101 protein-coding genes and 4 pseudogenes are annotated in these 111,098 nt (G+C 64.3%); 35 read left to right on the forward strand and 70 right to left on the reverse strand.

Annotated features, from left to right (window positions below):
• Positions 1–111: 111 nt before the first annotated feature.
• The 5 genes from EVC45_RS45540 to EVC45_RS06515 form a co-directional block, all read right to left on the reverse strand.
• Positions 112–249, reverse strand: a complete 138-nt coding sequence (locus EVC45_RS45540) for a hypothetical protein (RefSeq protein WP_168991420.1) — start codon at positions 247–249, stop codon at positions 112–114.
• Between the two features lie 53 nt (positions 250–302).
• A complete protein-coding gene (locus EVC45_RS06500; protein ID WP_129957194.1) occupies positions 303–797 on the reverse strand; it encodes a universal stress protein in 495 nt (164 codons plus the stop codon).
• 114 nt (positions 798–911) lie between these two features.
• The gene (locus EVC45_RS06505; protein WP_129957195.1) at positions 912–2,717 is read right to left on the reverse strand and encodes a chloride channel protein; all 1,806 of its coding nucleotides are present in this window, start codon (positions 2,715–2,717) and stop codon (positions 912–914) included.
• Positions 2,718–2,837: 120 nt separating this feature from the next.
• Positions 2,838–3,065, reverse strand: a complete 228-nt coding sequence (locus EVC45_RS06510) for a hypothetical protein (protein ID WP_248295044.1) — start codon at positions 3,063–3,065, stop codon at positions 2,838–2,840.
• A 132-nt stretch (positions 3,066–3,197) separates the two neighbouring features.
• Positions 3,198–3,515 carry a DUF1840 domain-containing protein gene (locus EVC45_RS06515; RefSeq protein WP_129957197.1) on the reverse strand — a complete coding sequence of 106 codons (318 nt, stop codon included), beginning with the start codon at positions 3,513–3,515 and terminating at the stop codon, positions 3,198–3,200.
• A gap of 299 nt (positions 3,516–3,814) precedes the next feature.
• Between EVC45_RS06515 and EVC45_RS06520 the strand changes: the two genes are divergently transcribed.
• The 3 genes from EVC45_RS06520 (at position 3,815) to EVC45_RS06530 (ending at position 7,316) form a co-directional block, all read left to right on the forward strand.
• On the forward strand, positions 3,815–4,981 hold the full coding sequence (locus tag EVC45_RS06520; RefSeq protein WP_211193379.1) for an HPP family protein: 1,167 nt from the start codon (positions 3,815–3,817) through the stop codon (positions 4,979–4,981).
• A 116-nt stretch (positions 4,982–5,097) separates the two neighbouring features.
• Positions 5,098–5,514 carry a MarR family winged helix-turn-helix transcriptional regulator gene (locus EVC45_RS06525; protein ID WP_129957199.1) on the forward strand — a complete coding sequence of 139 codons (417 nt, stop codon included), beginning with the start codon at positions 5,098–5,100 and terminating at the stop codon, positions 5,512–5,514.
• 2 nt (positions 5,515–5,516) lie between these two features.
• The gene (locus EVC45_RS06530) at positions 5,517–7,316 is read left to right on the forward strand and encodes a chloride channel protein (RefSeq protein WP_129957200.1); all 1,800 of its coding nucleotides are present in this window, start codon (positions 5,517–5,519) and stop codon (positions 7,314–7,316) included.
• Positions 7,317–7,381: 65 nt separating this feature from the next.
• Here the strand turns inward: EVC45_RS06530 and EVC45_RS06535 are convergent, their stop codons facing one another.
• Positions 7,382–7,690, reverse strand: a complete 309-nt coding sequence (locus EVC45_RS06535) for a hypothetical protein (protein ID WP_248295045.1) — start codon at positions 7,688–7,690, stop codon at positions 7,382–7,384.
• A gap of 219 nt (positions 7,691–7,909) precedes the next feature.
• Positions 7,910–8,812: a glutamate/aspartate ABC transporter substrate-binding protein gene (locus EVC45_RS06540; protein WP_129957202.1), complete on the reverse strand. Its 903-nt coding sequence runs from the start codon at positions 8,810–8,812 to the stop codon at positions 7,910–7,912.
• Positions 8,813–9,072: 260 nt separating this feature from the next.
• Here EVC45_RS06540 and EVC45_RS06545 point away from each other — a divergent pair, with 260 nt between their 5' ends.
• Positions 9,073–9,696, forward strand: coding sequence for a LysE family translocator (locus EVC45_RS06545; protein ID WP_129957203.1), 624 nt, complete (start codon positions 9,073–9,075; stop codon positions 9,694–9,696).
• A 21-nt stretch (positions 9,697–9,717) separates the two neighbouring features.
• On the opposite strand, the gene EVC45_RS06550 is transcribed toward EVC45_RS06545, so the two are convergent.
• Entirely contained in the window at positions 9,718–11,133 is a 1,416-nt protein-coding gene (locus EVC45_RS06550; protein ID WP_129957204.1) for a PLP-dependent aminotransferase family protein, read from the reverse strand.
• A gap of 188 nt (positions 11,134–11,321) precedes the next feature.
• Between EVC45_RS06550 and EVC45_RS06555 the strand changes: the two genes are divergently transcribed.
• The gene (locus tag EVC45_RS06555) at positions 11,322–12,650 is read left to right on the forward strand and encodes an aspartate aminotransferase family protein (RefSeq protein ID WP_129957205.1); all 1,329 of its coding nucleotides are present in this window, start codon (positions 11,322–11,324) and stop codon (positions 12,648–12,650) included.
• A 93-nt stretch (positions 12,651–12,743) separates the two neighbouring features.
• Here the strand turns inward: EVC45_RS06555 and EVC45_RS06560 are convergent, their stop codons facing one another.
• The gene (locus EVC45_RS06560) at positions 12,744–13,268 is read right to left on the reverse strand and encodes a DUF6496 domain-containing protein (RefSeq protein WP_129957206.1); all 525 of its coding nucleotides are present in this window, start codon (positions 13,266–13,268) and stop codon (positions 12,744–12,746) included.
• Positions 13,269–13,463: 195 nt separating this feature from the next.
• On the opposite strand from EVC45_RS06560, the gene EVC45_RS06565 reads away from it, so the two are divergent.
• Positions 13,464–13,715 carry a hypothetical protein gene (locus tag EVC45_RS06565; RefSeq protein ID WP_129957207.1) on the forward strand — a complete coding sequence of 84 codons (252 nt, stop codon included), beginning with the start codon at positions 13,464–13,466 and terminating at the stop codon, positions 13,713–13,715.
• 109 nt (positions 13,716–13,824) lie between these two features.
• On the opposite strand, the gene EVC45_RS06570 is transcribed toward EVC45_RS06565, so the two are convergent.
• From EVC45_RS06570 to EVC45_RS06620, 11 genes are all read right to left on the reverse strand, one after another.
• Positions 13,825–15,033 carry an ABC transporter substrate-binding protein gene (locus EVC45_RS06570; protein ID WP_129957208.1) on the reverse strand — a complete coding sequence of 403 codons (1,209 nt, stop codon included), beginning with the start codon at positions 15,031–15,033 and terminating at the stop codon, positions 13,825–13,827.
• Positions 15,034–15,136: 103 nt separating this feature from the next.
• The gene (locus EVC45_RS06575) at positions 15,137–18,793 is read right to left on the reverse strand and encodes a molybdopterin cofactor-binding domain-containing protein (protein ID WP_129957209.1); all 3,657 of its coding nucleotides are present in this window, start codon (positions 18,791–18,793) and stop codon (positions 15,137–15,139) included.
• Positions 18,790–19,299: a (2Fe-2S)-binding protein gene (locus EVC45_RS06580; RefSeq protein ID WP_129957210.1), complete on the reverse strand. Its 510-nt coding sequence runs from the start codon at positions 19,297–19,299 to the stop codon at positions 18,790–18,792. The genes EVC45_RS06575 and EVC45_RS06580 overlap by 4 nt, the downstream gene beginning before the upstream one ends.
• 28 nt (positions 19,300–19,327) lie before the next feature.
• Positions 19,328–20,527: an amidohydrolase family protein gene (locus EVC45_RS06585; protein ID WP_129957211.1), complete on the reverse strand. Its 1,200-nt coding sequence runs from the start codon at positions 20,525–20,527 to the stop codon at positions 19,328–19,330.
• Positions 20,528–20,561: 34 nt separating this feature from the next.
• The gene (locus EVC45_RS06590) at positions 20,562–21,275 is read right to left on the reverse strand and encodes an ABC transporter ATP-binding protein (protein ID WP_129957212.1); all 714 of its coding nucleotides are present in this window, start codon (positions 21,273–21,275) and stop codon (positions 20,562–20,564) included.
• Positions 21,272–22,084, reverse strand: coding sequence for an ABC transporter ATP-binding protein (locus tag EVC45_RS06595; RefSeq protein WP_129957213.1), 813 nt, complete (start codon positions 22,082–22,084; stop codon positions 21,272–21,274). The genes EVC45_RS06590 and EVC45_RS06595 overlap by 4 nt, the downstream gene beginning before the upstream one ends.
• Entirely contained in the window at positions 22,081–24,033 is a 1,953-nt protein-coding gene (locus EVC45_RS06600; protein WP_129957214.1) for an ABC transporter permease, read from the reverse strand. Before EVC45_RS06600 ends, EVC45_RS06595 begins: the two co-directional genes overlap by 4 nt.
• Before the next feature lie 174 nt (positions 24,034–24,207).
• Complete coding sequence (locus tag EVC45_RS06605) at positions 24,208–24,792, reverse strand: amino acid synthesis family protein (protein ID WP_129957215.1); 585 nt, start codon at positions 24,790–24,792, stop codon at positions 24,208–24,210.
• Positions 24,793–24,876: 84 nt separating this feature from the next.
• The gene (locus EVC45_RS06610; protein ID WP_129957216.1) at positions 24,877–25,467 is read right to left on the reverse strand and encodes an amino acid synthesis family protein; all 591 of its coding nucleotides are present in this window, start codon (positions 25,465–25,467) and stop codon (positions 24,877–24,879) included.
• Complete coding sequence (locus EVC45_RS06615; protein WP_129957296.1) at positions 25,443–26,381, reverse strand: UPF0280 family protein; 939 nt, start codon at positions 26,379–26,381, stop codon at positions 25,443–25,445. The genes EVC45_RS06610 and EVC45_RS06615 overlap by 25 nt, the downstream gene beginning before the upstream one ends.
• 14 nt (positions 26,382–26,395) lie before the next feature.
• Positions 26,396–27,994 (reverse strand): 6-hydroxynicotinate reductase, encoded by a 1,599-nt coding sequence (locus tag EVC45_RS06620; RefSeq protein WP_129957217.1) that lies wholly within the window; start codon positions 27,992–27,994, stop codon positions 26,396–26,398.
• A 289-nt stretch (positions 27,995–28,283) separates the two neighbouring features.
• Between EVC45_RS06620 and EVC45_RS06625 the strand changes: the two genes are divergently transcribed.
• Positions 28,284–29,039 (forward strand): TetR/AcrR family transcriptional regulator, encoded by a 756-nt coding sequence (locus tag EVC45_RS06625; protein WP_129957218.1) that lies wholly within the window; start codon positions 28,284–28,286, stop codon positions 29,037–29,039.
• A gap of 69 nt (positions 29,040–29,108) precedes the next feature.
• Here the strand turns inward: EVC45_RS06625 and pcaC are convergent, their stop codons facing one another.
• The 5 genes from pcaC to EVC45_RS06650 all read right to left on the reverse strand — a co-directional run bounded on the left by pcaC (position 29,109) and on the right by EVC45_RS06650 (position 33,466).
• The gene (gene pcaC, locus EVC45_RS06630) at positions 29,109–29,504 is read right to left on the reverse strand and encodes a 4-carboxymuconolactone decarboxylase (RefSeq protein ID WP_129957219.1); all 396 of its coding nucleotides are present in this window, start codon (positions 29,502–29,504) and stop codon (positions 29,109–29,111) included.
• A complete protein-coding gene (pcaD, locus tag EVC45_RS06635) occupies positions 29,501–30,292 on the reverse strand; it encodes a 3-oxoadipate enol-lactonase (RefSeq protein WP_129957220.1) in 792 nt (263 codons plus the stop codon). The genes pcaC and pcaD overlap by 4 nt, the downstream gene beginning before the upstream one ends.
• A gap of 5 nt (positions 30,293–30,297) precedes the next feature.
• A complete protein-coding gene (locus EVC45_RS06640) occupies positions 30,298–31,677 on the reverse strand; it encodes a 3-carboxy-cis,cis-muconate cycloisomerase (protein ID WP_129957221.1) in 1,380 nt (459 codons plus the stop codon).
• A gap of 408 nt (positions 31,678–32,085) precedes the next feature.
• On the reverse strand, positions 32,086–32,745 hold the full coding sequence (locus EVC45_RS06645) for a 3-oxoacid CoA-transferase subunit B (protein WP_129957222.1): 660 nt from the start codon (positions 32,743–32,745) through the stop codon (positions 32,086–32,088).
• A 13-nt stretch (positions 32,746–32,758) separates the two neighbouring features.
• On the reverse strand, positions 32,759–33,466 hold the full coding sequence (locus EVC45_RS06650) for a 3-oxoacid CoA-transferase subunit A (protein ID WP_129957223.1): 708 nt from the start codon (positions 33,464–33,466) through the stop codon (positions 32,759–32,761).
• Positions 33,467–33,888: 422 nt separating this feature from the next.
• Here EVC45_RS06650 and EVC45_RS06655 point away from each other — a divergent pair, with 422 nt between their 5' ends.
• The 3 genes from EVC45_RS06655 to EVC45_RS06665 all read left to right on the forward strand — a co-directional run bounded on the left by EVC45_RS06655 (position 33,889) and on the right by EVC45_RS06665 (position 37,074).
• Positions 33,889–34,818, forward strand: coding sequence for a LysR family transcriptional regulator (locus EVC45_RS06655; protein ID WP_129957224.1), 930 nt, complete (start codon positions 33,889–33,891; stop codon positions 34,816–34,818).
• Positions 34,819–34,954: 136 nt separating this feature from the next.
• Positions 34,955–35,593: a GTP cyclohydrolase I FolE gene (folE, locus tag EVC45_RS06660; protein ID WP_129957225.1), complete on the forward strand. Its 639-nt coding sequence runs from the start codon at positions 34,955–34,957 to the stop codon at positions 35,591–35,593.
• Between the two features lie 386 nt (positions 35,594–35,979).
• Entirely contained in the window at positions 35,980–37,074 is a 1,095-nt protein-coding gene (locus tag EVC45_RS06665; protein ID WP_129957226.1) for a VTT domain-containing protein, read from the forward strand.
• A gap of 66 nt (positions 37,075–37,140) precedes the next feature.
• On the opposite strand, the gene EVC45_RS06670 is transcribed toward EVC45_RS06665, so the two are convergent.
• Both EVC45_RS06670 and EVC45_RS06675 read right to left on the reverse strand, forming a co-directional pair.
• The gene (locus tag EVC45_RS06670; protein WP_129957227.1) at positions 37,141–38,736 is read right to left on the reverse strand and encodes a diguanylate cyclase; all 1,596 of its coding nucleotides are present in this window, start codon (positions 38,734–38,736) and stop codon (positions 37,141–37,143) included.
• A gap of 105 nt (positions 38,737–38,841) precedes the next feature.
• Complete coding sequence (locus tag EVC45_RS06675; RefSeq protein ID WP_129957228.1) at positions 38,842–39,687, reverse strand: CHAD domain-containing protein; 846 nt, start codon at positions 39,685–39,687, stop codon at positions 38,842–38,844.
• Between the two features lie 226 nt (positions 39,688–39,913).
• Between EVC45_RS06675 and EVC45_RS06680 the strand changes: the two genes are divergently transcribed.
• Both EVC45_RS06680 and EVC45_RS06685 read left to right on the forward strand, forming a co-directional pair.
• Complete coding sequence (locus EVC45_RS06680) at positions 39,914–40,507, forward strand: short chain dehydrogenase (protein ID WP_129957229.1); 594 nt, start codon at positions 39,914–39,916, stop codon at positions 40,505–40,507.
• Positions 40,508–40,744: 237 nt separating this feature from the next.
• Positions 40,745–42,331: an inorganic phosphate transporter gene (locus EVC45_RS06685; RefSeq protein ID WP_129957230.1), complete on the forward strand. Its 1,587-nt coding sequence runs from the start codon at positions 40,745–40,747 to the stop codon at positions 42,329–42,331.
• 86 nt (positions 42,332–42,417) lie between these two features.
• On the opposite strand, the gene ppk2 is transcribed toward EVC45_RS06685, so the two are convergent.
• Both ppk2 and EVC45_RS06695 read right to left on the reverse strand, forming a co-directional pair.
• A complete protein-coding gene (gene ppk2, locus EVC45_RS06690) occupies positions 42,418–43,344 on the reverse strand; it encodes a polyphosphate kinase 2 (RefSeq protein ID WP_129957231.1) in 927 nt (308 codons plus the stop codon).
• A 164-nt stretch (positions 43,345–43,508) separates the two neighbouring features.
• A complete protein-coding gene (locus tag EVC45_RS06695; RefSeq protein ID WP_129957232.1) occupies positions 43,509–43,907 on the reverse strand; it encodes a glyoxalase/bleomycin resistance/extradiol dioxygenase family protein in 399 nt (132 codons plus the stop codon).
• Between the two features lie 215 nt (positions 43,908–44,122).
• Between EVC45_RS06695 and EVC45_RS06700 the strand changes: the two genes are divergently transcribed.
• Together EVC45_RS06700 and EVC45_RS06705 are read left to right on the forward strand one after the other, a co-directional pair.
• Entirely contained in the window at positions 44,123–45,172 is a 1,050-nt protein-coding gene (locus tag EVC45_RS06700) for a S1C family serine protease (protein WP_129957233.1), read from the forward strand.
• 162 nt (positions 45,173–45,334) lie between these two features.
• Positions 45,335–46,537: a Fic family protein gene (locus EVC45_RS06705; RefSeq protein ID WP_129957234.1), complete on the forward strand. Its 1,203-nt coding sequence runs from the start codon at positions 45,335–45,337 to the stop codon at positions 46,535–46,537.
• A 91-nt stretch (positions 46,538–46,628) separates the two neighbouring features.
• On the opposite strand, the gene EVC45_RS06710 is transcribed toward EVC45_RS06705, so the two are convergent.
• The 4 genes and pseudogenes from EVC45_RS06710 to EVC45_RS06725 form a co-directional block, all read right to left on the reverse strand.
• Positions 46,629–48,032: an MFS transporter gene (locus tag EVC45_RS06710; protein WP_129957297.1), complete on the reverse strand. Its 1,404-nt coding sequence runs from the start codon at positions 48,030–48,032 to the stop codon at positions 46,629–46,631.
• 143 nt (positions 48,033–48,175) lie between these two features.
• A pseudogene (locus EVC45_RS06715) lies at positions 48,176–48,826 on the reverse strand (lysylphosphatidylglycerol synthase domain-containing protein); the annotation flags it as partial.
• A pseudogene (locus EVC45_RS06720) lies at positions 48,823–49,638 on the reverse strand (2OG-Fe(II) oxygenase). The pseudogenes EVC45_RS06715 and EVC45_RS06720, both read right to left, overlap by 4 nt.
• Positions 49,635–50,336, reverse strand: a complete 702-nt coding sequence (locus EVC45_RS06725; protein ID WP_129957235.1) for a CDP-alcohol phosphatidyltransferase family protein — start codon at positions 50,334–50,336, stop codon at positions 49,635–49,637. Before EVC45_RS06725 ends, EVC45_RS06720 begins: the two are co-directional and overlap by 4 nt.
• 240 nt (positions 50,337–50,576) lie before the next feature.
• Here EVC45_RS06725 and EVC45_RS06730 point away from each other — a divergent pair, with 240 nt between their 5' ends.
• Complete coding sequence (locus tag EVC45_RS06730) at positions 50,577–51,008, forward strand: hypothetical protein (protein WP_129957236.1); 432 nt, start codon at positions 50,577–50,579, stop codon at positions 51,006–51,008.
• Positions 51,009–51,108: 100 nt separating this feature from the next.
• On the opposite strand, the gene EVC45_RS06735 is transcribed toward EVC45_RS06730, so the two are convergent.
• Positions 51,109–51,645, reverse strand: coding sequence for a hypothetical protein (locus EVC45_RS06735; RefSeq protein WP_129957237.1), 537 nt, complete (start codon positions 51,643–51,645; stop codon positions 51,109–51,111).
• Between the two features lie 792 nt (positions 51,646–52,437).
• Between EVC45_RS06735 and EVC45_RS06740 the strand changes: the two genes are divergently transcribed.
• Both EVC45_RS06740 and EVC45_RS06745 read left to right on the forward strand, forming a co-directional pair.
• Positions 52,438–52,821 carry a hypothetical protein gene (locus EVC45_RS06740; RefSeq protein ID WP_211193380.1) on the forward strand — a complete coding sequence of 128 codons (384 nt, stop codon included), beginning with the start codon at positions 52,438–52,440 and terminating at the stop codon, positions 52,819–52,821.
• A gap of 159 nt (positions 52,822–52,980) precedes the next feature.
• Positions 52,981–53,493 (forward strand): metal-dependent hydrolase, encoded by a 513-nt coding sequence (locus EVC45_RS06745; protein WP_129957239.1) that lies wholly within the window; start codon positions 52,981–52,983, stop codon positions 53,491–53,493.
• A gap of 38 nt (positions 53,494–53,531) precedes the next feature.
• Here the strand turns inward: EVC45_RS06745 and epsC are convergent, their stop codons facing one another.
• Positions 53,532–54,458 carry a serine O-acetyltransferase EpsC gene (epsC, locus tag EVC45_RS06750; RefSeq protein WP_129957240.1) on the reverse strand — a complete coding sequence of 309 codons (927 nt, stop codon included), beginning with the start codon at positions 54,456–54,458 and terminating at the stop codon, positions 53,532–53,534.
• A gap of 166 nt (positions 54,459–54,624) precedes the next feature.
• Positions 54,625–54,858 (reverse strand): hypothetical protein, encoded by a 234-nt coding sequence (locus EVC45_RS06755; protein ID WP_013092363.1) that lies wholly within the window; start codon positions 54,856–54,858, stop codon positions 54,625–54,627.
• Between the two features lie 330 nt (positions 54,859–55,188).
• Here EVC45_RS06755 and EVC45_RS06760 point away from each other — a divergent pair, with 330 nt between their 5' ends.
• Complete coding sequence (locus EVC45_RS06760) at positions 55,189–55,641, forward strand: DUF3005 domain-containing protein (protein WP_129957241.1); 453 nt, start codon at positions 55,189–55,191, stop codon at positions 55,639–55,641.
• Between the two features lie 145 nt (positions 55,642–55,786).
• Positions 55,787–56,392: a short chain dehydrogenase gene (locus EVC45_RS06765; RefSeq protein ID WP_129957242.1), complete on the forward strand. Its 606-nt coding sequence runs from the start codon at positions 55,787–55,789 to the stop codon at positions 56,390–56,392.
• 3 nt (positions 56,393–56,395) lie between these two features.
• On the opposite strand, the gene araD is transcribed toward EVC45_RS06765, so the two are convergent.
• The 7 genes from araD to EVC45_RS06800 all read right to left on the reverse strand — a co-directional run bounded on the left by araD (position 56,396) and on the right by EVC45_RS06800 (position 64,584).
• A complete protein-coding gene (gene araD, locus EVC45_RS06770) occupies positions 56,396–58,132 on the reverse strand; it encodes an L-arabinonate dehydratase (protein WP_129957243.1) in 1,737 nt (578 codons plus the stop codon).
• Between the two features lie 31 nt (positions 58,133–58,163).
• Complete coding sequence (locus tag EVC45_RS06775; RefSeq protein ID WP_129957244.1) at positions 58,164–59,093, reverse strand: ABC transporter permease; 930 nt, start codon at positions 59,091–59,093, stop codon at positions 58,164–58,166.
• Positions 59,093–59,980: an ABC transporter permease gene (locus EVC45_RS06780; protein ID WP_129957245.1), complete on the reverse strand. Its 888-nt coding sequence runs from the start codon at positions 59,978–59,980 to the stop codon at positions 59,093–59,095. The genes EVC45_RS06775 and EVC45_RS06780 overlap by 1 nt, the downstream gene beginning before the upstream one ends.
• Entirely contained in the window at positions 59,977–61,056 is a 1,080-nt protein-coding gene (locus EVC45_RS06785) for an ABC transporter ATP-binding protein (RefSeq protein WP_129957246.1), read from the reverse strand. Before EVC45_RS06785 ends, EVC45_RS06780 begins: the two co-directional genes overlap by 4 nt.
• Positions 61,057–61,226: 170 nt before the next feature.
• Complete coding sequence (locus EVC45_RS06790; RefSeq protein WP_129957247.1) at positions 61,227–62,396, reverse strand: extracellular solute-binding protein; 1,170 nt, start codon at positions 62,394–62,396, stop codon at positions 61,227–61,229.
• 248 nt (positions 62,397–62,644) lie between these two features.
• On the reverse strand, positions 62,645–63,589 hold the full coding sequence (locus EVC45_RS06795; protein WP_129957248.1) for an SMP-30/gluconolactonase/LRE family protein: 945 nt from the start codon (positions 63,587–63,589) through the stop codon (positions 62,645–62,647).
• On the reverse strand, positions 63,586–64,584 hold the full coding sequence (locus EVC45_RS06800; protein ID WP_129957249.1) for a dihydrodipicolinate synthase family protein: 999 nt from the start codon (positions 64,582–64,584) through the stop codon (positions 63,586–63,588). The genes EVC45_RS06795 and EVC45_RS06800 overlap by 4 nt, the downstream gene beginning before the upstream one ends.
• 585 nt (positions 64,585–65,169) lie before the next feature.
• Between EVC45_RS06800 and EVC45_RS06805 the strand changes: the two genes are divergently transcribed.
• Positions 65,170–65,874, forward strand: coding sequence for a LuxR family transcriptional regulator (locus EVC45_RS06805; protein ID WP_129957250.1), 705 nt, complete (start codon positions 65,170–65,172; stop codon positions 65,872–65,874).
• On the opposite strand, the gene EVC45_RS06810 is transcribed toward EVC45_RS06805, so the two are convergent.
• Entirely contained in the window at positions 65,858–66,175 is a 318-nt protein-coding gene (locus tag EVC45_RS06810; protein ID WP_013092374.1) for a hypothetical protein, read from the reverse strand. The two genes, EVC45_RS06805 and EVC45_RS06810, sit on opposite strands and share 17 nt — an antisense overlap.
• 155 nt (positions 66,176–66,330) lie before the next feature.
• Here EVC45_RS06810 and EVC45_RS06815 point away from each other — a divergent pair, with 155 nt between their 5' ends.
• Positions 66,331–66,924, forward strand: a complete 594-nt coding sequence (locus EVC45_RS06815; RefSeq protein WP_129957251.1) for an acyl-homoserine-lactone synthase — start codon at positions 66,331–66,333, stop codon at positions 66,922–66,924.
• A gap of 57 nt (positions 66,925–66,981) precedes the next feature.
• On the opposite strand, the gene EVC45_RS06820 is transcribed toward EVC45_RS06815, so the two are convergent.
• Positions 66,982–67,671, reverse strand: a complete 690-nt coding sequence (locus EVC45_RS06820; RefSeq protein ID WP_129957252.1) for a FadR/GntR family transcriptional regulator — start codon at positions 67,669–67,671, stop codon at positions 66,982–66,984.
• Between the two features lie 281 nt (positions 67,672–67,952).
• Between EVC45_RS06820 and EVC45_RS06825 the strand changes: the two genes are divergently transcribed.
• From EVC45_RS06825 to EVC45_RS06845, 5 genes are all read left to right on the forward strand, one after another.
• On the forward strand, positions 67,953–68,420 hold the full coding sequence (locus EVC45_RS06825) for a universal stress protein (RefSeq protein ID WP_129957253.1): 468 nt from the start codon (positions 67,953–67,955) through the stop codon (positions 68,418–68,420).
• A 353-nt stretch (positions 68,421–68,773) separates the two neighbouring features.
• Positions 68,774–69,430 (forward strand): helix-turn-helix domain-containing protein, encoded by a 657-nt coding sequence (locus EVC45_RS06830; RefSeq protein WP_129957254.1) that lies wholly within the window; start codon positions 68,774–68,776, stop codon positions 69,428–69,430.
• A gap of 113 nt (positions 69,431–69,543) precedes the next feature.
• A complete protein-coding gene (locus EVC45_RS06835) occupies positions 69,544–70,842 on the forward strand; it encodes an SUMF1/EgtB/PvdO family nonheme iron enzyme (protein ID WP_129957255.1) in 1,299 nt (432 codons plus the stop codon).
• 264 nt (positions 70,843–71,106) lie between these two features.
• Positions 71,107–72,306, forward strand: coding sequence for a diguanylate cyclase (locus tag EVC45_RS06840; protein ID WP_129957256.1), 1,200 nt, complete (start codon positions 71,107–71,109; stop codon positions 72,304–72,306).
• A 50-nt stretch (positions 72,307–72,356) separates the two neighbouring features.
• Entirely contained in the window at positions 72,357–73,049 is a 693-nt protein-coding gene (locus EVC45_RS06845; RefSeq protein WP_129957257.1) for a cytochrome b/b6 domain-containing protein, read from the forward strand.
• A gap of 43 nt (positions 73,050–73,092) precedes the next feature.
• Here EVC45_RS06845 and EVC45_RS06850 read toward each other — a convergent pair whose 3' ends face one another.
• Positions 73,093–73,554, reverse strand: a complete 462-nt coding sequence (locus EVC45_RS06850; protein WP_129957258.1) for a CHRD domain-containing protein — start codon at positions 73,552–73,554, stop codon at positions 73,093–73,095.
• A gap of 372 nt (positions 73,555–73,926) precedes the next feature.
• Between EVC45_RS06850 and EVC45_RS06855 the strand changes: the two genes are divergently transcribed.
• Positions 73,927–75,108: a GGDEF domain-containing protein gene (locus EVC45_RS06855; RefSeq protein ID WP_248295046.1), complete on the forward strand. Its 1,182-nt coding sequence runs from the start codon at positions 73,927–73,929 to the stop codon at positions 75,106–75,108.
• A 157-nt stretch (positions 75,109–75,265) separates the two neighbouring features.
• On the opposite strand, the gene ilvD is transcribed toward EVC45_RS06855, so the two are convergent.
• Together ilvD and EVC45_RS06865 are read right to left on the reverse strand one after the other, a co-directional pair.
• A complete protein-coding gene (gene ilvD / locus EVC45_RS06860; RefSeq protein ID WP_129957259.1) occupies positions 75,266–77,128 on the reverse strand; it encodes a dihydroxy-acid dehydratase in 1,863 nt (620 codons plus the stop codon).
• Positions 77,129–77,363: 235 nt separating this feature from the next.
• Complete coding sequence (locus EVC45_RS06865; protein ID WP_129957260.1) at positions 77,364–78,185, reverse strand: alpha/beta hydrolase; 822 nt, start codon at positions 78,183–78,185, stop codon at positions 77,364–77,366.
• 355 nt (positions 78,186–78,540) lie between these two features.
• Here EVC45_RS06865 and EVC45_RS06870 point away from each other — a divergent pair, with 355 nt between their 5' ends.
• Complete coding sequence (locus EVC45_RS06870; protein ID WP_129957261.1) at positions 78,541–79,932, forward strand: TIGR00366 family protein; 1,392 nt, start codon at positions 78,541–78,543, stop codon at positions 79,930–79,932.
• Positions 79,933–79,997: 65 nt separating this feature from the next.
• Here the strand turns inward: EVC45_RS06870 and EVC45_RS06875 are convergent, their stop codons facing one another.
• The 9 genes and pseudogenes from EVC45_RS06875 to EVC45_RS06910 form a co-directional block, all read right to left on the reverse strand.
• Positions 79,998–80,252, reverse strand: coding sequence for a hypothetical protein (locus EVC45_RS06875; protein ID WP_129957262.1), 255 nt, complete (start codon positions 80,250–80,252; stop codon positions 79,998–80,000).
• Positions 80,233–80,728: pseudogene (locus EVC45_RS06880) on the reverse strand (DUF2778 domain-containing protein). Before EVC45_RS06880 ends, EVC45_RS06875 begins: the two are co-directional and overlap by 20 nt.
• A gap of 494 nt (positions 80,729–81,222) precedes the next feature.
• Positions 81,223–82,370: pseudogene (locus EVC45_RS06885) on the reverse strand (branched-chain amino acid ABC transporter substrate-binding protein).
• A 308-nt stretch (positions 82,371–82,678) separates the two neighbouring features.
• Positions 82,679–83,101 carry an NUDIX domain-containing protein gene (locus EVC45_RS06890; protein WP_248295047.1) on the reverse strand — a complete coding sequence of 141 codons (423 nt, stop codon included), beginning with the start codon at positions 83,099–83,101 and terminating at the stop codon, positions 82,679–82,681.
• A gap of 32 nt (positions 83,102–83,133) precedes the next feature.
• Complete coding sequence (locus EVC45_RS06895; protein ID WP_129957264.1) at positions 83,134–83,787, reverse strand: LysE family translocator; 654 nt, start codon at positions 83,785–83,787, stop codon at positions 83,134–83,136.
• A gap of 120 nt (positions 83,788–83,907) precedes the next feature.
• Positions 83,908–84,066 (reverse strand): hypothetical protein, encoded by a 159-nt coding sequence (locus EVC45_RS45545; RefSeq protein WP_211193381.1) that lies wholly within the window; start codon positions 84,064–84,066, stop codon positions 83,908–83,910.
• 32 nt (positions 84,067–84,098) lie between these two features.
• Complete coding sequence (locus tag EVC45_RS06900; protein WP_129957265.1) at positions 84,099–85,067, reverse strand: amino acid ABC transporter permease; 969 nt, start codon at positions 85,065–85,067, stop codon at positions 84,099–84,101.
• 61 nt (positions 85,068–85,128) lie between these two features.
• Entirely contained in the window at positions 85,129–86,412 is a 1,284-nt protein-coding gene (locus EVC45_RS06905) for an FAD-binding oxidoreductase (protein WP_129957266.1), read from the reverse strand.
• Positions 86,413–86,585: 173 nt separating this feature from the next.
• Positions 86,586–87,428: a transporter substrate-binding domain-containing protein gene (locus EVC45_RS06910; RefSeq protein ID WP_129957267.1), complete on the reverse strand. Its 843-nt coding sequence runs from the start codon at positions 87,426–87,428 to the stop codon at positions 86,586–86,588.
• A 287-nt stretch (positions 87,429–87,715) separates the two neighbouring features.
• On the opposite strand from EVC45_RS06910, the gene EVC45_RS06915 reads away from it, so the two are divergent.
• Entirely contained in the window at positions 87,716–88,159 is a 444-nt protein-coding gene (locus EVC45_RS06915; protein WP_129957268.1) for a PRC-barrel domain-containing protein, read from the forward strand.
• A 49-nt stretch (positions 88,160–88,208) separates the two neighbouring features.
• Here EVC45_RS06915 and EVC45_RS06920 read toward each other — a convergent pair whose 3' ends face one another.
• Together EVC45_RS06920 and EVC45_RS06925 are read right to left on the reverse strand one after the other, a co-directional pair.
• Positions 88,209–89,189 carry a substrate-binding domain-containing protein gene (locus EVC45_RS06920; protein ID WP_129957269.1) on the reverse strand — a complete coding sequence of 327 codons (981 nt, stop codon included), beginning with the start codon at positions 89,187–89,189 and terminating at the stop codon, positions 88,209–88,211.
• Complete coding sequence (locus EVC45_RS06925; RefSeq protein WP_129957299.1) at positions 89,186–90,568, reverse strand: leucine-rich repeat-containing protein kinase family protein; 1,383 nt, start codon at positions 90,566–90,568, stop codon at positions 89,186–89,188. Before EVC45_RS06925 ends, EVC45_RS06920 begins: the two co-directional genes overlap by 4 nt.
• 300 nt (positions 90,569–90,868) lie before the next feature.
• Here EVC45_RS06925 and EVC45_RS06930 point away from each other — a divergent pair, with 300 nt between their 5' ends.
• Both EVC45_RS06930 and EVC45_RS06935 read left to right on the forward strand, forming a co-directional pair.
• Positions 90,869–91,528 carry a methylated-DNA--[protein]-cysteine S-methyltransferase gene (locus tag EVC45_RS06930; protein WP_129957270.1) on the forward strand — a complete coding sequence of 220 codons (660 nt, stop codon included), beginning with the start codon at positions 90,869–90,871 and terminating at the stop codon, positions 91,526–91,528.
• Between the two features lie 134 nt (positions 91,529–91,662).
• Entirely contained in the window at positions 91,663–91,968 is a 306-nt protein-coding gene (locus EVC45_RS06935; RefSeq protein ID WP_129957271.1) for a panthothenate synthetase, read from the forward strand.
• Positions 91,969–91,976: 8 nt separating this feature from the next.
• Here EVC45_RS06935 and EVC45_RS06940 read toward each other — a convergent pair whose 3' ends face one another.
• Both EVC45_RS06940 and EVC45_RS06945 read right to left on the reverse strand, forming a co-directional pair.
• A complete protein-coding gene (locus EVC45_RS06940) occupies positions 91,977–93,233 on the reverse strand; it encodes a Zn-dependent hydrolase (protein ID WP_129957272.1) in 1,257 nt (418 codons plus the stop codon).
• Between the two features lie 4 nt (positions 93,234–93,237).
• On the reverse strand, positions 93,238–94,266 hold the full coding sequence (locus tag EVC45_RS06945; protein WP_129957273.1) for a helix-turn-helix domain-containing protein: 1,029 nt from the start codon (positions 94,264–94,266) through the stop codon (positions 93,238–93,240).
• A 202-nt stretch (positions 94,267–94,468) separates the two neighbouring features.
• Between EVC45_RS06945 and EVC45_RS06950 the strand changes: the two genes are divergently transcribed.
• Positions 94,469–94,759, forward strand: coding sequence for an SDR family oxidoreductase (locus EVC45_RS06950; RefSeq protein ID WP_306770762.1), 291 nt, complete (start codon positions 94,469–94,471; stop codon positions 94,757–94,759).
• Between the two features lie 124 nt (positions 94,760–94,883).
• Here the strand turns inward: EVC45_RS06950 and EVC45_RS06955 are convergent, their stop codons facing one another.
• Both EVC45_RS06955 and EVC45_RS06960 read right to left on the reverse strand, forming a co-directional pair.
• Complete coding sequence (locus tag EVC45_RS06955) at positions 94,884–95,591, reverse strand: dienelactone hydrolase family protein (protein ID WP_129957274.1); 708 nt, start codon at positions 95,589–95,591, stop codon at positions 94,884–94,886.
• Positions 95,592–96,175: 584 nt separating this feature from the next.
• Complete coding sequence (locus EVC45_RS06960; protein ID WP_129957275.1) at positions 96,176–97,303, reverse strand: porin; 1,128 nt, start codon at positions 97,301–97,303, stop codon at positions 96,176–96,178.
• Positions 97,304–97,671: 368 nt separating this feature from the next.
• Here EVC45_RS06960 and EVC45_RS06965 point away from each other — a divergent pair, with 368 nt between their 5' ends.
• The gene (locus EVC45_RS06965) at positions 97,672–99,180 is read left to right on the forward strand and encodes an MFS transporter (protein WP_129957300.1); all 1,509 of its coding nucleotides are present in this window, start codon (positions 97,672–97,674) and stop codon (positions 99,178–99,180) included.
• Positions 99,181–99,322: 142 nt separating this feature from the next.
• Here EVC45_RS06965 and EVC45_RS06970 read toward each other — a convergent pair whose 3' ends face one another.
• The 4 genes from EVC45_RS06970 to EVC45_RS06985 all read right to left on the reverse strand — a co-directional run bounded on the left by EVC45_RS06970 (position 99,323) and on the right by EVC45_RS06985 (position 106,000).
• Entirely contained in the window at positions 99,323–100,108 is a 786-nt protein-coding gene (locus EVC45_RS06970; RefSeq protein ID WP_248295048.1) for a peptidylprolyl isomerase, read from the reverse strand.
• 154 nt (positions 100,109–100,262) lie between these two features.
• Entirely contained in the window at positions 100,263–102,536 is a 2,274-nt protein-coding gene (locus tag EVC45_RS06975; protein ID WP_248295049.1) for a beta-glucosidase, read from the reverse strand.
• 652 nt (positions 102,537–103,188) lie between these two features.
• Complete coding sequence (gene gudD / locus EVC45_RS06980; RefSeq protein ID WP_129957277.1) at positions 103,189–104,538, reverse strand: glucarate dehydratase; 1,350 nt, start codon at positions 104,536–104,538, stop codon at positions 103,189–103,191.
• Between the two features lie 130 nt (positions 104,539–104,668).
• Positions 104,669–106,000 (reverse strand): MFS transporter, encoded by a 1,332-nt coding sequence (locus tag EVC45_RS06985; protein WP_129957278.1) that lies wholly within the window; start codon positions 105,998–106,000, stop codon positions 104,669–104,671.
• Positions 106,001–106,418: 418 nt separating this feature from the next.
• On the opposite strand from EVC45_RS06985, the gene EVC45_RS06990 reads away from it, so the two are divergent.
• Positions 106,419–107,129: a FadR/GntR family transcriptional regulator gene (locus EVC45_RS06990; protein ID WP_129957279.1), complete on the forward strand. Its 711-nt coding sequence runs from the start codon at positions 106,419–106,421 to the stop codon at positions 107,127–107,129.
• Positions 107,130–107,184: 55 nt separating this feature from the next.
• Here the strand turns inward: EVC45_RS06990 and EVC45_RS06995 are convergent, their stop codons facing one another.
• The 3 genes from EVC45_RS06995 to EVC45_RS07005 are packed head-to-tail and all read right to left on the reverse strand — an operon-like array spanning position 107,185 to position 110,180.
• Positions 107,185–107,490: a hypothetical protein gene (locus EVC45_RS06995; RefSeq protein ID WP_129957280.1), complete on the reverse strand. Its 306-nt coding sequence runs from the start codon at positions 107,488–107,490 to the stop codon at positions 107,185–107,187.
• A gap of 1 nt (position 107,491) precedes the next feature.
• Positions 107,492–108,850, reverse strand: a complete 1,359-nt coding sequence (locus tag EVC45_RS07000) for an acyclic terpene utilization AtuA family protein (RefSeq protein WP_129957281.1) — start codon at positions 108,848–108,850, stop codon at positions 107,492–107,494.
• A 25-nt stretch (positions 108,851–108,875) separates the two neighbouring features.
• Positions 108,876–110,180, reverse strand: a complete 1,305-nt coding sequence (locus tag EVC45_RS07005; RefSeq protein ID WP_129957282.1) for a CitMHS family transporter — start codon at positions 110,178–110,180, stop codon at positions 108,876–108,878.
• A 98-nt stretch (positions 110,181–110,278) separates the two neighbouring features.
• Here EVC45_RS07005 and EVC45_RS07010 point away from each other — a divergent pair.
• Positions 110,279–111,098 (forward strand): LysR family transcriptional regulator (locus tag EVC45_RS07010; RefSeq protein WP_248295050.1); only part of this gene is annotated, 820 nt, incomplete at its 3' end.

The following is a 111,098-nucleotide window of genomic DNA, read 5'->3' on the forward strand; positions in this document are numbered from 1 at the left end:
GGTCGCCTGAACCGGCCGGCTCGCATGCATGACTAAAACGCTGCCAGGCTTGCGGGTCTCGCAGCGTTTTTGTGTTTACGCGTGATCTGAACGGCTTGGTGCCGCCTTACGTCACTCGACCGGCGGCTCGCCTTCGGGTTTTTTCCTCGGCCGCTGCGCATCGTCGGCGCGCTGCGGCAGCTTGCTCTTTTCGTTATCGCTGTGCTTGACGGGCTGCGGATGATTGAACTGTTCGTCGACGTCTTTCATGGTGTGCCTCCGTGCCAACGCAACGCAACTCAACACCTACACCACAACGATCATCAATGCTCGGTGGACCGCACGGTCTCGCCGGTGCTTGCGACCGCGCCCGGCGCATCGGTTGCCGCGCCCATCGTCACCAGTACGCTGCACGTCACGCGATCGAGCAGCAGCCCGTCGTGGCGGCCGCTCCACCAGCGCGCGAGTCCGTGACTGCGGCGGTGACCGACGACGACCAGATCGGCCTTCAGATCATTGGCGTAAAACGGAATCTCATCAAGAGGCTCGCCGATCGCGAGATGACCCGTCGCGCGAATTCCGCGTGCGGCGAGTTTCTGCAAACCTTCGTCGAGCAGCGATTTGGCGGATTCGTTGATGAAATCGACCGGCACGGCGGACGTGATGTCCGCGCCCTGCATCCAGGCCGTATTGTTGAGCACGGAAAGCAGGTGCACTTCCGCGTTCAGGTCTTGCGCGAGAGCGGCACCGTCCTTCAACGCGTGTTGTCCTTCGCGTGTTCCGTCGTAACAGAGAAGAATGCGCTTGAAGCTCGACATGAGAACCTCCTTGCGCCGCGCGGCACATAATCATTCGATTATATGTCAATCTGTGATATATACCGCTCGGCACTGATGCATGCAAATACCTACAGAAACGCCGTTAAAAAGGCTCTATTCGCGAGGTTCGGCGGCAACCGAATCCCTGCCCTGGAATAGCGAAATGCGACGAAACCGTTCCCGCTCGCGTTCCTCGTTGAAGATCGACAGCGAGGGTTTGACGAGATCGTGGCGCGACACGATACCGATCAGCCGAAAGCTGGATGCATCGGCGACGACCGGCACGCGATCGAGCGAACGCGCGGCCAGACGCGCGGCGACATGCCGGCAGGTCTCTTCCGGCAACGCGATGTCGATCTGTTCGTTCGTGAGGTTCGCGTCGCTCGCGCACAGTTCGCCTACCGTCGCCGTCGCGCGGCCGTCGTCGAGCGCGGCGCTCAGCATCCGCCGATCCGCCATGCCGACTAACCGGCCCGCTTGCACCACCGGATACGCGCGATGAATCTGCGTCGAGCCGAAGTACTGTGCGAGTGCGTCGGCGACGCTGAGGCTCGCATCGATCGTCTTCACCGTACGCGTCATCACTTCATCCACGTGATGACGCTCGAGCGGATCGATACCGTACTCGCGATAGATGTGATATCCGCGTCGCGCGATCTTTTCCGTCAGAATCGAGCGGCGCATGAACAGCACCGTGAAGCCGTACGACACCGCGGCGGCCGTCAGCAGCGGCAGCAACGCATTGGCGTCGTGCGTCAGTTCGAACGCGAACACGACCGCCATGATCGGCGCGCGCATCATGCCGCCGAGCGCCGCCGCCATGAACACCAGCGGCCAGACGGCGGGGTCGCCACCCGGCATCGCCGGACCGAGCACCGCGCCGACGCCCGCGCCCATCATCAGCAACGGTGCGAGCACGCCGCCGGAGGTGCCCGAGGCCAGCGCGATCACCCAGATCACCGCCTTGACCAGCACGATCGCCAGCACCACGCGCACGGCGAGGTGATGCATCAGCAGATCGCCGATCACGTCATAGCCGACGCCCAGCGTACGCGGCTGGAAATAGCCGCCGATACCGACAGCGACACCGCCGAGCGCGGGCCACCACATCCAGTGAAACGGCAGCCGCCCGAACGCATCCTCGACCTTGTAGAGCATCGTCGACAATCCCCACGACAGCGCGCCGGCGATCAGCCCCGCGAGCGCGCACGACGCGAGTCCGAGCGCGCCGAGCGGCAAAGTCTGCAGCGGAAACAACGGGCCGCTGGCCAGCAATAGCGGCCGCGAAAAGCCCGCCACCGCGCACGACACCGCAACCGGCAGCAGACTGCGCGGCCGCAGTTCGAACAGCAGCAGTTCGACCGCGAGCAACACGGCGGCAACAGGCGTGCCGAACACCGCGGTCATGCCGGCGACCGCGCCCGCCACCAGCAGCGTCTTGCGCTCGCTGCTCGACAGATGGAAGAACTGCGCGATCAACGACCCGAGCGCGCCACCCGTCATGATGATCGGCCCTTCGGCGCCGAACGGCCCGCCGCTGCCGATCGCGATCGCGGACGCCAACGGCTTCAGCACGGCCACCTTCGGTGACATCCTGCTCTTGCCGAACAGGATCGCCTCGATCGCTTCGGGAATGCCGTGCCCGCGAATCTGCTCCGAACCGAAGCGCGCCATCAACCCGACGATCAGACCGCCGACGACCGGCACGACGACCACCCACAGCCCTAACGTATGGCCGGCGGGCGAGCGGTCCGCGATCGATAGCGTCTGAAAGAAGAACAGGTTGGTGAAAAAGCGGATCAGGTGCAGCAGAAAGTCCGCGGCGAACGTGCTGAGCATGCCGACCACGGCGGCAATCGCCGTGATTCGCAGAAGCCGGGTATCGGTGGCGAAGTCGCCTTTTGACGCGTTGGTCTGCACTGCCGCTCCTCGTGGTCGGATCAAGATGGGGAATTCGTGCGCCGTCGTAACAGCATCGGGCATGCATTAGCCGTACCTGAACGCATGCGGTTGCGCGGCGCAGCTGTCAGGACCGCCGCGCTACGACTCCGGCCACAGAAAGAAAACATGAGCGGCGTCTGCCGCGGGATCGACGGGCAAGCGATAGCCATGCGAGCGATCGCCCCATGCTTCGTGCGGCGAACCGTTCGGCCATTTCACGAGCACCACCGCCCCACTGGACAACTGGTCGACGACGGTGCCGCCATACACGCCGATCACGCTGCTTCTCACCCCCGTGTCACACGACGCGGGACATGAGTCGCGCATTGGCTGCTGGTAAGGACCGTTCTCCTGTTCGGCGGAGAACGCATAGGCAAAAGGAACGGCGCAAACCGAAATAAGGAGGATTGCCAAACGTCGACGCGACCCGGATCGTTTCATCGCGATTCCTTCGACAAACTACAGCCCCCAGATGATGTCCGCATCCGACTTGCGCGCCGCACGCATCATGTCCAGAAAAGGCCATGCGCGTTGCGACAAGCGGTTGCGTGACTCGCGTTGATTGCTCGGTGAGCAGTGCAATGCTTCGAGCGTCGTTTCCGCGGCCGCGTCTTCAGTGATGGCGGCTTCGAGCCGATCGATCGCGTGGGGCAGTTCGTCGTGGCTGATGACGCCACGCTCGCCGAGCCGCTTGCCGATCAGGCCTAGCAGATATTGCGCGAGATCTCTGAGCATGACGACGTCCGGCGACGCCGTCGATTGAAATGTGATCATCATGATGGCTCCTTTATAGAAGTATCCGGCAACGGGCCAACGAATCTCTCAATCCATCTGCCATCATTTTATATCACAACGTGATAAAAAAGAACGCACGCAGGGCCAACCGGGTCCATCGTTGACAGCCCCTGCCGCGCTCCCGACTGTTTGCGAAATACGATGGTTTTTCCGCGCCATGAAGCGGCCGGAGAACTTTTTATATCATATTGAAATATAATCATGACCAGAGTGTATTCGCGTTGCCAGGGTTTCCCCGGTAATGTCGGGCCCGGCATCATCGACTACTTTCTGCTCCTATCTTGTCCCGCACATCTGTTTCCAGCTGGCTTGCCAGCTTCGTCCCCGCACCGGTTACCGTGAAATGGCACGAGCGTGCGCGTTCTTGCCTGGGCGCGCTGCTCGGCATCGCGTTCACCGGTGGTCTGATGTATCTGCTGCTCGGTTCCGCCGCGAAGATTCCGCTGCTGGTCGCGCCGATGGGCGCTTCCGCCGTGCTGCTGTTCGCGGTGCCTGCGAGCCCGCTCGCGCAGCCGTGGTCGATCATCGGCGGCAACCTCGTGTCCGCGACGATCGGCGTGACCTGCGCGATGCTGATCGGCGATCCGACGCTGGCGGCCGCCCTCGCGGTGTCGCTGTCGATCTGCGGCATGTTCGCGCTGCGCTGCGTGCATCCGCCGTCGGGCGCGGTCGCATTGACCGCGGTGCTGGGCGGCCCGGTCATTCATGCGCTCGGCTACCGCTTCGTGCTCGAACCTATCGCGATCCAGTCGGCCGCGCTGCTGTTTGGGGCGCTCGTCTACCATGCGGCGACCGGCCACCGCTATCCGCACGCGGGCCGCCAGGATCGCGCGACGCCGAGCCAGGCCGCCGACGAAGCGGCGCGAGTCGGCTTCACGCGCGACGACGTCAAAGCCGTGCTCGGGCGCCGTGACGAACTGCTCGACATCGACACCGACGATCTCTATTCGCTACTGCGCGAAACGCAATTGCAGGCTTTCTCGCGCAGCTTCAACGAACTGCGCTGCGAAGACGTGATGTCGCGCCACGTCGTGTCGGTCTCGCCGGGCACGCGCGCCGCCGCCGCGTGGGAGCTGTTCAGGCGCCACAACGTGAAGGCGCTGCCGGTCGTCGACGCGGGCCAGAAGCTGCTCGGCATCGTCACGCGCGCCGACTTCGTCGACAGGAAAAGCTTCGGCGCGCTCGGTCCGATCCTGAACTATTTCGACGGCTGGCTGCGCGGCGATGCGCTGCGCACGTCGAACGTCGGCAGCGTGATGACCAGCGACGTCTGCACGGTCGCGGCCACCGATCCGATCACCGAGCTCGTGCCGATGTTCGCGAACTTCGGCCATCACCACGTGCCAGTGCTCGATCGCGCGGGCCGCGTGGTCGGCATGATCACGCAGGTGGACCTGATCTCCGGCCTGTATCGGCAAACCGCCACCCGAGCCCGCGAGGCGGCCTGATTTTCGACTAAAAGAGCAAGGAGACCTGCCGCGCGATGCCGTCGCCACGGCCGCAATCCACCCAAATACATCATGATGTGATATATTTTCGGCTTTTTCACATCGACGGACATCCCATGAAAGTACGGACTCGCAAGCTCGTCAAGAGCGATTTCGAGCAGTTGTCGGAGTTTCGCTACCAGATGCGGCGCTTCGAACGCTTTTCCGAGCAGGCCGCACAGAACGAGGGCATCACGCCGTTGCAATACCTGTTGTTGCTGCATATCAAGGGCTACCCTGAGCGCGACTGGGCGACCGTCGGCGAACTCGCGGAGCGTCTGCAGGCGCAACATCACGGCGTCGTCGCACTGGTATCGCGCTGCGAGGCACTGAGTCTCGTGCGCCGCCAGGTCAGCGAGACCGATCGCCGCCAGGTTGAAGTACACATCGAAAAAGCGGGAGAGCGGGTACTCGAGCGGCTCGCGGAACTGCACCGCGCCGAATTGAGATCGCTCGAAGGCGCCTTCCAGATTCCACAGATCGACCTCGACTAATCATGAGCATGGATTCCCACAAACGCGACTTCGCGGCGAATGCACGGCTACCCGGCATATTCGCGCTCGCCGCGTGCATCGGCGTGGTCAGCACAGTTGCCGCTTTTGTTCTGCTGAACCTGATTCACCTCTTCACCAACCTGTTTTTCTTTCAGACGCTGTCGTTCGCCGACCGCTCGCCCGCCACCAACACGCTCGGCCTGTGGGTGATCGGCGTGCCGGTGATCGGCGGTTTGATCGTCGGCCTGATGGCGCGCTTCGGCTCCGAAAAGATTCGCGGCCACGGCATTCCCGAGGCGATCGAAGCAATCCTGTTCGGCAAGAGCAAGATGTCGCCGAAAGTGGCGGTGCTCAAGCCGTTGTCGTCGGGCATCGTGATCGGCAGCGGCGGGCCGTTCGGCGCGGAGGGCCCAATCATCATGACCGGCGGCGCACTCGGCTCGCTGATCGCGCAGTGCGTGAAGGTCACGTCGGCGGAACGCAAGACGCTGCTCGTGGCCGGCGCCGCGGCCGGCATGACCGCGGTGTTCGGCACGCCGGTCGCGGCCGTGCTGCTCGCGGTCGAGTTGTTGCTGTTCGAATGGCGGCCGCGCAGCTTTCTGCCGGTCGCGGTGGCCTGCGCGGTCGCTGGCTTCGCCCGCGCGATCTTCTTCGGTACCGGTCCGTTGTTTCCGCTGCAGACCGCCGCGCCCGATGGCTGGTCGCTGCTGTCGTGCGCCATCGCTGGCGTGTTGTCGGGCGCCTTGGCGTCCGGGCTGTCCGCCGCGCTTTACAAGGTGGAAGACCTGTTCGGCAAGCTGCCGATCCACTGGATGTGGTGGCCCGCGCTCGGCGGCATCGTGGTCGGGATTGGCGGCTGGCTCGAACCGCGCGCGCTTGGCGTCGGTTACGACGTGATCGGCGATCTGCTGCATCAGCACATCGCGGTGCAAGTAGCGCTTTTGCTGCTCGCCGTGAAGGCGGTGATGTGGGTCATCGCGCTCGGCTCGGGCACCTCGGGCGGCGTTCTCGCGCCGCTGCTGATGCTCGGGGCCGGGCTCGGCACGGTGCTCGCGCACTGGCTGCCGGGCAGCGAGCCGGCGCTGTGGCCGCTCGTCTGCATGGCCGCGACGCTTGGCGCCACGCTCGGCGCGCCGCTGACGGCCATCGTCTTCGCGTTCGGCCTCACGCACGACGCCAACGCGCTGCTGCCGCTGCTGACGGCAACGCTGATCGCGCATGGCTTCTCCACGGTCGTGATGCGTCGCTCGATCATGACCGAGAAAATCGCGCGACGCGGTTATCACATCTATCGCGAGTACGGTGTCGATCCGCTCGAGCGCCACTATGTCGACGAGGTAATGACCGCCTCGGTCGAATCGGTCGATGCCGCCACGACGGTCGGCGCAACACTGCAAACGCTGTTCGGCGCGAACCAGCTGCGCCGCGCATATCCGGTGGTGCGCGACGGCGCGGTGATCGGCGTGGCCGAGCGCATGTTGCTCGAACGCTTCTGCGCCGAGGACGCGGAGCGCAAGCGCGCGATGACGCTCGCCGACGTGTTCGCGCAGCACAATACCGCTTTCGCGTTGCCATCCGAAACCTGCCGGCTGGTGGCGACACGCCTCGCCGTGCTGGGGCTCGAACGCCTGCCGGTGGTCGCCGATAGCAGCAGCATGCGTCTGGTCGGCATCGTGTCGCGCAGCGACCTGGTCAAGCCATCGCTTGCTCACTTCGAAGAAGAACACAAGCGGGAGCGTTTCCGTCGTATCGGGCCGTCGCGAACCAAGCGGCGCTTCGAGCCGGTTCGTAAAACCAGCTAAAAAGACCGCGAAACAAACCAAGGCCGAGCCCCGTTAGGGCCTCGGCCTTTTTACTGTGGATGGAGCTACTTGCCCGCGCCGCGCGACTCGACGCAACCCAGCACGAGCGTATCGCCCGATTTCGCGCCGGGACTCAGAGCCGCAGTATGAAAGTCCGCGTGATCGCAATGCCATTCGGCATGGAAGTCGCGTGGGCACGCCATCGTCGTGCCGCCTTTGTGTAGGCCCGGCAGCGGGTAATTGCAAGTCTCCCGTCCATTGCAATGACGCGCGAGCTCGCGAGTCAGATTGCCATTCGGCGCGCCGCAATTCGCGCCATAGGTGCCCGATACGATCGTGATCGCGCGCAGTTGCGCGTCGGCATTTGCAGACATCACGAATACGCCGCCTGCCAACGCCAGCGCAGCCCGAAGAATTCCACTGACGATAATGCGTCCGTGCCGCGAAGTTTCCACCGGCTTCATCACTTTGCACCTCCGTTCCCGCTATAGGCGACGCTCAACCGAAACGCGCCGCCTCTACCAGGTATAGAAGAAAGAGCAAAGGACTACCACACAAAATCCCATTCCCGCACGCGATAGCGGCAAAAGCCGTTATTCGAGCGCCTTGTCGTTCGGCGTCGCGTAAAGCTGCTTCAGCGACTCGCTCATCGGAAAATCGAAGCTGATGTTCTTCGGCGGCACCGGCTTCACGAACCAGCGGTCGTACATCGTGTGGATTTCCGGTCCTTTCATCGTCCGTTCGAGCGTGTCGTCGACGAGCTTTCTGAACTCGGGGTCGTCGCGGCGCATCATGAAGCCGTACGCTTCCGACGACTGCGGCGTGCCGGTGATGATCCAGTCCGACGGTTTCGCGGTCAGCGTGCGGGTACCGGCAAGCAATACGTCATCCATCATGTACGCGACGGCACGGCCGCTTTCGAGCGTGAGGCGCCCTTCGCCGTAATCCTTCGCGCTAATGATCTGCATGTTCATCTTCTTGTCTTCGTTCATCTTGCGCAGGATTCGCTCCGATGTCGTGCCCTGATTCGTCACGACCGTCTTGCCCGCGAGATCCGGAAAGTCCTTGATGCCCGAGTCCTTGCGCGTCAGAAGACGCGTCGTCGCGACGAAGAACGTGTCGCCGAACGTCACCTGGCTTTGGCGCGCGGCGAGATTGGTCGTCACGCCGCATTCGAGATCGACGGTGCCGTTCTGGACGAGCGGAATGCGATTCTGCGAGGTCACCGGGATGAAGCGCACCTTCAGGTCCGGGCGCTTCGTTTTCGCCTTGACCGCATCGATGACCTTGTTGCACAGGTCCTGCGAAAAGCCGATCACCTCGTTGTTCGCATCGACGTACGAGAACGGCACCGAGGTCTCGCGATGGCCGATCGCGATCACGCCGCTTTGCTGGATCTTCGCGAGCGTGGACGCCGCGTCCTGCGCGAACGCGCCGGCACTCGCCGAGCTTGCCGCCACGATCACGGCAACAGCGGACCAATTCATCACTTGCATGGGTATCTCCAAAACGTGCGGCAGGTTGCTGATGGATGGCGGGCTGCCGTACCAGACGTCTACATATGTTGCCATTAAAAAATTAATTGCAACATATGTTAACCACCAAGAGTTGAAGCACCGCGCGGCGAGGTCTTCCGGTCCATAAAAGTCATCGCCGATCCGTACCGGACACCATTTTCAAAACCGTACAGGTACTGTACCGGGACCTGTCGCTAGAATGAGCTTCACCGTTTTCTGTTGGCGACACCGGAGCCCCCATGTCTTTCGTCACTCTCAGCGCGCTGCCCGCCGGCATTCTGTTCGCGCTCGTCACCTCGATCACGCCCGGTCCGAACAATACGATGCTGCTCGCGTCGGGCGTCAATTTCGGCTTTCGCCGCACGCTGCCGCATCTGTCCGGCATCAGCGCCGGCGTGGTGCTGTTGATGCTGTCGGTCGGGGTCGGCCTCGGCGAGGCGTTCGTGCATTTCCCCGTGCTGTACACGGTGCTCGAAGTCGTCAGCGTTGCTTATCTGCTGTATCTGGCGTGGAAGATCGGCACGTCGGGCGAGCTGAAGCTCAGGAGCGGCGAGCGTCGCCCGATGCGCTTTCATGAGGCGATCGCGTTTCAGTGGGTCAATCCGAAGGCGTGGATGATGGTGCTGACCGCCGCGACGACGATCCATCTGAGCAACAGCTTCGGCATGAACGCCGTTGCGATGGCCGCGGTGTTCTATGTAATCGGCTTCCCGTGCATCTGCGTGTGGGCCGGTTTCGGCACCGCGATGCGCGAGGTACTGTCGAACCCGAAGCGGCTGCGCGTCTTCAACATCGCGATGGCGCTGCTGCTGGTGGCGTCGCTGTATCCGATCGCGCTGAAGCTGTTGGGGCACGGCGGCTGAGCAGCCAGCGCGCCGCGGCGTCTACCACGCCCCCTGCCCGACCCGCTCGACGAAGCGCCACAACGCGTCGTCGGTCGAATACGGCGCGTTGAAGCGGAACCACGCGCTCGGCGCGTCGTCGGGACGGAAATAGGAGCCCGGCGCGAGCCAGATGCCGTGCGCGAGCGCGGCGGTCGCCACCTCGGCCGCCCGCTCCGCTTCGATCGGCAGACGCGCCAGCATGAAGAGCCCCGCGCGCGGCCGGTGAAACACCTCGAGCCCGAGCGCGTCGAGCCGTTCTTCGAGCGCCACGTGGGCAAGCTTCAGCCGTTCGTTGACCGTCTCGACGTGGCGTGCGTAGCGCCCTTCCACCAGCACCTTGTCGACGATCCGCTCGATCGTTTCCGACGACGTCAGCCCCACCGCCATCTTCGTGCGCGCAAGTTCGCGCAGTACCGCCTGCTCGGCGACCACGTAGCCGCAGCGCAGCGCCGGCGTCACCGTCTTCGAAAAGCCGCCGACGTGCACCACGCGCTGCAGCCCTTCCATCGCCGCCAGCAGCGGCGCGCCGGCCGGCGCCAGTTCGCGGCTCACGTCGTCCTCGATCACCCAGATGCGCTCGCGCTCGGCGATCTGCAGCAAGCGGAACGCGGCCGACATGCCGAAGGTCGCGCCGGTCGGATTCTGCAGCGTGGTGTTGACGAAGATCGCCTTCGGCTTGTGACGCTCGACCAGCGTCGCGAGCACGTCCGTGTCGACACCGGCCGGCGTACGCGGCACGCCGTGCACGACCAGCCCGGCGAGCTTCAGGATCTGCAGCAGGTTGCAGTAGCCGGGATCCTCGACGATCACCGCATCGCCCGCACGCAGCAGCGTACGCACGATCAGATCGAGCCCCTGCGTCGCACCCTGCGTGAGCAACACGTTCGAGACGTCGACGGGTAGCCCGAGCCGGTCGAGCTGTTCGGCGATGCGCTCGCGCAGCGGCGCGAAACCGTACGGATGGCCGTAGTCGCCGAGGCGCGCCGCGGGCACCCGGCTCAACGCGCGCAGCGAGTGATGCAGGCCGCTCTCGTTGATCCATTCGCTCGGCAGCCAGCCGCAGCCGGCCTTGATCGGCACCGAGTGATCGGCGAACACATCGGACAGCAGCCACGTCGCGGTCAGGCTCGGCGGCGTCCAGTCGGCGACGGCCGCGCGCGTCGCCGGCGAGCGCGCCGCCACCCGATAGCCGGAGCCGCGCCGCGCGACCACGAGCCCCATCGACACGAGCCGGTTGTACGCCTCGGTCACCGTAAAGGTGCTCAGCGCGTGGCTTTGCGCAAGCTGCCGCACCGATGGCAGCAGCGCGCCCGCGCGCAGCGACTGCGCGTCGATCGCGCGCGCGAAGCCTTGCACGACCTGTTCGACGAGCGTCGGCGCCGCGCGCCGGTCGCGTTGAAGGTCCAGTTCGATCATGTTGTCGGGCGAAAAACCAGCGGCAAAAAGGCGGATCGCGGACCGCCCGCCCACCGGAACAGTTCGCGCGAATCCGCCAGCACAGTTAACACCACACTTCGTCAACTGTTTATGCCGCCATTAAACCGCGGACGCTACAGTTTGGCTACGCTCAACGCTCCATCCCACGCCCACTTCGAGGAAATGCCATGACTTCGCGCCCCGTCATCGACGATCTGTCGTCGTTCTGGATGCCCTTCACCGCCAATCGCCAGTTCAAGGCCGCGCCGCGCCTGCTGGAATCGGCCAAGGGCTTGTACTACCGAAGCACCGACGGGCGTGAGATTCTCGACGGCTGCGCCGGGCTGTGGTGCGTGAACGCCGGCCATGGCCGCGATGAAATCGTCGCCGCGATCACCCAGCAGCTATCGACGCTCGACTTCGCGCCGACCTTCCAGATGGGCCACCCGCTCGCGTTCGAAGCGGCGACGAAAGTTGCCGAGCTGATGCCGGAAGGGCTCGACCGCATCTTCTTCACGAACTCGGGCTCCGAATCGGTCGACACCGCGCTGAAAATCGCGCTCGCCTACCATCGCGCGCGCGGCGAAGGTCAGCGCACGCGTCTGATCGGCCGCGAGCGCGGCTATCACGGCGTCGGCTTCGGCGGCATTTCGGTCGGCGGCATCGCGCCGAATCGCAAGACGTTTTCGGGCGCGCTGTTGCCGGCGGTCGATCATCTGCCGCACACGCACAACCTCGAACACAATGCGTTCTCGAAGGGCCAGCCCGCATGGGGCGCGCACCTGGCCGAGGATCTGGAGCGCATCGTCGCGCTGCACGACGCTTCGACGATCGCCGCGGTGATCGTCGAACCGGTGGCCGGCTCGACCGGCGTGCTGATTCCGCCGCAAGGCTATCTGCAGAAGCTGCGCGAGATCTGCACGAAGCACGGCATCCTGCTGATCTTCGACGAGGTGATCACGGGCTTCGGCCGCGTCGGCAAGGCGACCGCCAGCGAGTACTTCGGCGTCACGCCGGACCTGATCACGATGGCGAAGGCGATCAACAACGCGGCGATTCCGATGGGCGCGGTCGCGGCGAGCCGCACCATCCACGACACGGTCGTCGGCAACGGCGCGCCGGGCGCGATCGAGCTGTTCCACGGCTACACCTACTCGGCGCATCCGGCCGCTGCCGCGGCCGCGATCGCGACGCTCGATCTGTACCGCCGCGAGCAGCTGTTCGAGCGCGCGGCCAGCCTCGCCCCGACGTTCGAAGCCGCCGCGCATGGGCTGCGCGGCGCGAAGCACGTGAAGGACGTGCGCAACCTCGGCCTCGTCGCAGGCATCGAACTCGAATCGCGCGACGGTGCACCCGGTGCGCGCGCTTACGAGGCGTTCGTCAAATGCTTCGAGGCGGGCGTGCTGATCCGCTTCACCGGCGACATCCTCGCGTTCTCGCCGCCGCTGATCATCGACGAAGAGCAGATCGCGCGGCTGTTCCGTACGGTTGGCGACGTGCTGGCGACGGTGCAATAAGCAGGCGCGCCACCAGGCGACAACAAAAGAGCGGCGGCACGCGCATGCGTGCCGCCGCTCTTTTTCATTGCTGCCGCTTTGCAAGTCCCAAGCTCAGTGATGAGCTCGCGCCGCCCGCGTCTGCGCGGCCTTTTTCGCGGCAGCGGAGCGTCCAGCCGCGCCCTTCGTCGCCGCGGCCTTTTTGGCTGCGGCGGAGCGGCTCGCGGCGGGTCGCCTGGCCGCCGCCGACTTCGCCTGCTTCGACATCGCCGCCGACGACGCCCCGGCCTTGCTCTCGCGCTTGAGCACGCTCTCCGACACGCGCGAGCGTTTCGCGCTCGACTCCGTGCTCGCGCTCTTCTTCGCGGCGCCGACCTGCTTGCGCGCCGCGCTGTCCTTCTGCGCTTTCTTGCGGGTCGCCTCGCTCGTGGTGCCCTTCTTCGGCGGCTTCAGGTCGACGCCCGCGCGGCGCGCCTCGGACAGCCCGATCGCGATCGCCTGCTTCGCCGAGCGCACGCCGTGCTTGCCGGCGCGGACCTTGTCCACCTGTTCCTTGACGAACTCTCCCGCTTGAGTACTCGCTGATTTGCCGGCACGTTTATCGGCCGCGGCACGCTTCAAGGTTTTCTGCTCTGGCATGACGGTTCTCCGGTTGTGGGTATGGCTCTATCGTTCAGCAACGAGCGTGCCGGAGTACTCCTCCGCAACGAGGTCGGGCGGCAGTCGCGCGGCGGGACTCGCGTGCGTCGGCGGGACGGCGTATGGTTGTGGACATGAGACGGGAATAGGCGCTGAAGCGCTAACTCAAATCGACCGCCTTGCATGGAGACAGCCATGAAGATCGCTACCGTTCGCGCTGGCACACATATCGAGGGCGTGCACTGGATCGCCGAGTACGTCGAAGACGTCCACGAAATTCGCGTGTTTCGCGAGGGGCAGGAAGTGGACGTGCACAATGCGCCGTCCACACTGTTCGGCGACGAAGAAAACGCCGGTTCGAAAAACACCGCCGATCATCGCGCGATGGAAGCGGCCGTGCTCGCTTATCTGAGGCGCTTCGTCACGGAGCACGACGCGGAAGAGTAGTTTTCGCCCGCGGCAACCTTCATTTTCACAGGTCGCCGCGAGCGCACAGGCATCAGGATTCACCCAGCCATCGCGCGGCAGTCACGACCGACCGCCGCGCGCCACGCCTTCAATCCGCCGGCCGCAGCTTCTTCACCTCGGCATCCGATGGCTGCACGCTCGCGCCATCCACGTAGCGGTACGACGTCATCACGCCCTTGCCGTCCTTCACACCGGTCACGCCGACATACGCGCCCATCGTCGACTGATTGTCCTGCGCGCGGTACATGATCGGCCCGAACGGCGTCTGCACGTTGAGCCCCTTGAACGCGGCGGCGAGTTTGTCGGGATCGGTCGAACCCGCCTTCTTGATCCCGTCCGCGATCGACATCAGCGCCGAATAGCCGACCACCGAGCCAAGCCTCGGATAGTCGTGATACTTGGCCTGATACGCATCGACGAACTGCTTGTTCGCGGCCGTATCGAGCGAATACCACGGATAGCCGGTCACGATCCAGCCGGTCGGCGCTTCGGCGCCAAGCGGATCGAGGTAGTCGGGCTCGCCGGTCAGCAGCGACACCACCGCGCGATCCTTGAAGAGCCCGCGCGTATTGCCCTCGCGCACGAACTTGCCGAGGTCGGCGCCGAACAGCACGTTGAAGATCGCGTCGGGCTTCGCGTCGGCGATCGCCTGGGTCACGGCGCCCGCGTCGACGTTGCCGAGCGGCGTCGCCTGTTCGACCACGAACTGCACGTCCGGCTGCGCGGCCGTCAGCAGCTTCTTGAAGGTCGCCACCGCCGATTGCCCGTACTCGTAGTTCGGGTAGACGATCGCCCAGCGCTTCTTCTTCAGCTTCGCGGCTTCGGGCACCAGCATCGCGACCTGCATGTAGGTCGAAGGACGCAGACGGTACGTGTATTTGTTGCCGTCGGCCCAGACGATCTTGTCGGTCAGCGGTTCGGCGGCGAGGAAGAAGATCTTCTTCTGCTTCGCGAAATCGGCGAGCGCGAGACCGGTGTTCGACAGGAAGCCGCCGAACAGCAGTTGCACCTGCTCGCGCGCGATCAGCTCCTGGGCGACGCGGATCGTGTCGCCGGGGTTGCCGCCGTCGTCGCGCGACACCACTTCGAGCTGCTTGCCCAGCACGCCGCCCGCCGCGTTCACCTGCTCGAGCGCGAGATTCCAGCCTTGCTTGTAAGGCCCGAGAAAGGCGGGCTGTGCCTTGTAGCTATTGATCTCGCCGATCTTGATGGTTTGCTGTGCGCTCGCGCTCAGGGCGGCGAACGAGCACACGGTCGACACCATGAGGCGAGAGATCCATCCTGCGCGCGTGGTCATGCGTTTCTCCGTTTTCTGAAGGAATGGTGGTTTTTGTCAGACGTGCGAACGTGTGGGCGTGCAAGCGCGCGGCCATGTGGATCTGCGAACGGTGACCGGCGGCTCATGGCTCGCGCGGTTCCGTGCGGATTCTGGCCACGTTCGCGGCGACGTCCTGCCATGCCGGCTTGCCGCCCGCGAACTGCGCGCGCAGGTACGACACGAGCTCGGCGACCTGGGCGTCGTTGAAACTGTCGCGGTAAGCCGGCATCGTACCGAGTTCGGGCCGCGCAGGCGAGCCGATGCCGTCGAGAATCACGCGAATCAGGTTGTCCGGTGTCGCGCCGTGCAGGTTCGTGTTCAGCGCGAGCGACGGATGCGCGCCGAACAGCTGCGGCCCGCTGCCGGTGTGATGGCACGCGGCGCACGCACCGTCGAAAAGCCGCGCGCCCGCCGTGACCGGCGCGCCCGTGATCGTGCTGGCCTGCTCGTAGGCGCGCGCGGTCGCGGCCGGATCGGCGTTCGGCTCCAGCGGATTGAGCGATGCGAGATAGACCGCCATCGCGCGGATGTCGCTGTCGGGCAGCGCCGCGAGATCGCCGATCACCGGCGCCATCGGCCCGGCCGCGACGCCATGCAACGGTGCGTGTCCATCGCGCAGATAGCGGAACAGCTCGTCCTCGCTCCACGGCACCGGCGCATTCGACAACGCCGACAGCGCGGGCGCTTCCCATCCCTCGGCACTGCCGCCGCCCATGAACGCCGCGCCGGTTTTCTCCGCGCCGAACGCATTGCGCGGCGTGTGGCACGCGCTGCAATGGCCGAGGCCGTTCACCAGATACGCGCCGCGATTCCACTGCGCGCTCTGCGCGGGGTTGGCGGCAAACGCGGTGCGGCCGAGAAACAGGCCGTTCCATGCGGCCATCAGCGGACGCACGCTGAACGGAAACGCGAGCTTCGTTTCGGGCGGCCGGCTGCGCACCGGGGTTTGCGACATCAGATAGGCGTAGAGCGCGTGCAGATCGTCGTCGGAGATGTTCTGGAACGACGTGTACGGAAACGCCGGATACAGCCGATGACCGTCGCGGCTGATGCCGTGCCGCATCGCGCGCGCGAACGCTTCGAGTGACCAGTGACCGATCCCGGTCTGCCCGTCGGGCGTGAGGTTGGTGCTGTAGACGGTGCCGAACGGCGTCGCGAGCGGCTTGCCGCCGGCGTTCGGCACGCCGTTGTGGGCGGTATGGCAAACCGCGCAATTACCGAGCGACGCGAGCAGCTTGCCGCGCGCGACCAGTTCCGGCGCGAACGCGCTCGCGAGCGGCGGCGTGATCGGCGCGAGCGGCGCGCTCGAGACCGACGCGAACGACAGCGCGCCAAGCCAGCCGACCGCGCCCGCCGCACCTGCTGCCAGCAAGCCGAAAAAGCCGCGCCGCCGGCGCTTTTTCCGGCGTGCCGCCGCCGCGTCTTCGGCTTGCGCGTCGGCGAGCGCGGCGCGAATCTTCTCCGGCGTGAACGGCGGACGACGGAAACGCACGCCCGTCGCGTCGTACAGCGCGTTGGCAATCGCGGCCGCGCCGGGCAACGACGCCGATTCTCCGGCGCCCATCGGCGGCTCGCCGTGGCGCGGCATCATCACGACGTCGATCACGGGCACTTCGCGGAATGTCAGGATCGGATACGCGCCCCACTCCTGGCTCGTCACCGCGTTGTCGCCGAAACTGACCTGCTCCTTCAGCGCGCGGCTCGTCGTCTGGATCACATTGCCGTGAATCTGGTGACGCACGCCGTCGGGATTGATCATCGTGCCGGTGTCCTGACCGACCACGACGCGCGTGACCGCGAGCTCGCCGCTCTTGCGATTGACTTCGACGTCGGCGACCCACGCTGACCAAGCCGCGCCGAACCCCGGGAATTTGCTGTGCACGTAGCGCGCGTACGCGATGCCGCGGCCGCGTGCGATGTCGCTGTCTTCGTCGTCTTCGTTGCGCGTCTTGAATGCCGGTTCGCGCGGCTCCCACCCGGCTTTCGCTGCGACCGCCTTGACGAGGTCGATCGCGCGCGGATCGGTCAGATGCCTGAGACGGAATTCGACAGGATCGACGCCGGCCCGCTCGGCGAGTTCGTCGATGAACGACTCGTGCGCGAACGTGTTCGGCAACGCGGACACGCCGCGCAGCCACGCGGCCCGCACGATCGGCGGCGTGTCGTCGCAGACGATGCGCATGCTGCGATAGTCGTACGGCGGCACGGCCGTGCGGTCGCCCATCTCGAACACCTGCGGCTGAGCGGGGATCGCGCCGGTCAGCAGCAGCGCGAGCGTGGGCGCGTCGTTCGACGGATAGCGCGTCGCGAAGTCATAGGCGGCCAGTTCGCCTTCGGCCGTGAGCGCGCCGCGTACGTCCATCAGTTGCGCGGCGCCCTTCGGTTCCCACGCATGCTCGTCCTCGCGCGACAGTTGCACGCGCACCGGCGCGCCGACCGCGCGCGACAGCAGCGCGGCGTCGGCGGCGACGTCGTCCGCGCAATTGCGGCCGTAGCAGCCCGCCGCATCCATCCGCACGATGTCGATGCGCGCTTCGTCGAGCGCCAGCAGCAACGCGAGATCGGCGCGCAACGAATGCGGATTCTGTGTGCCGGACCAGACTTTCAGCTGCGCGCCTTCGCCGTCTCTGTTGCGATAGTCCGCGACCGCGCACGATGGGCCGATCGATGCATGCATCTGGAACGGCCACACGTATGAGCGTTCCAGCGTGCGCGACGGGTCTTGCGCGAGCGCCGCGTCGACGTCACGTTCGATCACCAGGTCGCGCCGCATCGCCGGATTCGCGCGCAACGCCGCTTCGACCTGCTCGCTCGTGTCGAGCGGCGGCAAGCCATCGACCGTTTTCCAGCGCACCTCGAGCCGCTGCGCCGCCTGTTGCGCGATCTCCTCACGCTCGGCGACGATGCCGACGAAATCGCGAATCACGACCACCTTCACGACGCCCGGCAAGTCGCGAATCGACGCTTCGTTCACCTCCAGCAGGCTATGCCCGATGAACTCGCCCTGCGCGACGCCGGCATAAGGCGGCCGCACCACGCGTCCATGCAACATGCCGGGCACGCGCACGTCGTGCACGAAGCTCAGCTCACCGGTCGCCTTCGCGGGAATATCGACGCGCGGCGCGCTTTTGCCGACCACACGATACGCGTGCGCCGGTTTCAACGGCGCATCGCTCGATAGCAGCAGTTCGACACGCTGGCCTTTGATCAGATCTCCGTAGTGAATGCCCTGCGCCGGATCGCCATCGCGTGGAAATACACGGCTGTCCTGCACGTCGAGATCGTCCGCGTCCACGTTCAGACGCGCAGCCGCTTGCGTGACCAGATACTGACGCGCTTGCGCCACCGCCTGCCGCAGCGGCACCGCCGAAATCTGGATCGTCGCGCTCGCGATCGTCGGTCCCTGGTTCGGCGCTTCGCCGGTATGTCCGAGCACGATCGATACGCGCGTGAGCGGCACATCGAGCTCTTCCGCGACGATCTGCGCGAGCGCGGTGCCGATGCCGGTGCCCAGGTCCACGTGACCGTTGAACGCGACGACGCTGCCATCGTCGCGCACGACCAGAAACAGATCGGCCTCGGTCGGCACGAACGACGAACGCGAACCCGGCTGACCGGGCGCGACTTTGGCGGGCGCCTGCGGCGGCCGCGCGACGATCAGCACACTGTGCGCGTCGTACAACTGCTTGCGCGATGGCGGTGCGCCACGACGGTCGACGCTGAAGTCCGGCCCTGTCATACGCGCGCTCCGTCGGGCACGTCCGATTGCGCGGCGAGCAATTGCGCCGCGCGCTGCACCGCGCGCACGATCTCGACGTGCGTGCCGCAGCGGCACAGGTTGCGCGACAGCTCGCGCTGGATCGTGGCGACGGACGGATGCGGATCGCGATCGAGCAGAGCCTTCGCGGTCATGATCATGCCGTTCAGGCAGTAGCCGCATTGCGCGGCCTGTTCGTCGATGAACGCCTGCTGCACCGGATGCAACGCGGCGCGCGTGCCGAGCCCTTCGAGCGTCGTGATCTCGTGGCCCAGCGCGACTTCGGCGGTCGTCACGCACGCGCGCGTCGGCATGCCGTCGAGCAACACCGTGCAGGCACCGCATTCGCCGAGCCCGCAGCCGAACTTCGGCCCGTTCAGCGCGAGATCGTTGCGCAGCAGATAAAGCAGCGGCGTCTGCGCCGCCGCGCTGACCACATGCGTCGCGCCGTTCACCTTCAGCACGAGCTGCGCGGCGCGGTTCGTCATGATGCGAGCACCCTGTCGTGCCGCGCGTTCACAGCACCACCGGCACTTCGGTCGCGGGCGGCGTATTGCGGCTGCGCCGGCAACGGATCAAGCCATCGATCATCACCATGCCGACGCCCGGAATATCGCCGAGCTGCACGCTTTCGAGCAGCGTGTCGGCGGCCGTATGCTGCGCGCGGTCCATGAACACGAGATCGGCGGGACGGCCCACTTCGATCAGCCCCTGGCGCAGATTGCGCTGCCGCGCGGTATTGCCGGTCGCGAAGCAGAACGCAATTTCGGCGGGGATGTCGGCGAGACTCGAAATCAGCGCGATCATCCGCAGAATGCCGAGCGGCTGCACGCCGGAGCCGGCCGGGCTATCGGTGCCGAGAATGATCCGGTGCGGGCACTTCAGTTCGATCGCATGGCGCGCGGTCAGCAACGCGATCCGCTCGTTGCCGTTGTGGACGATTTCGAGCGCGCGGCTCGACTGCTCGCACAGATCGCACACATGCCGGTACGACAGCGACGTATGGCCGCCGTTGACGTGGCCGATCACATCGGCATCGGCGGCGAGCACGACGTCGCGATCGATCAGCCCCGAGCCCGGAATCGACGGACCGCCCGTGTGAATCGTGCTCTGGATGCCGTACTTGCGGGCCCACGCGACCATCTGCTGCGCTTCCTCGCCGCCCTTCACGCTACCGAGGCCGACTTCGCCGAGCAGCTTCACGCCAGCTTCGGAAAGCTCCTTGAAGTCCTGCTCGACCATGCCTTTCTCGATCACCGGCGCGCCCGCCAGCACCTTGACGCCGCCACCCACACCAGCCGCGCGCATGCCGTCGAACGAGCGCTGTGCGGTGATCGCCAGTGCCTTCACGCCGAGCACATCCTTTGGACGCCCAGGTAGATGCACTTCGCCGGCCGAGATCATCGTGGTCACGCCGCCGTTCAGATTCGACTCGATCCAGCCGAGCTGATTCTGGCGCGGCGTCCAGTCGCCGAACACCGGATGCACGTGCGAGTCGATCAAGCCGGGCGCGACCGTCGTGCCTTTGCAGTCGACCGTCGTGCGCGCGCCTGCGAGATCGCAGTCCTTCTCGCGGCCGACCGCGACGATCACGCCGTCGTCGATCACCAGCGTGTCCGCGTCGAGAATCGGCTGATCGATATCGCCCGAGAGCAGCAATCCGATGTTCGTTACCGCGACCTTGCCCGACAAGCCTGTCAACGTCTCTGCCGCCATCTGCCTCTCCTTTCGCCGACACTACCCGATGAATTCACACGCTCAGATAAGCGCGCCTCACTGTTTCGTTCCGTGCGAGTTCGCCGATCGTGCCGCTGAAACGGATCTGCCCTTTTTCGAGCACATACGCGCGATCGCTGACCAGCTCGGCGAAGTGCAGATTCTGTTCGGATAACAGAATGGATAGCCCTTCGCGCTTCAGTTCGAGAATCATGTTCGCCATCTGCTCGACGATCACCGGCGCGACGCCTTCGGACGGTTCGTCGAGCAGCACCAGATACGGATTGCCCATCAGCGTGCGCGACACGGTCAGCATCTGCTGCTCGCCGCCGCTCATCTGGCCGCCGGGGCGCTTCGGCATTTCGCCGAGATTCGGAAACAGGCGGAACAGCTTGTCGGGGGTCCATTGCGGCGCGCCTTCGCGCGGCGGCTGACGGCCCGTGTCGAGGTTTTCCATCACCGTCAGGTCCGCGAACACGCGGCGATCCTCGGGCACGAAGCCGACGCCCATGCGCGCGATCTTGTACGGCGCAAGCGCGCTGATGTCGTGGCCGCGAAACGTCACTTCGCCGTGACGGCGCGGCAGCAGTCCCATCACCGCTTTCATCGTCGTCGATTTGCCGGCGCCGTTGCGGCCCATCAGCGCGACCACTTCGCCACGGCCGACTTCGAGTCCGACGTCGAACAGAATGTGCGCGCGTCCGTAGAACGCATTGAGGCCGGAGACCTTCAGCATCGGTTCGCTCATTGCAGCGCCCCTTGTCCGTTCTGCGCGTTGCCATTCGCGTCTTGCAGCGGAGCATGCGGCCGGAACGTCTTGCCAGTGCCGAAATAGACTTCCTGCACGCGCGCGTCGTTGCGGATCGTGTCGGCGTCGCCCTCGGCGATCAGCTTGCCGCGCGCGAGTACGATCATCCGGTCGGCGTACGCGAATACAACGTCCATGCTGTGCTCGGTGAACAGCACGCCAATCTTGTGTTCGGTCACAAGGCTCTTGGTCAACGCCATCAATTCGTTGCGCTCCTTCGGCGCCATGCCCGCGGTCGGTTCGTCCATCAGCAACAGCTTCGGCCGGTTCGCGAGCGCGATCGCGAGTTCGACGCGCTTGACGTCGCCATACGCGAGCACGCCGCACGCGCGTCTCGCGTGCGCGCCCATGCCGACCTGCTCGAGCAGCGCGAACGCTTCGTCGGCATGGTGCGAACCTGCCGGCTTCCACAGGCCGAAGGTTTTCTTCTCGCGCGACACCAGCGCCATCTGCACGTTTTCGAGCACCGTCATCGAGTTGAACGTCGCGGCGATCTGGAACGTGCGGCCGACGCCGCGTCGCCAGATATCGCGCGGCCGCATGCCGACGAGTTCATGACCGTCGAGACGGATCGAGCCCGCCGACGGCTGCAACTGGCCGTTGACCATGTTGAAGCACGTCGACTTGCCCGCGCCGTTGGGACCCAGCAGCGCCAGCAGCTGACCGGCTTCGAGATCGAACGACACATTGTCGACCGCCTTCAGTCCGCCGAACGATCGCGATAGACCGCTTACGCGCAGCAGGCTCATAGGCCCTCCTTGACCGCGGCGGTCCGTTGCGATGCCGACGCGGCGCCGCCATTGGTCTTGTCGGCCTGATCGCCGTTCGCATCGCCGAATCGCTCGCGAATGAAGCCGACGATCCCCTGCGGAAACGCGATCACCAGCAGCAGGATCGCGAGGCCGAGCAGCGCCTGCCAATAGTCGGTCTGTCGCGCGACCGTATCCTGCAGCCACGTGAACACGGCCGCGCCGACGATCGGCCCGCTCAACGTCTGCAAGCCGCCGAGCAGCACCATCACGAGGCCATCGACCGAGCGGCTCACGCTGATCACTTCTGGCGAGATGTTGCCCTTCGAAAACGCGTACAGCGATCCGGCGAGTCCGCAGAACAACGCCGCGATCACGAACGACGCCCATTGCACACGCTTCACGTCGATGCCGATCGCCTCGGCGCGCAGCGCGGAATCGCGCGACGCGCGCATCGCGTAGCCGAGCGGCGAGAACAGCATGCGGCGCAACAGCCACACGCCGAGCACCGCGCATGCGAGGGTCAGGTAGTAGAACGCGACCGGCGACGACAGCCAGTTCGACGGCCACAGGCCGAGCACGCCATTGCTGCCGCCCGTCACGTCGTCCCACTGGAACACGACCGACCAGACGATCTGCGCGAACGCGAGCGTCAGCATCGCGAGATAGACGCCGGAGAGGCGCACGCAGAACCAGCCAAACACGAGCGCGCCGACCACCGCGAGCAGCGGCCCGAGCAGCAGCGCGGCTTCCATCGGCAGATTCAGCACTTTGAGGAACAGCGCCGCACCGTACGCGCCAAGTCCAAAGTACGCGGCATGACCGAACGAATGCAAACCGCCCGGACCCATGATGAAATGCAGGCTCGTCGCGAACAGCACCGCGATCAGGATTTCGACGAGCAGCACCGGCATATACGGAAATGCGTTGGCCGCGAGCGGAGCGAGCACGAGCACCAGCAGCACGAAGGCGGCGAGCCACTTCAAACGCTTGCCCGCGGGACGCAACGGCGTTTCCGGCGCGCCCATCGCGCGCACCGCGGCACTCGCGCGGCCGAGCAGCCCCCAAGGCCGCACCACCAGCACGACCGCCATCACGACGAATTCGGCGACCAGCGTGAAGCGGCTCAGCGACAAACCGATGCCGAAGATCGTCACGTGCCCGATGCCGATGCACAGTGCCTTGATCTCGGCGATCAGCAACGCCGCGACGAACGCGCCCGGAATCGAACCCATGCCGCCGACCACCACGACCACGAACGCATTGCCGATCGTCTCCAGGTCGAGCGACAGGTTCGCCGACATGCGCGGCCCTTGCAGCGCGCCGCCGAGTCCCGCGAGAAACGCGCCGACGAAGAACACGCCGGTAAACAGCCACGCCTGATTGATGCCGAGCGCGCCGAGCATCTCGCGATCCTGCGTCGCGGCGCGCACAAGCGTGCCCCAGCGCGTGCGCGTCAACGCGTACCACAGCAGCAGCAGGACGACGGGGCCGATCACGATCAGCGCGATGTCGTAAGTGGGCAGCGGATGGCCGAGAAAATCGACCGCACCCGCCAGGTGCGGCGCGCGTGGGCCGAACAGATCGTCGGGGCCCCAAAGCCATAGCGCGGCGTCGCGAAAGATCAGCACGAGCGCGAAAGTGGCGAGCAGATGAAACAACTCGGGCGCCTGATAGATCCGCCGCAACACGACGATTTCGACCAGCGCGCCCAATACCGCGACCGCGAGCGCGGCGGCCAGCACCGACAACCAGAAGCCGCCCGCCGTATGCCCAAAGCGGCTCGCGATGCTATACGCGACGTAAATGCCGAACATATAGAACGAGCCGTGCGCAAAGTTGACGATGCGCGTCACGCCGAAGATCAACGACAAACCGGCGGCGACCAGAAACAGCGTCGACGCGTCGGCGAGTCCATTGACCAGTTGTACCAGCAGATTCGAAAGCATCGGGACCCTCGGCAGCCCGCCGAACGGCGCGCGCGCAACATGCGCAGCGGCCCGATCGGCGGGGCGTTGCAGCGCGGGCGGCACCATGCGCGCCCGCGTCAACGGCAGGACACTACCAGCGAAACAACCCGCGCAACAAGCGAAGGCAAACAGGCGCCTGGAAAAAACGATCGCTCAGCGCAAGCCGTCCTCGCCCTTGATCTCGTTCGCCTGCAGGCCGCCGATGCGCGGCAGCGGCCGGCCCGACGCCGTGACCGCGACCGCCACGACGATTTCGTTCGCGCGCGGCGCGTCGGCCACGCGCGCCTCGATCGCGTCGAAATGGCTGCGCACGTAGGCGGCGTCCTTGTGGCCGAGCGGCACGTCGATCGCGGTGCCGAGCGTGCCGATCTTCTTTGCCGACGGCACCAGCGCCGCGCCCTTTTCGACCGCCGCGCGCAGCGGTGCGCCGAGCTTCGGATGCAGGATCGCGGCCGCGTGTTCGAGCTCGCCCGCCTCGCCGACGATCGCCGCCTTGCCATAGCTTTGCGCTTCGCCGGGCGCGATGCCCAACGCCTCGACGCAGCGCTTGCCGAGCAGCGCGCCAAGTTCCTCGCCCGCTTCGATCAGCGCATCGAGCTTCGGCTCGTAGCGGCCCGCATACGGATTATCGATCACCGCGATCGCGACCGCGCGGCGCGCGGGCGGCTCGACGGCCTGGCCCATTTCGATGCGAGTTTCGTCGACCTGCACGACCAGCTTGCGAAGCCTGATTGCCATTTCCGCTCTCCGGGTTGCGATGCTTTGCTGTTTTGCTGTGTGGTTGCGCCGCTACGTTTGCGCGCCCTTGGCTGGCGCGCCGCTTCAGCGCAAGCCGTCCTTGCCGACGATCGCCTCTTTCGCGAGGCCACCCACCCGCGCATGCACGCGCTGCCCGGTGCTCATCACGAGGATATAGACGATCTCGTCAGCGGCGGGCGCACCGGGCACGCGAACTTCGATCGCGTCGAAGTGGCTGCGCACGTAGCTCGCGTTCACATGCGTGAGCGGCACGTCGAGCGCGGTGGACGGCGCGCCGACCTTCTTCGTCGACGGCACGATCGCGTTGGTCGGTACGCCGTGCTTTTCGAGCAGCTCGCGCATCGCGTAGCCGCCGGGCACATGCCATAGCGCGCCATGCTCCAGCTCGCCGCGCGCGCCGACGATCGCGCCTTTCCCATAGCTTTCGATCGACGCATGCGGCACCGCCATCGCCGCAAGCAGCCGCTGCGCCATATCGAAACCGATCGGCTTCAGTGTCTCCATCGCGGGTTCGATATTGGGCTCGTAGCGGCCCGCGAACGGATTCGTCATCACCGCGGCAATCGCGCCGCGTCTGAGCGGCTGCGCGGGCGCGGGGCCGAACTCGTGAAAGATGTCCTCGACGTGCGTCAACACGCGGCGTATTTCGAACACGGAGCCTCCGTTGTCAGTGAAGCGCGCGTGGTGGACGACGCGCGTGAATCGTCGATGCCTGCGACGCGCGCCCGTCCTTGCAGGAACAGTGCGGCGCCTTCGATCAAACCCTGCTCGCGCAGCCGCTGTGCGACATCGACGCCGCGCGCGAGCGCGAAATCGATCAGCGGCTGCGGCAAACGCGGCACGTCGACGGTCACCAGCAGATCGCCGAGATCGCTATCGTCCTTCAGGGACGAGGCCGGACGCCGCACGATCCCCGCATGCTCGAGATCGACGGCGTTCGCGATCATCGTCGCGGCGGCGTCGGCGCTCGCGGCATCGCGCGCGAGCACGGTCACGCTGTCGGCGATGCCGAGACTGAAGCTGCGGCCGCGCCAGCCGCTCGTCGCGATGCCGCGGATCGGCTGCCGCGCGTCGAGCGTCAGATGCGCGTCGAGCGCAGGGTCGTGCGCGAAACGCGAGGCCGAGAATTGCGCGAGGTCCGCGAACACGCCCACGCGATACCGCTGCTCCGCGGCGAGGTGCAGCGCGATGTCGCCGCCGTTGTTGATGAACGCGCGCGCGATGCCGTCCCGCGCGAAGGCGGCGATCAGTTCATCGGCGACGCTGCCCGCCACTGCGGCCATCGGCGTGATAAAGCTTGATCGGTGCGGATGACACGCACGCCACATGCGCGTCGCGACCGGCCCTTGAAGCGGGCAGTCCCGCAACGCCGCCGCTGACTGAACCGGTCGCCGAAGCACGTTCAATTCGCCCACCAGTTCCTGCAATACGCCGCTGAAACGCTGCCAGCACGCGTCGTACGCGGCGCGCAACGCGTCGGGCTCGCCGTCGGCACCGAGGATCAGGTCGATCGGCCCGTGCTGCCAATGCCAGCGGTGTTCGTCGAGCCGGGTTCGGGTGGGGGTCATCGTGTGGCTTTGCTTCAGGAGGATCGACCAAGCACTGCTGGTGGCCATGGATTATCCGAATCGAGCGCCAGCGTGCGGCGCGCGAGCGGTGCGCCTTCCGTGTGCGTCGGCCCACTCGCGAGCACGCTCTGCAGCGAGCGCACCGCATCGACGTGCCCGCCCAGATCGCAATACGTGTCGTACGTCATCGTGAATTCGATCGGCGCGACGATCGCCGGTGTCGGCACCGTGCCGAACGAGCGGTCCGGCATGCGCATTACGTCGACCATCACGGTGATGCCGCCGCCCGGCCACACATAAGCGGGCGCGCCGCCACACGTCACGTTGACGAGCTTGCGCTTGATCGCGCGCGTGAGCAGCACCGGGTTTTCGGTCGCGCCCGCGCGCAGACTGCCGCCCGCGCCGCCGAGAAACAGCACCGTCGCGAGCGACGGCTCGCAGTTCTCGCCGATCCGCTCGACCGTGCTGCGCACCGCGTCGGGCATCGGCGCGACGCGCGGCACGAGTTGCGCGTCGAGTTCGTACCATTGCGCGTGTTCGCCGGTCGTCGAGACCATCAGCACGCGCATGCCCGGCTTCGCGACGGCCGGATCGAATCCTTCGACGATCGCGAGCGGGTCCTGAATGTCGGTGCCACCCCAACCGGTGCCAGGATTGGCGACCTGAAAATAGCGGCCCGGCGTCGATTTGCGCCCGCGTATCTTGAGTCCCGAACGCGTCATGCCGAGGCAGCGGCCCGCCTGATGCTCGGTCAGCACACCGGTGATGTGATCGTCGACGACCACCACTTCATCGACGTGGCCAAACCACTGCTTCGCGAAGATGCCGATCGTCGCGGAGCCGCAGCCGACGCGCATGCGCTGCTCCTCGACACCGTCGACGATCGGCGCGGCGCCCGCGCGGATCACGAGACTCGCGCCGCCGTCGATGCTGAGCTCGACCGCCTCCTTGTTGCCGAGCGCGAGCATCATGTCGCAGGTCACGCGGCCTTCTTTCTTGCTGCCGCCGGTCAGATGATGGACGCCGCCGAGGCTCAGCATCTGCGAGCCGTATTCGGCCGTCGTCACGTGACCAACGATCTCGCCGTCGCAGCGCACGTTCGCCTGTTCGGGGCCGAGAAAGCGGTCGGTGTCGATCTTCACCTTGAAGCTGCAATAGCTGAAGATCCCTTCGGTGACGACGGTCACCATGTCGACCTCGTCGAGCTTCGACGCGACGATGAATGGCGCGGGCTTGTAGTCGGGATAGGTCGACGAGGCGCCGACGCCGGTGACGAAGAGTGCGGGTTCGGCGGTGCTTTGTTCCGCGGCGCTTGCCGGGCCGAATTCGATCGCCGCATCCGTCTTATCTGCGCCGACATCATCGGCACGCGACAGAAACACCACCGGATCGACACGGATCAACCGCCCGTCAGCATTCGCGTAGCGATCGCACGCGCCCGTGCGCCCTGCCGAGATCTGGCACAGCACCGGACACGCATTGCATTCGATCTTGTTCGAGGCCATGCGCTCGCTGCGCGGCGCCGACTTTTCGAGCACGGTCGGGCCCGGCGTCGACGCGGTATCGCGATCGACACTCTCTGCACCGAAATCGACCTTCGTATGTTCTGTCATCGTGGGGTTCCGTACGACATCACAGGTGCGACATGGCTGGCGGTGCTGCGTGGTGCGCGAATCGCCCCGGTTTCATGGCACTTTCGCGTGGGCCGCCCATTTTCATGTTGCGGCCACTCACCGTTCATGTAGTATCTTCTACACCAAACTCGATTGAAATCTACTCGATCAAAATCGACTGTGCAACGTGTTTTCCGTCGCGCGGAATCGTGGTGCAATGCGGCATCGGCGCACCGGGCTTGCGCGCCGGTCGTCCAAACCTACGCTGACAAAGAGATCCGAGACCGTCATGAGTCCCACCGCCGTCCGCAAGCCGGGCGCCATCGGTATCCGCGCGAAACAGGCGCAGGACACGCGCGCCAAGATCCTGAAGGCGGCCATCAAGGTGTTTGCGAAGCAGGGGTATGCGAGCGGCCGCATCGAAAGCATTTCGAAGGCCGCGCGCTCGCACGACCGGATGATCTATTACTACTTCGGCAGCAAGGAGCAGTTGTTCATCGAAGTGCTGGAGACCATCTACACGCAGTTCAACGAAGCGGAAAGCAAACTCGATCTCGATCTGCGCAATCCGGTGCATGGGCTCGAACAGATGGTCGAATTCGTCTGGCAGTACTACCTCGATCACCCGGAGTTCGTCACGCTGCTGTCGAGCGAAAATCTGCACCAGGGCAAGCATGCGAAAAAATCGCAGAAGCTCAAGGAGATTTCGGGCTACGCGATCTCGGTCGTGCAGAAGCTATTGGACGCGGGACGCGCGCAGAACGTGTTTCGCGCCGATATCGAGGCGCGCGACGTGTATCTGATGATCGCGTCGCTCGGCTATTTCTATAACGCCAATCAGTACACGCTCGGCGCGTTTCTCGGCGAGCCGCTGATGGACAAGGCGGCGCTCGCGCATTGGCGCGAGGTGATCAAGGAGACGGTACGGCGCGCTGTGTGCGTGCAGGTGCCCGCTCGCGATGCCGTGACGAAGGCGGCATTGAACCATCGCGAAAGCAAATGCGAAAGCCAAACCCAAACCGAACCCGCTCGCGGCGCTGCATAAAAAAACGCGCGACGGACATTTCCGTCGCGCGTTTTCCGGTTGGCGCTGAGTACTACGCGCGCGCAGTCGTTACGACTTCGCCGCCGCCGCATCGTCCTCGCGGAACAGCTTGTCGGCGAGGTGGTACGCGGAGTTGGCCGCCGGCACGCCGCAGTAGATCGCGGTCTGCAGCAGCACTTCCTTGATCTGCTCGCGGGTCACGCCGTTGTTCTTCGCGGCGCGCAGGTGCAGCGCGAGTTCTTCGCTGCGATTCAACGCCACCATCATCGCGATCGTCAGCAGGCTGCGCGTATGACGCGGCAAACCTTCACGCGTCCAGATCTCGCCCCACGCATAGCGCGTGATGAAATTCTGGAACTCCTCGGTCAGCTCGGTGCGGTTCGTGAGCGAACGGTCGACGTGCGCATTGCCCAGCACCGCGCGACGCACCCCCATGCCGGCCTCGTAGCGATCTTCGTCGTTCATTTTGCCTCCGTCAGGAAGTCGAGCACGGTCTTCGTGAACTCGTCGACCCTTTCGATGTTGGAAATGTGCGAGGCGTCGAGCTCGACGTAACGCGCGCCCGGAATCGCCTGCGCGAGTTCACGGCCCTGCGCGGGCGTGGCGGCGAGGTCGTGCGTGCCGCTGATCACGAGCGTCGGCAGCTTGATGCCCGGCGTTTCGGGACGCAGATCGGCCGCGTCGATCGCGTCGCAGTTCGATGCGTAGCCTTCCTTGTCGGTGTGCACGAACACGTCGCGGATCATCGCCAGCACGACCGGCTCGCGCTCGATGAAGTCGGCCGTGAACCAGCGCGGCAGCACCGCGTCGGCGAGTGCGAGCATGCCTTCGGTGCGCGCCTTCGCGGCACGCGGGACCCACACTTCCGGCGAGCCGATGCGCGCGGCCGTGTTGCACAGCACGACGCGCTCGAAGCGGTCGCCATGACGCGCGGCGAGCGCGATGCCGGTCAGGCCGCCCATCGAGATGCCGCAGAAGTTCGCACGCGCGATCTTCAGCGTATCCATCAGGCCGAGCACGTCGCCGCTCAGCTGTTCGATCGTGTACGGACCCTTCGGTGCCTCCGAATGACCGTGGCCGCGCGTGTCGTAGCGCAGCACGCGGAAGTGCTTCGACAACGCCGCGACCTGCGGCGTCCACATGGACATATCAGTGCCGAGCGAATTCGACAGCACCAGCCACGGCGCGTGGCCGTGACGATCGCCGTCGATGCGATAGTGAAGCTCGGTGCCGTTGACTGCGGCGTAGGGCATGCCGGTTACTCCTTGGAATGGGCGCGCTGCGCGCGCGAGGTGTGAAGCGCCAGCGCGGCATCGACATATGCGTGCGCCTGGCCGACGTATTGAGCGGGATCGAGCAGCTGCTTCAGGCGCTCGATCGAAAGATGTTCGGTGACGGCCGGGTCCGCGGCGAGCACGTCGTACAGCGTCTTGCCATCGCGGATCGCCGCCTTCGACGCGCGCTCGACCAGATGATGCGCGTCGAGCCGGCCGATGGAATCGCCGAGCGCGAGCATCACCGCTTCGCCGAGGATCAGGCCGTGCGTGACGTCGAGATTCTTTGCGAGGCGCGGCACGTTGACGTTCAAGCCGGACGCGATCTGTTCGATGTTCGCGAGCGCGCCGCCCGCGAGGCGCGCGAGATCCGGCAGCGCGTCCCATTCGGCTTGCCAGCCGCCGAGCGCGCGTTCGTGCTCCTGCACCATGCCGGCGAACACGGTCGCGACCAGTCCCGGCGCGCGCGTCGCGGCGGTCAGCACCGCCGCGCAGCCGACCGGGTTGCGCTTGTGCGGCATCGTCGACGATCCGCCCTTGCCGGCCGCGGCCGGTTCGGCGAGTTCGTCGATTTCGGTTTGCATCTGCAGCGAAACATCGCGCGCAATCTTGCCGAGCGTGCCGATCAGCATGCCGAACAGCGACGCCGTTTCGGCGATGCGATCACGCTGTGTATGCCACGGCAAAGTCGGCACCGCGAGACCGAGTTCCTTGGCGAGCGACTGCGTAACCTGCGGCGCCGCCTCGCGCAGACTCGCGAGCGTGCCGGCCGCACCGCCGAACTGCAGTACCAGCACGCGCTCGCGCAATGCATCGAGCCGCTCGCGATGACGCAACAGCGCGTCGAGCCATTGCGCGAACTTCAGGCCCAGCGTGATCGGCAGCGCCTGTTGCAGCCACGTGCGGCCGATCATCGGCGTCGCGCGATGGGTGGCCGCGAGTTTCGCGATCGCGTCGCAGGCGGCTTGCAGGCCGCTGTCGAGCAGGTCGAACGTGTCGCGCAGCTGCAGCACCGTCGCCGTGTCGATGATGTCCTGGCTCGTCGCGCCCCAATGCACGTATTTGCCGGCTTCGGCATCGGCGGCTTTGACGCGTGCGGTCAGTTGCTTGACGAGTGGAATCGCGAGGTTGCCGCCGAGCGCAGCGTCGCGTGAGAGCGCGTCGGCGTCGAGTTGATCCGCCTCACAGGCGGCTTCGATCGCGGCAACGGCGGTTTCGGGAATGACCTGGTGGGCGGCCGAGGCGCGCGCGAGCGCGGCTTCGACGTCGAGCATCCGCTGCAGCGTGGCACGCGGCGCCCAGATGTCGTTCATCGGCTGTGTGCCGCAAAGAAGGCCAGTCAGGCGAGCGCTGGAGTCGAGCATGGTGACGACGATGTTTGAGGGAATCGGAGGTGAAGAATCGGCGCGGCGCGCGGTGGTTCGAAGCAGGCGCCGTGGCGGCGTCGCGCCGCGGACCAGGTGTCGCGCTTCGCGCGGGCGCCGATTCGTCAGCGTCGCTACGCGGTGCCGCGCTTACGCCACCGCTTATGCCACTTTACGCCGCGCCATGTGCTGCGTATTGTGCGCCAAACGCGGCCCGCATGTCGCCGGAGTTGCAAGGTCAGCGCTGACGTGAATTGTGCCCGCGTCGGCGCTGGCCTGTCCGTTAAACGCTACGCGCCACATGAACGCATCATGGCTGCTGCATTCTTGCGGCGTCAGCGGCCTTCAACTGAGACGCCATCGACGCGGCCGCAAAGCGGACCGCCGCCGCGACGCCTCGGCTAGCTATCAGGCCGCGCGTGCGGCCTGGGTGCCGTCGGTCATCGGCACGCCGGTCAGCTTCACCAGTTCGTCGAAGCCGATGTCCGAGAAAATTTCGCGCACGACGAGGCCATCCTTCGTGACGTCGATCATCGCGAGGTCCGTATAGATACGGGTCACGCAGGCGATACCAGTGACCGGATACGAGCACTCGGCGGTGATCTTGCTTTCGCCTTGCTTGGTCAGGTGCTCCATCATCACGTAGACCTGCTTCGCGCCGATCGCGAGATCCATCGCGCCGCCGACCGCCGGAATCGCGTCGGGTGCGCCGGTGTGCCAGTTCGCGAGGTCGCCCTTCGCCGACACCTGGAACGCGCCAAGCACGCAGAAGTCGAGATGGCCGCCGCGCATCATCGCGAACGAATCGGCATGATGGAAGTACGCGCCGCCCGTCAGCAGCGTGACGTGCTGCTTGCCGGCGTTGATCAGTTCGTCGTCTTCCTCGCCCTTCGCCGGTGCCGGGCCCATGCCGAGCAGACCGTTTTCGCTGTGCAGGAAGATTTCCTTGTCGGCGCCGAGGTGGTTCGCCACCAGCGTCGGCACGCCGATGCCGAGGTTCACGTAAGCGCCTTCAGGGATGTCCTGGGCAACGCGCTTGGCCATTTCATCGCGGGTCAGTTTTTTCATGTCGGTCTCCGGGTCAGGCAGCAGCGTCGTGAGGATTGGGCGTCGGGGCATGCGCCGCTTGCGGCACCGCGATCACGCGTTGCACGAAAATGCCGGGCGTGACGATTTCTTCCGGATCGAGGCCGCCGAGCGGCACCACTTCCGACACCTGCACGATGGCGGTCTTCGCGGCGCTCGCCATGATCGGCCCGAAGTTACGCGCGGTCTTGCGATAGATCAGGTTGCCCCAGCGGTCGCCCTTGTACGCCTTGATCAGCGCGAAGTCCGCATGCAGCGGCGCTTCGAGCACGTAATGACGGCCATCGATCAGGCGCGTTTCCTTGCCTTCGGCGAGCTTGGTGCCGTACGCGGTCGGCGTGAAGAAGCCGCCGATGCCCGCGCCCGCCGCGCGGATGCGCTCGGCGAGGTTGCCTTGCGGCACGAGTTCGAGTTCGATTTCGCCGGCGCGATAGAGCGCGTCGAACACATATGAGTCGGTCTGGCGCGGGAACGAGCAGATGATCTTGCGCACGCGCTTGGCTTTCAGCAGCGCCGCGAGGCCGATGTCGCCGTTACCGGCATTGTTGTTGACGATGGTCAGGTCGCGCGCGCCCTGCTCGATCAGCGCGTCGATCAGCTCGGACGGCATGCCGGCCGTGCCGAAGCCGCCGATCATGACGGTCGCGCCGTCGTGGACATCGGCAACCGCCGATTGAAGTGTCTCGAAAATCTTGTTGATCATGTCGAATTTCCTTTGGGGGCGCTACGTGCCGCTGGGCTGACAGCCCTCACCGACCAGGCTCGCGGCAAGGCTCGCGCGGAAACAGTCTCCGGGCATGCTGGCGACGGCTCGCGAGGGGAGAGCGGGCTGGCGCCTTCGATTGGTTCGCTGCTGAATTTGTTCGTTACATGAACAGTGATTCGTTTAGCGAACGCTTCGGCGATTATGGTTGTCCTGTGGGCGGGTTGTCAAGGCAGGGAAACCCCCTTCATCATAGGTCGCCGCACGCGGCGGCGATGGTCCGGGTTGCCGTCGTCCAGCGCTCGACCTGCGCGCGAAAAAGCCGGCTGGGAGAAATCCCATTATGCTTATAGGAGATTTTTCAACTAGGCTCTATAGCGATACGGCATAGGCACCGCCTTGCCCCGCGAGCCACGACAAGCATGTCCGAGACACATCTGGATCTGAATCTGATCCCCTATCTGGTCGCGATGGAAGACACGCGCAATGTGAGCCGCGCCGCCGAGCAGCTCGGCGTGAGCCAGCCGCGCGTGAGCACCGCGCTTGGCCGCCTGCGCGAATACTTCGACGATCCGCTGTTCGTGCGCACCTCCAGGGGCATGGAGCCGACACCGCGCGCGCTCGCGATCCTGCCCGCCGCGCGCGACGCGCTGCTGCGCATCGAGAAAGGCATGCTTGACGTGCAGGATTTCGATCCGGCGACGAGCACGCATACGTTCTCGATCGCACTGTCCGACGTCGGCGAGATCGTGTTTCTGCCGCGTCTTTTGCAGCTGTTCGCCGAGCGCGCGCCGTCCGCGAATCTGCGCTCCGTAACGCTGTCGCCGTCGCAGGTGGAGCGCGGGCTCGAATCGGGCGATGTCGACCTCGCCGTCGGCTATTTTCCGGACCTGGCGGGCAACAACTTCTTTCAGCAGCGGCTCTTCACGCATCGCTTCATCTGCCTGATGCGCAGCGGACATCCGCTGTCGAAGGGGCCGCTCACACTCGAGCAATACGTGGCCTCGGGGCATGCGGTCGTGCGCGCCGAGGGGCGCAGCCAGGAAGTGCTCGAGCAGTACCTCGAGAAGAAGCGCATCAGGCGACGCGCGGTGCTCGAAACGCCGCACTTCATGAGCCTGCCTTTCATCCTCGCGCGCACCGATCTGCTCGCGACCGTCCCGCACGCGATCGGCTTCGCGTACGTGTCGGAGCATGCGTCGATCATGCTCGTCGAGCCGCCGCTGCCGTTGCCGCGCTTCGACCTGCGCCAGCACTGGCATCGCAAGTTTCACAACGATCCGCGCCTCAGCTGGCTGCGCGGCGTGGTCGCCGAACTGTTCAACGATGCGATGGACGAATGGCCGAAGTAGCCGCTTGAAGCAGGTCGGCGACCGCCCCGGCCGCGTAAGGGGCATCGGCACCTTTGGGCGCAAAACATGGAACAATGGCCCAGTTACTGACCCTGCGCGCCGCGCAGCGTCGACGCGCGATCCAGGAGGACGACGCATGACCAGCAGCAAGGCAAAGAAAACCAAACCCGCAGCGGCCGTCGAACGCCCGAGCCGCGAAGAAGCTGAGGCAGCCGTGCGCGTGCTGCTGCGCTGGGCCGGCGACGATCCGCAGCGCGAAGGCCTGATCGACACGCCGGCGCGCGTAACGCGCGCCTACGAAGAGTTCTTCGCCGGCTATCAGGTCGATCCGCGCGACATCCTCGCGCGTACCTTCTCCGAAGTGGACGGCTACGACGAAATGATCGTGCTGAAGGACATCCGCTTCGAGAGCTACTGCGAGCACCATATGGTGCCGATCATCGGACGCGCGCACGTCGCGTATCTGCCGAACCATCGCGTGGTCGGCATTTCGAAGCTCGCCCGCCTCGTCGATGCGTTCGCAAAACGGCTGCAGATCCAGGAAAAGATGACCGTGCAGATCGCCGATACGCTGAACGACGTGCTGCAACCCGCCGGCGTCGGCGTGATTCTCGAAGCTGCGCATCAGTGCATGTCGACGCGTGGCGTGCATAAGGCGGGCGTCACGATGGTCACGTCGCGCATGCTCGGCACGTTCCGCACCGATCCGTCGACACGACGGGAGTTTCTGTCCATCGTCGGAAATCCGGGCGTGGTGCCGATGCCCAATGCCTGATGGGGTGGACTCAAAGGCTGCTTGCGGTTCGCTGACGATGCAGCCCCCGCCCCTGCATAGCATGTGTGCGCCTCCGCGCACTCTCTTCAAGCCCGCCGGCAATCTTGCGGTGGGCACGCGGGGTTGACAGTTAGTTGCGTCTCGGTGGTTGAGGCCAATGCTCGACGCCGCCCGTCGGGACGCGCTGTTCCCTCACTGATCGTCCCGCCGCCCAATCCACACCACCCCGCCCCACGTGCACCGCACCACGCACCGTGCACAAACCATCGGCTATGCTGAATCCACGGTGCCGCGGGAACGCGCTTTGCGATTTACTGCCGGCGCACCATCCACGCGAGACTTTGCGCACGCATGCCGGCCCATCAGCAGCAACAGGAGCGCCTCAATTGGTCGAGTTTCCGTTGTCGGCGGTGTCAACCTGGGGCAGCGCGATCGTGTTCGTCAACGTTCTGCTGACGCGCCTCGGCGTACCGATTCCGGCCGTGCCGATGCTGCTGTTCGCGGGTTCGGCGATCGCCGCGGGCACCCTGTCGTTCTGGCCGACGCTAGGCGCGGCGGCGCTAGGCGCATTGATCGGCGACGGCACCTGGTTCGCGGCTGGCCGGCTATATGGACGCAAACTGCTCAAGTGGCTCGGCCGCCTGTCGCCCGCCGTCGATACGAGGCTCGAAACGGCGCGCTCTCTCTTCGAGCACTATGGCGTGCCGCTCGTGTCGATTTCGAAGTTCGTGCCCGGGCTCGGCCTGCTCGCGCCACCGCTGATGGGCACGACCGCCGTCGACATCCGCATCTACGCACTCTGGGATCTGGCCAGCGTGATCGCGTGGGCGGCGTTCTGGCTGCTCGGCGGCGCGGCGGCGGAACGCGAACTGCACATGCTGCGCGAGTTCGTCGAGCGGCGCGGCGGCACACTCGCCGACATTCTGCTTGCGGTGGCGTTCGTCTATCTGCTCCACCGGCTGTATCTGCGATACCTGGAACGGCGTCGGTACGCGCGAGCCGCATCGGCCCCAGCCGCGCCGACTCATGCCTCACCGGCGAGCGCCGCGTCGAGAATGGCGTGGCGCTGGCGTCGCCCCGGTCGCCTGAGCCGCACGGCGCCGTCGCGCGTGCTCGATGCGCGGCCCGGCGGCCCGCTGCTCGATCTACGACGCCGGATTCCCGACGCGCTCGCGCTCGATCCGCATTCGCCCGAGCAGATCGAGGGCGCGCTGCGCACCCACGACATGGTCATCTATTGCATCTGCCCGGACAGCGCGACCGCGCTCGAAGTCTCGCAACATATGCGCAGCAACGGCTACACGCGGATTCGCGCGCTGCGCGGCGGGCTCGATGCCTGGCAGCGGCGCGGCTTCCCGGTGGGCATGCTGGCTCACGCGGACGGTGCGGCTGCCGATCAACCGCGCTCCGCGTGGCGCGACGAAACACCCGCGGCGGTGACATTGCGCGGTTTCGCGCCGCGCAGTGCGGAGCGTGCCTGACTCGCGCCGCGTCGCGACGCCATGAGCCTGGCAAGGGTTCACGCACGCGTGCACGAACATCTGGCGTCAAAGCGCCGCGCCGGTACTCGAAGCCCCCTGCGCCGCCGAATACTCGTCCCACTGCGCCGAGCTGGTGCGATTGCGTCCCGCGTTTTTCGCCACATATAGCTGTGCATCAGCAGCGGCCAGCAGTTCCAGCCCGCTCGCGACATCCGTCGCCGTCGGCAACGCGGTTGCGCAGCCGACGCTCACCGTCACCGCCTGCGGCGCATCGTGTCCAGGCACGATGACCCGGTTTTCCACCCGACGGCGAATCTGCTCCGCGACCGCGAACGCACCCTGCGCGGTGGTATCCGGCAGCACCACCGCGAACTCTTCGCCGCCGTAGCGCGCAACCAGATCGACCGAGCGTCGCGCCACGGACGCGATGCAATCGGCCACCGCGACCAACACCTCGTCGCCGCTCTCATGGCCGTAGGTGTCGTTGAAACGCTTGAAGTGATCGATATCGATGAACAGCACCGACAGCGGCTTGTTGTCGCGTCGTGCGCGCATCCATTCGTCGTCGAGCCGCTTGTCGAGCACGCGGCGATTGCTGAGGCCGCTCAGCGGATCGGTCGCGGCTAGACGCAGCAGCGCGGCCTGCGCGCGCAGCTTGTCGCGCAGCGCGAACGCGAGCAGCCACGACACGAGCACGAACACCGCGCCGAACGCGACGGTCAGCACAGCGGCCACGTGGCTGCGATGCAGCCACGGCGCGAGCACGTCGTCGACGGCGGGCGCAATCGCCACGATCAGCGGCGTGCCCGGTACGTGCGTGTACGTGAAGATTCGCCGCACACCATCGAGCGGCGAGACCGATACGTAGGTACCCGAATCGTGCACGGTCATCGGTGCGAAGATCGGCAACTTTGCGACGTTCGCGCCGATCGCGCGCGCCTCGAACGGCTTGCGCGCGAGCACCGTGCCGTCCGCCATCACGATGAAAACCGAGCCCTGCTCGCCGGTGTCGATCCGGTCCAGCAGACGCTGGAAGTACTCGATGCGGATCGCGAGCAGCGCGATGCCGGCAAAGCGGCCTTGCGCATCGTCGATGCGCCGCGTCAGCGCGATCGACTGCTCGCCGCCGCGCAGCCGTGACATGAACGGATGCGAGAAATATAAGCCCGCCGCGGGATTGCGCTGCTGCACCTGAAAGTATTCGCGGTCTTCGAGATGGACAGTGGTATTCGCGCCGTTGTACTGCGCGGCGGCCACTTCGCCGTCGGCGCCGACTACATACGCACCACCGAGATAGGCCGCGGTGGTCGCGCGATCGAACAGCATCGCCTGGCGTGCCGGGACAGGAAGCGTCCATGTGACGGGATCGCGCGCGGCATCCACCATCGATTGCAAGGACAGGCTATAAATCTCGACGTTGCGCGCGAGATCCGCGGAAATGATCGACACGAGATTTTGCGAGGTCTGACGCGCATGATCGAGCATTTCGCGGCGGCCTTCGCCGACCTCCACCGCCGTCAGGATCGACATGGCCAACGCGACTAGCGTGCCGGCGACGCCGGCCACCCACGGGCGGTTGCCCACATAACGGGGCATCCCGGTTCGCGCGGCACGCAACGTATGGCGCAGCCGATGACGCAGCGAAAGCCCTTGCCGTGCCACGCTCCTCGCCTCCTTTCGCGGACCATTCTTGCGCACCGGCAGCGCGGTGCGCCGTGCATTCTGGACTGCGGACCCTCAGCGCTAGCGAGGACCGAACGCGCTCGTTCAGCCCAGTAGCTCCGACGCCGCGCGCAAGCGGCGTTTGCGTTTCCTGTCGAGCCAATCCAACGCGGCTTGCATGTGATCCGCGTCGGCAAGCGACGCGGCATTGTCGCGCAACAGCGCTTCGCTGGCGACGGTATCGTTGAGCAGGCCGAAGCGCTTCTGAATTTTTTTCAAGCGCTTGAGCGTGCGCTTATGGCTGATCTTAAGCACCGGCCCGAAAAACTCGAATAGATAGCGCAGCTTCTTGCCCGCTTTCCTGACATCGTGAAAGGCGGCGTAATTCGAGCGTTTCGCATGACGCGCGCGTTTGATGCGCTTTTTCAACTCACGCTCCGATGCCCCTATGCGTCGAGCGGCAAATTTGCGCAGCGCAATATCCGAATCGTGCGCGGCGTGCAGTTGCGCGGACGAGGTGGCCAACGCATTGCGCAGCAGATGTTTGACGTCGGCGTTCAATAGCGTCTCGCGGCTGGTTGCCAGCGTGTCGCGGCGCGCCTGCTCGAGTTTCGGCATCAGCGCTTGCGTGGCGTCGTCTTCCTGCTTGAGTAACTCGATCAGGATGTCCCAATCGCGCGTTTTACCCGCCGCCGTAGCGAGAAACTTGTAGACCGCGCGTTGGCGAGCGTTTTCACCCTTGTCGAGCAGCGGTGCGAACGCCCACCACAATGAACGCAAACGCCGCAGTGAAACGCGCAGTTGGTGCAGCGCTTCGGGTGACGCGTCGTCGTGCACGCCTTTGGCGAGTCCGATCGCTTCATCGACCAGCGGCGCGGCGTAGGAGGTAAAGGCCCGCTGTGCCGGCTCGTCGGCTATCGGCTCGTTGACTGTCTCGCTGTCTTGCTTCATCGACGCTCCTACGAAACATGACCGTACTCCAGCGTAGCAAAAATAGTGCTCACGGGGGATTCGTGGCGCATGTCAGCCGGCTTTCCCTGTCAACGTTGGCGCGTCGCGTCGGCAGCGTCTATCCTCGACCGGTGGGCTCCGCATGTTGCGCGGTTCGGCGATTGCGTTTACCTGGCGATGCAATGTGCACCACGGCAAATGCCGCAACCAGACCTTAGGAGGATGTATGCGAATACTCGTTGTCGGTGCGACGGGCCTGCTCGGCTCGCACATCGTGAGGCTGCTCGCCACCGAGCATGACGTGGTCGGCGCGAGCCGCAAGGGTTCCGAACTGCACGTCGACCTGTCGGACAAACGCAGCATCGAAGCGATGTATGTAAGAGCCGGCAACTTCGACGCGATCATCTGCGCGGCGGGTTCGGCGAAATTCGCGCCGCTCGCCGCGCTTCGCGACGAAGACTTTTCTTTTAGTCTTGCCAACAAACTGATGGGTCAAGTCAATCTGGTGCGCTGCGGCGCCGACCATCTGTCGCAAGGTGGCTCGTTCACGCTGACGAGCGGCGTGCTTGCGCAACAGCCGATGGAAGGAAGTGCGGCGGTCAGTATCGTCAATGCGGGTGTCGAAGCGTTCGCGCGCTCGGCCGCGCTCGAGTTGCGCGGCAAGGCCCGCGTCAATGTAGTAAGCCCGGGTTGGATCGCCGAAACGCTCGAATCGATGGGCCGCGATCCATCGCAAGGGGTACCGGCGGAAATCGTCGCGCAAGCCTATAAACGCACCCTGGGTGGCAGCGCAAGCGGCGAGGTAGTCAGCGCATCGTAAGCATATTCACGGCGCATTCGCCGCTTTTTTCATTTCATCACTTGCTTAGTCCGCTTCGGACATCTTACTATTCCCGTCCGCCATCCCGCGTAGTATTTACCGGCGTCAGCGGCGTAGCATAGGTCGCGCCGCGTCTGTTTTTCATGCACCCCATTGCCGTCACGCAGTTGTCATCATTGCGACACGTAGCGAAAGCAGGATCGAAAACTCTGCGACCACTTTTCTGGGGCTCACGTCATGCCGGAACTTTCGTATCCGCAACCAGGCGCCGCCAGCGGCAAAGGCCGTAGCGCAGGACTGGTTATTCTCGTCGCCCTGCTGATCGCGGGCGTCGTGTACTGCGGCATTCATCTGGTAGATGACCTGCAGTCCGTGCGCGAAAGCTCGGTGCTGCCGTATCTGCTGCTCGGCGTCGCACTGCTGATCGCGCTCGGATTCGAGTTCGTCAACGGCTTTCACGATACGGCCAACGCGGTCGCCACCGTTATCTATACGCACTCCCTGACACCGAATCTCGCAGTCGTCTGGTCGGGCGCGTGGAATTTTCTCGGCGTGCTGACCTCGACCGGAGCGGTCGCGTTCGGCGTGCTGCAACTGCTGCCCGTCGAGCTGATTCTGCAGGTTGGCAGCAGCGCCGGCTTCGCGATGGTATTCGCGCTGCTGATCGCCGCGATCATCTGGAATCTCGGCACATGGTCTTTGGGTCTGCCGTCTTCGAGTTCGCACACGCTGATCGGCTCGATCATCGGCGTCGGTCTGATGAATCAGATGATGCATGGTGCGAACGGCACGAGCGGCGTCGACTGGAATCAGGCGCTCGGCGTCGGCAAGTCGCTGCTGTTTTCGCCGATCGTGGGCTTTCTGCTGGCCGGCTTGCTGCTGCTGATCCTGAAGGCCGTCGTGCGCGTGCCCGCGCTGTATGCCGAGCCGAAGGGCAAGGAGCCGCCGCCGTTCTGGATTCGCTGCCTGCTGATTCTGACCTGCACGGGCGTGTCGTTCGCGCACGGCTCGAACGACGGCCAGAAAGGCATGGGTCTGATCATGCTGATCCTGATCGGTACGGTGCCTACTGCGTACGCGCTGAACAAGGCGGTCACCCCGGCGGAAACACAGAACTTCGTCGCGGTCGCGCATCAAACCGCGGCGGCGCTGTCGCGTTACACGCAGGGTGCGGCGCCTTCCGCGGATCCGCGCGCCGACGTCGAGGCCTTCGTGCGCACCCGTCAGCTGACGCCCGCCACGCTGCCCGCACTGCAGCAACTGACCGAGCAGATCGGCCGCCAGGTCGGCCAATCGGGCTCGATGGCCGCGGTGCCGCAAGGCATCGTCGACAACGTGCGCAACAACATGTATGTCACGTCCGAGGCGATCCGTCTGATGCAGAAGTCCAATCAGCCGCAGTTCGCACCCGAGGACGCGAAGGTCATCGCCAACTTCAGAACGCAGATCGATCACGCCACCAAGTTCATCCCGCCGTGGGTCAAGGTGGCGGTCGCGATCGCGCTGGGTCTCGGCACGATGGTCGGCTGGAAGCGCATCGTCGTGACGGTGGGCGAGAAGATCGGCAAGCAGCATCTGACCTACGGCCAAGGCGCGTCGGCTGAACTCGTCGCGATGGTCACGATCGGTGCCGCCGACGTCTACGGTCTGCCGGTGTCGACGACCCACGTGCTCTCTTCCGGCGTGGCCGGCACGATGGCGGCCAACGGCTCGGGTCTGCAATGGGCCACGGTGCGCAGTCTGGTCCTTGCATGGGTGCTGACGCTGCCCGTGTCGATCGCGCTCGCGGGCGGGTTGTACTGGGTATTCCGTTCGGTGTTCTGAGTCCGCCGATCCGGCGGAGCGAAGCACGACAAAAAGCGCGGTACGTCTTTCAACGTACCGCGCTTTTGCATCGGCCGCCTGGACGTTCAATACACTTCGGGCACGATCATCGTCTGAGGCACCGGCTGGCGGCTATAGTCCTCGTGATAGACCCGCGACGGCAAGTCGATCTGCGGATGCTCGATCTCGTGATACGGCACCTGGCTCAGCAGATGGTGAATGCAGTTCAGGCGCGCGCGCTTCTTGTCGACGGCCTGCACGACCCACCACGGCGCCTCGGGGATATGCGAGCGCTGCAGCATCACTTCTTTCGCCTGCGTATACGCTTCCCAGCGGCGCCGGCTTTCCAGATCCATCGGACTCAGCTTCCACTGCTTGAGCGGATCGTGAATGCGGTTCTCAAAGCGGATTTCCTGCTCTTCGTCGGTGATCGAAAACCAGTACTTGAGGATCTGCACGCCGCTGCGCGCCAGCATTTTTTCGAACTCCGGCACCGAGCGGAAAAACTCTTCGTACTCGTCGTCGGTGCAGAAGTTCATCACGCGCTCGACGCCCGCGCGGTTGTACCAGCTGCGATCGAACAGCACCATCTCGCCGCCCGCCGGCAGATGCGATACATAGCGCTGGAAATACCATTGCGTGCGCTCGCGATTGTTCGGCGCCGGCAACGCGGCCACGCGGCACACGCGCGGATTGAGACGCTGCGTGATGCGCTTGATCGCGCCGCCCTTGCCGGCCGCGTCGCGTCCCTCGAAGATCACGACGAGCCGGTGCCCGGTCGCGACGATCCAGTCCTGCAGCTTGACCAGCTCTCCCTGCAGCCGGAACAGTTCACGGAAGTACTGCTTGCGCGCCTCGCGATGCTCGGGGGTAAAGCCGGCCGGGCCGTCGATGATGCGGTCATCGACCTCCATTTCGAGTTCTTCGTCGTAGGCATCGATGAGGTCTTCCTCGAAACGGCGTTGCCGCTCCGCCATCAGTTCGGTATCAGTTCTCGGGTCCGGCTCTTTCATTGCGGCTCTCCTCGCAACAGGAATGGGATGGCGCGCGGCGGCTATAGCGCGACGCGGTCGCGTTCGATTATCGAAGCGCGAGGTGTCAGCCGTGTTACCGCGTGGGCGGGCGCCGCACATGCGTGGAACACCCATGATAGCCAGTTTTGCCGGGACTCCCGCCGCTAGCGCAGCGGCCGCGCGAAGCTCAGTTCGTGGCCGTCCGGATCGGTGATATGAAAATAGCGCTCGCCCCACGGCGCATCCGACGGCGCGAGCGACGGCTGCAAGCCCGCCGCCAGCGCCTTGGCATGGATCGCGTCGACGTCCGACACGTAGATGATCACGCGCCCCCACCAGTTGACCGGCGCGCGCGCATCGGCGATCAGGTTCAGATACGAGTTGCCGAACGCGAACGACGTGAAGGCCTCGCGCGGACCGCCGAACTTGAGGGGGAAACCGAGTGCTTCGTAGAACGCGACGGCGCGCTGCATGTCGCCGGTGGCGAGCGTGATCGCGCTGAGGGACTCGATGCGTGGATCTGGCTGCGGGGGTTGCGGCGCTGAAGCGGTAGATGCGGACATGAGGGGGTCTCCGTGGCGCGTGGGTAGCGGCCGAAAGCGGGCGGCGGCACGGCCATGCCCGGCAGCATTCGACGGCTCGCTCGGAAAAGTGTCTCACACGCGGCGGCAGTCAGTCCGGCGCCGCGCCCGGCACACTCGGAACGCCTTCGGATGGATGGCCTTGAAAACCCGCGCGGCGCCCCGCATCTCGCAGCCCGTCTATCCGGAGCATCGTTATGGGAAGCCGTCCACGCTTCATCGATGACCTGTCGAGCGCCGCATCCGACGCCCCCGGGCCCCAATCCACCGAGCTTTTGACTCACGACGACGACGCGCTGCTCGACGCCTACTCCCGCACCGTGATCGGTGCACTGGAGCGTGTCCAGCAGGCGGTCGCGTTTATCGCCGTCGAACACCGGTTGCCCGGCGCCGCCGCCGCGCACGGCCGCGGCGCGCGCGGCGGCACCGGCTCGGGCTTTCTGTTCACGCCCGACGGCTATCTGCTGACCAATAGCCACGTCGTGCATGGCGCGACCCACATCCAGGTGACGCTGGCCGACGGCGCGAAGTTCGACGCCGATCTGGTCGGCGACGATCCCGGCAGCGATCTCGCGGTGCTGCGTATCGGTTCGCCGGAGCCGCTGCCGCATGTCGAACTCGGCGAATCGTCGAAGCTGCGCGTCGGACAGATCGCGATTGCGGTCGGCAACCCGCTCGGTCTGCAGCAGACCGTGACGACCGGCGTCGTTTCGGCGCTCGGCCGGTCGCTGCGCTCGAACTCCGGCCGCATGATCTATGACGTGATCCAGACCGACGCGGCATTGAATCCGGGTAACTCGGGCGGCCCGCTGATCAATTCGGCGGGTCAGGTGATCGGCGTGAATACCGCGATCATTCCCGGCGCACAGGCCATCTGTTTCGCCACCGCGATCGATACCGCGAAGTGGGTCATCATGCAGATCTTCGCGCACGGCCGGGTGCGGCGTGCGTATATCGGCGTGGCCGGCACGACGACGCCGCTGTCGCGGCGCGTGCAGCGCTACTTTGGGCTCAGCACGCAAAGCGGCGTGCACGTGATGGAGATCGTCAAAGGCAGTCCGGCCGCGCTCGGCGGCTTGCGCACCGACGACACGATCGTCGCGATCGACGCGCAGCCGGTGCAGGATGTGGACGGTCTGCAACGCACGCTCGATGCTTCGCGTATCGACAAGCCGGTCAGCGTGACGGTGTTGCGCGGCGCGCAGCGGGTGGAGTTGACGGTGACGCCGGTGGAGCAGGCGGGGTGAGGATGGACTGCGCGGGGCAAACAGCGGGGTGGATCGTCATACGACACCCTACTTCAAACCCTACATGCAACTCTACAATAATGAGACAAAAACCTTATAAATCAATCCATTGAACGATATAATCCTCGCAGTCTAACCCTACATCAAACCGTACAGTCCGCTATGACGACCGTCGTCTCGTTCGAACCGTTGTTTCCTGAGGATCGTGTACTGGATCCGCTGATCGAGCGTACGACCGAACTGGTCAATTCATCGCAAAAGCTCCTTGCCGTAAGCCGGACGCCATTTGCCGCAGCGCTCGTCCCGCAATTGCGGGCGATGAATTCGTACTACACGAATAAGATCGAAGGCCAGCACACCACGCCAGCCAGGATCGAGGCCGCTCTCAAACGCGACTATTCAGCCGATGTCGCCGAGCGTAAAAAGCAGCGCCTTGCGATGGCGCACATTGCAACCGAGTCCTCGCTCGAAGAGGAGTGGGATTTGCTTGCGACACCCGCTCTGTTCGACCCCGAACGACTGACAACCATCCACGAGCGATTTTTTTCCTATTTGCCGGCCGCTGAGCGATTTACCAGCGAGGGCGAACCAATCGTGCCTGGCGAGCTTCGAAAATTGGACGTCACAGTCGGACGCCATCTCGCTCCCGAACCCGAGATGATCGCGCCATTGCTCGACGCATGGGCCAAGCGATATGCGCGTCTACAGATCAAGGACTACCAGTTGATCGGCATCGCCTGCTCGCATCATCGGTTGGCATGGACTCACCCGTTTGCAGACGGCAATGGCCGGGTGGCGCGTCTACATTCACATCTCGCTTTACGATCGGCCGATCTAACGCATGGTCTGTGGTCGCCGCTTCGCGGTCTCGCACGCGAGCATGAGCAGTACTACGCGAGATTGAGCGAAGCCGACCAGACGCGCCGCAATGACCCCGATGGCAGGGGCAATCTGTCCCAGGAAGGTCTCGTGCATTTCGCGCAGTTCTTTCTCGACTGCTGCCTGGACCAGGTAAGCTTTATGGTTCGCATGACCGAGTTCGATGGCATTGCGGATCGCCTGCTCGATCTATTGCGTTACCTCGATTCCAATCCGTGGATGATCGGTTCCGAAAAATCGGTGATCAAACCGGAGGCCTCGGCACTGGCGATGGAATTCGTGGCCACGCGGCGTGCAGTCACGCGCGCCGAATTCAATCAGATGCTTGGCGTAACCGATGTCCTGGCTCGCCGTATTACGCGCTCTCTACTTGATATTGGACTGCTCGACTCGCCGTCGCATCGCGGTAGTCTTTCATTCGGGCTCCCATTGAAAAGCCTGCGCTTTCTATTCCCGAGACTATGGCCCGAAGTCGATCAGGACTAGGCCGACGGTCGAAGGGAAGGTTGGACCCGCCCCCCTGGCGAACCACCCGCGCTCCTCAAGCGCATCGCACCGAGCGCATCCATATCAAGGCCTACGCCCGCGCGCGACTACCCCGCGCGATCTCATCGCCCGCGTCTCGCGGCAGGCGCCGCGTAATCGGAATCGACAGGCACGAGAACAGACCGACCACCAGAAACGCCGGCCAGAAATCCGAGAACACGATGTTCGGATGCCCTTGCACACGATGCGAAATCTGCAGCACGATGCCCGAGATCGTCACGCCGAGGCCGAGCGACATCTGCTGGATGACACTCGCGACACTCGTCGCGCGGCCGACGTCGCTGCCCGGAATATCCGCATAGGCGAGCGTATTGAGCGACGTGAATTGCAGAGAGGGAAAGAAGCCGCCCACCAGCACGATGCTCCAGATCACCCAATGCGGTGTGCCGGGAAAGAACAACCCGTACACGGCGATCGCGAGGCCAGCGCAGGCGGCGTTGACCATCAGCACGGTGCGAAAGCCGAAGCGTTCGAGAATACGCGACGCCACCGTCTTCATGAAGATCGAGCCGAACGCGGACGCGCACGTGATCGCGCCGGCCCTGAACGCGGTCATGCCGAGCCCTTCCTGCAACGCGAGCGGCAACAGGAACGGCACGGCGCCAAGACCGATACGAAACAGCGAACCGCCGATCACGCTCGCGTGAAAACTCGGGATTCTCAGCAGACGCAGATCGAGCACCGGCAGCGCGACACGGCTGGCGTACAGCACATAGAGCAGCAGCAGCACGATGCCGGTCACGCACATGCCGACCGATGCTGCCGTCGACACCAGTTCGCCGCCGACCAGCGAGAGCCCGAGCATGAACAGCGAAGCCCCGCTCGCCGACAGCACGAAGCCCACCCAATCGAGCCGGCCCGGATGCGGCTCGCGCGTATTGGCGATGTACTTGTTGGTCAGCCAGATGCCGAGCAGGCCCATCGGCACGTTGATCACGAAGATCAAACGCCAGTGCAGATAGGTCGTGATGAAGCCGCCGAGCGGCGGGCCGACCACCGGCCCGAGCAACGCCGGCACCGACAGATAGTTCATCGCGCGAATGAACTCCGACTTCGGCAGCGAACGGAAGATGATGATGCGGCCCACCGGCACCATCAGCGCGCCGCCGATGCCCTGCACGAAGCGCGCGAGCACGAAGGTGTCGAGCGAAGTGGAGGCCGCGCACAACAGCGAGCCCGCCATGAAGATGCCGATGGCCGTGCGGAACACGGTGCGCGAACCGAAGCGGTCGGCGACCCAGCCGCAGATCGGGATGAAGACGCCAAGGCCGATCACATACGCGGTGACCGCCAGCTTCAGCGTGATCGGATCGTGACCGAGGTCGCGCGCCAGAACCGGCAGCGACGTCACGATGACCGTGCCGTCCACGTTTTCCATGAACATCGCGCACGCGACGATCAGCGGAACGATGAAAGCCCCTAAAGCGAGCAGCATAGTCATGACGACGGGCGGCCAGCCATCAATGGAAAGCGTCGATTATGGCATCGCGGCGGCAACAAATGTTGTTGCGCAAGGGGATTTCGCGGCGCGCGGTCCTGGTTCTCGCGCGCGGCACGCACGCCTTTAGCGCGCTACGCTGACGTCAGCGACGACCAGTCGCGCTTGCCGAACACTTTCGACACCACGCCGAGCAGCCGGCCGAACAGGCCGCGCCGCTGCGCGAAGTAAAACGCGGCGATCAGCGCGCCGAGCACGCCGGTCGCGATCAGCGTTGCGGTTCGCAGGTCGTGAAGCGTGCCGTGCGCGGCGTACGCGCCGAACATCGCGAGGCCGCCGAGCGCGAACACGATTTGCGCGAGCGCCTGCCAGGTCGTGCTGACGGTGATCGCGGCTGCTGCGTCGCGCAGCAGCATGCCGCGTTGCGACAGTTGACGCACCATCACCACCGGCCCGCCAATCTGTCCGGCGGGCAGCAGGCTATTCACCGATTCGCCGATCCAGCGCGCGAACAGCGCATCGCGCAGCGACGGATCAGCTCGCGCGGCGCTCGTCGTGCCGCTCGCTGGACCTCCATGCTCAGCGTCACGCGACGGCTCTCCGCGTTTGAACAGCACCGCGATCGCACCCGCATCGAGCACGAGCGGCACCACGTGGAACGCGGCGACGACCGCGAGCCCCCAGCCGGCCGCGAGCAAGGTCGACGCCACCGAACCGAAGCCTTGCCAGGCGAGCAGGCCGACGAACAGCGTCGAGCCGATCGCCAGCAGAAGCACAGCCGCGCGACTCATGCGGCGCCCTTGCCGCGCGAGGCCATCTGACGGAACACCTGGCGGAAACCGAAGTACGGGATCGCGTCCTTCATGTTGGAAACGAAGCGGCGCCACAGCCGCATGTTCGGATCGGTGACGTATTCGAACGTCAGCGACACACGCATCTCGTTCGGGCCGGCCGGCGTGATGCGATGGCGCAGCTTGTCGCCATCGAAAAACACGAGGCCGCCCGGCGGAATCTGCACCGAGCCCGGCTGGTCCGGCACCTCCGGATTGCGCGTGTGCAGTTCGTAGTCGAGCCGGCACGACGATTCGTCGATCACGCCGAGCAGCAGCGTGTAGCGGCGTCCGTCGTAATACGAAGGATCCTAGTGCCAGCCGATATGGTCGCCCGGGCGCGTGTAGTAGTAGAGCGCGTACGCGTGCGGATCGTCGGCGGGCGACACCTGCAGCTGGTCGCCGCTCAACTGCTCGAGCCAGCCGATCAACTCCTTCGAGCGATATAGCTCGGCGATGAACGGCGCGAGACGATCGATCGTCCGGCGGCTCACACTGCCGCCCTGCTTGTGGCCCGGCAGATAGTTGCGGTTCACTTCGTCGAGCAGCGACCGCGCGCTGTGAATCAGCCGCGCGGTAACTTCCGGCGCGAGGACATCTTCCAGATAGAGAAACGCGTCCTGCGCGGTGAAGTCTTTACGCAGACGCGCGTTGTCGAACGTGCGGGTACGGCTCGCGACCGCGCGGTCGGCGTCCGGCGCGGGCATGAGTGCCACCTCGGGCGCGCCTGATGACACAGGCGAGATCACGTCGTCCTCGGCGTGCAGATTCATTCGCTGGCCCCCTGTTGACTGGTTTCGCAAGCGTCGGCGGTCTCAGCCGCGAGGCGAGCGGTCCGGCGCGCGACACGCCAGTAGTCGATCACCACCCATGCGGCGAACAGCGGCGCGCCGATCGATGCGACCACTACGAACGGCGCGACGACGTTCGTCAGCGTGACGATGGGCAGCAGGTACAGCACGTCCTCCGTTTCGAAGCCGCCCACCGACGCCTGCTGCGTGCGGGCCTTGCCGACCCTATCCTCGATTCGCATACGCAAAAAGAAGATCAGCGCAACCGCCACACCCGCCACCGCGCCGAGCACGCGAGGCGCAAGCTTCAAAGACTCGATTTGCGTGGCACCGGCACCGATGCCCATGCCGACGAACAGCATCACGGTAACGAGCGCATCGCAGGCAAGATCGTAAAAATGACCGATACGGCTCGAGTTGCCGCCGACCGGCGCGAGTTCGCCGTCCGTGTGATCGACGAAATTCGACAGGACGATCAGAAGTGCGCCCGCCTTGGCCCACGCGAATCCCCCGTGCGCAAGGCACAGCGCGCCTGCGATACCGATCAGCAGTCGCAGCGTGGTCAAATGGTTCGGGGTAACCCAGGTATCGACAAGCGGTGTCACGAGGCGGCGGGCGAGGCGGGCATCCCACGTGCGCGGCGGCGGGACGTTGATTGGAGGCCGGGGTTGCGAATGCACAGGCCGGAAATATATGCGGGATTCTGAAAGCTTGCTGTCATGCCGTACGCCTCTCTGCCATTTGCAAATTCCGTTCGTGTGTCCGTCACGCAGCGGAACTCGCCGAATCGCTGTAAAGTGCGAATCCAGTTGTGCCAGTCACGTGGAATCTGTTCGATGTGCAGTACCGCTTGCGCCTTCCGGCAGTTGGCGCGACGGTTGCTAGTCCACGACATCGACTGTCGACGCCCGCCTACGCTCATGAACCGTCTTTTTGCCGCTCTGCTGTTTACCGCAGCCGCCGCGCTGCCGCTTTCTTCGTTAGCCGTGGAGCTCGACGCGCCACTGGTATGCAATGAGAGCGGCCATCAGTTCATTGCCGATCTGATGCAGCAGCAGCTGATCAACCCGAAGCCGACGCACGTCGAAAGGAATTCGATCAACGCGTTCTCGCCGATGCCCGATGCGCATCTGACCGCGTTCGGTTTCCGCGTGTTCGCGGTGGTCGGCTTTGAAAAGGACGACCCGATGTTCCGGGTCGGCGACGGCGAACCGGTCGCGCAGTCCGCGTATGGCGTCGTCGTGTTCGGCAGCGACGACAAGGTAAAAAGCGCGCTCGAGAACGCCGGCAGCACGGCGATCATGCATCACGTCGCGCCGCTCATCACCGCGATTTTTTGCAAGCGCAGCTAGGGTTTGGCGCGGCCCAACGAACCGCTTCGATCCACCCAGGTTGGAGCTCGCAAGCCTGGGCGGGCTGACGTCTCTCGATCAGCGAAGCCCCGGCGACCACTTATCCCGGCCGACGAAACCCATTTGCCACCCACGCCGCGGCGCTCGCCTTGCTGAGCTTGAAGTTCGGCGCAACCTGCACTTGCGCGATCTGTTCGCCGAAAATATCGAGCGCACTCAACAGGGCGTACGGCTCGTCTTCGTCGGGAACGATGTCGAGCGTGATGTCGATTTCGTCGTTGCCGTCCGCGCTCGGCACGCGCACCGCCTTGTGCAGTTGCGCGCGCAGCTGCTGCTCGTGACGACGCAGCACTTCCGCCGCCGTCTTGACGAGCGTGTTGAACGCCGATACGTCGAGCGGCTTCGGATCCTTCTTGTTGCGTCCCATCGTCCACGGTCCGACGAGCGCGGGCTCCGCCTCGCCGTCCTTGATCATTTCGACGGCCCAGCCTTCGTCGTCTTCGTTCTTGATGATGCGCGCGGTCCAGCCGTTGTCGCGCCACAAACGCTCTTCATGCACGCTGTCGTCCGGTGCGGACGAGTCGTCGGCCTGGTACCCGGTATTCGTGTCGGTCGAGGGAAAGGGCGTGTCGTTCATCACAGGTTCACTCACTTCGCGGGGCGCGAAAACAGATTTCGAACCCGCAATTCTACCTGCCCAGCCCGCTCCACCCAGCTCACTCTGACGAACGGACAAGGCGCGTTCGGAACGGCGAAACCGCCCCGCCGGGCGAAAAGTTCCATTTGCTCAGGTACACCCGTGTATAAATCCGCCTTAAATGTCACAAAAAAAACGCGGCTCGAAAGCCGCGTGTAAAAATGAAAAAGACACCCTTTGGTCGAAGGGGTCAACTGAAATTATAAGTGGCATCCCACCACGATTTAAGGCTTTCTTCGGAAGACTGCGTTGCGCAAAACAGTGGGAATCAGCGCACACGGCGTCATCAACCTTCTGTTGCTCTCGCCGCGGAGCCCTGTGCCGCAACCGTCCGACAACAGCGCCGGGCTCGACAGCGGCTCCGTCCAATCATCGTTAAAATAATTCATTTTGCGGGCCCGCATTTACGCGATTAATTCAGATAATCGCACATTCGTAAATAAACCGTTTCAAGACGTGCAATTAAATATCTGCATAGCGACAATTACACCACCCTGCGAATCGACAGTCGACGACACGATCACGTCGCGAATTTATTCATGGGCCTTACGGGTTGCCGTCAGCGCAATGAACGCATGGCCGCGCTAGTGACGACGTGGACGCAGGCTCGGTATACTGCCCCGGCCGCCGTGCGACGCAGCGCAACCGCGCCGTCCGCACAGTAGCTTCGTCGCGAAGCATCGCGCTGTCTTTCAGCGCATCGCGCTTCGCCCGTGCCTCACCTTCCCATGCATGACCGGGAACGCCGACGATCGGATCATGAAAAGACCCTTCCTGCTTGTCCCCGCTGTCGCCCTCACCGCCACCCTCGCCGCTTGCGGTTCGTCCAGCGGCCCCGCCGCGCACGATGCGTCCGCGCCGCTCGTGTATGTGTCGTCGACACGCACACCTGCGTCCATCGCCGCCTGCCTCGAAGAACACCTGTCACGCGTGCGTGTCTCGCACGCCGGTGCCGCGACCGAACTCGCGGTTGGCGCCGATTCGCACAACTCGTACTTCGTCACGCTGACGCCGCTCAACGGCAGCACGGTCGTCAAGGTCGTGCATCCGGACAATGCGCCCGACGATCCGCCCGAAGAGGAAATGCGTTTCGATATCGCGCGCTGCGCGACCTGAGCGGCGCTTCGCACGGGAACGCCGTGCACGTGATGCAGGTGATGCACTGAAGGCCGACGCGCGATTTTTTTATCTCGCGCACCGGCTATTTTTTTATCCGCTCATCTGCGAATATAGCCGCCCTTTGTTTTTCGCGCGGCACGCGTGCCGCGAGTGTCGATGGCATCCAGCAAAGCGCATCATGCGACCGGTTTTGCGGCCGGCATCATCGCGGCGGCGATCGTCGCGCGCAGCGGCGGCGGGCCGTTTCATCCGGGTGTGCTGCTCAGCTTCATCGCCGGCGTGGCCGGCAGCACCGCGCCGGACTGGCTCGAAGTCGCATGGTGGTCGCGCGCGCGGCGGCTGTGGATTACGCATCGCACGTTGACGCATTGGGGCATCGGCTGGCTCGCGCTGCTCGCGGTGTCGTATCACATGCTCGGACATTCGATTTACGCGGCGCCCGCGTTCGGCTTCGCGTGCGGCGGACTGATGCATCTGCTCGCGGACTGGCCGAATCCGCTCGGCGTGCCGTGGATCGCCGGGCGACATTCGTTGAATCTATGGAATAGCGGGCACTGCGATCTGATCGTCGTCGCTGCGTCGTGGGCGGCCGCCTGGTTCATCGGCGAGCATGTGTGGCTGCATGGCGTGCATGCGTTGCCGTGGTTGCGCCATTGGCCGATCAGCTAGGCGCAGCGATGCATCGCGCCGCTGCCAGCCGCGCATCACTACCCCCCGTTGTTGTCGGTGCGCTCTCCTTCGCGGACCTTGCCTTGCGATACGCTGCTGCCCGGCGGCACGCTATGCGTGAGCCACACGTTGCCGCCGATCACCGACCCGCGCCCGATCGTCACACGCCCGAGGATCGTCGCGCCCGCGTAGATCACCACGTCGTCCTCGACGATCGGATGCCGGGCGTTGCCCTTGATCAGCGTGCCGTCCTCGTCGGCCGCGAAGCTCTTCGCGCCGAGCGTGACCGCCTGATACACACGCACGCGCTCGCCGATGATCGCGGTCTCGCCGATCACCACGCCGGTGCCGTGATCGATGAAGAAGCTCGGCCCGATCGTTGCACCCGGGTGAATGTCGATGCCGGTCGCCGAGTGCGCGATCTCGTTGATGAAGCGCGCGAGCAATGGCACGCCGAGCCGATGCAGCGCATGCGCGAGCCGGTGATGCGTCATCGCCCACACGCCCGGATAGCACAGCAGGATTTCGGTGATGTGCTGCGCGGCGGGGTCGCCGGTGTATGCGGCCTGGATGTCGCTGACGAGCAGCGCGCGGATGCCCGCCAGTTGCGTCGCGAACTCGCGCGCTACCGCGAATGCGCGCTCCCGCAACTCGGCGTCGGGTGTCGCGCCGAACTCGGGCAGAAAGCGCAGCGCGCGGCGAATCTGTTCGGCGAGCAGCCGCAGCGTGCTTTCGAGCGTATGGCCGACGTAGTAGTCGACCGTCTCGTCGGTTAGATCGGGCGCGCCGTAATGCGTCGGAAACATCGCGGCACGCAAACCAGCCACGATATTCACCACGGCTTCGCGCGACGGCAACTCGCGAATGCCGAGCGGATGCCGCGTGCGATGCAATTGCTCGCGCGAGGCGCGCAGGTCGGCGACGATCTGTTCAAGGCCCCAGTTCTGGGAAGGCGCGTTGGGCATAAAAGACGGCGCCGTGCGGCACGCACGGTGCGAAGTGGTTGTCGAACAAAGATTACCGCGTTTTAACGCCGCTCGCGCGGCAGCGCGCGAGCGGCCCGGATTCATTGCTCCGACTTGCGTCGACGCGCGTTGGCTCGCGGCGCGACGCACACACCGTTCCCAAACCTCAGATAGTCAGACTGCTCGCATCGATCCATCGCACTGCCCAATCGCGCGCGTGCGCGATCGCGGCGGCTTCGTCGGAGAAGCGCAGTTCCGTGGGGAAAAAACGGTTGGCGACCAGTTCGCCATCGCTCGAGCGCGAGATCACCACATACGGTTGCCAGGATCCGTCGCCAGAGCGCGCTGGTTCGCAATTCAACAGATAGCCGCGATGTGTAAATGCAGCATCGAAGTGCATGAGTCACCCGCCCCTGAAGCCCCGTAACATGTTCTCAGTCGCGCGGCCATTTGTTTGTTCGTTTTTACCGACCATGATGGAACCGCCGAAGCATGTCGCCAATTTAACCGCGCATCGATCGCAGGAGTAAGATCATACTCTGTAGAAAATACGCGTCCATTAAAAAAAACGAAATGAATCGCGTACGTCATCGCCATTCAATCGCGAGGGCAACGCCACTCGCATCGGAGCCTGGCGAAGCGCGCATCGCGAGTCCCGCGCACAGCGGCGCCGTGTCAGTCGGAACGGCTCTTGCTCCCTTCTTCGATTGTCCTCTTCAGGAGATGCACGATGAACAGCGCGATCAGCAAGCCCGAAAACGCCGGCACCAAACCGGACCCAAAGGACCCACGAAGCACCGACCTGCACAACGACCGCACGCACGACAGCACGGTCGACACCGACGGCAAGAACCGCGAAGCGGCACGTCTGGCGGGCCACAGCGCGATCTCGCCCGACGAGATCACGACCAGCAATGCGACGCTCGAGAACAGCGTGCCCGAGGCGCTCGATGGCATGGCCGGCTTCGACAGCCGGGTCGGCGGCAATCATCTGCTGCTCGCGCTCGAGCCGGGCTACGCAGTGATCGACAAGGGTATGGCCGAGCCGCTCGGCGCCTACTCGGCCGACCATCAGTACAACGACCCGCGTCCGGTCGGACAGCGCCAGGATCGCGGCCGCATTCATTACGCGCTCAATCATTTGCGACCCGCGCGCGTGATCGAATTACATCGGGTGAAATAAGCGGGCGCGCGTATCATCCCTTTATACGCGCGCGTTTGAATTAGCGCGTTTATTCCTATTTATCAGGCAGTAACGTGGCACGCACCGTTTTATTCTGGTGCGTGCTTTGCTTTGTTTAACGCTGGTTCGTTTAACGGAGTTGCGGATGAAAAGAATCGTCGTCATCGGTGCCACGGGCACGCTGGGCCAGGCCGTCAGCGCGGAGCTGAAGGCGCGTCACGAAGTGATCGAAGTCGGCGCGACGCGCGGGCAATATCACGTCGACAGCACGGATCCGGCGAGCGTCGAGCGGTTGTTTCGCGACATCGGCAAGGTGGACGGCGTGGTCACCGCGACCGGCAAGGTGCATTTCGGTCCGCTTGCGCAGATGAACATCGAGCAGTTTTGGGTCGGACTGCGCGACAAGCTGATGGGCCAGATCAACGTGGTGTTCGCAGCGCTGCCGTATGTGAACGACGGCGGATCGTTCACGCTGACGAGCGGCATTCTCGGCGACGAGCCCATCTCGCAGGGCGCGAGCGCGACGACCGTCAATCTCGCGCTCGAAGGTTTCGTGCGCGGCGCGGCGATCGAACTGCCGCGCGGGCTGCGCATCAACGTCGTGAGTCCGACCGTGCTGAACGAGTCGATGGAGGCTTACGCGCCGTTCTTTCGCGGCTTCGAGCCCGTCAGCGCGCAACGCGCGGCGCTTGCCTATCTGCGCAGCGTGGAAGGTGCGCAGACCGGGCGTGTGTATCGCGTGGGGTATTGAGCCTCAGTGAATCTCCGGCTCGCCCGAGCTCTCGGGACTCACGCCACCGCGCCGCAGGAAGTCGAAATCGCAGCCTTGATCCGCCTGCAGCACGTGCGCCTGATGCATGGCGCCATAGCCGCGCTCGAAGCGTGCCGCCGGCTTGATCCACGCGGCCTTGCGGCGCGCGAGTTCTTCGTCCGATATCAGCAGATTCAGCCTGCGGCGCGGCACATCGAGTTCGATCAGATCGCCGCTTCGCACGAGGGCCAGCGGGCCGCCGACGAACGCCTCGGGCGCCACGTGCAGCACGCACGCGCCATAGCTCGTGCCGCTCATCCGCGCATCGGAGATACGCACCATGTCGCGCACGCCTTTTTGCAGCAGCTTGCGCGGAATCGGCAGCTGGCCCCACTCGGGCATGCCCGCGCCGACCGGCCCCGCATTCTGCAGCACCAGCACGCAGCTTTCGTCGATGTCGAGCGCGTCGTCGTCGATGCGCGCGGCCATGTCGTTGTAGTCGCTGAACACGACCGCGCGTCCCGTATGCACGAGCAGATGCGGCTCGGCCGCGCCGGGTTTGATAACGGCGCCATTGGGCGCGAGATTGCCGCGCAGCACTGCGAGGCTGCTGTCATGCAGTAGAGGATTCGTGCGGCGGCGGATCACGTCGTCGTTGAAAATGCGCGCACCCGCAAGGTTCTCGCCGAGCGTTCGGCCGTTGACGGTTTTCTGCGAGCCGTCGATCAGCTCGCCCAGTTCCGCGAGCAGCCCGCGCAAACCGCCCGCGTAGAAAAAGTCTTCCATCAGGTAGGCGCCGGTCGGCCGAACGTTCGCGAGCACCGGCGTGCGACGCGCGATCTCGTCGAAGCGCTCGAGCGTCAACTCGATGCCCGCGCGCCTTGCAAGCGCAATCATATGCACGACCGAATTGGTCGACCCCGACAGCGCGACGCAGGTCGTCACCGCGTTATCGACCGATGCCGCCGTAATCAGGTCCGATGGCTTCAGATCCTCCCACACCATCTCGACGATACGCATGCCGGTTTTCGCGGCCATCTGCGCATGACGCGAATCCGGCGCGGGAATCGACGCGAAGCCCGGCAGCGTGAAGCCCAGCGCTTCGGCCGCGCTCGTCATCGTCGACGCGGTGCCCATCGTCATGCAGTGACCCGGCGAGCGCGCGATGCCGCCTTCCACGCCTTGCCAGTCGTCCGGCGTCAGCGTGCCCGCGCGCAGTTCGGCCCAGTAGCGCCATGAGTCGGACCCCGAGCCGAGCGTCACGCCGTTCCAGTTGCCGCGCAGCATCGGACCGGCGGGCAAAAAGATCGCCGGCAGATCCATCGAGATCGCGCCCATCAGCAACGCGGGCGTGGTCTTGTCGCAGCCGCCCATCAGCACGACGCCGTCGGCGGGATACGAGCGCAGCATCTCCTCGGCTTCCATCGCGAGGAAATTGCGGTACAGCATCGTGGTGGGCTTCTGGAACGGTTCGGACAGCGTCTGCACCGGCAACTCGATAGGAAAGCCGCCGGCCTGCCAGATGCCGCGTTTCACTTCCTCGACGCGCTGCTTGAAATGGGTGTGGCACGGATTGATCTCGCTCCACGTGTTGAGGATCGCGATGACCGGTTTGCCCGCGTATTCGTCGCGGTTGTAGCCCATCTGCGCGGTGCGCGAGCGGTGGCCGAACGACCGCAGATCGTTCGCGCCGTACCAGCGGTGACTGCGTAATTCCTCGGGGGTCTTTCTCTTCGTCAACGTCTACTCCACGATTGTCGCCGACTACGCGTCAGCGCCTCTGTTCTTTCACGCGAGACACGATCTGCGTCGGGCTTACGAATTGTAGTGCGATCAGCACCCAGATCAACGTGATCGCCATATAGATCATCGCCATTGCATCGATCGATTGCGGCGCGCGCACGCCGGTCGAAAACACAGCGTAATACAACGCGACCACCAGCGTTTGCGTCGCCGGACCGGCCGTAAAAAATGTCAGCTCGAACATGCCGATCGTGCGCACCAGCACGAGCAGCCCTGCCGCCAGCATACCCGGCACGAGCAGCGGCAGCAGCACGTAACGGAAATAGCGGAACGTGTTCGCGCCGAAAATGCGCGCGGCCGCTTCGAGATTCGGATCGATCTGCTCGATGAACGGCGTCATCACGAGAATCACGAACGGCAGTGCAGGTACGAGGTTCGCAAGAATCACGCCCCATAGCGTGCCGGCCAGGCCCACCTTGTACATCACCGTCGCCATCGGAATGCCGTAGGTGACGGGCGGCACCATCAGCGGCAACAGGAAGATCAGCATCGCAAGGCGCTTGCCCCGGAATTGCACGCGCGCAAGCGCATACGCGGCCGGCACGCCGAGCAGCACCGACAGCAGCACGACCGCGCCCACCACCTGCACGGTCACCCACAGCACGCTCGCGAGCTGGAAGTCGCTCCATGCCTGCGCATACCAATGCAGCGTGAAGCCTTGCGGCAATGCGGTGCCGAACCAGCGCGTCGCGATCGAATTCACCGCGACGGTCGCGATTAGCAGCACGACGTTGATCAGGAAGAACGCCATCACGGCCCACACCAGCACCTGCCAGATGCGGCCCGGCAGATTCGCGCGCTGACGCGCGTGTTGCGCGGGCTCGCGGGCGCCGTCGCCAGGTTGCGGCGCGGCGGAAGCGGACCAGTCGGGCTGCGTCGCGCGACGATCGGTCGTCATCAGCCTTTGCCTCCGGTTGTGGGGCCACGATAGAACCAGCGGCGCGCGCCGAGCAGCGCGGCGACCACCAGCAGTTGCACGAAGCCCATCACCATCGCGATTGCCGACGCGAGCGAATAGTCGTAGCTCTCGAACGCGGCTTCGGCCGCGGCAATCGACATCACGCGCGTCGGACCCGCGGGCGCCCCGAGCAGCACCGCCGACGGAAACACCGAGAACGCCTGCACGAACGACAGACACGCGGCCATCGTGAGCCCCGGCACGAGCAGCGGGAAATAGATGCGGCGAAACTGCTGCCACGGACTCGCGCCGAGCGTCGCGGCCGCACTGGCGAGCGTCGGGTCGATGCCGGTCACGTACGACAGCGTCAGCAGAAACGCGAACGGAAAGCCCGACACGATCAGCGACAGCAGCACGCCCGTGAAGTTATGCGTGAGCCGCACCTCTTGCGTGTACAGATGCAGCGCCTGCAACGCTTGCGGCAGCCAGCCGTGCGGACCGAAGTACGTGAGCATGCCGTCGGCGATCAGCACGGTGCCGAGCGTCACCGGAATCACCAGCAGCGTCGTGACGATCTTCTGATAACGCGAGTAGCGCCGCAGCGCGAATGCGACCGGCACCGACACGCCGACGTTGATCAGCGTGGCCGGCACCGACAGCTTCAGCGTGACGAGGATCGTCGGCCACATCGACGTGTCGGTGAAGAACGTCAGATAGTTGGCCCACACGCCGCCGCCGTTCATCGGCCGGAACGATAGCGCGAGACCATACGCGAACGGATAGATGAACAGCGCGACGATGAAAAGCAGCGCGGGCGCGACGAGCCACGCCTTGGCATCGCGCGGCGCGCGGGACGCAAGCGGCGGGGATAGTGTCGGCGTGTTCATGCGGCCTCGGCGTCGTAGACGAGCACGCACGCCGGCCGCACGCGCAGCGTGATGCGCTCGCCCTCCGCGCATTCGCCGGTCACGCGCGCCCACACGTCGCCGAACGCGGTCTTCACGCGCAGCAGCGAATCGTGGCCGCCATATTCGACCGCGTCGATCAGCGCATCGAACGCGTTGTCGGCGCCGGGCTCGGCACGCTCCATGTCTTCGGGACGCAGCGCGACGCTCACGCGCTTGCTGTCGAAGCCCGCCATCGGCGTACCGACGAGCCGCACGCCGTTTGCACTGACCGCGACACCATCGCCTTGCGTGCCCTCCAGCGTGAACTCGGCGACATTGCGATAGCCCATGAAGCGCGCGACATGCAGATTGCGCGGCCGCGTATAGACCTCCTTCGGCGTCGCGACCTGCTGCACGACGCCCTCCCTCATCACGACGATGCGATCGGCCATCGACAATGCTTCGTCCTGGTCATGCGTCACGTACAGCGTCGCGCGTTCGAGCTGCGTATGGATGCGGCGAATCTCCGCGCGCATTTCGATGCGCAGCTTCGTATCGAGATTCGACAGTGGCTCGTCCATCAGAATCAGCGGCGGCTCGATCACGATCGCGCGCGCGATCGCAACACGCTGCTGCTGGCCACCGGACAACTGGCCGGGCAGCTTCTGCTCATGACCGGTCAGTTGCACGAGTTGCAATGCCTCGCGCGCACGCCGCGCGATCTCGCTCCTGCCGACGCCGCGCATCTTCAGCCCGAAGCCGACGTTGTCGAGCACGCTCATATGCGGGAACAGCGCGTAGTTCTGGAACACCATGCCGAAGCCGCGCTTTTCCGGCGGCAGCACATCGATGCGCCGCTCGTCGAGCCAGATGCCGCCGCCGGTGAGCGGCTGCAATCCGGCGATGCAGTTCAGCGCGGTCGACTTGCCGCAACCCGACGGCCCCAGCAGCGCGATGAATTCGCCGCGCCGGATGGTCAGATCGAGACCCTGCAGCGCGGCGACCGCGTGGCCTTGCGCGTTGGTGAAACTGCGGCTCACCGAATCGAGCCGCAACTGCTCAAAGTGATGCTTCATGGCGGTTTCCTGATCCGCGTGAGGCGACGGATGTCGCGAATGCCGCGCGTGGTGAGCGCGGCGCATCAGGCAGCTAACGCGAGGCGCGCGTGATCGCTGAAAACACGCAGCGCGGCGCTACCTCACGCCGCGCTGCGTTTCGCCTCGCGCCCCGTCGCGTTGGCGCAAGCCTACTTGGTCTTCTGCGCGCCGACGTCGGTATCCCACTTCTTGAAGGCCGCGACCATCGCCGCGGCATTCAGCGGCAACGCATGCGGACGATCGCTCAACATCTTCGCGTATTCGGGGCGGCCATATTTTTGCAGCACCTCCTGGCTATGCGCGGGCGCCTGCTCGACGGTGACGCCCTTGATCGCCGGGCCCGGATAGAAGTAGCCGTCGTCGTAGGTCAGCGCCTGCTGCGCGGGCTCCAGCATGAAGTTCATCATCTTGTACAGCACGTCGAGCTTTTCCTTCGGCACGCCCTTCGGAATCACCATGTAATGCGCGTCGTTGACCCACGTCATGTTGTCGAACGGCTGTACGCGGAATTCGGCCGGCACGATGCCGAGCGCGCGCGGATTGATGTCCCAGCCGGTCACGGTCACGGTCATGTCGCGCGTGCCTTCGCCCAGTTCCTTCATCACTGCCGAAGTGCCGCCCGGATAGTACGGAATGCAGTCGTTCAACTGCTTGAGGAACGCCCACGTCTTGTCCCAGCCGTGCACCGGGTCCTGCGGGTCCTTGTCGCCGAGCACGTAGGGCAAGCCCATCAGGAACGTGCGGCCAGGACCGGAATTGGCCGGCCGCGCGTAGATCAGCTTGTCGGGGTGGGCCTTGCACCATTGCAGCAGTTGCTCGGGTGTTTTCGGCGGATCGCTGACCTTGGCCGGGTTATATTCAAGCAGCGGACCGGCCGGCATATATGCGACCTCGAGGCCGAAGCCTTGCGCGAGGTCCTGCATCTTGCGCGGGCCCGGCGCGTATTTGTCGAGCACACCGGGGAACTGCGCCGCGTTGTCGGGCAGCAGCTTGATCCAGAGGTTCTGTTCGATGCCGGCCGCGAGCGCGTCGGTGCCGGTCAAAACGAGGTCGATGTCGGAGCGGCCCGCGGCCTGCATCGCCTTGATCTTGCCGGGCAATTGCGGCGCGGGAGCGTTGGTGAACGTGATGTTGCCGACGAGATTCGGATACTTCGCCTTGAACGCCTCGAAGCCCTTCTGCGTGAGTTGAAGATCGCCGGCCACGTCGACGATATTGATCGTGACCGGATCGGCAGCGCGCGCGGCAACGGTGAAGGCCGCGCTCGCGGCGATACAGACGGATACCAGCTTGAACGACAACCTGTGCGAAACAGTCATTGCGTCTCCTCGCTTCTTGGTATGGAAGCCCGCCGGTCGATGCGTTGCGGGCGGTGTCTTTCTACCAATGGAACATAGCGAAGCGCAACAGCCGATGTCAAGCAAATAGTCGAGAGCACGGGTCCTATACGAAAACGGCTTGTTTTGCGTGAAATCCTTGTCGTTCAAAGCCTGGCAGCGCGGGTTAAGGGCAAACCCGAGCATCGACTGCGGTTGAAACACATGTTGTCTGGTAAGCGGACAACCGCTCAACCGCCGCGCACACCCTGGGTATTCACATACAGCGAATACAAGCCGTGGCTAGCCGCCATGAACAAACGGTTGCGATGCCGCCCGCCGAAGCATACGTTCGCGCAACGCTCCGGCAACGCGATATGGCCGAGCGGCTCGCCTTGCGCGGTGAACACGCGCACGCCGTCGAGTTCGTCGGTGCCCATACCCCAGCCGCACCACAAGTTGCCGTGCACATCGACCCGAAAGCCGTCGGGGGTGCCCGGACCCGCGTCGATCAGCACGCGGTTGTTCGACAGCGTCGTGCCTTTGCCATTGGCCTCGACATCGAATACACGGATCTTGCGCGGCTCGCCGCGCGATTGCACGACGTACAGCAGCGATTCGTCCGGTGAGAACGCGAGACCGTTCGGAGCGAGCACGTCGTCGATGACCATCGACACCTCGCCGGTCTGCCCGTCGATCCGATACACGCTGGGCTTGAGTTCGGACTGCTGCTGCTCGCCCTCGTAAAAGCCGTCGATGCCGAAGGTCGGATCGGTGAACCAGATCGAGCCGTCCGATTTGACGACCACATCGTTCGGCGAATTGAAGCGCTTGCCCTGATAGCGATCGGCGAGCACGGTGATCGAACCATCGTACTCGGTGCGTGTCACGCGCCGCGTCAGGTGCTCGCAACTGACGAGACGCCCTTCGCGATCGCGCGTATGACCGTTCGCGTTGTTCGACGATTGACGGAACGTGCTGACCGCGCCCGTGGTTTCGTCCCAGCGCAGGATGCGGTCGTTCGGAATGTCGCTCCACAGCAGATAGCGGCCATCGCCGAACCACACCGGCCCCTCCGACCAGCGCGTGCCCTGATACAAACATTCGACCGACGCCGACGCGAGAATCAGCGACTTGAAGCGCGGGTCGAACACGCGGATGGACGGATCGGGATAGCGTCGGCTCTGGTCGGTCATGCGGTTGCCTGCGTGTCGGAGGAGTTCGATGGGGTGGACGCGAACTCGCGCTCAAGAGCGAGCAGCGTGCGCGCGGCCTGCGCGATCTTCGCATGATGCTCGCGCGGTGTCGAACTGAGCAACGGCAGCAACGGCCCCATGTCGGCGAGGCCCGTGAACGTGATCGCATCGTGCAACACGCGGATCAGCGAGATGTCGTTGCGCAGTATTTCGAGCGGCATGAACGCATCGTACAGACGTTCGGCGGGGTCGTTGTCAGAGCGAGCGGCGTTACCAGCGTAGCCAGCGCTCGGGCCGCTCTGCACCGCGCGCAGCAGCGCCATGACCATGCCCGGCGCGATGCAGCCGCAACCGGTCGTCCAGGCGGCGAGTCCGAACTCGCGCAGATGCGCGAGCGCCGGCCGCTCGCCCATACCCGAGACGATCTTCGCGGCCGGCACGCGTTGCAGCAGCCGGTGCAGATACGGGTCGTCGGCGGGATTGTCGCGCGGAATCGCATATTTGACCGCGCTCAACGTGCCACGCTCGACGAGCCGCGCGAGCGTATCGACAGCGACGTAGTTTTCGCTCTTGATATACAGCGTGAGCGGCATGCCGGCCGTGTCGGCAATCCGTGTGAGGCCTGTCTCGACGCCTTCGGAAGTCGTAAAGCCGCCGAGCGGCAGCACCATCGCGGTGCGGTAGCGCGTCTGCGCGAGGACGCGCGCCTGATCGAGCATCTTGCCGTAGTCGGGACCGAGCGCGGGAATCACGCGCGTTTCGGGACTTGCGGCGTCGGCTAGCAGGTCCAGCAGTTCGCGATATTCGCTGACCGCGACATGATAGAGGTTCGCGTTGCCGCCATACAGTAGCGTGCGTACGCCGCCCGCCTCGATATGGCGGATCAACGCGAGATTCTGAGCAGGGTCGAGCGTGTAGTCGGCGCGGCGCGCGAGCGGCGGCACGGCCATAACCGACGCGGCGAACTCGCCGTCGCGAAGCGGAGATTCGTTCATGATGGTCAACGCGCAAACGGGCTGGCGGAGGTTTCACGGTAGCATCGGCTTCGCAATGTTGTCAAACAACCTGCGTGCGACGATCGTTCCCGCGTGCCGTTAGCGCCGAATTGCCCGGGTACAGATCACGAAAGTTCCTTTTGTATAACAATGGAGCCGGCCCGCAGCCCATGTGGCATCGGCGCAGGCTCTTTTTCTGGGTAACCAGGTCGCGGCAAGCAATAACCCGCTTTCCCAGATAATCGAATAAATGCGATTAATTCTAAATCGCGGCGGAAATAATGCTGTCGATCAGGCAACACATTAAAATGCGGTCTCCAGACGCCGATTGGCCGGTTTGCTCACCGACAAACCCGGGCAACGTAAAGATTAATTTCAATCAGCATAATAATGGGCAACACCAGCCTTGCTATTACACGGCTGCTATCGTTTACCCCGCAGAGCACCGGCGCATTGCGTTCGAGTTTTTAGTGATAGATTATGCGGATCAAAAGAGCGGACCGAAGTTTGTCCGTCAATAACCGCGAATGGGATGTTTGCGAGCCTGAGAGAGCCAAAAAATTGTCGCTACACTTTATCGAGCAGATGGCACCGCTACTGGACGCCGCCGACGAGGCGGAATGGTTCGGCGTGATTACGGGCCTCGCCGAGACGTGGGGCTTCGACAGGATTCTGGTCGCGATGCTGCCGCGGCCAACCATGCGTCTCGAGGACGCTTACCTGCGCAGCACTTACGCGCCGGCATGGCGCCAGACGTACGACGAGCAGGGCATGGTGCATATCGACCCGACGGTCGCGCACTGCCTGTCACGCTCCGCGCCGCTGATCTGGACGCCGGAGATCTTCGCCAGCCCGGCGCAGCAATCCCTGTATGAGGAAGCTCGCTCGTATGGCTTGGGCGCAGGCGTGACGCTGCCGATTCATGGGCCGAATCAGGAAGCCGGCATGATGTGCTTCGTCAATGACGACAAGCCGTCAGACGGGTTCAGGCGCCATGTGAACGCCGCGTTGCCGAACCTCGTGCTGTTGCGCGATCTGGTGATCGACACCAGCAAGCAGCATCTGAATTCGCACGCGCAGACCTTGCTGCCGAAGCTCACGCCGCGCGAGCGCGAATGTCTGAAATGGACCGCACGCGGCAAATCCACCTGGGAGATATCCCACATCCTGAGTTGCTCGGAAGCCGTGGTGAACTTCCACATGAAAAACATCAGGGCGAAATTCGGTGTGAATTCGCGGCGTGCGGCGGCCGTGATCGCGGCGCAGCTTGGGCTTATTGACCCGGGTTGAGCAGCGCGGCCGCGTCGCGGCTGTACATCACGCGTTCGGCGCGGCCCAGATCGGCGTCCGACACGGTTTTCATGAAATACAGGCCCAGCAGGATCGACACCGGCGCCGGGATCTCCGCGCCCGACTCGAAGCGGCTGCCGCGCGACTGCGTGACGCCGAAGCGAGCCCAGAAACGGCGCTGGCTCTCTTTTTTCTTCTTCCGGTAGGCAATGATCAGAACACGATCCACTGCCGAAGAGACCTCCGAAGGACGCGCCTGGAGGTGGGTTTGCGGTTGCCAGTGATTGTCGAGGAGTTCCATTTTGGACCCTTGTAGGTTGGGGGCGGATACGTGTCTGAATTCTGATATACCCGATAAGCATGCACACCTATCCAGGTAGGTAGGTGGCGCAAAGATTCAGAATGCATAAGTTTTCCTGCGTAACTGGCAGCCCCCAACGTGCACAGGAGAACGTCATGCAAACCACGATACGAATTGGACTCAGGCAGGAATTCGACAACGAACTGATCAACGAGATGTACCGTCTGCGAGCCCGGGTCTTTCACGGCCGGCTCGGCTGGGAAATTCCGACCATCGCAGGGATGGAAATCGACGGCTACGACGCGCTCGGACCGCATTACATGCTGATTCAGGGCGAAGACGAGCGGTTGCGCGGATGTTGGCGACTGATGCCGACCGAAGGACCCAACATGCTGAAAGACACCTTCCCGCAGCTGCTGCATGGCGCGGCCGCGCCGGTCGGTCGGCATATCTGGGAACTGAGCCGCTGGGCGATCGAAACCGGCGGAGAAGAACAGACGTTTGGTTTCACGGATATGACAATCCGCGCAATTCAGGAAGTGATGCGCTTCGCCCAGCGTATGGGCATCACGCATTATGTGACGGTGACCACCACGCCGATCGAGCGCATGCTGCGGCGTGCCGGCCTCGACATCAGCCGGCTCGGGCCGCCGCTGCAGATCGGCGTCGAGCGGGCCGTCGCGCTCGACGTCGCGGTGAGCGAGAAAACGCTGACCTCACTGTTCGGGCCGGTCGCCGCAGCGGCTTGAGGCGCGTCGGATCACCGCCTCACGAAAGTCTCGACGCCCTCACCCGCATGCGCGGGCTCAGGAACCGAACATCCGTTCCAGCGCGTTCTCGAGATGCGCGCGCATCGCGGCGCCCGCGCCCGCCGCGTCCTTGCGGCGGATCGCGTCGAGCACCGCCATGTGCTCGGCCTGCACCAGCCGCTGCCGCTCCACGGTTTTGACGAGCGACAGATTGCGCGACAGGTTCATGCTGAACAGGATCTGTTCCTCGATGAACGACATCACCGTGATGAAGAACGGATTCTTCGATGCACGCGCGACCGCCTGGTGGAACAGGAAGTCGTCCTTGGCGCCGATTCCCTGCGCCTCGATGATGCGCTCGAGTTCGTCCCAGGCATGCTGGATCGCGGCGATGTCGTCGGCATCGGCCTTCAGCGCCGCCTGCGCGGCCGCGCCCGCCTCGGTCACGATGCGGAATTCATAGCAGCGGCGGATGTCGGACAGCGTCTCGAGCGGTGCGAAGCGGCGCACGTCCGGATCGGGGCGCCGCTCGACGGTCGTGCCGGAGCCGTGGCGCGTCGAGATGATGCCGTCGGCCCGCAATCGCGCGAGCGCTTCTCGCACGGTCGGCCGGGACGTGGCGAAACGCTCCGCCAGCGCGTGCTCGGTCGGCAATCGCTCGCCTTCCTTGTACTCGCCTTCGAGGATGCGGTTGAGAATGTCGCCGTAGATCTGGTCGGGTAAGCCCTTAGTTTTTCGATCGTTCATCAGCGGACTGGCCAGCTTGTCTGAATATGGCCTGATTGTAAGGCCAACCTTGTTTCGGCTTCAGCAATCTTATACGGGGTGTAAGCATGCGAGGCCGCCCTTGCGCGCCGCCGCGACCTCCAGTGGGTCCGCAACGGGCCTGAATATTTGGCAAATGTTTGATTTACATCCTGGTCCGGTGCATCTTTTCCGGCCATCATCTAAGCTTCATTGGTATAAAAGATCAATAAACCCTGCCGCGGCTAGCAATGTGGCAGACGCTTTCTTGACGCGGAGCCGAAATGTACACACGCATCCTTGTAGCGGTCGACGGCAGCAATACCTCGCGCCGTGCGTTCGAAGCGGCGCTCGATCTGGCCAAATCGAATGGCGCGGTGTTGCGGCCATTTTATGTCGTCGAAAACACGCCGATGTATTTCGAGGCGCCCGGCTACGACCCGTCGATCCTGCGCAACCGCCTGATCGAGGAGGGTCAGGAGCTGCGTGCCGAGTTTTCGAAAGCGATGGCCGAGCAAGGTGTGAAGGGCGACCCGGCGGTCTCCGAGGCTTCGTCGCTGGGCGATGTCGCCGAGATCGTGCTGCAGGCCGCGGCCGAATTCAACGCCGACCTGCTCGTGATGGGCACGCATGGCCGTCGTGGCTTCCAGCGGCTGATTCTCGGCAGCGTCGCCGAACGCTGCGTGCGCCAGGCGAAGCTGCCGGTTCTGCTGGTACCGTCCGCCGCGGGCACCGACAAGGAACCCGCCTGACTATTTGATCGCGCAGGGCAGCGCGCCACGCGCTGCCCTGCCGGAACCGGGCCACGCTACCCGTCGACGCGCGACGTCGACATGACCCGCGCGGCTCACCTTCCCACCGCCGTCGGAGCATGCGCCGTCGCTCGGCACAGCCGAGCAGCGAACGCGTCGTTTTGCCGCCAGTTGCGGGTCATAGCGGGTGGGACAATTTCACTACTACCAATAATCGCGCGCAGAACATGCTGAATCCTACTGCTGTGACTCGTTCCTCGACCCGCTCCGCCGGCAACGCCGGGCGCGGCAGCCGCGAGGCTGTGGCGGCACGCGCATCCGCACGTACCGCCGCGCGCTGCTCCAGCTGTTCGATGCGTCAGATCTGCATGCCGCAGGGCCTGTCGGCGGAGGAATTGCCGAAGCTCGAAACACTGATCTGCTCGGCGCGCGCGGTGCCGCGCGGCGAAGCGTTGTATCGCAGCGGCGACCGCTTCGACAGTATCTACGCGGTGCGTTCGGGCTCGATGAAGACCGTGATGATCCACCGCGACGGCCGCGAGCAGGTCACCGGATTGCGTCTCGCCGGCGAGCCGCTCGGGCTCGACGGCATCAGCGCGGACGTCCATGCGTGCAGCGCCGTCGCGCTGGAAGACAGCACGGTGTGCATCGTCCCATACAGTGCGCTGAAGCTGCTGTGCCGCGAAATCAGTTCGATCCAGGAGCGCATGCACAAGCTGCTCGGCGCGCAGATCGTCAGCGAGGCCGCGCAGATGATGGTGCTCGGCTCGCTGTCCGCCGACGAACGCGTCGCCGCCTTCCTGCTCGACGTGTCACAGCGCAATGCGCAGCGCGGCTACTCGTGGTCGGAATTCAATCTGCGCATGACGCGCGAGGACATGGGCAGCTACCTCGGCATGACGCTCGAAACGGTCAGCCGCACCCTGTCAAGATTTCAAAAGCGCGGCCTGATCGACACGCGGGGCAAGCATATTCACATCGTCGATCTCGAAGGCTTGCGGCAGGTCTGAGCGGCTGGGCGGGGCTGAGCGGTCGCGCGGTTCGTCCTGGCACGCCGCCTGCAAACGGGGTACAGTTTCAGACTGCCCCTCACGGCAACCGTGCTGCATGGAGACCCGGCTCAATGAATCGCGACCCTGCCCCGCATCATCCGCTCGTGCAGCGCCTGCTCGACGCGCGTCAAGTCACCGACGACCTGTTTGCGATCGTCAAACCCGATTACCTCTATGAACGGCCGATCCGCGAGCGCCATCGCGTCGTGTTCTATATCGGCCATCTCGAAGCGTTCGATCGCAATCTGCTCGACCAGCGTCTGTTCGATCTGCCGGCTTTCGCGCCGCAACTCGACCAGCTGTTCGCCTTCGGCATCGATCCGGTAGGCGGCGGCTTTCCCACCGATCAACCCGCCGACTGGCCGTCGCTCGACGCCGTGCGCGAGTATGCGACGCGCGCGCGTCGGCAGATCGACGCCGCGCTCGACGAGCTCGGCAACCCGGCGCGCGACGAGGCGGCCGTGCAATTGCTGAACGTCGCGATCGAGCATCGCTTGATGCATGCGGAAACGCTCGCGTACATGCTCCATCAGTTGCCGCTCGCGCAGAAGAACACCGCGTTGCGCGAACCGGTGGTGACACGCGCGGAGCAGCGCGACGGGTTGTCGTCGATGGTCAGCGTGCCGGCCGGCACGACCGTGCTCGGCATGCCGCGCGAGGCCGGCCGCTTCGGCTGGGACAACGAGTTCGGCGCATTGGGCGTGGAGCTGCCCGCGTTCGAGATCGACCGCTACATGGTCACGAACGGAGCGTTCCTGGAGTTCCTCGAAGACGGCGGTTATCGCGAGCCGACATGGTGGTCGCCGAAGGACCTGGCGTGGAAGGAGGCGGGGCGCATCGAGCATCCGGCCGGCTGGTCGCAACGCCTGTCGCAAGACGGCCGCGCCGGCTGGACGCTGCGCACCATGTTCGACGACGTGCCCTTGCCGCTCGACTGGCCCGTCTACGTGAGCCACGCCGAAGCGAGCGCCTACGCGCGCTGGGCCGGCAAGGCCCTGCCGACGGAAGCGCAATGGCAACGCGCGGCGCACGGTGCGCCGCAAGCGGCGTCGGGCAACTTCGATTTCCGTAGCTGGGATCCACGGCCCGTCGACGCGCATCCGGACAACGTCAGCACGTTCGGCGTGGAAGGTCAGTTCGGCAACGGCTGGGAATGGACCTCGACGCTATTCGAGGCGCTGCCGGGCTTCGAAGCGTTTCCGTTCTATCCCGGCTATTCGGCCAACTTCTTCGATGGGCAGCATTACGTGCTGAAGGGCGGCTCGGCGCGTACCGCGCTGTGCATGCTGCGGCCGGAATTTCGCAACTGGTTTCAGCCGCATTATCAGTATGTGTACGCGGGGTTTCGCTGCGTGCGGGCTGCCGAATAAAGCGGCGCAGATCTCTTCAACTCGCGCTTCAAGCTGTCGGCACATGCTTTGGCCAAGGCTTCTGCAGACAGCAGCGCCTGCCGGGAACGGCAAACAATCGCGCACGAACCGCGACCGGCCGACCGTCTGCCAACCTCCCGGTTTCAAGTCTCCGTGCCACCCATTCCGTTATCATTTCACAAGCCTGCGCGGCATGTGCCGTTAACACGTGTGTAGCCTCTAACCTTTTCCCCGTTGCTGCGGGGACGCGCTCTGAAGTCAGCGATGAAAGTCGATCTAGCCACCCTTTACCTCCTCGTGATCGGAACCTTGTTAGCCAGTTCCGCCATGATGTATTGGGAACATCTGTCTCATCCCAAGCGCAGCAAGGAATTGCGAATGCTGGCGGCCGGCTATGCCACCCTCGGAATCGGCTGCGCATTGGCTTCATTTCGGGTTCAACTGCTCGGGACCGCTGGCCCCGCAGTGAGCAATCTCGTGATTCTCGCGGGCTACCTGCTCGTGCTGGACGGCGTAGCCATGTTCAGCGGCCGGCGCTATCTCGCAAGCTCGATCGGTTTGCTCGTCCTGATGGGGCTCACGTGGGCAATAGCTGGTGTGCGTTGGCAGGCTGCCGTCTGGATGTATGTCAGCGCCATCCCGATCGCGCTGGCTTCAGCCATGACCTCGCTCGAACTGCTGCGAGGCGATGGCATGCCGGCGGTTCAAGCCAGGCGCGTCGCCGTGGTGGTGTCGGGCATTCACGCGCTGTTTTACGTCGCCCGGGCTTTCGTGCTGCCATGGCTGGTGCCGATCTTCGGGCCGCGCTTGTTGGCTGTCTCCAGCGAAATCACGATGTACGAAGGGGTTCTCTACTCGGTCATTTTGCCGATGACCTTGCTCCGGCTAACCCGGGAAGAGATTCATGGCGAGCTGCTGCAGGAATCCCGCACGGATTACCTGACTCGCCTCGGTAATCGAAAGTTGTTTTTCGAAGACGGGGAGCGCGTTATCCGCGATCACCAGGCGCATCGACGACCCGTCACGCTCCTTGCGTTCGACCTCGATCACTTCAAGAGAATCAACGATCGCTACGGACACAAGACCGGCGACGAGGTTCTGCGGTCATTCGCGGAAACCATTCGAGCCGTCGCGGGTGCGGACGCGATTCTTGCACGCATCGGTGGTGAAGAATTCGCCGCGCTGCTGCCGGACCACGACAGCGAACGCGCAATAACGGTAGGCGAGACCGTTGCCAACCGGTTTGCCGCGCTGTCCCATGGCGCCGACGGCGACCGGATTCGGGCCACGGTCAGTGTTGGCCTCGCCGAGTCGGGTCGCCAAACGGCTTGCCTCACCGACCTGCTCTCAGCCGCCGATCAGGCGTTGTATCGAGCCAAGTCGCTGGGCGGTAATCGGCTCGAACAGACGCCAACGGCCGTGCTCCCCGACGCAACCTGCTCATCGAGCGGAAACCGGCTTTAAGCTTCCGGAAGAATTTCGTCCCAGCGCGCTTGCGCACGTAGGCACGACACATGAACCCTGAAGAACCTGCCACGCGGCCGACCCACCCCATCACCCGCCCGGTGTTGGTCTGGGACACGCCGGTGCGGCTGTTTCACTGGCTGGTGGTCGTGCTAGTCGCGGCCGCTTACGTCACCTTGAAGCTGAACTGGATCGACTGGCACGTGCGGGTCGGCGAGACGCTGCTTGCGTTGGTGATTTTCCGGCTGCTGTGGGGCTGTTTTGGCAGTGAGACCGCGCGCTTTCGCAGTTTCGTCGCATCGCCCGCGGCTGCGCTTCGTCATTTGCGCCACCTGTTTCGTCGCGAGCCGGACGTCCAGGTAGGCCACAATGCGGCCGGCGGCTGGATGGTGCTGTTGCTGCTCGCGTTGATGCTGGCCGAGACGCTGAGCGGGCTCTATGTCAACAACGACATCGCCGACGAAGGGCCGTTGAGCGAGCTGGTGCCCGCGTGGCTCGCCAACGCAATCTCGACGCTGCATGGGCTCGTCTGGTATGTACTGCTCGCCGCGGTGGCGCTGCACGTGCTGGTGATCACCCTCTACGCGGTAGCGAAGGGACACAACCTGCTGCGCCCGATGCTGACCGGCTACAAACTGCTGCCGTCGTCCGTGGACGCGCCGCGGCAGACGCCAGCGCTGCTGGCGCTGCTTCCACTCGGCGTCGGCGCGGCCGCGGTGATGCTGCTCGCGGCTTATCTCTGAGCTTGCCACAAGCCTGACCGCGGGCGCCGCCGCCGTGCCTGGCTCAGTTGCCCTTCGGCGGCATCACCTGGCCGCGAATCTCGCCGTTGGGATTGTTTTTCGTGTGAACGTTGATGTACATGTCACCGGCTTCGAACATCTTGGCGTCGTCCGGAGAAAGCGTGGTCTGACCGCTGAACGGGCTCGTCACCTCCATGCTGCCCTTCTGCGAGAGCCAGATCTTGACGCCGGCGTTTTTACCGGCCGGGGCGGGTCCGTGGAAATGCGACATCGTGGTGGGACTCGTCAACCCGCTGAAGCTGATGTTCCAGGTGACGACCCGCGTGCTGGAGTCGTACGTGAGCTTGGCGGTCCCGCTGCCCGGAGTCTGCACCGGCGGAACCTGTTGAGCGCCCGTCAGCGGTACGTCGAATGAGACGGGCGCCGCTTGCGCGAAAGTCAGCGTCCCCGCTAAGGCCAAACCACCAAGTACCATGAAAGCGCGCTGCGAGATGGATCGTGACATCTGGTTTTCTCCTGTTGGGTTTGCCCTTGGTGGGCGATTATTGAACACTGCAGAAGACCTCGTCGGCGCTGCTGGCAGCCCAACAAGTGAGACAAGGATAGACGCAAGCCGGCCGTAACGCGAAGTTTGCATTCGGCCGAATTTCCGGCCCATGCGGAGCGACCCTCCCGGTACGTCGACGCCAGATCAGTCCGGCCAGCGATTCGAAAGCAAACCGTCGGACGACGGTCGTTGAAATTTGACCTTCGGATTGCAGTGGCGCGGAAATTTCTTCCGGTACGATATCCGCTTTGCGCGAAGGCAGCGGACGTAGCGGCGCGACCTCGGGTTGCGCCAGGTGCCTTCATGGATCACACCCATTGTTACGCTGCCATGTCCATCCCGACCGCTCTTATCGGCATTGCGATTCTGTCCTGCCTGATGAGCGTCGCCGTTCTCGGCTCGCTGTTTCACACTCAAGTCCCGGGCATACGCCATTGGTGTGTGGCAAGCGGTCTGCTGGCCGTCACGGCCACGCTTCTCATTTTTCGTAGGTCGGATGCTGTCGTAGTAAGCGCGAGCGTCTTGCTGGTGGTGGCCTCCCTGCTCGCGGTGCAGGGCTTCAGGCGATTCTTTCATCGGCGGCCAGCGGTTATCTGGGAATACGGCGCGCTCGGCTCGATCCTAGTCGGACTGGTCTACTGGACCTACGTGTCGCCCGACGTCAGCGCCCGAGGTGCGATGATCTCGGGCTTTCTCGCCTATATCCGCTTTGCCATCGCGTGGCTCGTGCAGCGGTACCGGCCGGCGGGCAGACCAAAATACGGCTATCACTTCGTGTCCATCGCCGCGGTGCTGGGGGCCGTGATTCACGCGGTCCGTTGCGTCGTATATGGATTCGGGATCGCGCATGAAACGACCTTTCTCGAAGAGACGCCACTGAACATTGCGTTTCTGGGCATGGCCATCCTGACTCTGCCATGCCTGTCGGTAGGCATGGTCATGCTGGCGCACGACCGGCTGGCGGAGCGGATGGAACGCCTCGCCACCATCGACGATCTGACCGGCGTGCTCGGACGGCGCGCGTTCATCGCCCGGGCCGAGGCGCTGCTCGAGCTGGCAAGGGCGGCGAAGTCGAAGCTGTCCATCGCGATTCTGGACATTGATAACTTCAAAGGTATCAACGACCGCTACGGGCACGCCGCCGGCGACCAGGCTCTCGCGCACGTTGCTTTGACCATCTCGCGCGAAATACGGCCAACCGACGTGCTGGGGCGCATCGGCGGTGAAGAGTTCGCGCTGCTGCTTCCGCTGACTGGGAAAGAAGAGGCTGCCCGTCTCACGAACCGCTTGCGTGCAATCGTCGCGGCATCTGTGTCGCGCGCGCCGGCCGGTGACGTTGCATGCACGCTCAGCGCTGGCGTCGACGAATTCGGTGATGACGATACCGTTGCCTCGGTCATGGCGAGAGCCGACACGGCGCTCTATGTCGCGAAAGACAACGGCAGAAACTGCGTGGTGCTGGCAGGCTCGTCGCAGCCTTCCGATGACATCGTTTCCGGTTTGCCGGCTTAGGGAAGGCGCCGCACCGGGCTGCACACGAGACGCCTGCTCGATCGTCCGTTCGCATTGCCGCCGCAAAGAAAAACCGGCATGCGGTCGCCCGCATACCGGTCTCTATTGGGCCCCACCCGCGTCACCGCGAACAGGGGCCGCCGCGCGAGTCCGCGCTTTACTTGCGCTTCAATTGCGAAATATCGCGTACCGCGCCGCGATCGGCCGAGGTCGCGAGCGCCGCATACGCCTGCAATGCCTGCGACACGACACGCTCGCGATTGGCCGGCTGCCACGCGTCGTCGCCGCGCGCTTCCATCGCCGCGCGACGGCGCGCGAGCTCTTCATTCGACACCACGAGGTGCATCTTGCGTTGCGGGATGTCGATCTCGATCACGTCGCCGTCTTCGACCAGACCGATCGTGCCGCCTTCCGCCGCTTCCGGCGACGCATGGCCGATCACGAGGCCCGACGAGCCGCCCGAGAAACGGCCATCGGTAAACAGCGCGCAGCTCTTGCCGAGGCCCTTCGACTTCAGATACGAAGTCGGGTACAGCATTTCCTGCATGCCCGGACCGCCCTTCGGACCTTCGTAGCGGATCACCACGACGTCGCCCGGCACGACCTTGTCACCGAGAATCGCGTCGACCGCGTCGTCCTGGCTTTCGAACACACGCGCGCGGCCCGAGAACAGCCACTGCGATTCGTCGACACCCGCGGTCTTCACGATGCAGCCCTTCTCCGCGAGGTTGCCGTACAGCACCGCGAGGCCGCCATCCTTCGAATACGCGTTCTCCTTGCTGCGGATACAGCCGCTCTTGCGGTCCGTGTCGAGCGTCGCGTAGGTCGCTTCCTGGCTGAACGCGACCGTGGTCGGAATGCCGCCCGGCGCCGCGCGGAAGAACTTCTGCGCTTCCTCGCCTGCGTTGCCGGCGATGTCCCACTTCGCGATCGCGTCGCCGAGCGTGCCGCTGTGCACGTTGCCGCACGACAGATCGAGCAGGTCCGCCCGCGCGAGTTCGCCGAGAATGCCGATGATGCCGCCCGCGCGATGCACGTCCTCGATGTGGTACTTGTCGGTCATGGGCGCGGCCTTGCACAGGCACGGCACCTTGCGCGAGATGCGATCGATGTCCGACATCGTGAAATCGACGCCCGCTTCCTGCGCGGCGGCCAGCAGGTGCAGCACGGTGTTGGTCGAGCCGCCCATCGCGACGTCGAGCGTCATCGCGTTTTCGAATGCCTGCTTGGTGGCGATGCTGCGCGGCAGGACCGAGGCGTCCTCTTCCTGATAGTAGCGGCGGCACAGATCGACGACGAGGCTGCCCGCCTGCTCGAACAGGCCCTTGCGCCATGCGTGCGTCGCGACGATCGTGCCGTTGCCCGGCAGCGCGAGGCCGATCGCCTCGGTCAGGCAGTTCATCGAGTTCGCGGTGAACATGCCCGAGCACGAACCGCAGGTCGGGCACGCATTGCGCTCGACTTCGGCGACTTCGGCGTCGCTGATCTTCGGGTCGGCGGCCTTGATCATCGCGTCGATCAGGTCGATCTTCGCGATCACCTGGCCGTCGGTCGGCGACTTGACCTTGCCCGCTTCCATCGGACCGCCCGACACGAACACGACCGGAATGTTCAGGCGCATCGCGGCCATCAGCATGCCCGGGGTGATCTTGTCGCAGTTCGAGATGCAGACCATCGCGTCCGCGCAGTGCGCGTTGACCATGTACTCGACCGAGTCCGCGATCAGTTCGCGCGACGGCAGCGAATACAGCATGCCGCCGTGACCCATCGCGATGCCGTCGTCGACGGCGATCGTGTTGAATTCCTTCGCCACGCCGCCGGCCGCCTCGATCTGCTTCGCGACCAGCGCGCCGAGGTCGCGCAGATGCACGTGGCCCGGCACGAACTGCGTGAACGAGTTCACGACCGCGATGATCGGCTTGCCGAAATCGCCGTCCTTCATGCCGGTCGCGCGCCACAGCGCGCGGGCGCCGGCCATGTTGCGGCCGTGGGTCGAAGTGCGTGAGCGATAGTGGGGCATCTGTATCCTCAGGTATTGCTGTTATCGGTTTTGATGAGCGCCCGCGCGAGCCGGCCGATGCGCCGCGGCGCCTTGAATCGGCGGCGGCGCAGCGATTGGCTCGCGGGCGGTAGGGATCGCAATAGGGCGCGGACTTTGCGCTGGGAACGAATAGTGCAAGAACGCCAGTAAGACGTCCAATATATTTTTTCGCCGCAATTAGGTCGAGAAAGATATTAATCGATGCCGCGACCGTTCAGCCGATTTGCGCCAGCGCCGTCATCAGCATGCCGTCCGCTCGGGCGAGATCGTCGAGCACCGAAAAGTGCGTACAGTCCGGCACGTGCACGAGCGTAACGTCCTGCCCCGCCCCCTCGCACGCCGCCGCATACTCGTCCGACTGCCGCACCAGCTCCGGCAACTCCGCGCCGCCGACTGCGATCACGGCCGGCACACCGTTGCCGACGTGATGGATCGGACTGTACGCGGCGATTTCCTGCTCGCTCAGTTGCAGCTTGTCGTTGAGCCATGACAGGCTGATCGGTTCGAGATCGACCAGCGCGCTGATCGGCAGTGCGTGAGTGACGAGCGGATGCGCGCGATGCAGCGCCGTCAGATGACCGCCCGCCGAGTGCCCGCTCAGACACACCGGATGCCCCGCGGTGCCGAGCCCGTCCGGGTCCGCTTGCAGATGATCGAGCAAGCCCGTGATTTCGCCGACGATCTGCGTCATCGATGCGTCCGGCGCGAGCGTGTATTCGACCAGCACGACGTTGTAGCCGTTGGCGAGCGGCCCATCGGCGATGAACGCGAAGTCTTCCTTCACGCAGTTCTGCCAGTACCCGCCGTGAATGAAGATGAACGTCGGCGCGCCGGCCTTGCCGCAGGGCAGCCAGTCGAAACGCTCGCGCGGACGCTCGCCGTAGCGCAGATCGCGCTGCCCCGGCACGCGTTCGTACAGCTTCGCGCTGCGCTGCTGGAAGTCCCGCAGGACTTCCGGGAAGTTCGGGATGGCCTGGGTGTTGTTGTAGGCCTTATCGAGCGTGGGTCGATCCATGCCGCGATAGATGGTCGTCATAGTCTTGTGTCTCCCTGGTCATTCGATGATGGTCCGTCTGATTGTCGGCGATTCGCGTGACGGCCCGCAATGGCGTGTTTCCTTGACATCGCCCGCGCCGAAGACGAATAATGCCACGTTCGTTTACCGAAACAGTGTTCACCGTAAGAACATTGAAAAGGAAACCGAGGCCTTTTTCCAGCGCAACACCGGGTTCCACGCTCCTGGATTCGCGCTAGTCTGACTCCTGTCATCGAGGTCAGGTAAGGCAAGCTTGCCGCCGACACGCGCCGGCATCCCACGCCGGCGCGCCGCACCCGCCCGCTCCGCCCTGCCCCGCGTAGGGCCGGCCCGGGCACTACACAGAGTCACACACATGAAGCGAGACACTTCCCCCAATGCCGCCGGCCGGCCTGCCGCTTCGCGCGGCATCGTCGAAGGTCTGGTGTATGTTTTCGAGCAGGTCATGCCCGACCCGTTCGTGCTGTCCATCTGCCTGACGTTCTTCGTCGCCGTGCTGGCGGTGCTGATCGCCCCGACCGGCAACCTGCCGACGCTGCTCGATTCCTGGTACACCGGCACGTTCGGCATTCTGGGCTTCGCGCTGCAGATGATCCTGATCCTCGCGACCGGCTACGCAATCGCGGAAGCGCCGATCGTGCAGCGCGGCCTGCGCGCGCTCGCCTCGCACGCGAACTCGCCGACGCGCGCCGCGCTGCTCGTGTTTCCGGTCGTCGCGGTGGCCGCGTGGCTTAACTGGGGGCTCGGGCTGATTGTCGGTGCGTTGCTGTCGCGGGAAATCGCGCGGCGCGTCGACGTCGATTTCGCGTGGCTCGTCGCGGGCAGCTATTCGGCCTGGTCGATCTGCAACAGCGGGCTGTCGAGTTCGATCGCGCTGTCGCAGGCGTCGCACGGCAATGCGCTGAATCTCGTCGAGAAAGCGACCGGCCACGTGGTGCCGCTCAGCGAAACCATCTTCGCGCCGTTCGTGTTCATACCGACCGTGCTGGTCGTCGTCGTAATGACGGCGATCTTCATCAAGATGCATCCGAAGGCGGAGAACGTCATCGCGTTTCGGCACAGCGGAGAAGAAGCCGCCGACGCACCGAGCGACGACCCGCATGCGCGCGCGAGCAGCGCGACATCGCTCGCCGCGCGCCTCGAACAGTCGATGCTCGGCACGCTGCTGCTGCTCGCGCTCGGCATCGGCTATCTGGCGATCACGTGGCACAAGGAAGGCTTCGATCTCGACATCAACAACACGATCCTGATCTTCCTGATGATCGGTCTCGCGCTGCAACGCACGCCGATCGCGTACGCGAATTCGATTCGCCGCGCCGCGCGTCAGACCGGCTCGATGCTGCTGCAATATCCGATGTACGGCGGGATCATGGGCATCATGAAGGGCACGGGACTCGCGTCGATGATCGCGAAGGCGTTCGTGACGATCGCGTCGCCGGTCACGCTGCCGCTGTGGAGCTATCTGAGCTCGCTGATCATCACGCTGCTGGTGCCGAGCGCCGGTGGTCACTGGGCGGTGCAGGGTCCGTTCGTGCTGCCCGCGGCGCTCAGCCTGCATGCGTCGGTGCCGCGCACGGCGATGGGCGTCGCGATGGCCGAGAACGTGTCGAACATGCTGCAGCCGTTCTGGGCCGTGCCGATCGTTGCAATCGCGGGTATCCGGATTCAGCGCGTGATGGGCTATACGGCGGTGACGTTCGCGGTGTCGCTGGTGATTTACGCGGCGGCGTTGTGGCTGGTGCCGTAACTGCAATGCTCTGCGTCAAACGAGGCGGCTAGCATTAAAGAAAGCCCCGTCGCCGGGGCTTTTCTCTACTTCGTGCGATACCGCCGCCATAGCTTCATGATCGCCACATACGCCAGTACCGCCACGATCAGTTCGATAGTCACCCACACCACAAAATACAGGTCATCGGGATCGCGGACGCTGAGCAAATCCGAAGCGGCAAACCATGCACGCGCTTCGCTTGCTGACCACTCGTTCGATAGCGGGATATAACGAACCGAAAGAAGAAACAACCCGATGAACAGGGCGACCTTGAACACCCTACGGGCAAGTGTTGCCATACGTAATGACCTCAATTGTTCCGTAGGCGTTAAGCCCCTGAATTGCGGGCAGGAATAGTCATTGTATGCAGCAGCGCCGAACGGATTTTGAGGAAATCAACGCGGCTCGGCAGGGTAATGCAGCCAAGTGACAAGCCGCCACCACCTGCAGGGTGCAACCGGAACTGCCCGCGCTTGACACCATTAATCCATGTCACATCATCAATCGCCCCATCATCCCGATACAGAGCGAACCACTCACTGTGATCGGTCGGGTTCCCCTTATAGAAATTCCACTCATCTTTTGGCCACGCTAAAGCCTTGGAGCCGACGCCGCCAGCAGGACGCGCGACGATCCAGTACTTACCGGCGGGGATTGGGCCGTTATTTGGCACCATTGTGCAGCCGCCCCGATTGCGGTATTGATTGTTGCCGGAGTAGGCGTTGACCGTGCCAATGCCATTAATTGTGAGCGGTGCAAGAGGCTCGGACCGCATGCAAAAGCGACGCCTTCGCAACGCTGCGCCAATGACGGAGGATCGGGAAGTGATCGAGGGCAAAAGAAAATGTAATTTGGCAAGAATTAACGCCATCGCAAAAATCCCGCCGAGGGGCGGGCTTTGGGCGATCCTACGCCGCCGAACAGGATCATAGGTAGCATCAGTGGGGCGGCCCCGCCACGTGGCGGGCTCCCTGCGCGGTCCAGCACCTCGTCGCGCCGATCAAGCAGGCCGTCGCAAGCCTGCTCAATAAACCCTGTCATTTTTTCGTGTCGCACCAGCCCGTGCAATGCACGGGCAGCGCATAGACCGCGCGGTTCCACGCGGTGCAGATTTGAATACGTTCGGTGTAGGTCATTGCGTGCCGAATTGGTTCCTCTCGAGGGTGAAACCTTGACCGTAGGTGCGCGGCCTGCTGGCCTAGGCAAAAAAAATGGGCCGATGAAGCAATGCTTCATCGGCCCTTTGTGGCTTTAGTGCTTCTACCGCTCTTACATCTTCACGACGTCGAGCAGCGTCTTCTTGCCGTCCTTGTAGTCGTACAGCGAGATCACGCCGTGCTGAAGGTCGCCCTTCGCGTCGAACGTGGTTTCGCCGGTGACGCCCTTGTAGTCGGTGCCCGACACCTTGGCCAGAACCTTCGCCGGATCGGTCGAGTTCGCGCGCTTCATCGCGTCGACGACGATATACACCGCGTCGTACGTGAACGGCGCGTCGAATTCGATCGGATGACCGAAGCGCTTAGCGTACTTCGCCGCGAATTCCGCGCCGCCGTTCATGCGCTCGACCGCGATGCCGGCCTGCGAGCACACCACGTTGCCCGCTGCCGGACCCCCGCGAGGTCGGCGAGGCTTTCGGTGCACACGCCGTCGCCCGACAGCATCTTCGCGCGCAGGCCCAGCTGACGCGCCTGCTTCGCGAACGGACCGCCGGTCGCGTCCATGCCGCCGTACATGATCGCGTCGGGATTCTCGCCCTTGATCTTGGTCAGGATCGCGCGGAAGTCGACGGCCTTGTCGTTGGTCGCGTCGTGCGACACGACCTTCAGGCCGAGCGATTTCGCGGTCTTTTCGAATTCGTTCGCGAGGCCCTGGCCATAGGCGGTCGAATCGTCGACCACGGCGACCGTCTTCACGTTCAGGTTCTTCGCGGCAAAGGTGGCGAGCGCCGGGCCTTGCTGCGCGTCGGTCGCGACGACACGGTACGTCGTCTTGAAGCCCTGCTGCGTGTACGCCGGGTTCGTCGACGACGGCGAAATCTGCACGATGCCCGCGTCGCTATAGATCTTCGACGCCGGAATCGACGCGCCCGAGTTCAGGTGGCCCACCACCGCGACGACCTTGTCGTCGACCAGCTTCTGCGCGACCTGGGTCGCCTGGCGCGGGTCGCCCGCGTCGTCCTGCGCGTCGAGTTGCAGCGTGACCTTCTGACCGCCGATCGTCAGGCCCTTCGCGTTGAGTTCCTCGATCGCGAGGCGCGCGCCGTTTTCATTGTCCTTGCCGAGGTGGGCGGAGCCGCCCGTCAACGGACCCACGTGACCGATCTTGACGACCTGATCGGCGTTCGCCGTGCCGGCGATGCCTGCGAATGCGACGACTGCCGCGCTAACCGGCAGCAGTTTGTGAAACTTGAACGACATACAACCCATCTCCTCTTTACTTACCTTGCCAACCGGATGGTTGGGGATTGCCGATACGGCCAGGACATTGCCATTCATCCATTCAGAATGAATTGAAATACGGCTCAACCGGCAATTCGCCTGGTCCGCCATTTTGGGTGCAGCACGATAACGCAAAACCGCCGCAAGCGTCGGAATTCCGTGCACCAGGGGATTGGAGCGGCGTCAATTAGCGGTTGTTTCGTCGCTCTATTCAGCGGGATTTGGCGCGTTTGATTCGCTCGGGAAATCATCAACAACAGCGACGAAACAAGCAGCAACTCCGCCAATCAAGGCTTGAAATCGGCCAGCATCACACCTTCGCGGATATGCGTGAGTGCGGCCGCCACATAGTCGACGATCGGCGCCGGAGGGTGGTCCGGCTTCGCCCACACGAATCCCGAGCACTTGTGCGGCTCCATGTTGGAAGGCTCGCCTTGCCATGAACGGCAGGCGAGAAAGAAACTGATGCGGTTCGTATCCGAGTCGCGCCGCATCACGAGCTTGAATTCGAGTGCGCCAGGCGCAACCGTCACGCCCGCTTCTTCTTTCGATTCGCGAATTGCGCATTCTTCAATCGATTCGCCCGGTTCGAGATGGCCGGCAATCAAAGCGTATTGACCGTCCCTGAAACCGGTATTCGCTCGCTGGATGAAAAGGCACTCGCCCTGCCCATTCAGAAACAGCACGTTCACGTCAACGACGCTTTGCATTCGGCTCATGTTCGTGCAGGCATCGTGACCGGCTAGGCGCGCTGCGCGGTCAGCAGCTTGATGCCGAGCGCGACGAACACGAGCCCGCTGCCGCGTTTGATCGCCGCGATCCAACGGCTGGCTCCGACGCGCTGATGGATACCGCGCACGCCGAGCGAATAAATGGTGTGAACGAGCGCGACGGTGACCGCGATCGTCAGATACATCACGATGAACTGCTCCGGCAGGCCGCGCTCGTGGTCGATGAATTGCGGCATGAACGCCGACAGAAAGATCATCGTCTTCGGATTGCTGCCCGACACCAGCAAGGCTTCGCGAAATACCTTGTTGCGGTCGAACGAATGGGCGGGCGATTCGACGGCCGCTGGCTGTGCGGGCTCGCTTGCCCGGGTTGCATTGGTCTTGCCGCCGCGCAATTGCCTGATGCCGAGATACATCAAATAACCCGCGCCGAGCACTTTCATCGCGATGAACAGCGGCGGCAGCGCCGTCAATACCGCGCCGACGCCGAGCGCCACGAGCGCGACGACGACGCCTTGCGCGAGCAGATTGCCGGCCACGCTCGCCGCCGCGCCGCGGTTTCCATAGCGGACCGAATTGCGGATCACGAGCAGAACGTTCGGTCCCGGCGAAATGGTGGTGAGCAGATAGGCAGCGGCGAAAAGCAACCAGGTATGGAAGGACATGGCAGGCCCAGCGGTGCGTTGTGATTGGAGTCCAACAGACCGACCATCATGCCACGGAAAAAATCGCCGCGACCGTCGCTGGCGGCTAATCGGTGCGCACTACCTGACACAGGAACTGCTTCAAACGCGCGCTTTGCGGCTGATCGAAAAAGGCGCGACCTTCATGCTGACCTCGCGCAGCACCTGGATCGCCCCGTACCATTTGCTCACGCGTTCCAGCGAGACGGCCTGCAAGGCCGCCGTGCGGAACGGCGGTTCGATGCTCGACGCCGCTTCCATCGCGCCATTGCCTCGGGTGTCGACGAGTGATGTCATCGCGCGGACCTTCTGAAGCGGCGTTCGATCCGCGACTGAATCACTTCGAGCACCATCGACAGCAGCCAGTAGATCACCGACGCGCTGATCAGCATCTCCATGTGACGGAATTCGCGCTGCCCCTCGGTGGTCGCGACATAGGTCAGTTCCCACACGCCGACGACGGACACCAGCGAGCTGTCCTTCAGCATCGCGATGAACTGGTTGCCGGTCGGCGGAATGATCACGCGCAGCGCCTGCGGCAGAATCACCAGCCGCATCATCATGCCGTGGCTGAGACCGAGCGCGCGTGCGGCATCCCACTGCCCTTTGGGAATGCTTTGAATGCCGGCGCGAAAGATCTCGGTCATATATGCCCCATAGCACAAAGACAACGCAGCCACGCCAGCGGGAATCGGATCGACGATATAGCCGAGCTGCGGCAGGCCGAGATACAGAATGAAGATCTGCATCAGCAACGGCAGACCACGAAACAGCGAGGTGTAGAACGTCGCGATACCGATCGCGATCCCGTTCGACGAAAGCTTCGCGAGTGCGCCGATCAACGCGAGCACGAACGCGAGCGCGATCGAGATCGCCGAGATATAGAGCGTGGTGGTCGCGCCTTGCAGCACCAGATAGCCGATCTTGCGCTCGATGAATTCGAAGCTCAGATTGAACGTCGAGAAGAACAGCACGACCAGCAACGCGAGTTCGCACCACACGACGGCAACCTGCCAGCGCAGCGATAGCCTCAGCAACAGATAGCAATTGGCGACCAGCGCGGCAATCGCGACCGCGCCGCCCAGCAGCTTCTGCAATAAGGTCGCGTCGATGCCGAGCGCGGGCACACCGTGGTTGATGCCGGCGATCCAGTCCGGCGCGTGCTGCACCGCGAAGTATCCGCCGATCAGCAACACGCCGAGCAAAACGAGAATCGGGCCCGGATTGCGTTTCTCGACGCCGTCAGCATCTTCTGCAAACATGTGTTCCTCCGTAGATTCGCTGCGCGCGCGACGAACGGCGGGCGGTCGTGTTAAAGCCCGTTCACGCCGCGCGTTCGCGCATGAAATCCATCAGCTGGTAGTACCAATAGGTCAGTTGAACGGCCGCCGTGCCCGCTGGCCCTCCGTTCCATTCGAGGCCGAACGGCGCGAACAGACGATAGCGGTCGGTTTCGTTCGTGATGCCCTGGGCGATCAGCCTGCCGCCGACCGCCGTCGTATTCATGCCGTGGCCGCCGAAGCCCATGCAGTACCAGACGCCCGTATGTAGGCGGCCGATCAGCGGCATCAGATGCCTTGCATACGACATGCGTCCGGACCACGCGAGCGCGACCTTCAGCCCGGATAGCTGCGGATAGGTATCGACCATGCGACGGCGCAGCAACTCGGCCAGCCGGTCCGGCTCGGACTTGCGCGTCGTGATCATGCCGCCCCACAGAATGCGCTCGCCGCCGTCGACGAGCCGGTAATAGTCGCTCGCGCGACGGCTGTCACCGACCGACGCGCGCGTGCGAATCGCGGTTGCGATCAGATCCGGGGCCGGCTCGGTGACGAGCATATAGGTCGAAATCGGCAGATAGCTGCGCGCGAGTTGCGGCACCACGTTGCCCGTATAGCCGCCGCACGTAAACACCACGTCGCGCGCCGTGACCGTGCCGCGCGCGGTCTTCAGCCGCTTGCTCGCCGACGAGCAATCGAGCGACAACACTTCGGAGTCTTCGAATACCTGGCCGCCTAGCCGCTCGACTTCCGCGACGAGAGCACGCGCGTAATTCAACGGATGAAAATGGAAGCCGCGTTCGTTATAGAGCGCGTGGCGATACTTGTCCGACACGAGCCACTCGCGAATCTCCTCGTGCGTCTTGAACGTGACGTCGTACTGAAACTCGTTGGCGAGCCACGCCTGCTGCGCCTGCATGTCGGCGGTGTTCTCGTGACGCGACACGCGCAGCACGCCATGCACGGGCTGCGCTTCATCGATGCCGAGTTGGCGGATATTGTCCGCGACGATATCGACGCCCTCGATCGACATCCGGTAGATCGACTTCGCGTCCTCGACGCCGACGCGTTGCGCGATCCGCTCGAAGCTCGTCGAATAGCCGGGGCTCACCACGCCGCCATTGCGGCCCGACGCGCCCCACGACACCCGCTGCGCTTCGAGAAGAATCACCGAGCGGCCACGGCGCAGCAATTCGAGCGCCGTCGTAATACCGGCCATGCCGGCGCCGACCACGCACACATCGGCTTGCAGCGAACCGCTTAGCGCCGCGCGCGGCTCGACGGTGCGCAGCGTGCGGGTGTAGTAGGTATCGAGGTAGGAAGCCATCTCGTGATGGAGTGCCGGTTTGTTGTTGGTGGCTACTGGTGGCTACTGGTGGCTACTGGTGGCTGCTGGTGGCTGCTGGTGGCTGCTGGTGGCTGCTGGTGGCTGCTGGTGGCTGCTGGTGGCTGCGCAGCGGGCGCGGCGGCGGTATGAACCGCCGCGTCCCGGGTTCGCGCTTATTGCTTCGTATAGTCGTTGCCGAACCACTTCATGCTGAGTTTGGTCAGCGTGCCGTCCTGCTTCATCTGCGCGACGATGTCGCCGACTTTCTTGTCCCACTCGGCGTCACCCTTGTCGGCGACGATCGCGAGCGGCTCGCGGAACGCAAAGTCGCCCGGAATGATCTTCACCGGATAGCCGTTCTTGATGGCGTTGAGCGCGGTCTGCACCGGCGTCACGATGCCGTCGACGCGCTTGCCGTCGCCGAGGCGCAGATCGTCATAAGGCAGCATCGAGTCCGCATAGGTCTTGATCTCCTTCGGCGGCTGCGTCATGTACTGGAACGGTGGCACGTCCGGGCCGGCGATATTGAGGCGGTTGCGCACGTAGTCTTCCGACGTGGTGCCCGCCTCGACACCGATCACCTTGCCGTTCAGATCGGCACGCGTCTTCGCCTTCGAATCCTTGTTCACGACGAACACATACGGGCTGTAGTAATAGACCGCGGGGAAATCGAGCAACTCGGCGCGCGGCTTGGTCGGCGTAACGGAAAGCACGGACAGATCCCAGCGGCCGTGCCAGTGACCGCCGGTCATCAGACTGAATTGCGGCGTATCGAACGTGACTTTGACGCCGAGTCGACGCGCGATTTCTTTCGCGACGTCGATATCGAAGCCGTCGAATTCGTGCTTGTCGTTCAGGAACGCTTGCGGCGGCCACTTGCCGCTCGTCGCGACCATCATCGTGCCGTTCTTCATCACGCGATCGAGCGTGGCGCCCGCGTGAGCGCTGAAGGCGGTCAAGGCAATGCCGGCGCCGAGTGTGAAGCCGAGCAGGCGGGTCAGGATGGACTTAGCCATGGTGCGTGTCTCCGTTGTTTGTTTTACGTCGCACTTGCGTTCTTGTTCGCGGACCAGGCGCTTCCGGACTTCATCGCGACGGGTCCACGTTGGCGCGATCGATATTAAGTCGCCACAGAATCCCCTGCTATTGACAATTCGGCACCACCTGATTCCGAAAGCGCATCAAGTCGGGGCCCACGCGAAGCCTGTGCGCAACGCCACGCGGTGCGGGCCGGGCACGTCGCCTGCTACCGATCTTCGACGCACGTATGCGGGTTTCCGACAGGCAACCAGGGAGATCGATAATGAAAGCGAAGAAGATCACATGCACGATCATGTGTGCGGCCACGCTCGCCGCAATATGCGCGGCGCCGGGCGCATGGGCGCAGGTCGCGGGACTGCAGCCGCTCGGCGGCACCACCGAGCAGACCAATGCGCTGCTCAAGGGCTGGAGCGTGCGGCGCGCGCTCGTCGACGAGCCGGTCTACAACGATCTGAACGACAAGATCGGCAGCATCTATGACGTGATCATCGCGCCGGATCGCAAGGCGAGCTACGCGGTGGTGCAGGTGGGCGGCTTCCTCGGCATGGGCAAGCACTACGTCGCGATTCCGGTCGATCACTTCCAGATTCGCGACGGCAATCTGTTCCTAGCGGGTGCCACCAAGGAGGCGCTGAAGTCGGTGCCGGAGTTCGAGTACAACAAGCTCGAGAAGGCGACGAAGCCGCGCAAGGTGTCGGCGGAATAATGCGGTAATTCGACGAGGCGACGGCGGGCAGCGCGATAGCGCGGCCGCCTCAACGCTTCGTGGCCGTCACCAGTTGCAGCGGCGTCTCGATCACCTTCGACAACTCGCGCTGCTTGCGCTGCTCGGTCACCGCCTTCAGTGCGAAGTCGATGCCGAACACGGCCTGGCGATCGGCGAACTGGTTCATCGTCGCGACCACGCTGCCGTCGGCGAGCAGCGGCTTGATCGCATCGATCGCGTTGTAGCCGGTGACGTAGACGCCGCCCCCACGACCCGCGTCGCGAATCGCGTCGACCGCGCCCATCGCCATGTTGTCGTTGCCGCATAGCAGCGCGCGCAGCTGCGAATGCTCGGCGAGCATTTTCGTGGCCACGTCGCGGCCCTTGCCGTACTCCCAGTTGCCCGACTCGACCGCGACGACCTGCACGCTCGCGGCATCCATCGCGTCGCGGCTGCCGGCCGTGCGCTGCTGCGCATTGCTGCTCGCCGAGACGCCTTCGATGATGCCGACCTGATCGCCGGGCTTTAGCCACTTCGCCAGATAATCGCCGACCTGCTTCGCGCCGTTGCGATTGTTCGGCCCGACGAACGGCACCGAGATGCCGGCGGCCTCTTGCGCGGCGTCGTCGAGCGGGTTGTCGATCGTGATCGTGATGATGCCGGCCTTGATCGCGCGCGCGACCGCCGGGATCAGCGCCTTCGAGTCGGTCGGCGCGATCACGATCGCGTTCATCTTCGCCCTGATCATCTCGTCGACCATGCGGATCTGCGCGGCGGTGTCGGTCTGTTTGGCCGTGCCGCGAATCGTCAGGCTGAATTGCGACGAGAAGTGGTCCTGGTAATTGCGCGCGGCGTTGACCATCGAGACCGTGAACGGGTCCGACATCGATTTGACCACGAGCGCGATCTTCGGCTTCGTGCCGGGCAGCACTTCGGCGCGGGCCTGGTCCGCGAACAGCGCGACGCGGGTAAGGCCGGTTGCGGCCAGCGCGCCCGCGAGCAGCACGCGGCGGCGCATGTTCTGCGTCATGGCGAGACTCCTTCGCGGAGGGGCCGGTCGCGGAGATGCCCATCGATCGACGCGACGCTGACGGCGATTTCGTCGAACAGCGGACGGCTGTCGATGTCATCGCTCAGACAACGCGTCTTCAATGCGGCGAGCTGCGCGGCGACGTCGGGTTGCGCGTCGAGTCCGGCGGGTGCATCACAACGCTCGAGCAACTCTTCGAGCAGACAGCCATAGGCCCTCACTTCGAGCCGCTGCAACGCGATGCCGAGTTCGCGATCGCCGGCATCGTAAAACGACGCCGCGCCGAAATCGCCGAGCAGCGCGCGCCCCGCGCCGCCGTGCAGGATATTGTGCGCGTACAGATCGCCATGCATCACGCCGCGCCGATGCAGATGACTCGCGACGTTCGCGATGCCGCTCGCGATACCGAGCACCGTCGCAAGGTCGAAGCGCAAGTCGTCGCGATAGATGTCGCGCGTGCACGATGCGAGGCTCGGCGGACCGGCGAGATTGGCGAAGCGCGGATCGATCAATCCCATCACCAGGCCATGCGTGTCCGACGGATGCCCGGTCACCTTGCCGAGCACGGGGATCAGGTTCGCGTGCTCGCCGCCGCGAATGCAAGCGGCCATTTCGCAGTCGGGCAACCCGTCGCTCGTCACCGCGCCCTTGAACAGTTTGACGGCGACCTCGCGCGGCGCGGGCTCGGTGTCCGCGTGCAGCGTCGCGCGATGGATGACACCCGATGCGCCCTCGCCCAACCGCTGCTCGAGCCGCAACGCATCCCAGCGAATCCCGCTGATCGGTGTATCGACGAGCGCCGCCTGTTCGAGCGCCGCGTTGAACGGATTGCCCGCATAGGCGAGCCACGCAAGCCGCGGCAGACGCAGCAGCCACGCTGGCAATGCGTCGAAACGATTGGCCGCGAGCCGCAGCAATTCGAGCCGCGTGCATGCGGCCATTTCCTGGGGCAGCGCACGTAGCCGGTTGCCGGCGAGCATCAGCTTCTGCAGTTGCGTGCAGCGGCCGAGTTCCGCGGGCAAGCGTTCGATGTCGTTGTCGGTCAGTATCAGCCAACGCAGCAGCGGCGGCAGCGCGCTTGCCGGCACCTCGCGGATGCGATTCGCCTTGAAGCCGACCATGCTCAGCTGCGCGCATTCGCCGAGCACACCGGGCAGTTCGGTGAACGGGTTGTTGGACGCGAACAGAATGCGCAGTTTGCTCAGACGAGGCAGATCGTCGGGCAGCGTCGTCAGCGCGTTGTTCGACAGGTCAAGCACTTCGAGCGTATCGGCGAGATCGAAAATCTCGCGCGGAAATTCGCTCAGGCCGCACCCGAGTTTGAGTTCGCGCGCACCGGCCAGTTGCCCGGCCCGCAGTTGTTCAAGCGTCGTGGTCATAGTCATGGGAAAGAAGATCGGGTAGCGCCCGCAGCGCGCCGTACCGCAGCTACCGATTTTACTGAGTCGAAGGTCATCGTGGGTTTCTCTGCGGTACAGTGACGTGATCGCCGCGAGGGTCACGAAGGTCGCGGCCATGTCGAATGCGAATGAGACAGCAACATCTGGAGAGCGTTCAGGCGACGCCCGCGACACATTATTGAACAACGGCGCAGCCTTCATGCCGCTTTCCGCGTCCGGTCGTTCAAGCGCCTCCGCCTCGCGAACCCTGCGCCTCCACCCTGTCAGGAGCCTGAGAAAGTGACGTACGCATACAAATTGATCGATTCGCCGGTCGGCCAGTTGAAGCTCGTGGCGAGAGACGAACGCCTTGCCGCGATTCTGTGGGAGCACGACAAGCCGAACCGAGTGCGGCTTGGCGAGATGAGCGAAGCGAACGAGCTGCCTGTGCTCGTCGAAACCGCGCGGCAATTGCGCGAGTACTTCGCGGGTACGCGGCAGGCCTTCGATCTGCCGCTCGACTTTCAGGGCACCGAGTTCCAGAAGCAGGTCTGGCACGCTCTGCTGACCATCCCGTTCGGTCAGACGCGCAGCTACTCGGAGATCGCGCAGCAGATCGGCAACCTCAACGCGGTGCGCGCGGTGGGCGCGGCAAATGGCCGGAATCCGATTTCGATCGTCGCGCCGTGTCATCGCGTGATTGGCGCGTCGGGCGAGCTGACGGGATTCGCCGGCGGCCTCGCGAACAAGATGCTGCTGCTCTCGCTGGAGGCCGGACAGACATCGCTCGAAGCAGCCGCAAATGACGCGCAACGGCTCGCACCGCAGCGAGAAGCGACGCCAGCGACGCCAGCGACGCAAGCGACGCAAGCGACGCAATCGATTAAGAACGACATGCCCGCGAAACCAGCGCACCATCCGCCGAGTCGGGGAACGCAGGGCTCGCTCTTCGGCGGTTGAAGCAACGCACACCCAGCACAACGCGCCACTCATCGGCCGTAATCGCCGATGCTTCGTCCGCGATCAACGCCATCGGCCGCGCATGCAACACCTATCCTTAAGATGCCCTTTGGGGTATCGAACAGGAGGCTCACATGCGCATGCTTCTCAACATACAAATACCGAACGAACCCTTCAACACGCTGGTGCGCGAAGGCCGCATCGGCGAGCTGATGCAAAAGATCCTCGAGGACATGAAGCCGGAAGCCATCTACTTCACCGAGCAGCAGGGCAAGCGCGGCGCGGTGGCGGTCGTCGACATCGCGGATCCGTCGGCGATTCCGGCCCTTGCCGAACCGTGGTTCCTGAAGCTCGACGCCGACTGCGAACTGCGCATCGCGATGCTGCCCGAGGATCTGATGAAAGCAGGGCTCGACGCGCTCGGCGACAAGTGGAAGTAGCGCGGCCCTCAGGAATGTCCGGCCGATAGCTGCAGCAGCATCGAAGCCGCGGCCGTCGCCGCGACCTGGCAGCCGAGCACGATATGCTCCTCGGCCGTGTCCTCGATGAAGTCGTGACTCACGCCGCCGATGCTCGGCACGAACATCATGCAGGCCGGCATGCAACGCGCGATCACCTGCGCGTCGTGCGCGGCGCCGCTCGGCATGCGCAGCCACTGGCCCGGCGCGATCGCTTCGGCGGCTCGCGCGATGTGTTCCGCGAGCGCCGCGTCCATGCTGACAGGTTCGATCGGCTCGTCGATCGTCTGCAATTCGACGCTCACCGCGTGGTGCGCGTTGAAGTCGCGCAACAGTTCCGCGAGCGCATGTTCCATTGCCTGAAACCGTGCCGGGTTCGCGTCGCGGTATTGCAGGTACATGTCGGCCGCGCCGGGCACGACGCTCATCGAGCCCGGATCGAGATCGATGCGGCCCACGGTCCAGACGGTATCAGCGTCGGCCAGTTGCGTGAACGCGTCGTTCATCCGCGCGATGAACGCGACCAGCGCCGCGCCCGCGTCGCGGCGGATCGCCATTGGCGTCGTGCCCGCGTGGTTGCGCTGCCCCGTGAAGCGCAGCCGCGCTTCACGCAGCCCGACGATCGTCGTGACGACGCCGATCGCTTTGCCGATCGCTTCGAGCCGTCCGCCCTGCTCGATGTGCGGCTCCAGATACGCGACCTGGCGCCCTGCCTCGAAACGCGCACGCGGCCGGCCCGCGAGTCCCGCTGCCTCGAGTACGTCCACGAGGCGTTCGCCCTGGCGGTTCGTCGCGCCGCGAATCGATTCGTCGACCGCCTCACCGACAAAGCTGCGGCTGCCGAGCAGGCCCGAGAACGTGCCCTCTTCGTCGATCCACGACGCGACGTCGACGGCGAGGTGCCGCGTCGCGTCGTTCTCCGCTAGCGCGCGGGCGATTTCGAGCCCGTACATCACGCCCATCGCGCCATCGAGCCAGCCGCCGGTCGGCTGCGTGTCCGTGTGCGAACCGATCACGAGCGCGGGACCACGATTGCGCGAGCGCCCGAACACGGTACCCACGCCGTCGATGCGCGCGTCGAGCCCCGCCTCCGTCATCCTGCCGACCAGCCATTCGCGCGCCGCCAGATCGACCGGCGACAACGCGAGCCGGACTACGCCGGGACCGGCCGCGTCTGGGCCGACCGCGCCAAAACTGCGCAGATGTTTGAGGTCGGCCATCAGCCGGTCCGGATCGATCTTCACCACGTTGTCATCTCCATGAATTGATTGCGGATGCCGCCGCGCGAAAATCGCCCGGCGACATATCGTAGGCACGCCTGAACGCCCGATTGAAATCCGACGCGCTGTTGAAGCCGCAGCCGTACGCGACCTCGATCACCGGCCTGCGCGGGTGGCGATGCAATTCGTCGGCGGCTTCGCGCAGGCGCCGGTTGCGGATATACGCGAGGAGCCCGCCTTCCGGCTCGAACAACCGATACAGCGTGGGCCGCGACAGCTGCGACACGGCCAGCACGCTGTCGACCGACAGTTCGGGTTGGCCGAGATTCGCGTCGATATAGCGGCGCGCCGCCGCGAACATCGCGGTACGTGCCACCGCGCGCGCACTGCCGGTCAGGCCCGTCTCCTTGCCGAATGCCGCCGCCATCAACAGCGCGCAGGTGTGTAGCGCTTCCTGAGCCGCGGACGCGTCCATCGTGGGCAGCGTGCGGCATAGCTCGGCCAGATGCGCGGGAATCAACCGCGCAAGCGGCGTTTGATATTCGATCACACGGCCATGAATCGACTCCGCTTCCGGCAGCACCGGATCGATCAGATGGCGCGGCAGGAACAGCGCGACCAGCCGGCACGGACCGCGCGTCATCCGCATCGGCTGATTCATGTCCAGTGCGAGGATGCTCGGCCGCGTTTGCAGCGCAACGCGCTTCGGATGGAGGCCCGTGGTCGTTTCGAAGGTCCCTTCGAGCGCCACATGAAACACGATCTGGCGCACGTTGTCGGTCGAAATGCGCGCGACCGAGCGCGTTTGCGAGACCGGATCGGTGCGGCAATCCGTGAAGGCCATCCCGCCGGCGCGATAGGTGTCGATGCTGCCGCGAAAGCCGTCGGCGAGTTGCCGGCGCGAAATCGGCACGTCCAGAAAGTGGCTGACGCGCTCGCGCCACACCGGCAACTGCGCGCGCGGCACAGTGCGGAAGGTGTCGAAGTGGCTGTAGTCGAAAGCCGCGGGCATGGCTGCGGCCGCGGTTGCGGTGCGGTTGGCTGCCGGATCGGTCGTCAAGGTCTCCCCGCCGGTTTGGTCGTGTGCGCCTGCATGATAGCCGTGGCTGGCGAAAACGTCATGAGCCCGTGCTGGCGCGTCAGTGCCGCGGTCGTGAAATCTCGCGATATGCCGAAGATCCAGACGCTTCTTCACGAGCCATGCCTGACAGGCATGCACCCGAGCCTACAAAGGCTTTTTCCATTGCGCAAGGCCTCACTGCATTACGAACGCGGCGACCAAAGGCGCGGTCGATACGCTCGTCAGGCACTTCGCGGCAGCGCTCGGCGAGCGCGGCATTCGCGTCAATGCGGTCGCACAGGGCGTCGTCGAGACCGATATGTCGAGCTTCACGAAGACCACCGCGGGACGCGAACTGACGTTGAGCATGCAGGCGTTGAAGCGCGTCGCGCAACCGGACGATATCGCCGGGGCGGCGGCCTTCCTGGCTTCGGACGCGGCGCGCTGGATCACCGGCGAGACGCTGCACGTCGATGGCGGTTCGAAGCTGTGAGTCCAGAACCCGTCGCATAGGAAAACGGCCGCGCTGCAAAACAGCGCGGCCGTATCAACAGAGCGCCACGAGCGCGGGCACGCTGACGAAGCGGAGGAGCCGTCCGCTTTTACCACTCACCAGCTCATTTCCACAGCGTGCGGCCAAAGAACGTCAGCGTACGATCCCACGCCTGTTGCGCCCAGACCGGATCGTATTGCGTCTTCGCGATGCGGCCCGGCCCAACCGCCGTTTCATTCGCGAACGCATGATGCGCCAGATAGCGATGAAACTCGACGTCGACCTTTGCGTCGGTCAGTTTCTTTTCGAGCGTGTCGACGGTGTCGGCGGCGAAGAACTCGTCTTGCAGACCCCAGTGGCCCAACACCGGCACCTTGATCTTCGACGCGTCGATATAGTCGAGCGGCGGGAAGCCATACCAGACGACGCCGGCCGCCGCTTCGGGCACGTTGCACAGCGCGAGGAACGTCAGCGCACCGCCCATGCAATAACCGGTCACGCCGACCTTCGCCGCGTGCTGCTGCAGATACTGAACCGCGCCGCGCACGTCCTGCGTCGCGGCGTCGCCGAAATCGAGGCCGCTCATCAAGTGGTGCGCCTCATCCTGTTCGACCGTCGACTTGCCGCGATACAGATCGGGCACGAGCGCGAAGTAGCCGGCTTTCGCGAGGCGATCGGCGACGCCGCGAATCTGGTCGTTCAAGCCCCACCATTCCTGGATCACGACGACCGCCGGCGCGCCCGCGGTTTTTTCAGGCTTCGCGAGATAGCCCTGTAGCTGCTTGCCGTCGGGACGGTTGAACGTGATCATCGAACCTGCGTGTTGGGTCATCGGTCGCTCCTCGAGTAGACGAAACCGCTAGCATAGCGCCACTACCCCTCTTCTGTTCTATCGCAATCGTGTCAGCGCGCGAGCGTGCTCCCGCTGAATCTGCGCGTTATGTGAATCCAACAATATGAGGATAAAGATAAGCATAAATTCATTAGTTAATTCGCCGTCGCGTGGTTCCACAAAGTCGATTGTCGACGTTATACTCCACGCCATGCTTTTTGCATCAACGGCGCTTCCTGCTGAAAGCTACCGGTAAAGTGCGACGCAGGTCGAAGCGCGCGTCGCGGCGGCCCGAAATCCCGTACCGGCGTTGCTTTGCGGGCGCATGTCTCTCAGGTTCTGGCAATTCATCCTCGGACGCCAGAATCTTTAGGCCGACACATTGTGTCGGCTTTTTTTATTCGTGATGCTTTTGCAATTCCGACTGGCGTGACCTTCTCGCCAATTCGCATCCGCATTGAAAGCGCATTCATCGTCTACCAATAATTATGCCCACGTGACACATGATTTCATGCACGCATTTAAGTGCTTTTATCCAATTAGTGGGTTAGCTCGAATCAAAGCTTGACGTATTGCGATGTGTGCTAGAACCGCTCTATCACACCCAATTGCACACCCGCCACCGGTGCGCCCGGATAGGCGACCGGCAACCCGGTCACGTTGACGCCACGCAGCGTGAAGCTCGAGTCGTCGTGATTCGCGAGATACGCGGCGCTGAAGTACAGCAGCAGCGTGGGCGACATGCTGTATTCGAATGCCGCGCTGAATTGATCCGCGTTGCCGCCGGGCGTCGTGTAGTCGCGCACGTGCGCATAGCCGAGCGAGGCGCCATCGCCATTGAAAAAGGACAGCCACACGCGCAGCTTGCCGAACGCGTAGTTCGCGCCGCCGAGATTCGCGCGCAGTGCGCCGGAGCCGTGCGTCTGCTGGCGCCCGTATAGCAGATGCACCTGGTCGAACCGATAGGACGCGGTCACGAAGTAACCGTCGATGCCATTGCCGTCGGCCTCGGACGGATCGCGCATCGCCATCATCAGGGTGGCGCTGAAGCCGGCGATGCGCGGCGACAGATACGCGACCGCGTTGTTCGCATACGGCGTGATCTTCGACAGGTTGTTGAGCCCCGAGGCGATCGTGCCGGCGCCGAACGCGTCGAGATCGCCCTTGAACGGGATATAGATCGGTGAATACTGACGGCCGAAGCGCAGTTCACCCCAGTCGCCGCTCGCGCCGATCCATGCCTGGCGATTGAAAATCGAGCCGGGCACCTGCAGGCTGCCGTCGGTCGAACTGAAGCCGTTTTCGAGCGTGAACACGATCGCGTTGCCGCCCCCGAGCGGCTCCGCGCCGTGCAGCCCGACGCGCGAGCCGCGATACGCGCCGGAGTCCATGCGCGCGACCCAGCCCGAACCGGGGTTGGTGATTTCGACGCTCGTATCGATCAGACCGTAGAGCGAGACGAAGCCGGTGGTGACTGGCATGACGGGGGCGCTGCCGCTATCGATGTCGATGGCCGCGGCCGCGCCGTGCGCATAGAGCAGCAGCGCGCCGCCCACCCACGCGGCTCTGACGCCGACGCCGATCGCCGCGCGCCTGCATCTGCGGGCCGTCAAGGCTTCGCGGACCGTGTTCAGCAAGCAAGCCGGGGCGTGGCGCAGGATCTGATCCTCCTCGAACACATCGATCGGATATTGCGCGAGCGAACTTACCACGTTCGGGCGAGCCCGTGCGGGCCGGGCAGTACGCTGGCGCACATCGAAACGAGGCAGACGGGCGTTAGCGTCCGCGACTGGACAATGGGCAGCGCACGACTCACCGGAGCCCGTGCGCGGCACTGTCCCCCGTAGCTCGGCATTGATTTACCCACGCCCTGTGGTTTTTCGCGCAACGAACAGTTTTGCCTAGGGAAAACCCGTATAATCGTCAAGACGTCAGACAACTTGCGTAAAATTGCCGGGTTCCTGACCGCGATCCGCCGTGCAGCGTCCACCCTGAACCGCCTTCCGCCCGATCCGTGAATTCCACCGCCCCCGTCAGTTCCGCCGCTCCCGCCCTGCCATTTCGCCACGCGCTCTACGCGATGCTCGGCATCGGGCTCGTCAATATGCTGGTCGCGCTCGACCAGACCGTCGTCAGCACCGCGCTGCCGTCGATCGTCGCCGAGCTGCACGGCTTCGAATATTTCGCGTGGATCGCGAGCGCGTACCTGCTCGCGTCGGTCGTCACGGTGCCGGTGTTCGGGCGGCTCGGCGACTACTTCGGCCGCAAGCGCTTCGTGATCGCCGCGGTGATCACGTTCACGGTCGCGTCGGTGTTGTGCGGCCTCGCCAACAGCATGCTGTTTCTCGCGATCGCGCGCGGACTGCAAGGCGTCGGCGGCGGCATGATGGTCGGCACCGCGTTCGCGTCGATCCCCGATCTGTTCCCCGACCCGCGCACCCGCGTGCGCTGGCAGGTCGTGCTGGCCGCGACCTACGGCATCGGCACGGCGACGGGCCCGTCGCTCGGCGGCTGGATGAGTGAGCACCTCGGCTGGCGCTCGACGTTTCTCATCAATCTGCCGGTCGGCGCGGCGGCGCTCTATTTCGTCTGGATGCATCTGCCCAACTTCCGGCGGCCGCACGAGGGCGAGGTCAAGATCGACTGGCTCGGCGCGGGGCTGGTCGCGGCCGTGCTCGGCGGCTTGCAGGCATTCATCGAAGCGGTGCCGAAAAATGGCCTCACGGTGGGCAACCTCGTCCTCGGCGCGTGCGTGATCGCCGGCGCGGTCGCGCTCTACATGTGCGAAAAGCGCGCCACGCATCCGATCATTCCGCTCGATCTGTTCAAGGACGCGCAGCTCGTCACGCTCTTCACGCTCGGCATGCTGTCCGGCTTCGTGATGTTCTCGCTGATCTTCTTCGCGCCGTTGCTGCTGCAAGGCGGCTTCGGTCTGTCGCCGCAGCAGGCCGGCCTGCTCGCAACGCCGATCGCCGCGTGCATTGCGATCGGCAGTGTGCTGAACACGCGCATCGTGATTCACATGAGGAAGCCGACGCGCATTCTGACGATCGGTTTCGGGCTGCTGATGTTCGCGTCGATCGCGCTCGCGTTCGCGAATCCGGACACGCCGCGGCTGCGCATCGTGCTGCCGATGGGCGCGGTCGGCATCGGCCTCGGTTTCATCCTGAACAATCTGAACGTGTTCGGCCAGGAGATCGCCGGACGCGAGCGCTTCGGCATCACGACCGCGCTATTGCAGTCGACGCGCATGGTCGGCGGCATGCTCGGCACCAGCATCGTCGCGACCGTCGTGCAGCATCACTATCGCAACGTCGTCACGCGCACGATGAGCGTGCTCGGCGAGCCGGCCGCATCGCAATGGCGGCCGCGGTTCGTCGATCTGCGCATCCTGATCGACGATGCTTCGCGCGCGCAGCTGATCGCGGATATGAAGACCTCGGGGCTCGATACGCTCGCGCTGATCGATAGCGCACGCGACGCGCTCGTGCAGTCGATTCATATCGGGGTGTGGTTGACGGCGGTGGCATCGCTCGCAGCCGCGCTTCTCGTGCAGCGGATTTCGCACGTGGTGTTTCGCAAAAGCTGAGTGTTCGAATCACGGCGCGAATAAAAAAAGCTCCCCGATCCGAATGAAAGAACGGGGAGCAAATGGGTTGGACGAAGAGACCCGACGCCGTCACATCAGGCTCTCAATCGCATCCCAAGGATGACGGACGTGATTGGGCCGCTTACTGAATGGTGGCTTTCGCTTTGAGATTCTTCACCATTCGGTCGACGAGTTCCGCTTGTGCCTGCTGGTACAGCATCGGCTTCATGTCTTCGAACGAGGGGACCTGCAATGGGCGGGTGTCATCGACCTCGATGACATGAAAACCGTATCCGGTCTTGACCGGGGTCCGCGTGTATTCGCCCTTGTGCAGATGCGAAACAGCGTCAGCGAACGGTTTGACCACCTTGCTGGAAGTGATCCAGCCCAGATCTCCGCCGTTGTATCGAGTGTCGGCATCGATCGATTCCTTTGCGAGGTCGCCGAACGACGCGCCCTTATTGAGCTTCGCAATGATGTCTTTGGCCTGACCCTCGTCCTTCACGAGAATATGGCGGACTTTATATTCCGTGCTGCCGCCTTTCGCTTTCATGTCGTTGTACATCGCCCTCAATTGATCGTCGCTGACAGGGTTCTTTTTCAGAAAGTCCTGCATGTACGCCCTGACGATCTCGACTTCCCACGTCGCCTGCGCCTGCACGAGAATCTTTTGCCGCGCGGCCTCGGCACGTGCCGCGACCTCCGGGTTCCGGTCGAAGCCGGTTTTCTCCGCCTGCTGGAGCAGAACTTCGCGCCGGATCAGTTCGTCGCGGACATGGTCCGTCAATTGAGGTGAATCGGGAAAACCTTGCGCATGCGCCTGTCCGATATACAAATCGGCGTCTGCCTGAGAAACTGCTTTGCCGTTGACCGTGACGAACGGCTTCTCGGTCGCGCTCGTCGCCAGGGAGAGCGTCGCACCGAGCACAAGTGCCAACATCCGTCGTGATAGTACTTTCATTGAGCGGACCACTTTCGTTGGTTCGAGAACTTCGGCGAACGATCGCCAAAGTTCCAGGTGTGTGTAACGCCAGGTCTGATCAGGAATCGGAACTGATCAGACGCCGGCGCTTGATGCGACTTTATTTGGTAATGGTGCCCGCAAGAGTCAGACTGCGCGACGAGTTCCCGACGTACACCGAGTAGGAACCGGTCGGAGTCGTCCACTGCTGCGAGTCCTTATTCCAGGTGCTGAGCGGATGATTCGGCGCGGCAGGATCGATCGTGATCGACACCGTCTGCGTTGCGCCTGCATTCAGACTCACCTTCTGGAATCCCACCAGACGCTTGGGCGGCTCTGCCGCCGAGGTCGGCAGCGCGATGTACACCTGCGGTACTTCGGCGCCCGCCACGGAACCCGTGTTTTTCACGACCGCGCTAACCGTGTAAGTGCCGTTTGCTCCGGTACTGACGGTCGGGTTGGTAATCGTGAAGGTCGTGTACGAAAGTCCATAACCGAACGGGAATGCCGGCGTTTTACCCATTGCGTCATACCAGCGGTAGCCGACGTTCAGCGCTTCGGAGTAGGTCACCGTCGCGCTTCCGTTGATCGACACGCCCGGGTACTGGTAAGGCGTAATCGAGTCCATGAAGCCCTGGCCGACCTGCGGGAACGTCACAGGCAGTTTGCCCGACGGATTCGCCACGCCCCACAGCAGATCCGCCACGATGTGCCCATCTTCCTCTCCGGGGAACCAGGTCTCGAGAATCGCGCTCGCGGCGGATGTCCCGCCCGTGAGGATCGAAGGATCGAGCGCTTCGGCGGCACTGTCCTTCAGAACGAGCACGGTGTTGCTGTTTGCCGCGACGATGGTTTGCAGCAACGCAAGCGTGTTGCTGTTTTTAGCGGTACTCGAGGTCGTGAGGGAACTCGACTTCGGCGAATACCAGTCGAGCGTGTTGAGGTATTTGCCGGTGTCGAGCGTCAGGCCCGTCGAGTCCGTAAAGGTCGCCTGGTCGGCACCTTCTTCCGACATGGAGCCGGCCATGAAGATCACGGCGTCGGCGCCGGTCGCCGCTGTCTGGACCTCGGAGATCGTTGCGGCCGCGCCGTCGATCGTGCCGGTCGAATTGTTATCGTCGACGAGCGCCAGATGAACCTGAACGCCGGTATTGCCGAGATTGGCAAGCGTATCCTTGATGCCCTGCACCGGCGTCACGGTGTACAACGCGACGACGTCGGAGCTGCCGCCTCCGGAACCCATTGGGTGACCGACGGAGCTGCCGCCAGCAACAGCTTGCTGCGCATAGACCTGGGTCGTCTTGCCGACCACGAGGACGTTTCGAACCGTCTTCTTCAGCGGCAAGGTGCCGTTGTTCTGCAGCAGCACGGCCGACTGCTCGCCAATCTGCTTCGCAACCGTACCGCCGGCCGTTGCGTTGATGGCGGTCTGAGCAATGGGCCGATCGAAGATACCCGCGCGGAACATCTGCGTATATCGGCGCAGCAGTGCGTTGTCGATATCCGAGGTCTGAATCTGCCCCGCTGCCAAGGCCGCATTCAGATTTGCCGGCGACCAGTTCTGCGGCAGCGGCATCTCGTTGTCCATGCCTGCCAGCATCGTCGGCGCGGTGCTATGCGCCGCAAAGAAGTCCGACTGCACGTAGCCCTTGAAGCCCCATTGTCCGCGCAGGACATCGGACAGGATGTGCTTCTGCTCGCACATCGAAAAGCCGTTCACCGAGTTGTACGAACACATCACGGCGCCGACGTTGCCTGCCTTCACCGCCATCTCGAACGGCAGCATATAGAGTTCGTGCAACGTTTGATCGTCCACGCTCTCCTGAATCGTCATCCGATTCGTTTCCTGTTCATTCGCCACCAGGTGCTTGGCCATCGCGATCATGCCGTGGGCTTGCACGGCCTGGATTTCAGCGACACCCATCGTGCCGGTGAGATAGGGGTCTTCGCCCATGTACTCGAAGTTGCGTCCGCCCACCGGCAATCTTGCGAGGTTCATGCCCGGCGCTTCGAACACGTGCAGAGCGAGATTGTTTCCTTCGACACCGACCACGTTGCCGAACTGGGTTGCCACGGAAGGATCGAACGAGGCTGCCATCGCGATGGCTGAGGGCAGCGCAGTCGCCTTGGCGGAACTGGAATCCGTATAGGCGGCAAAGCCCGATACGGACGGAGAAACGCAGTCGTTCTGGCCGATACCCACCGGCCCATTGGTGATCCGCAGTGTCGGAATAGCGTACTTCGACAGGCCGAGAATGTGCCGCGCACCGTAGCACTGCGGCAACTCGGGCAGGATGCCGGGATTTGAACCGGCCAATTGCTCTTCCTTATCGGCAAGCGCCATCGCAGGGACAAGCAATGCCGCGCGTGCTTCGGCAGACAGTGACGTGTTCATCCATGGCATCGCGGATGCCGAGGAGGTCGGAGTTGAAGCCGGCGTCGAAGCCGCCGTTGTGCTCGGACTATCACTGCCACCGCACGCCGCCAGAATGAATACGAAACTTGCGGCAGCGGCGGTTCTCCTCTGAGTGAATTTCACAGACATGTCTTTCCTCAATTGTTATATGCACAAACGCGAGCCGCGGATCGGTCGTTTTAATGTGAAGGACTGCGATTCAACCTGGTGCCAATGTTCCGGCTGCTGCTTTCCAGCCCTGATCCAAAGAGACATGCGGGCCTGACTGGAAGCTTGCCGTTCCCGACGGTCACGGTCTGCTTTCCAGTGAAGCCATCGTAATGTTTAAATTGTCATCAGACGACTAGGGTTTACGTCATGCCAATAAAAACAAAGACTTATGATTAAGCACGGACGTCTGATGAGTGTTTATCAAATTGACGAAACAAGTGGTGAAGCAAGGCGTGGCGGGCTTTCCAGAGGGCTCGGATAGGCGCAAGCGGCGAGTGTGAGCATTAAGTGGCGGCAAGAAGGCCGTCGACATCCGCGGCGTCGTTATCTTGCAGCGCGCAATGCAAAGGACAACAAAAAAAGCCTGGCGGGCTGCACCGTTCGTGCAGCCCGCCAGGCTTTTGATTGAGTTAAAGCGTTCTTAACGCACGAGACACGGACGCTTGTTGTCGAACTTCCAGTTCGGAATCAGATATTGCATGGCAACGCCGTCATCGCGCGCGCCGAGGCCGTGCTGCTGATACAGCGCATGTGCCTTCTCGAGCGCGTCCATATCGAGCTCGATGCCGAGGCCCGGCTTCTGCGGCACCTTGACCTTGCCGCCGACGATCTGCAGCGGATCTTGCGTCAGAAACTGTCCGTCCTGCCAGATCCAGTGCGTATCGATCGCGGTGATCTTGCCCGGCGCCGCGGCCGCGACGTGCGTGAACATCGCTAGCGAAACGTCGAAGTGGTTGTTCGAATGCGAGCCCCACGTGAGGCCCCAGTCGTTGCACATCTGCGCGACGCGCACCGAGCCCTGCATGGTCCAGAAGTGCGGATCGGCGAGCGGAATGTCGACCGATTGCAACTGGATGGCGTGACCCATCTGACGCCAGTCTGTCGCGATCATGTTGGTCGCCGTCGGCAGACCGGTCGCGCGGCGGAACTCGGCCATCACTTCGCGGCCCGAATAGCCGTTCTCCGCGCCGCACGGATCTTCCGCGTACGCGAGCACGTCGTGCTTGTCACGGCACAGGCGCACCGCTTCCGCGAGCGACCACGCGCCGTTCGGGTCGAGTGTCACGCGTGCTTCGGGGAAGCGCTCGGCCAGTGCCGTGACCGCTTCGATCTCGGCGTCGCCCGGCAGCACGCCGCCCTTCAGCTTGAAGTCGTTGAAGCCGTAGCGCGCCTGTGCCGCTTCGGCCAGACGAACGACCGTTTCCGGCGTCAAGGCGACTTCCGTGCGCACGCGCTCCCAGTCGTCACGTGCACCGGCGTTGTTCGCGTACGGCAGATCGGTCTTGTTGCGATCGCCGATATAGAACAGGTAGCCGAGCATTTCCACTTCGTCGCGCTGCTGCCCTTCGCCGAGCAGTGCGGCGACAGGCACGCCGAGATGCTGGCCGAGCAGGTCGAGCAGCGCGGCTTCGAGCGCGGTCACCGCGTGAATCGTGGTGCGCAGGTCGAAGGTCTGCAAGCCGCGGCCGCCCGCGTCGCGATCGGCGAACTGCGTGCGCACGCGGTTCAATATCGCCTGCAGATTGCCGATCGACTGACCGACCACGAACGGCCGCGCGTCGTCGATCGTCTTGCGGATGTTCTCACCGCCCGGCACTTCACCGACGCCGGTATGGCCCGCGCTATCGCGCAGGATCACGATGTTGCGGGTGAAGAACGGACCATGCGCGCCGCTCAGATTCATCAGCATGCTGTCGCGGCCGGCGACGGGCACGACGCGCAGTTCGGTGACGATCGGCGTGGCGTTCGATTCGGTAGGTTTCGTGGACATGGGAAAAGCACCTATTTGATGAAGTAAGCCGGCCGGCGGAAGCCGCCGCGCGCTGCGTGCGCGTTCGACCGGACCGGATGAAGACTCGAATACAGAAACGATGACGGCCGCATGCGTGCCGTCAGTGTAGTCAATGGGCGTTGCCGCGCAACGATTCGGGCAACGGCTCGCGATTGCCGGGCTTGTTACGCGTCAGGAAGCCGGCCGCCGCCGCGAGCAGCGACGCGACGCCGAGACCGTACAGGCCGCCCGTGATCGAGCCCGTGTGCTGCTGCAGATAGCCGAAGGTGGCCGGCGCGAAGAAGCCGCCGAGGTTGCCGAGCGAATTGATCAGCGCGAGCACGCCGGCGGCGACGCGCGCATCGAGGTAGCCCTGCGGGATCGGCCAGAACAGCGACGAGGCCGCCTTGAAGCCGATCGCCGAGAAGCAGATCGCGACGAACGAGAACACCGGGTTGCCCGACGTCGACGCGAACAGGCCGATCGCCGCGATGACGAGCGCGACCGCGAGCCAGCCCTGTTGATGACGCCATTTCGCCGACACGACCGCGAAGCCGTACATCGCGACCATCGCGATCAGCCACGGAATCGCGTTGAACATGCCGACCTGGAAGTCGGACAGGCCGCCCATCTTGCGAATGATCGTGGGCAGCCAGAACGTGGCCGCGTAGATCGTCAGCTGGATCGCGAAGTACAGGAAGCAGAACAGTGCGATCTGCGGGTCCTTCAGCAGCTTCATTGTCGGCAGATGCGCGCCGCCCTGCGCTTCGCGCGCAGCCTGTTCGGCCGCGATCGATTGTTCGAGCACGCGCTGCTCTTCGGTGGTGAGCCAGTGCGCGTCGCGGATGTGCGACTTCAACATCATCCAGCTGACCACGCACAGCACGATCGAAAACGCGCCTTCGATCAGGAACATCCACTGCCAGCCCTGCAGGCCGAGGCCGCGAATCGACAGCAGCGAACCGGTGATCGGACCGGACAGCACCGATGCGAGCGCCGAGCCGGACAGAAAGATCGCCATCGCCTTGCCGCGTTCTTTTTGCGGCAGCCACTGTGTGAAGTAAAAGACAACGCCGGGAAAGAAGCCCGCCTCGGCGACACCGAGCAGGAAGCGCAGCACATAAAACGACGTGTCGTTCCACACGAACGCCATCGCGCCCGCCACCAGCCCCCAGGTGCCCATGATGCGCGTGAGCCACGCGCGGGCACCGAACTTCTGCATCAGCACGTTCGACGGCACTTCGAACAGCGCGTAGCCGATAAAGAACAGTCCGCTGCCGAGTCCATACGCGGCCGCGCCGATGCCGAGATCGGTCTTCATGTGCGCGTTGACGAAGCCGATGTTCACGCGGTCGATATAGTTCGCGATGAACATGATCAGGAACAGCGGCAAAACGTTGCGCTTCACCTTCGCGACCGCCGATTCCAGCGGGTCCAGTGCACTAGTCAGAACTGATGTCAAGATTTGTCTCCCCTGTCGGCCGGGCGGCCGGGTTGGAACGCAGCGCGGCGCATCCGGTGGGTGCCGGATCGTGAAGTACGCCTGATACGTTGTCTGACGACAGTCTACCGCGTTATTTTGGTCAAATCCAGTTGGGTGTTTACCCTTTGACCCCCGGTTGACGCCCATGAAATAACGGAAGTTTCACGATTTCCGAACCTTGCCGACCAAGCCGGGGCACCACTCAAACTAAGACGTCCGATGTCTTAAATTGGCAAGCTGCCGGCAGCAGCCCATCCGTTTGGGCGAATGTCCGCCTCGACCCCGGTCCGCGGCGCGTCCACGGGCAAAAAATAGCCCGCGCCGATGCCGCCGAACGCGGCGGAATCGAGTACAGTCCTGTGCGATACTTTGCAGGACCAGTCAACCAGCCACAAAAATGAGCAGCCTAACTGAAAAGGTGGTGGCCACCCTTTCCGATGAAATTCGCCGCGGCGCGCTGAGGCCAGGCGACCGCATCCCCACCGAAGTCGCGATGATGAAGCAGTTGTCCGTGAGCCGCTCCGTGGTTCGCGAGGCGATTTCGCGTCTGCAGGCGGCGAGGATCGTCGAGACCCGCCACGGCATCGGCACCTTCGTGCTCGCGCCCGCCGCAGAAAAACCGATGCAGCTTCCCGCCGCCGATCTCACCAGCATGCTCGACGTGATGGCGATCATCGAGTTTCGGATCGACGTCGAAGCGGCCGCGGCCGCGCTCGCGGCATCGCGGCGCACCGAGCAGAACCTGAAGCAGATTCGCATCGCGCTCGATCGCTTCGAGTCGGAACTGGAGCGCGGCAGCACCGACACGCTCGCACACGACATCGAGTTCCATCTGCAGATCGCGCGCGCGAGCGGCAACCGCTATTTCTTCGACGTGCTGAGCCAGCTCGGCCGCTCGGTCAGCCCACGCACGCGGCTGGGTTCAGCCGAGATCGCGGAGCTCGACCATATCGAGGTGTTGCGCAGCGTGCTCGGCGAGCATCTGATGATCTATCGCGCCATCGAACGTCAGGACGCCGACGACGCGCGCGCCGCAATGCGCATGCATCTGAGCAACAGCCGCGAGCGACTGCGCCGCGCGCATGAATTGACGAAAGTAGGCGTGTGATCGCACGCGGGGCGGAGCGGCCGCCCCGCAACCCGACAAGCCACCAGCGATACCCTCACTGCCCCACGTCGAGGTCCATCAACGCCGAGCTCAGCGATTTGCCATGCGCATCGAGCGCGAGCGAACGCGTAACACCGCCGCCGAGCGCATCGCCGAGCACGAAGTTGAATGCGGCGATGCCCGGCAACTCATGACGCACCACGTCACCGCGCACCACGTCGCGCAGATGCGCCTTGACGCGCTCGGGCGTCAGCACATCGCGCAGTCGCTCGTAATGGCGTGCGTCGTAGCAGATCACCGAGATATTGAGCGTATTGCCCTTGTCGCCGGTGCGCGAATGAGCCAGTTCACGTAGTTTCATCTCAAGCCTCCACCAGCGAGAAAGCCGGCATCGCATGCTCGCGCGGCAGCAGCACCGATTGCACCGCGACCACCTCGCGTGCCGCCTTCGTCACGCCGCCTCCGCCCGCCGGTCCGTTCGTGTACAGCGTCTCGACCTCGTTGCCGATGCGCACCGCCTCCGCGAGCGACGCCGTGCGCCCCGCCACGCGCGCGCGCACTTCGTACGGCTCGCCATGACCGGCCGCCACCGTATCGCCATGCAGCGCGTTCACCCCGATCAGATCGACGCGCAGCTCGCGCGTCTGTACGCCGGTAAGCGCGAGGCGTTCGCGCACGATCTCGAGCGCGAGCCGTGCCCGCGCGAGCGCGCCGGGTCCGCCGTACGAAATCTGCCCTTCGCCGATATAGCCATCGAAATACGCTACCGACACTTTGAGCGTCGCGGTGCGCTCCGTGCCGTTACCGCCGGTCACACGCACGCGGTCCGGCGCTTCCTGCTCGACGCGCACCTGCGAGAAATCAGCGACCACGTCGGGCTGCAGATAACGACGTGGATCGTGGATCTCATACAGCAACTGCTCCTTGCAGGTCGCCTCGGTCACGAGCCCGCCACTTTGCGCGAGCTTCGTGATCACCACCGAACCGTCCCGTGCCACTTCGGCGATCGGAAAGCCGAGCCGCGCGAGATTCGGCACGTCCTTGAAACCGGGGTCCGCGAAATAGCCGCCGGTGATCTGCCCTGCGCATTCGAGCAAATGGCCGATCACCGTCGCCTGGCCGAGCATCGGCCAGGCGTCCATGCGCCAGCCGAATTCGTGGATCAACGGCGCGACGAACAGCGACGGATCGGCGACGCGCCCGGTCAGCACGACCTGCGCGCCGGCCGCGAGCGCCTCGACGATGCCGCTCGCGCCGAGATACGCATTGGCCGAAATCAGCCGGTCCTCGTACGCGGCCACCGCCTCGCCCGATTCGACGAAATGGAAGTCGCCCGCGCGCACGACGTCGAGCACGTCGTCGCCGGTGACCGCGGCAATCTTCAGACCGCCGAGGCCTAGCTCGTGCGCGATCTGCGCAGTCCTGCGCGCCGCCGCGAGCGGATTGGCCGCGCCCATGTTCGACACGATACGCACGCCGTTGCGCGCCGCGGCGGGCAGCACCGCGCGCATGCGCGCTTCGAGCAGCGGGTCGTAGCCAAGCTCCGGGTCTTTACTGCGCGCCTGCTGTGCGATCGCGATCGTGCGTTCGGCGAGGCATTCGAACACGAGATAGTCGAGCTGGCCGTGCTCGGCAAGTTCGAGCGCGGGTTCGATGCGGTCGCCCGAGTAGCCCGCGCCCGCGCCGATGCGCACGACGCGTTCAGGTTCAGTGGCTGTCATGGTGCTTGCGTCCGTTCAATGAAGCTCACAGTGGAAAGATCCCGAGCACGACGCACGCGATCGTCATCACGACCGACGCGCCGAACAGCAGGGGAAACGTGAATCTTTGGTGATCGGCCAGATCGATACCGCACAGGCCGACCACGAGGAACGTCGCGGGCGTGAGCGGGCTGACCGGAAAACCGGTGGTCATCTGTCCGAGCAACGCGGCCTGGCCGACGTGTACCGCGGGCACGCCGAGCTGCCCCGCCACTTCCGCGATCACCGGCAGTACGCCGAAATAAAACGAATCGGGATCGAACAGCATGCTGAGCGGCATCGACAGCAGGCCGAGCACGATCGGAATATGGCTCGCCATCGCCGGCGGCACGAAACCGACCGCCGCCTGCGCCATCGCCTTCAGCATGCCGCTGCCCTGCATCACGCCGGTGAATACGCCGGCCGCGAGCAGGATGCCGGCCATCATCAGCGCGGCGCGCGCATGCGCATCGATCCGTTTGCGCTGCATGTCGACGTTCGGATAGTTGACCATCAACGCGATGCACAGGCCCACCATGAACATGATCGCCGGTGGGATCTTTTCGCCCATCACGACCATCGTGCCCAGCACGACGAGCGTCAACACGATGTTGAACCAGAAGTTTTGCGGACGGCGCAGCGCCTGCTCTTCCGGCGTCAGCTCGCGTTGGGGCATCGGCACCGAACCGCTCGCGGCGGTGAGGCCGAGGCGCTTTTCTTCGCGCCGCCCGAGCCAGTACGCCATCGAGAACACGAACACGAGGCCGATCGCCTGCACCGGTATCAGCGGGTTGAACAGCGCCGAGATCGGCAGATGCAGCGACGCCGACGCGCGAATCATCGGCCCGGTCCACGGCAGAAAGTTGATGCCGGCCGCCATCGATACCGCCGCGGCGAGCACGCGCCGGTCCATCTTCAGGCGGTCGTAGAGCGGCAGCATCGCGGGAATCGTGACGAGGAAGCAGACCGCGCCGGAGCCGTCGAGGTGGATCAGCAGCGCGAGCAGCGTGGTGCCCATCACGATGCGCGTGGGCCGCGTGCCGACCGCGCGCAGGATGCGCTCGATGATCGGGTCGAGCGTGCCGGCATCGGTGATCGTGCCGAAGTACAGGATCGCGAATACGAACATGCAGACGACGGGCGCGAGGCTCTTCAGACCGTCGACGACGAACTTGCTCGTCTGCAAGCCGAAGCCGCCGAGCAACGCTGCCGCGAGCGGCACGATGATCAGCGCGACGAGCGGCGACATGCGTTTCGAGAGGATCGCGCCGAGCAGCACGACGATGGTGGCCAGCCCCAGCAATGGCAGCATGAGCTTGTCTCCAGGTTGTTTTTTAGTGTGATCGAGCGTAAGTTCTGCGCAGCAATAAAACAATTGAAATGAATTGATTGCAGCAATCACAAACGATCATGGATCTGAATCTACGGGACATCCGCGCGTTCGTCGCGGTCGCGCAAACGGGCAGCTTCACGCGCGCGGCCGCGCGGCTGCATCTGTCGCAGCCGGCGTTGACGGTGCAGATTCGCCGGCTGGAGGAAACGGTCGGTTTGCGCCTGTTCGATCGCAACAGCCGCAACGTCGCGCTGACGCCGACCGGCCGCGAACTGCTGCCCGTGCTACAGAAATCGCTGCACGACATGGAGCACGTGCTGCTCGACGCACGCGCGCTCGGCGAAGGCGCGAGCGGCACGGTGCGCATCGCGTGTCTGCCGACCTTCGCGGCGAGCGTGCTGCCCGAGCTCGTGCAGGCGCTCAGAAAAGCCGTGCCGCGCGTCGGCTTCGAGGTGCGCGATGTCGTCGCGAGCATGGTCAACACGTTGGTGCGAAACGAGGATGTCGATATCGGGCTGACCGGTGGCGAGCTGAACGACAGCGCGCTCGAGGTGCTGCATGAGGGCATCGACCGGCTCGTCGCGGTGCTGCCGAAGCAGCACGCGCTCGCGCGGCGACGCCGCCCCGTCACGCTCGCCGATCTCGCCAACGAGCCGCTCGTGCTGACCGCGCAGGGCACCAGCGTGCGCGCGGTCGTCGACAGCGCATTCGCCGACGCGCAATGCGTGCCGCGCATCGCCTGCGAGCCGACGTACATGATGAGCGCCGTCGCGATGGCGCGCGCCGGGCTCGGCATCACGATCCTGCCCGCATCGGCGCGTGTATCGGCTCCGGTTGTCTGGACAAGCTTTTGCAGCTCAGGCGGCCAGCTTCATCAGCCTTTCCTGACGGGCTTCG

This window comes from Paraburkholderia sp. UYCP14C (genome assembly GCF_004197395.1).
Classification (GTDB): Bacteria; Pseudomonadota; Gammaproteobacteria; order Burkholderiales; family Burkholderiaceae; genus Paraburkholderia.

Coding starts and splice junctions, on each gene's coding strand:
- EVC45_RS06830 (WP_129957254.1), top strand. CDS start 68,774: ATGCGTCAGATCTGCATGCCGCAGGGCCTGTCGGCGGAGGAATTGCCG.
- EVC45_RS06685 (WP_129957230.1), top strand. CDS start 40,745: ATGCCGGAACTTTCGTATCCGCAACCAGGCGCCGCCAGCGGCAAAGGC.
- EVC45_RS06625 (WP_129957218.1), top strand. CDS start 28,284: ATGAGTCCCACCGCCGTCCGCAAGCCGGGCGCCATCGGTATCCGCGCG.
- EVC45_RS06780 (WP_129957245.1), bottom strand. CDS start 59,980: ATGAACACGCCGACACTATCCCCGCCGCTTGCGTCCCGCGCGCCGCGC.
- pcaD (WP_129957220.1), bottom strand. CDS start 30,292: ATGCCCTACGCCGCAGTCAACGGCACCGAGCTTCACTATCGCATCGAC.
- EVC45_RS06730 (WP_129957236.1), top strand. CDS start 50,577: ATGAACCGTCTTTTTGCCGCTCTGCTGTTTACCGCAGCCGCCGCGCTG.
- EVC45_RS06560 (WP_129957206.1), bottom strand. CDS start 13,268: ATGCCAGAGCAGAAAACCTTGAAGCGTGCCGCGGCCGATAAACGTGCC.
- EVC45_RS06565 (WP_129957207.1), top strand. CDS start 13,464: ATGAAGATCGCTACCGTTCGCGCTGGCACACATATCGAGGGCGTGCAC.
- EVC45_RS06825 (WP_129957253.1), top strand. CDS start 67,953: ATGTACACACGCATCCTTGTAGCGGTCGACGGCAGCAATACCTCGCGC.
- EVC45_RS06580 (WP_129957210.1), bottom strand. CDS start 19,299: ATGACGAACCGCGCCGCGCAGCTCGTGCTGAAGGTGAACGGCGCGACG.
- EVC45_RS06900 (WP_129957265.1), bottom strand. CDS start 85,067: ATGTTTGCAGAAGATGCTGACGGCGTCGAGAAACGCAATCCGGGCCCG.
- EVC45_RS06865 (WP_129957260.1), bottom strand. CDS start 78,185: ATGACGACCATCTATCGCGGCATGGATCGACCCACGCTCGATAAGGCC.
- EVC45_RS06805 (WP_129957250.1), top strand. CDS start 65,170: ATGGCACCGCTACTGGACGCCGCCGACGAGGCGGAATGGTTCGGCGTG.
- EVC45_RS06775 (WP_129957244.1), bottom strand. CDS start 59,093: ATGACGACCGATCGTCGCGCGACGCAGCCCGACTGGTCCGCTTCCGCC.
- EVC45_RS06925 (WP_129957299.1), bottom strand. CDS start 90,568: ATGACCACGACGCTTGAACAACTGCGGGCCGGGCAACTGGCCGGTGCG.
- EVC45_RS06640 (WP_129957221.1), bottom strand. CDS start 31,677: ATGCTCGACTCCAGCGCTCGCCTGACTGGCCTTCTTTGCGGCACACAG.
- EVC45_RS07005 (WP_129957282.1), bottom strand. CDS start 110,180: ATGCTGCCATTGCTGGGGCTGGCCACCATCGTCGTGCTGCTCGGCGCG.
- EVC45_RS06740 (WP_211193380.1), top strand. CDS start 52,438: ATGACCGGGAACGCCGACGATCGGATCATGAAAAGACCCTTCCTGCTT.
- EVC45_RS06785 (WP_129957246.1), bottom strand. CDS start 61,056: ATGAAGCATCACTTTGAGCAGTTGCGGCTCGATTCGGTGAGCCGCAGT.
- EVC45_RS06955 (WP_129957274.1), bottom strand. CDS start 95,591: ATGACCCAACACGCAGGTTCGATGATCACGTTCAACCGTCCCGACGGC.
- EVC45_RS06590 (WP_129957212.1), bottom strand. CDS start 21,275: ATGAGCGAACCGATGCTGAAGGTCTCCGGCCTCAATGCGTTCTACGGA.
- EVC45_RS06650 (WP_129957223.1), bottom strand. CDS start 33,466: ATGATCAACAAGATTTTCGAGACACTTCAATCGGCGGTTGCCGATGTC.
- EVC45_RS06915 (WP_129957268.1), top strand. CDS start 87,716: ATGAAAGCGAAGAAGATCACATGCACGATCATGTGTGCGGCCACGCTC.
- EVC45_RS06765 (WP_129957242.1), top strand. CDS start 55,787: ATGAAAAGAATCGTCGTCATCGGTGCCACGGGCACGCTGGGCCAGGCC.
- EVC45_RS06800 (WP_129957249.1), bottom strand. CDS start 64,584: ATGAACGAATCTCCGCTTCGCGACGGCGAGTTCGCCGCGTCGGTTATG.
- EVC45_RS06655 (WP_129957224.1), top strand. CDS start 33,889: ATGTCCGAGACACATCTGGATCTGAATCTGATCCCCTATCTGGTCGCG.
- ppk2 (WP_129957231.1), bottom strand. CDS start 43,344: ATGAAAGAGCCGGACCCGAGAACTGATACCGAACTGATGGCGGAGCGG.
- EVC45_RS06965 (WP_129957300.1), top strand. CDS start 97,672: ATGCTCGGCATCGGGCTCGTCAATATGCTGGTCGCGCTCGACCAGACC.
- EVC45_RS06760 (WP_129957241.1), top strand. CDS start 55,189: ATGAACAGCGCGATCAGCAAGCCCGAAAACGCCGGCACCAAACCGGAC.
- EVC45_RS06735 (WP_129957237.1), bottom strand. CDS start 51,645: ATGAACGACACGCCCTTTCCCTCGACCGACACGAATACCGGGTACCAG.
- EVC45_RS06680 (WP_129957229.1), top strand. CDS start 39,914: ATGCGAATACTCGTTGTCGGTGCGACGGGCCTGCTCGGCTCGCACATC.
- EVC45_RS06815 (WP_129957251.1), top strand. CDS start 66,331: ATGCAAACCACGATACGAATTGGACTCAGGCAGGAATTCGACAACGAA.
- EVC45_RS06600 (WP_129957214.1), bottom strand. CDS start 24,033: ATGCTTTCGAATCTGCTGGTACAACTGGTCAATGGACTCGCCGACGCG.
- EVC45_RS06835 (WP_129957255.1), top strand. CDS start 69,544: ATGAATCGCGACCCTGCCCCGCATCATCCGCTCGTGCAGCGCCTGCTC.
- EVC45_RS06745 (WP_129957239.1), top strand. CDS start 52,981: ATGGCATCCAGCAAAGCGCATCATGCGACCGGTTTTGCGGCCGGCATC.
- EVC45_RS45545 (WP_211193381.1), bottom strand. CDS start 84,066: ATGGAAGCGGCGTCGAGCATCGAACCGCCGTTCCGCACGGCGGCCTTG.
- EVC45_RS06810 (WP_013092374.1), bottom strand. CDS start 66,175: ATGGAACTCCTCGACAATCACTGGCAACCGCAAACCCACCTCCAGGCG.
- EVC45_RS06755 (WP_013092363.1), bottom strand. CDS start 54,858: ATGCACTTCGATGCTGCATTTACACATCGCGGCTATCTGTTGAATTGC.
- EVC45_RS06920 (WP_129957269.1), bottom strand. CDS start 89,189: ATGACGCAGAACATGCGCCGCCGCGTGCTGCTCGCGGGCGCGCTGGCC.
- EVC45_RS06795 (WP_129957248.1), bottom strand. CDS start 63,589: ATGACCGACCAGAGCCGACGCTATCCCGATCCGTCCATCCGCGTGTTC.
- EVC45_RS06545 (WP_129957203.1), top strand. CDS start 9,073: ATGTCTTTCGTCACTCTCAGCGCGCTGCCCGCCGGCATTCTGTTCGCG.
- EVC45_RS06995 (WP_129957280.1), bottom strand. CDS start 107,490: ATGAAACTACGTGAACTGGCTCATTCGCGCACCGGCGACAAGGGCAAT.
- EVC45_RS06850 (WP_129957258.1), bottom strand. CDS start 73,554: ATGTCACGATCCATCTCGCAGCGCGCTTTCATGGTACTTGGTGGTTTG.
- EVC45_RS06575 (WP_129957209.1), bottom strand. CDS start 18,793: ATGACAGGGCCGGACTTCAGCGTCGACCGTCGTGGCGCACCGCCATCG.
- EVC45_RS45540 (WP_168991420.1), bottom strand. CDS start 249: ATGAAAGACGTCGACGAACAGTTCAATCATCCGCAGCCCGTCAAGCAC.
- EVC45_RS06535 (WP_248295045.1), bottom strand. CDS start 7,690: ATGTCTGCAAATGCCGACGCGCAACTGCGCGCGATCACGATCGTATCG.
- EVC45_RS06530 (WP_129957200.1), top strand. CDS start 5,517: ATGAGCATGGATTCCCACAAACGCGACTTCGCGGCGAATGCACGGCTA.
- pcaC (WP_129957219.1), bottom strand. CDS start 29,504: ATGAACGACGAAGATCGCTACGAGGCCGGCATGGGGGTGCGTCGCGCG.
- ilvD (WP_129957259.1), bottom strand. CDS start 77,128: ATGCCCCACTATCGCTCACGCACTTCGACCCACGGCCGCAACATGGCC.
- EVC45_RS06855 (WP_248295046.1), top strand. CDS start 73,927: ATGTCCATCCCGACCGCTCTTATCGGCATTGCGATTCTGTCCTGCCTG.
- EVC45_RS06890 (WP_248295047.1), bottom strand. CDS start 83,101: ATGCAAAGCGTCGTTGACGTGAACGTGCTGTTTCTGAATGGGCAGGGC.
- EVC45_RS06870 (WP_129957261.1), top strand. CDS start 78,541: ATGAAGCGAGACACTTCCCCCAATGCCGCCGGCCGGCCTGCCGCTTCG.
- EVC45_RS06605 (WP_129957215.1), bottom strand. CDS start 24,792: ATGGCAATCAGGCTTCGCAAGCTGGTCGTGCAGGTCGACGAAACTCGC.
- EVC45_RS06595 (WP_129957213.1), bottom strand. CDS start 22,084: ATGAGCCTGCTGCGCGTAAGCGGTCTATCGCGATCGTTCGGCGGACTG.
- EVC45_RS06675 (WP_129957228.1), bottom strand. CDS start 39,687: ATGAAGCAAGACAGCGAGACAGTCAACGAGCCGATAGCCGACGAGCCG.
- EVC45_RS06905 (WP_129957266.1), bottom strand. CDS start 86,412: ATGGCTTCCTACCTCGATACCTACTACACCCGCACGCTGCGCACCGTC.
- EVC45_RS06620 (WP_129957217.1), bottom strand. CDS start 27,994: ATGACAGAACATACGAAGGTCGATTTCGGTGCAGAGAGTGTCGATCGC.
- EVC45_RS06615 (WP_129957296.1), bottom strand. CDS start 26,381: ATGACCCCCACCCGAACCCGGCTCGACGAACACCGCTGGCATTGGCAG.
- EVC45_RS06910 (WP_129957267.1), bottom strand. CDS start 87,428: ATGGCTAAGTCCATCCTGACCCGCCTGCTCGGCTTCACACTCGGCGCC.
- EVC45_RS06840 (WP_129957256.1), top strand. CDS start 71,107: ATGAAAGTCGATCTAGCCACCCTTTACCTCCTCGTGATCGGAACCTTG.
- EVC45_RS06790 (WP_129957247.1), bottom strand. CDS start 62,396: ATGACTGTTTCGCACAGGTTGTCGTTCAAGCTGGTATCCGTCTGTATC.
- EVC45_RS06550 (WP_129957204.1), bottom strand. CDS start 11,133: ATGATCGAACTGGACCTTCAACGCGACCGGCGCGCGGCGCCGACGCTC.
- EVC45_RS06820 (WP_129957252.1), bottom strand. CDS start 67,671: ATGAACGATCGAAAAACTAAGGGCTTACCCGACCAGATCTACGGCGAC.
- EVC45_RS06510 (WP_248295044.1), bottom strand. CDS start 3,065: ATGCGCGACTCATGTCCCGCGTCGTGTGACACGGGGGTGAGAAGCAGC.
- EVC45_RS06935 (WP_129957271.1), top strand. CDS start 91,663: ATGCGCATGCTTCTCAACATACAAATACCGAACGAACCCTTCAACACG.
- EVC45_RS06585 (WP_129957211.1), bottom strand. CDS start 20,527: ATGGCGGCAGAGACGTTGACAGGCTTGTCGGGCAAGGTCGCGGTAACG.
- EVC45_RS06895 (WP_129957264.1), bottom strand. CDS start 83,787: ATGTCCTTCCATACCTGGTTGCTTTTCGCCGCTGCCTATCTGCTCACC.
- EVC45_RS06975 (WP_248295049.1), bottom strand. CDS start 102,536: ATGAACACGTCACTGTCTGCCGAAGCACGCGCGGCATTGCTTGTCCCT.
- EVC45_RS06700 (WP_129957233.1), top strand. CDS start 44,123: ATGGGAAGCCGTCCACGCTTCATCGATGACCTGTCGAGCGCCGCATCC.
- EVC45_RS06875 (WP_129957262.1), bottom strand. CDS start 80,252: ATGGCAACACTTGCCCGTAGGGTGTTCAAGGTCGCCCTGTTCATCGGG.
- EVC45_RS06570 (WP_129957208.1), bottom strand. CDS start 15,033: ATGACCACGCGCGCAGGATGGATCTCTCGCCTCATGGTGTCGACCGTG.
- EVC45_RS06555 (WP_129957205.1), top strand. CDS start 11,322: ATGACTTCGCGCCCCGTCATCGACGATCTGTCGTCGTTCTGGATGCCC.
- EVC45_RS06705 (WP_129957234.1), top strand. CDS start 45,335: ATGACGACCGTCGTCTCGTTCGAACCGTTGTTTCCTGAGGATCGTGTA.
- epsC (WP_129957240.1), bottom strand. CDS start 54,458: ATGCCCAACGCGCCTTCCCAGAACTGGGGCCTTGAACAGATCGTCGCC.
- EVC45_RS06645 (WP_129957222.1), bottom strand. CDS start 32,745: ATGAAAAAACTGACCCGCGATGAAATGGCCAAGCGCGTTGCCCAGGAC.
- EVC45_RS06990 (WP_129957279.1), top strand. CDS start 106,419: ATGAGCAGCCTAACTGAAAAGGTGGTGGCCACCCTTTCCGATGAAATT.
- EVC45_RS06695 (WP_129957232.1), bottom strand. CDS start 43,907: ATGTCCGCATCTACCGCTTCAGCGCCGCAACCCCCGCAGCCAGATCCA.
- EVC45_RS06515 (WP_129957197.1), bottom strand. CDS start 3,515: ATGATGATCACATTTCAATCGACGGCGTCGCCGGACGTCGTCATGCTC.
- EVC45_RS06540 (WP_129957202.1), bottom strand. CDS start 8,812: ATGCAAGTGATGAATTGGTCCGCTGTTGCCGTGATCGTGGCGGCAAGC.
- EVC45_RS06500 (WP_129957194.1), bottom strand. CDS start 797: ATGTCGAGCTTCAAGCGCATTCTTCTCTGTTACGACGGAACACGCGAA.
- EVC45_RS06845 (WP_129957257.1), top strand. CDS start 72,357: ATGAACCCTGAAGAACCTGCCACGCGGCCGACCCACCCCATCACCCGC.
- gudD (WP_129957277.1), bottom strand. CDS start 104,538: ATGTCCACGAAACCTACCGAATCGAACGCCACGCCGATCGTCACCGAA.
- EVC45_RS06525 (WP_129957199.1), top strand. CDS start 5,098: ATGAAAGTACGGACTCGCAAGCTCGTCAAGAGCGATTTCGAGCAGTTG.
- folE (WP_129957225.1), top strand. CDS start 34,955: ATGACCAGCAGCAAGGCAAAGAAAACCAAACCCGCAGCGGCCGTCGAA.
- EVC45_RS07000 (WP_129957281.1), bottom strand. CDS start 108,850: ATGACAGCCACTGAACCTGAACGCGTCGTGCGCATCGGCGCGGGCGCG.
- EVC45_RS06710 (WP_129957297.1), bottom strand. CDS start 48,032: ATGCTGCTCGCTTTAGGGGCTTTCATCGTTCCGCTGATCGTCGCGTGC.